This is a genomic window from Stenotrophomonas maltophilia group sp. msm1 (assembly GCF_032025805.1).
GTDB classification, from domain to species: domain Bacteria; phylum Pseudomonadota; class Gammaproteobacteria; order Xanthomonadales; family Xanthomonadaceae; genus Stenotrophomonas; species Stenotrophomonas hibiscicola.
Window position 1 is genome coordinate 170,623 of the sequence record NZ_JAVSKH010000002.1, and the last position, 115,343, is coordinate 285,965.

The window sequence follows — 115,343 nt, forward strand, 5'->3', positions numbered from 1 at the left end:
CTTCAGCGCCGGCAGCACCTTGCGCTTCGGGGTGAACACGCCAACGTTGTCGACCTGGTGGTTGCGGCCGGTGGACATCACCTGCAGCTTGTCACCGGCCTTGATCTCGCCCTGCATCACGCGCACCAGCGACACCACGCCCAGGTAATTGTCGAACCACGAATCGATGATCAGCGCCTGCAGCTTGTCGGTGTCGCGCGGCGCCGGCGGCGGGATGCGGTGCACGATCGCTTCCAGCACATCCTGCACGTTCAGGCCGGTCTTGGCGCTGACCGGCACCGCGTCGGAGGCGTCGATGCCGATCACGGCCTCGATCTCGGCCTTGGCGCGCTCGATGTCGGCGGTGGGCAGGTCGATCTTGTTGATCACCGGCACCACTTCCAGGCCCTGCTCCACCGCGGTGTAGCAGTTGGCCACCGACTGCGCTTCCACGCCCTGGGCGGCATCGACCACCAGCAGCGCGCCTTCGCAGGCGGCCAGCGAGCGGCTGACTTCATAGGAGAAGTCGACGTGGCCGGGGGTGTCGATGAAGTTCAAGTGGTAGGTCTGCCCGTCCTTGGCCAGGTACGGCAGCGACACCGACTGCGCCTTGATCGTGATGCCACGCTCGCGCTCGATCGGGTTGGAGTCGAGCACCTGCGCTTCCATCTCGCGGGCCTGCAGGCCACCACAGAGCTGGATGATGCGGTCGGCCAGCGTGGACTTGCCGTGGTCGACATGGGCGATGATGGAGAAGTTGCGGATGTTCCGCATCGAATCAGAAGACATAGGTGGCGGCGGCGCGCGGCGTCGTCAGGGTAACGGTCGATTATCGCATGCCCGGCGCCCGCCCGCGAAAACGGCCTCATCGAGCCGGGCCCGGAATGGCCGAAGCCCCGCCGGGGCGGGGCTTCGGGGGAACCACGTGGCCGCCGGGGCGGCCCTGCACCGGCCTTATTGGCCAGCCTTGACCGCTACGAACGCGCTGTTGCCGCTGCCGGTGCGCACCAGCAGCATCACCACGTCGCCCTTCTTGTAGCTGGACAGCGCACGGTTCAGCGCGTCCACGCTGCCGACCTGGGTGCTGGCTACCTGCAGGATCACCATGCCCGGAGACAGGCCCGCATCGCGCGCGCCCTGGCCCTTGACCCCGGTGATGCGCACGCCCTCGCCCGATTCCAGGCCCAGCTGCTTGCGCTGCGGCGCGGTCAGGTCACTGACGTCCAGCCCCAGCAGGGCGTTGGCGCCGGCCTGTGGAGCCGCATCGCTGTTGACGGCAGCCGGGCCACGCGAACTGGCCTGGGCATCTTCGGTCAGTGCGGTCAGGGTGGCGCTGAGGTCGCGCGGCTTGCCATCGCGGATCACGCCCAGGGTGACCCGGCTGCCCGGTGCCATCGCGCCGATCAGCGGGGGCAGGTCGGACCAGCTGTTGACCGGCGCGCCGTTCACCGAACGGATCACATCGCCGATCTTCACCCCGGCCCGGGCTGCAGCCGAGTCCGGCACGATCTGGTTGACCAGGGCGCCGCGGCTGTCCGGCAGGCCCATCGCCTGCGCTTTCAGGCCGTCGATTTCCTGCACCACCGCGCCGAGCTGGCCACGGGTGACTTTGCCGGTCTTCTTGATCTGCTCGACCGCGCTCATCGCCAGGTCGATCGGGATCGCGAAGCTGATGCCCATGTAGCCGCCCGAAGCAGAGAAGATCTGCGAGTTGATGCCGACCACTTCGCCACGCGTGTTCAGCAGCGGGCCACCGGAGTTGCCCTGGTTGATCGCCACGTCGGTCTGGATGAAGGGCACGTAGCGCTGGTCCGGCCCGCCGGTGCTGCGGCCAAGGGCACTGACCACGCCGGCAGTGACCGAGTGATCGAGGCCGAACGGCGAGCCGATCGCGACCACCCATTGGCCCGGCTTGAGGGAGTTGGAGTCGCCAACGCGCACGGTCGGCAGGTTCTTGCCGTCGATCTTCAACAGCGCGACGTCGTACTGCTGGTCGCTGCCCACCACTTTCGCGGTGAACTCACGGCGGTCGCCCAGCTTGACCTTCACCTCGCTGGCATCGGCCACCACGTGGTAGTTGGTCAGTACATAGCCATCGGGCGAGATGATGAAGCCCGAGCCCATGCCACGGCCCTTGATGCTGGGGCCGCCATCCGGCCCACCCGGCCCCTGCCCGGGCATCGGGAAGTCCGGGCCGAAGAAGCGGCGGAAGAACTCCGGCATGTCATCGTCGCCCATCGGGCCGCGGGCGACCTGGCGGTTGTTGCGGACGATGGTGGTGTCGACGTTGACCACGCCCGGGCCGACCTGTTCGACCAGATTGGTGAAGTCGGGCAGGCCGCTGACCAGCGGCTGCGCCGGTGCCCGCGCTGCTGCAGCTGGCGCAGGCTGGGTCTGCGCGGCAGGCGCGGGGGCCTGTGCGCAGGCCACCAGGGGAAGGGTCAGGGCCAGCAGACCCATGGCCTGCGTGCGGAGTCGGGGAGTCATCGGACGGCAACCTCCGGATCGGATGGAAAGAGGAATACGGACCCCGCCGGCGGCGGGGCGTGAAAGCGCCCGGCTCAGTCGCGCGGGCGCGGCGGCACCGGCAGGTCGTCCTGCAGGCGCGGCTCGAACGGATAGAACGCCGCGCCGCCGGCATGGGCCGGGAAGCTGGCATTGAGTGCGCCACCGGCAGCGGGCGCCAGGCTGGAGCGCGGCCACGGCCGGGCCTGCAGTCCGCCCACCTCGCCGAACGGCAGGTTGCGGCTGGCGTTGGCCGGCACGGTCGGGGTCAACGGCGCCGGCGCTGCGGCGACGGCCCGTTGCGGGGCCTCGTCGCGCTGGGCGGCACGCGCAGCCTGCTGGGTACGCGTGGCGCTGGCACGGCGGGCGTCCTGACGACGGCTGGAAGCGGCCATCGCCACAGCCGGCGCAGCAGCCACGGCCATCGCGGCCGTCTCCACCGAAGCCTCGGTCACCGGGGCCGGCGTGGTGGGCGCCGGCGCCAGCTCCGCCTGGCTGGCGATCACCTGCGGCGCCAGCGGTTCACCCGGCGTGGCCTCCTTCAGCTTCTCGCCGCCGATGAACAGCGCGACGGCGGCCACCGACGCGGCCAGGGCGGCGCCGCCGCCCCAGGCCCGCCAGCCACTGCGGCGTACCTGGCGACGCGGCTCGACCTGCGGCGCCGGTTCGGCCGCGATGGCGGCGGCCACGGCCGCGCTGAAGCCGGCCGGCGCCAGCGCCGACGCGTGCCCGCGCATCACGTCGCCCAGCAGCTGCCAGCGTTCCTGGCATCCGGCCAGCTCGGGGTCGTGCTCCATCCGGCGCAGCAGGAAGCGCGCTTCGTCGGCGCCCAGCTCACCATCGACCAGGGCCGACAGCTGCTCGCGATGGCGCTGGTCCAGGCGCTGTCCGGCGGGCGATTGGTGGTTCTGCGATTCGTTGAACGGTTTACTGGTCATACGCGGCTCTTCTCACGGGTGGCGCTGCCGATGTCCAGCAGCGGCCGGAGTTCGGTGTCGATCGCCTCGCGCGCCCGGAAGATCCGTGAACGCACCGTGCCGATCGGGCACCCCATCTTCTGCGCGATATCCTCATAGCTCAGGCCTTCCACCTCGCGCAGGGTGATTGCCGACCGGAGTTCTTCCGGCAGCGCGTTGACGGCCTTCATTACCGTCTGTTCCAGCTCCTGGCGCATCAACTCGCGTTCGGGCGTGTCGGTGTCGCGCAGGCGGGTACCGGTGTCGAACTGTTCGGCGTCGCCGATGTCGATGTCATCGGTCGGCGGCCGTCGATTGTGAGAAGCCAGGTAGTTTTTGGCGGTATTCACGGCGATTCGATGCAACCAGGTTGAGAACTGGGCGTCGCCACGGAAACTCCCGATCGCGCGGTAGGCGCGGATGAAAGTGTCCTGGGCGACGTCCTGACATTCGCTCCAGTCGGCGATGTAGCGACCGACCAGGGCCACCACCCGATGCTGGTACTTGCGCACCAGGACATCGAAGGCGGCACTCTCGCCGTGCTGCACGCGCCGGACCAGTTCCAGATCCAGCTCCTGTGGTGTATCAACCTCGGCCATGAGGGGCCGCACTCCTGTCAGCCCAACCGACGTCGGGCAATGAGACTGCCAATCCCGGGAAAAGTTCAGTCGCCGATCACCTGGCGCCGCACCAGCTTTTAACCACCGTTCCGTTAGCGTCCCGGTCCACGGCCATGGATCCGGGGGCGCCACTCCCCTGCTATTGGGATTTGACGCGGGGGAAACAACCTCTGGATCATAGCCGCTTCTCCATACACAACCGGATGGAACGTCCATGCTCTCAGGCTTCGATGGTCTCCGCTTCAGCCACTGGCACCCCGAGATCCGCGACGACGGCGTGGTGGTTCTCTCCCTGGATCGTCAGGACAGCAGCGTCAACGCCATGTCGCAGGACGTGCTGCTGGAGCTGGGCGACCTGCTTGAGCGCATCGCGCTGGATCCGCCCAAGGGCGTGGTGATCCAGTCGCTGAAGAAGGCCGGCTTCATTGCCGGTGCCGACCTGAAGGAGTTCCAGGAGTTCGACCGTCGCGGCACTGTCAACGACGCGATCCGGCGTGGCCAGGCCACCTACCAGAAGCTGGCCGAACTACCCTGCCCGACCGTGGCGGCGATCCATGGCCACTGCCTGGGAGGCGGCATCGAACTGGCGCTGGCCTGCCGCTACCGCGTGGCCTCCAACGACAGCAGCACCCGCATCGGCCTGCCGGAAACCCAGCTGGGCATCTTCCCGGGCTGGGGCGGCAGCGCCCGCCTGCCGCAACTGGTGGGTGCACCGGCGGCGATGGACATGATGCTGACCGGCCGCACCCTGTCGGCGTCGGCCGCGCGGGGGATCGGCCTGGTCGACAAGGTGGTGGCGCCGGCGGTGGTGCTCGACACCGCCGTCGCGCTGGCGCTGTCCGGCACCGCCCGCCCGTTCAAGCAGCGCGCGACGGCCTGGGCCACCAACACCTGGCTGGCGCGCACGCTGCTGGCCCCGCAGATGGTCAAGCAGGTGGCGCGCAAGGCGAAGAAGGACCAGTACCCGGCGCCGTATGCGCTGATCAGCACCTGGCAACGCAGTGGCGGCAAGCCGATCCAGGCGCGTTTGGACGCCGAGCGGCGCGCCGTGGTGAAGCTGGCCAGTACACCGACCGCGCGCAACCTGATCCGTATCTTCTTCCTGACCGAGCGACTGAAGGGCCTGGGCGGTGGTGATTCCGGCATCCGTCACGTGCACGTGGTCGGCGCCGGCGTGATGGGCGGCGACATCGCCGCGTGGGCCGCCTACAAGGGCTTCGACGTGACCCTGCAGGACCGTGAGCAGCGCTTCATCGACCCGGCCATGGAACGCGCGCAGGCGCTGTTCGCCAAGAAGGTGCGTGACGAGAGCAAGCGCCCTGCCGTGGCCGCGCGCCTGCGTGCCGATCTGGAAGGCAACGGCGTGGCCGAAGCCGATCTGGTGATCGAGGCCATCATCGAGAACCCCGAGGCCAAGCGTGCGCTGTACCAGACGCTGGAACCGAAGATGAAGCAGGACGCGCTGCTGACCACCAACACTTCGTCGATCCCTCTGGTGGAACTGCGCGATCACATCCAGCGCCCGGCGCAGTTCGCCGGCCTGCACTATTTCAACCCGGTCGCGCAGATGCCGTTGGTGGAGATCATCCATCACGACGGCATGGCGCCGGAAACCGAACGCCGCCTGGCCGCGTTCTGCAAGGCACTGGGCAAGTTCCCGGTGCCGGTGGCCGGCAGCCCGGGCTTCCTGGTCAACCGCGTGCTGTTCCCTTACATGCTGGAAGCGGCCACCGCGTATGCCGAAGGCATTCCGGGTCCGGTGATCGACAAGGCCGCCGTGAAGTTCGGCATGCCGATGGGACCGATCGAACTGATCGACACCGTGGGGCTGGACGTGGCTGCGGGCGTGGGCCGCGAACTGGCGCCGTTCCTCGGCCTGCAGATTCCGGCGGCCCTGCAGACGGTGGAACAGGACAAGCGCGGCAAGAAGGATGGCCAGGGCATCTACACCTGGGAGAACGGCAAGCCGAAGAAGCCGGACGTGGCCAGCGATTACCAGGCCCCGGCCGATCTGGAGGACCGCCTGATCCTGCCGCTGTTGAACGAGGCGGTGGCGTGCCTGCACGAAGGTGTAGTGGCCGATGCGGACCTGTTGGATGCGGGCGTGATCTTCGGTACCGGTTTCGCGCCGTTCCGTGGCGGCCCGATCCAGCACATCCGTGCGGTGGGTGCCGATGCGATCGTCGAGCGGTTGAAGGCGCTGCAGCAGCGCCACGGCGACCGTTTCGCCCCGCGCCCGGGCTGGGACAACCCCGCCCTGCGCGAACCGGTGGTCTGAGTTTATCGGCCGGGCCTGCGGCCCGGCACCCGCCGAGGCAACGTCAAATGCCACAGCAGAAGCCAGAGCCAAAGCGGCTCTGGCTTTTCTGTTTGTTGGGCGGGGCGGTGTCGGGTTGCGGGGACGCCGTAAACCCGTCCTTGGGGGCTTGGCCGCGGCATCCATGCCGCGGACACCCCGCAACCCGACACCGCCCCGCCCCTGACAGTTCCCCGATGACGGTGGGTCAGCTGCGGTTGCTGTAGGTGTCGACCTTGGTCGACACGCTTGATCCACGCCATGCGTGGATGCGAGCGAAGCGACCGGCGTTTGCTTTTGATTTTCTTTTTCTTCTCCGTGGCTGGACAGCACACGGAAACTGTCAGAGGCCGGGCGGGTGGGTTGCGCAGGGGCGTGAGCCGCATGGATGCGGCGATCGAGCTTACATGGGTGAGGGCGCTTTGCTTGCGAAGCACTGCTTCGCGAGCGACCGAACGCACAGCCGCCAGCGGCTGGGCTGGGCCCCGGAGGGGGACTTGCAGCGTCCCCTGCGCCACCCACCCGCCCGGCCACGCGCGGCTTCTGCTTTTGCTTCTGCCTTCAGCGACCAACCCCATAGCCACGAGGGGCTGCGCCGTTGGCTGGAACAACCTGTTACCCATACGGGGCATGTACCCGTCACAGCTGCATGCGATGCTCACCACCTGATCCCTGCCAGCGAGAACGCCCGCATGACCACCATCATCGCCCCGCGCGTGCACGACATCGGCGGCCTCGAAGTCCGTCGCGCCGTCCCCACCCTGCAGGCGCGCAGCATCGGCTCGTTCGTGTTCGTCGACCAGATGGGCCCGGCACTCATGCACCCCGGCACCGCCATCGACGTGCGCCCGCATCCACATATCGGCCTGGCCACCGTGACCTACCTGTGGTCGGGCGCGATCGGCCACCGCGACACGCTGGGGTCGGACCAGGTGATCCGTCCCGGCGACGTCAACTGGATGACCGCTGGTCGCGGCATTGCCCATTCCGAGCGGACACCGCAACCGGACCGCGCCCACGACAACCCGATCCACGGCATGCAGACCTGGGTGGCGCTGCCGAAATCGCACGAGGAAATAGAACCGGCCTTCTACCACCATGCCGCGGCTACGCTGCCCGAGCAGCGCCGCAACGGTGCCTGGCTGCGGGTGATCGCCGGCCGCGCCTATGGCGAGGAATCGCCGGTGAAGGTGTTCGCCGATACCCTCAACGTGGCGATCGATCTCGACCCGGATGCGGAGATCGATATCGATGACGGCCACCGCGAACGCGCGCTGTACATCCTCGAAGGCGACGCACAGCTGGATGGCGTGGACATCCCTGCACAGCATCTGGTGATTCCCGAGGCCGGCGCACGCGGCCGCCTGCGCGCGAAGACGCCGGTGAAGGCGATGCTGTTCGGTGGCGAGCCGCTGGATGGCCCGCGCCACCTGTGGTGGAACTTCGTATCCAGCTCGAAGGAGCGCATCGAGCAGGCCAAGCACGATTGGGAGGCCGGCCGATTCGGCACCATTCCGGGCGACGACAAGGAGTTCATTCCGCTGCCGCAGTATTGAACATCGCGTGTTGCACACATCCGACGGTGTATCCCTGCACCCGGCGTTGACGCTACAGTCACCCGCTGATCACTGAAATGTGACATAAATCACACTTTCGCCCTCAAAGGAGTGCAACACATGAGCATGGGTAAACGCTTGTCCGCCGAATTCCTCGGCACGTTCTGGCTGGTGTTGGGCGGCTGTGGCAGCGCGGTGCTGGCCGCCAAGTTCGGTGGCGACGGCAATCCGCTGGGTATCGGGTTCCTCGGCGTCGCCCTGGCCTTTGGCCTGACCGTGGTGACCGGCGCCTATGCGTTCGGCCATATCTCCGGCGCGCACTTCAATCCGGCAGTCAGCGTCGGCCTGTGGGCCGGCGGCCGCTTCCCGACCAAGGACCTCGTGCCGTACATCATCGCCCAGGTGGCTGGCGGCCTGCTGGCCGGCTTCATCCTGCTGCAGATCGCGTCGGGGGCCAGCGGCTTCGCCATCGATGGCAGCCAGGCCGGTGCGTTCGCCAGCAATGGGTATGGCGCGCTGTCGCCTGGCGGTTACAGCGTGGCAGCGGCCTTCCTGTGCGAAGTGGTGCTGACCGCCGTGTTCCTGATCGTGATCATGGGCGCCACCCATGGCAAGGCGCCGGCTGGCTTTGCGCCACTGGCGATCGGCCTGTCGCTGACCCTGATCCACCTGATCAGCATCCCGGTCACCAACACCTCGGTGAACCCGGCCCGTTCCACCGCCGTGGCCTTCTTCGCCGGCAGCGGCGCAGTAAGCCAGTTGTGGCTGTTCTGGGTCGCCCCGCTGCTGGGCGGCGCGATCGGCGGCATCATCTACAAGTGGATCGGCAACGACCGCTGAGGCCTGTGCGCACCATTGCGGCCGACCATCGGCCGCAATGGTTACGTCTGCAACTTCGATTTGTGCGATCGCTCACGTTCCGTTAAGGTTGAGTTGACCGTCCGTGCACACGCCGGGCGGGGCGGCATCCGGGGATGGGATGCCACAGCCGCCAGTCCATCTGGTGGAGCCACACGACCGACCACCTTGGGGGATGCATGAAGTTCGCGCCTGTAGTGTTGTCGAGCCTGCTGTTCGCCGCGGCCCAGGCTGCCGCGCAGGCTCCCGCGGAATGTCCTTCGTTGCCGGCCAGCAGTGGCCTGCAGTGGCAGCAGCAGGTGTTGGCCGACCTTCTGGTCTGCCGCGCCAGCACCGGGGATGGACGCGAGGTACTGAGCCTGATGCTCAGCGCGCGTGACCCTGATATTCCGTTGAACCGGGCACTGCGCCAGGAAAAAGGCAGCTTCGGCGGTGAACCGCTTTACTGGTACCAGCCCGATCTCGGTGGCCAGCAGCCGCCCGGCTATGCCGAGCGCCGCATCAGCGTGGTCAAGCTGGACAAGAAGCGCTACGCGCAGATTTCGCTGTACCCGGACAGCGCCCAGGAGCTGGGCTCGCTGCAGCAGTTGGCGCAGGGCATGAGCCTGACCCCGTCAGCCGTGGCCGCGGGGCGCTGAAGGTGACGGGGATGACTGCCTGGCAGCATCCCCGCAGGATCCGACTCGCGGGACGTCCGCCGGGCGTGGCCCGGCGGCGTTGCCGGCTTCTTTCGACGGGCCATGCCCGGCGCAATCCATCAGAACTTGCCTTCCTGGAAATCGACGAAGGCCTGCATCAGTTCCTGCCGCGTGTTCATCACGAAGGGGCCATGGCGCATCACCGGTTCGCGCAGCGGACGGCCGGCAACCAGGATCAACCGCGCGCCTTCACTGCCCGCCGAGAGGTGCAGTTGCTCGCCTCCGCCCAACACCGCCAGTTCCTGGCGTGCAACGTCGCGCGCAGCGTCCTGCTCGCCCACCGTCAGCCCGCCCTCGAACACGTAGGCAAAGGCGTTGTGCCCTTCCGGCAGCGTGTAGGTCCAAGCCCGATCAGGCGCCAAGGTGATGTCGAGGTAGAGCGGATCGGTGGCCGGTTGCACGATCGGACCCCGGGTGCCGTCCACGCTGCCGGCAATCACCTTCACTGTCACACCCGGCTCCGGCTGCACCACCGGAATCCGCTCGGGCGCGAATTCCTGGTACTTCGGGTCAGTCATCTTCTCCTTTGCCGGCAGGTTCACCCACAGCTGGAAGCCGCGCATCTGCCCGCTTTCCTGCTCGGGCATCTCCGAATGCACCAGGCCACGCCCAGCGGTCATCCACTGCACGCTGCCCGGGGTCAGCAGGCCTTCGTTGCCGTGGTTGTCGCGATGCCGCATGCGCCCGTCGAGCATGTAGGTGACGGTCTCGAAACCGCGGTGCGGATGTTCCGGGAAGCCGGCGATGTAATCCTCGGCGCGGTCGGTTCCGAATTCATCGAGCAGCAGGAACGGATCCAGATCGGGCAGCGTGGGGCCGCCGATGACGCGGGTCAGGCGCACGCCAGCACCGTCGGAGGTGGGCAGGCCACGGATGGTGCGCAGCACGCGGGCCGGTTCGGGAAGGCTCATGGCGACTCCTGTTGGATGGATGCCAGTGAAGATGGACGCCATACGGCCGTACGCCAATGGATGGCGCCGCAACCGATTGTTCCATCCCTGATGTTCGCTGCACGTCAGCACAACGAACGTACGACCAAAGTACTACCGCCGATTCGTCCTGCGCCAATTGACCCTGTCGAAGGCAAGCGGGACTCTTTGACTGTCTTTCCGGGAGAGAGCACCTCATGAAAGGGTTTTCAAAACTGGGCTGGGCGGTACTCGCCCTGCTCGGCGCATTCTGTCTGGGCACCGTGGCACTGCGCCGCGGCGAGCACATCAATGCGCTGTGGATCGTCGTCGCCGCGGTTTCGCTGTACCTGGTCGCCTACCGCTTCTACAGCCTGTTCATCGCCAACAAGGTGATGCAGCTGGATCCGACCCGGGCCACCCCGGCGGTGATCAACAACGATGGCCTGGACTACGTGCCGACCAACAAGCACGTGCTGTTCGGCCATCATTTCGCCGCCATCGCCGGCGCCGGTCCGCTGGTCGGCCCCGTCCTGGCCGCACAGATGGGCTACCTGCCCGGCCTGCTGTGGCTGGTGGTGGGCGTGGTGCTGGCCGGCGCGGTGCAGGACTTCATGGTCCTGTTCCTGTCCAGCCGTCGCAACGGCCGCTCGCTGGGTGACCTGGTGCGCGAGGAGATGGGCCAGGTACCCGGCACCATCGCCCTGTTCGGTGCGTTCCTGATCATGATCATCATCCTGGCGGTGCTGGCGATGGTGGTGGTCAAGGCGCTGGCCGAAAGCCCGTGGGGCATGTTCACGGTGATCGCGACGATGCCTATCGCCATCCTGATGGGCGTGTACATGCGCTATATCCGCCCCGGCAGGATCGGCGAGATCTCGGTGGTCGGCCTGATCCTGCTGCTGGCCGCGATCTGGTACGGCGGCAAGGTCGCCGCCGACCCGGTGTGGGGCCCGGCGTTCACTTTCACCGGCACCCAGATCACCTGGATGCTGATCGGCTACGGCTTCGTCGCATCGGTGCTGCCGGTTTGGCTGTTGCTGGCCCCGCGCGACTACCTGTCGACCTTCCTCAAGATCGGCACGATCATCGCGCTGGCCGTCGGCATCCTGATCGTGATGCCGGATCTGAAGATGCCGGCGCTGACCCAGTTCGCCGCCAGTGGCGACGGCCCGGTGTGGAAGGGCGGCATGTTCCCGTTCCTGTTCATCACCATCGCCTGCGGTGCGGTCTCTGGTTTCCATGCGCTGATTTCCTCCGGCACCACGCCGAAGCTGCTGGCCAATGAAGCGCACATGCGCTACATCGGCTACGGCGGCATGCTGATGGAATCGTTCGTGGCGGTGATGGCGCTGGTCGCGGCCTCGATCATCGACCCGGGCATCTACTTCGCGATGAACAGCCCGGCGGCGGTGATCGGCGCCGATGCGGCGTCGGCGGCGCACTACATCACCAACACCTGGGGCTTCACCATCACGCCGGAGCAGCTGACCGCGACCGCGGCGGCGATCGGCGAGCCGACCATCCTGCATCGTGCAGGTGGTGCACCGACACTGGCGGTGGGCATCGCGCAGATCCTGCACGAAGCGATCCCCAGTGGCAGCGACGCAATGATGGCGTTCTGGTACCACTTCGCGATCCTGTTCGAAGCATTGTTCATCCTGACCGCGGTGGACGCTGGCACCCGTGCCGGACGCTTCATGCTGCAGGACCTGCTGGGCAACTTCGTCCCGGCGCTGAAGAAGACCGAGTCGTGGACCGCCAACATCATCGGTACCGCCGGCTGCGTGGCGCTGTGGGGCTACCTGCTCTACACCGGTGTGGTCGATCCGTTCGGCGGCATCCAGACCTTGTGGCCGTTGTTCGGCATCTCCAACCAGATGCTGGCCGGTATCGCGCTGATGCTGGGCACGGTAGTGCTGTTCAAGATGAAGCGCGACCGCTATGCGTGGGTCACTGCGGTACCGGCGGTGTGGCTGCTGATCTGCACCACCTATGCCGGCTTCATCAAGATCTTCGACAGCAACCCAGCACAGGGGTTCCTGGCCCAGGCACACAAGTTCCAGGCTGCCATTGCCAGCGACACCATCACCGCACCGGCCAAATCGGTGGCGCAGATGAAGCAGATCGTGGTCAACGCCTACGTCAACACCGGCCTGACCGCGCTGTTCCTGCTGGTGGTGGGCGCTGTGCTGGTGTATTCGATCAAGACCATCCTGGCGGCACGCCGCAATCCGCAGCGCAGCGACCGCGAGACCCCTTACGTGGCACTGAAGCCGCACGAAATGGTGGATCTGTGATGAGCACGCAACTGGTTCCCGCCGGCCAGTACCAGGCGCACCGCCGCATCTGGCGGCGCCTGGTGCAGACCGCACGTCTGTGCTGTGGCATTCCCGATTACGACAACTATGTCCGGCACATGCTGGAAAAGCACCCGGACCAGGAGCCAATGGACTACAAGACGTTCTTCCGCGAACGCCAGGAAGCGCGCTACGGTGGGCGCAATGGTGGCCGCTGCTGTTGAGGGTTGGGTGCCGGGCTTGCAGCCCGGCACCCGCAGAGGCAACTGCAACTGCAACGGCGAAAGCGTCGGCTCTGGTTTTCCGTGAATTTGGCGGGGTGGTGTCGGATGGCGGGGACGCCGTAAACCCGTCCTTGGGGGCTTGGCCGCGGCATCCATGCCGCGGATACCCCGCCATCCGACACCACCCCACCTTCGACAGATTTCCGTTGACGGCAAGAAGCATCAGGAGGCAGATCCGTTTCCGCGGGGAAACGGATCTGTCCTTTCTTTGTTCATGGATACCCATGAAGTGCATCCACGCATGATGTGGATCTATCCGGTGGCACGCAAAAAGAAAGCCGAGCGTGGGCTCGGCTCTGCACGGGGAAAGCGTGTCCACGGCAATTGCCGTGAACACGCAACATGATCGTCAGCTCAGGACTCAGGCCCCGGCCATCCACTTCAGGATCAGGCCGGTGACATACGCCAGCCCGGTGCCGGTGGCATAGCCCACCGTACCCAGCAGCACGCCCACCGGCGCCAGCGTCGGGTGGAACGCTGCTGCCACCACGGGAGCCGAAGCGGCTGCGCCGATGTTGCCCTGCGAACCAATGGCGAAAAAGAACAGCGGCGCGCGCAGCAGCTTGGCCACCACCCACAGCACCAGCACGTGGGTGGCCATCCAGATCGCGCCGAGCAGGAACAGCCACGGCCTGTCCAGCAGCGACAGCAGGTTCATCTGCATGCCGATGCAGGCAATCAGGAAGTAAAGGAACACCGTGCCCAGCCGCGAAGCGCCTGCCGCTTCCAGCCGGCGCGCACGGGTGAAGCTCAGGCCCAGGCCCATCGCCGTGGACAGCAGGATCACCCACACGAACTGGCTGTCCAGGCTGAACTGGCTGGCCCAGCTGATATTGGCCTTGAACCAGCCCGACAGCGGCGCGGCGATGGCGTGGGCCAGGCCGACGCCACCCAGTGCCACGCCGACGATCACCATCAGGTCGGTCATGCTGGGGATGCGCGCGTTCTGTGCCTCGTAGGCGCTGATCCGTGCCTTCATCTCGTCGATGGCGCGGGTGTCGGCCCCGTTGCGGGTATCGATCTGCTGCGCGCGGTTGGCCAGGAACAGCAGGATCGCCATCCACAGGCTGGCACAGGCCACGTCGACCACGGCGAACTGGCCGAAGGTGGTGGCGTCGGTGCCGAACACCTCGCGCATGGCCACCATGTTGGCGCCGCCACCGATCCAGCTGCCGGCCAGCGCGGCCATGCCGGCCCAGGTATCACCGGCCACGGTTTCCGGGTGGATCAGCTTCATCAGCTGGAACGAGACGATTGCGCCGAGCATGATGCCAGCGGTACCGGCACAGAACACGAGCAACAGCTTCGGGCCGAGCTTGATGACGCCCTTCAGATCGATCGACAGGGTCAGCAGGACCAGTGCAGCCGGCAGCAGCACGTCACGCGCGACCGGGTTGTACAGCGAGGTGTTGTGGCCATCGATGACACCGGCGGTGTTGTAGATGGCGGGAATGAAGTAGCACAGCAGCAGCGCCGGCACCCAGGCGAAGATCTTCTTCAACAAGGGGGTCGGACCACTGGCAGCCCAGAAGATCAGGGCCAGGGTGGCGGCGATCAGGCCCAGTCCAACGATATCGTTGCTGATCAGGGCGGTAGCGGGTTCGGTCGGCATGGTATCCTCTGTCGATCGAAAGAGCGGAAAAAAAAGCGCCGCATAAAGCGGCGCAGTTCCAGATTAACACTGTCTTCACGCCGGGTCATGCCGCAGCGCGGAGCAGGTCGGCCGCTTGATCAGGCCGGGCGCGAAGCGCCAAAGTCCAGGGTGACGCGTGTCCCGCGCGGCTCGCAGGGCTGCAACTGCAGTGTCCAGCCCAGGTGTTCACACAGCCGCGCGATCAGGTCCAGGCCGATGCCGCTGCCACGGTCGGCACGCCCGCCGCGGGCCATGCGTGCATGGATCGCCGCGATCTCCTCCGGGCTCATGCCGTGCCCGGGGTCCTGCAGGGTCAGCACCGCCGACGGACTCAGCTGCAGTTCGATATGGCCGCGACCGCTGTTCTCGATGGCATTGCGCAGCAGGTTGCCGATCGCCGCCTGCACCACCGCCATCGGCGCGACGATATCCACCGGCGCGGCCTGGATACCGATGCTCAGGTCCTTGTCGCCGAGGAGGTAGCGATGGTCGTCGACGATCTCCGGCAGCAGCTGGTCCAGCGCGATGCGCTCGGCACGCACCGCCAGGCGCGCCGGATCGCGCGCCAGCACCAGCAGCAGCTCGATCAACTGCTCCACGCTCTGCGCCGTGCGCAACACCCGCTGCATCTGCTGGCGGGCGCGCTCGGGCAGGCCCGGTTGCTCCAGTGCCAGTTCGGCGGCACCGGTCATCACGGCGATCGGCGTGCGCAGTTCGTGGCTGGCGGTGCTGATGAAGACCCGCTCACGCTCGACGAACTGCTCATTGCGGTCAAGGTAATCGTTCAGTGCATCGGCGATGGTATGCAGTTCGGAACTGCCGCGTGGATCGACCTCGATGCGCTGGCCCTGCACGCCCGGCCGCAACGCGGCGATGTGCTGTGCCAGCAGGCTCAGCGGGCGCACCATGCGTTCCATGCCGAACGACGCCATCAGTACGGTGACGAAGATCATGATCACCCCGGCCAGCATCACCCAGCGCGTGGCGAACTGTTCCAGGTCATGAAAATCGGAAATGTCCAGAACCAGCGCGACCCGGCCCATCGACTCGGTTTCGCGCACCATCACCGCCGTCTCACGGCCCTTGATCATTACGCCGTCATGCAGCCCCGGATGCAACGTACGCAGAGCGTCGGGCAGGTTGACCGCATCGAAGCGATACAGGCTGAGCGTGTCCGAATCCTGCCAGCGGTAATGCGGCTCATGCTCGACGTGCTCGACGATGCTGTCCAGTTCGGAGTTGAGCAGTGCGCGCCAGGCGGCGTGCTCGGCATGCTCGTGCACATAGTTGCCAACGCTGAACACCGCCAGTGAAAGCAGCGCCAGATAGCCCAGCAACCACCACACGACCCGACGGTACAACGGGCCCGGCTTACGCGCCTTCATCGTCATCCTTGCCGGCATCGCTGGTGGAACTCACCGCCAACCGGTAGCCCACCCGCGGCAGCGTGTGGATCAGTTTCTTGGCGAACGGGCCGTCGACGCTGCGACGCAACTCGTAGACGTGCGAGCGCAGCAGGTCACCATCCGGCGGCTCATCGCCCCACAGGGCGAACTCCAGCTGCTGTCGTGTCACCGCCCCCGGGCTGGCCCGCATCAGCACTTCCAGCAATTTGCGGCAGGCCGGGTACAGGTGCAGCAGCTGGCCCCCACGCTGGGCCTCCAGCGTTGCCAGATCCAGTACCAGGTCGCCCACCTGCAGGCGCTTGCGCGGGTTGCGGCCCTGCGCACGCAGCAACAGCGCCTCCAGCCGCACCTCCAGTTCTGGCAGCGCGAACGGCTTGGTCAGGTAGTCGTCGGCACCGGCGCGGAAGCCGGCAATCTTGTCCGGCAGCTCGTCACGCGCGGTCAGCATGATCACCGGCACTTCCGATGCTTGCTCGGCGCGCAGCCGGCGCAGCACCTCCGGGCCCTCCATGCGCGGCAGCATCCAGTCCAGGATCACGGCGTCGTAAGGGTGGCTGCCGACCAGGTGCAGGCCGGTGATGCCATCCGGGGCCACGTCAAGCACATGCCCGCGCGACTCGAAATAGTCGAACAGGTTGGCTACCAGCTGGCGGTTGTCCTCGATCACCAACAGACGCATGCACGAAACACCCACGGAAGTTCGTACCATGGTAGCGCCGCGCATGTCGGAATGCGGTCGCCCCGGCCCCGCTCTGACGCTTTTCCCACCCCTGCCACCTCAGAATGGCCGTTTTGCTCCCGGAGCCTGCCGTGCCCGTAGCCCTGCCCCGCCGTTGGCGCCTGCCCCTGTTGTGGCTGTTGATCGTTGCTGCGCTGGCAGCGGGGATCGGCCTTCGGCAGCCGCAGCCGCCGGACGAGCCGCGCTTCGTGCTGGCGGCCCGGACCATGGTCGAAAGCGGGCAATGGCTGCTGCCGCACCGGGGCGTGGAGCTGTATGCGGAGAAGCCGCCGGTCTTCATGTGGCTGCAGGCGGCGGCCTACGAGATCGTCGGCAGCTGGCAGTGGTCGTTCCTGCTGCCGTCGCTGCTGGGCGCCCTGCTCAGCCTGTGGCTGGTGTCGGATCTGGCACGCCGGCTGTGGTCACCGCGGCATTCCCTGTATGCCTTGGCGGCGCTGTTCTGCACCCTGCAGTTCGGGCTGATGGCCAAGCGCGCGCAGATCGACATGGTGCTGGTGGGCATGACCACGGTGGCCCTGTGGGGCCTGATGCGCCATCTCTGCGAGCGCCGCAACCTGCCCGCACTGTGGCTGGCGGGTTTCGCGGCCGGCCTGGGGACAGTGACCAAGGGTGTGGGTTTCCTGCCGCTGTTGATGGTGCTGCCATGGTTCGGCTGGTGGCTGTACCAGCGTTGCCGCGGCCTCAGGGGGGATGGTCCGCACCCGGCAACGCTGCTGTGGCTGATCCCGGCCTTCCTGCTGGGCGTGTCGGTGTGGCTTGCGCCGCTGGGCTGGGCCCTGCTGCACACGCCCAGCGCCGAACTGCAGGCCTACGCGCATGAGCTGTTGTTCAAGCAGACCGGTACTCGCTATGCCAACGCCTGGCACCACCGCCAACCGGTCTGGTACTACCTGCAGGTGATCCTGACCCTGTGGCTGCCCGGCAGCCTGTTGCTGCCGATGCTGTTCAGACCCTGGTGGCGCCGCCTCCGCCGAGGCGACCGCCGGCAGTGGCTGCTGCTCGGCTGGGCCGTTCTGGTGCTGGTGTTCTTCAGCGCCAGCCCGGGCAAGCGTGAGGTGTATGTGCTGCCGATGCTGCCGGCAATGGCACTGGCGGCGGCGCCACTGCTGCCGGGCCTGCTGCGCCGGCTGTGCGTGCGCCGCTACCTGTTCGGCTACAGCGTGGTGCTGATGCTGGCCACCGGCGTGCTCGGCGTCATGCTGTTGACCGAACACCCTTGGGCCCTTGCGCAGCTTGAGCGCCGGGCAATGCCCGATACGCTGCTGCCGGTGCTGGGCGATGGCCTGCTGACCTTCGCCATCGCCCTGGCCACGCTGATCGTGTGGCTGCGGGTGCGCCGCGCCGCAACGCTGGTGCTGCTGACCCACGGCATGCTGTGGATGCTCTACGGCCTGGTGTTGATTCCGGCGCTGGATCCCTACGCTTCGGCGTCGGCGCTGATGCGCCGGGTCGGCGCACGGATCGGGCCGGACGCCGAACTGGCGCTGGTCGCCTGGCGCGAGCAGAACCTGCTGCAGGCCGACCGCGCGGTGCGCGAGTTCGGCTTCAAGCGGCCTTGGGCCGAGCAATGGCACGATGCCGGCCCCTGGCTCGCCGAAGCGCCGGACAAGCGCTGGCTGCTGGTGCTGGACGATGCAATGAGTCCCTGCGTGGACCCGGCCAAAGTGATCGACATCGGCATGGCCAACAGGAATCGTTGGCAACTGCTTCCCGGTACGGCCTGGGACCCGCAATGCCACGCCGAACGGGCCGGCTCGACCGCCGAAGAAGACTGAACGTTGACTCGTGCCGGGGAATCATTAACCCAGTGCGAACGGGCGTCCGACCCTTCTCCGACATGCGGGTGACGAGCATGACTGCGGATTCCCAAACCGCCCTTCCCCAGCATGCCCGTCCGTCCCCTTGATGCGGTAGCGCCGCTTGCGACACCACTGGCGTCTCGATTTGCCGTAACTCACCTCTGGCTGCCTGTCGCAATCGGTCTGCCATTGTTTACGCTGCTGATGGACTTCGGCGGTGATCAATGGGTGGCCGATCACCTGTTCCGTCTTGAAGGCAGCCACTGGGCGCTGCAGGACGCCTGGATCACCCGCAGCGTCGTGCACAAGGCCGGCAAATGGTTGAGCACGGCGGCGGCGCTGGTCGTGATCCTGCTGTGCTTCCACCACTGGCGTAAGGGTCGCGATCGCACCCTGCAATGGGCGCTGCTTTATGTCGTGATTGCCATGGCACTGGGCACCGGCGCGATCTCCCTGCTGAAGTCGCTGGTGCCGATGGAATGCCCGTGGGACCTGCTGCGCTACGGTGGCCACCAGCCTTTCATCGGGCTTTTCACGGCGCGCCCCGCTGGCATGGCCGCGCAGGCCTGCTTCCCGGCCGGTCACGCCAGTGCTGGCTACGCCTGGCTGTGTCTGTACTATTTCGCCCTGCTATGGCGCCCGTCGTGGCGCTGGACCGGGTTGTGGATCGGCCTCGGCGCCGGCCTGGTGTTCGGCATCAGCCAGCAGCTGCGCGGTGCACATTTCCTTTCGCATGACGTTGCCACTGCATTGATCTGCTGGTTGCTTTCGCTGGGCCTGTATCTCATCGTCAAGCGCGTCCTGACACACCGTCAACCGAACCATGCCAACCGCCAGGAGGCAAACGCATGAGCGCATCGGTCCAACGGCCCGCCCGCCTCCCCGCCCTTGCGGGTCTACGCCACTGGCGGCCGCAGCTGTCCACCGAAGCGCTGATCGCGCTGACCAGCCTGTTCTTCGCGGTGGCCGGCAATGGCCTGTTCTGGCACAGCGCGATGGCCAGCCATCCAGGCAGCCTGCGCTACGCGCTTTCACTGCTGCTGTTGCTGCTGGGCGCTCACGGCGTGCTGCTGGGCATCCTGGTCTGGCGCTGGAACGCCAAGGTGGTGATCAGCCTGTTGCTGCTGGTGACCGCATTCGCCGCGCACTACATGAGCCGCTACCACATCTACCTGGATGCGGACATGCTGCGCAACGTGCTGGCAACCGACCCCAAGGAAAGCCGCGAGCTGATGACCGTGTCGCTGCTGTGGCCGGTGCTGTTGCTTGCGGTGCTGCCGATGATCGTGCTGTGGCGCGTGCAGCTGCGCCGCCGCAGCTGGGGCCGCAGCCTGATGTCGCGGCTGGGCTTCCTGGCGGTGGCCGCAGTGACCGCCATCGGCGGTGCCCTGATCTCGTTCCAGGATGTCTCGGCACTGATGCGCAACCAGCGTGAAGTGCGCTATCTCGCGACACCGGCCAATGTCCTGTTGGGCATGCCGCGTGCATTGCGTGGCGACAATCCGGTGCAGCGCGCGCCGAAGCTGCCGATCGGTACCGATGCCAAGGCCACCCCGCGCGCGCCGGCCAGCAAGCCGCGCCTGCTGGTGATCGTCATGGGCGAGACCGTGCGTGCGCAGAACTGGGGGCTCAACGGTGGCCGCAACACCACCCCGGAACTGGCGCAGGCCAGCGTGATCAATTTCCCGGACATGCACTCGTGCGGCACCAGCACCGAGGTTTCGCTACCGTGCCTGTTCTCGCCATGGGGTCGTCACGACTACGACGAAAAGAAGATCCGTGCGCACCAGTCGCTGCTGCACGTCCTGGACCGCGCCGGCATCGTGCCGTTGTGGCGTGACAACCAGTCCGGCTGCAAGGGCGTGTGCGAAGGCCTGGACTTCCAGTCGCTGTCCGATGCCACCACGCCGGGCCTGTGCGCCGATGGCCGCTGCATGGATGAGATCCTGCTGCAGGACCTGGCCACCCAGGTGCGGGCCAGGCCCGGCGACCGGGTGGTGGTGCTGCACCAGCTGGGCAACCATGGCCCTGCGTACTTCGAGCGTTATCCGGCCGCCTTTGCCCGCTTCAAGCCAACCTGCGACACCCGTGACATCGGCCGCTGCTCGCGCGAAGAGATCACCAACAGCTACGACAATGCCGTGCTGTACACCGATCACTTCCTGAGCAAGACCATCGGCACGCTGCAGGGCATGCAGGACTACGACACGGCGATGATCTACCTGTCCGACCACGGCGAGTCGCTGGGCGAAAAAGGCCTGTTCCTGCACGGCGTGCCCTACGCCATCGCCCCGGCCGAGCAGACCCGGGTACCGATGACGATGTGGTTCTCGCCGGGCTTCGCGAGCAGCCGCGGGTTGGACCTGCAATGCGTGCGCAAGCGCTCGACGGCATATACCGACCATGACAACCTGTTCCCGTCGGTGCTGGGCCTGATGCAGGTGAAGACCTCGCTATACGAGCGCGACCGCGACGTGTTCGCCAACTGCGAGAGTTGAGGGTTTGTCGGCAGGGCTGCGCCCTGCACCCGCCGAGGCCACTGCACAAGCAACGGCAACAGCAGAAGCAGGCGATTCGTGGCTTGGCGGGGCGGTGTCGGAATGCGGGGACGCCGCAAGTACGTCCATGTAGGCTTGGCAGCCGCATCCATGCGGCTGACACCCCGCACTCCGACACCGCTCCACCTCTGACAGATTGTCCCGATCTGGTAGATCCACGCCATGCGTGGATGAATTTCCATCGGAATCGAATAGTCGAATTGAATTCGAAAAGCATCCACGCATGGCGTGGATCAATGACACGTCGCGGAAATCTGTCGAAGGCGGGGTGGGTCCGGTTGCGGGGGCGTGAGCGCCATGGATGGCGCGACCGAGCCTCCATGGACGGATTTACGGCGCCCCCCGCAACCGGACGCGCCCCGCCAAACCACGGATAGTCCGCTGTTGCTGTTGCTTCGGCCTTTGCCCTTGCTTGAAAGCCTCTGCGGGTGCCGGGCGCGGCCCGGCCGACTTCCGCCACTTGCGGTGGCAGCGACGGCCCACTAGCCTTCGGCCGTCGTTCACCACCCAAGGACCGCCCGTGAAACACCGTCATCTCCTGCTGGCCTCGGCAATCGCCGCCGCCACGCTGGCCCTGGCCGCCTGCAAGAAGGAAGCTGCGCCAGGTACCGATACCGCCAGCAGCAGCGCCCCGGCCGGCGAAACCGCCGACCAGTTCGTGGCCCGCATCAATGCCGAGTTCAAGGCCGCCTACCCGGAGATGACCTCGGCGCAATGGCTGTCCTCCACCTATATCAACAGTGATTCCGAACGCATCGCAGCCAAAGCCAACGAACGCTCGTTGACCCAGCTCAACAGCTGGATCGAACAGGCCGCCAAGTTCGACGGCAAGCCGATGAGCGAGGACAGCAAGCGCGCGATCCACCTGCTGAAGCTGATGTCGTCGATGCCGGCGCCGCGCGACCCGGCCAAACTGGCCGAGCTGACCCAGATCGCCACGCGCATGGAAGGCAGCTATGGCGCCGGCAAGTACTGCACCGATGCCAACGACCCGAACTCCTGCCGGCAGCTGGGCGAGCTGGAGCAGGTGCTGGCACGCAGCCGCGACTACGACAAGCAGCTCGACGCCTGGCAGGGCTGGCACAGCACCACCAAGAACATGCGCGGCGACTATCAGAAGTTCGTCGGCCTGGTGAACGAAGGCGCCAAGGGCATGGGCTTCACCGATGCCGGCCAGATGTGGCGCAGCGGCTATGACATGCCGCCGGAGCAGATCGGCCCGGAAACCGATCGCCTGTGGGAACAGGTCAAGCCGATGTACGAACAGCTGCACTGCTATGCGCGCGCCAAGCTGGACAAGACCTACGGCAAGGACAAGGCCGAAGTGGGCAATGGCCTGATCGCCGCGCACCTGCTGGGCAACATGTGGCAGCAGGACTGGTCCAACCTGTGGGACCAGCTGGAACCATATCCGGGTGCCGGCAGCTTGGACATCACCGCTGCACTGGAAAAGCAGTACCAGACCAACCTGAGCGCGGCGCTGGCCAAGGCCGGCAAGGACGCCAGTGTGGCGGCCCAGTACAAGGCGCAGCGCGAAGCCGAACTGCGCACCGCCAAGCAGATGACCGAGCGCGCGCAGGACTTCTACGTGTCGCTGGGCATGCCGTCACTGCCGCAGTCGTATTGGGAAAAAACCCAGTTCATCAAGCCTGACGACCGCGACGTGGTCTGCCACGCCAGCGCCTGGGACATGAACATGGAAGGCGACGTGCGCACAAAGATGTGCATCAAGCCAAACGAAGAGAATTTCACCACCATCTACCACGAGCTGGGCCACATCTATTACGACCTGGCCTACAACCCGCTGCCGCCGCTGTTCCAGGGCGGTGCCAACGACGGCTTCCATGAAGCGATCGGCGACACCATCGTGCTGGCGATGACGCCCAAGTACCTCAGCTCGATCGGCCTGGTCGACGCGCCGACCGAAAGCCGCGAGGCGGTCATCAACAACCAGATGCGCATGGCGCTGTCGGGCGTGTCGTTCCTGCCATTCGGGCTGATGATCGACCGCTGGCGCTGGGGCGTGTTCGATGGCTCGATCACCGCCGACAACTACAACAAGGCATGGTGGGACCTGAAGGCCAAGTACCAGGGCGTGGCCCCGGCCAGCAGCCGTGGCGAAGAATTCTTCGATCCGGGCGCGAAGTATCACGTGCCGGGCAACACCCCGTACACCCGTTACTTCCTGGCGCGCATCCTGCAGTTCCAGTTCTACAAGGGCCTGTGCGACGCCTCGGGGTACAAGGGCCCGCTGCATGAGTGCACCTTCTACGGCAACAAGGAAGCCGGTCAGAAGTACTGGGCGATGCTGAGCAAAGGTGCCAGCCAGCCGTGGCAGGCCACGCTGAAGGAGCTGACCGGCACCGACAAGCTCGATGCCGGCCCGATGATCGAGTACTTCACACCGGTCAACGAGTGGCTGAAGCAGCAGAACGAAGGCCAGATGTGCGGCTGGCAGGCCAACGCGGCCCCGGCGGCGAAATGAGAAAAGGGGCGGGTCCGCGAGGATCCGCCCCTTTCTGGTAGTGCCGGCCGCGGCCGGCAACTGCACGGTGGAAATCCGTCTGGCAGCCGGCCAGCGGCCGGCTCTACCGCAACAGCGATCAGCTGTTCTTCTTCGCTGCCATCGCCGCGGCCAGCTCGGCCTTGAACTCCTCGAAGGTCTGGCCCTTCTCCTTTGCTTCGGCCTGTGCGGCATCACGAAGTGCATCGGAGTACATCAGGCGCACCGGCGTGCCATTGCGTTCGTGCAGCTCACCGGCCTGCATGATCAGCGCCAGCACCTGCGCAGCGCTCTCGCTGTGGCCGGCGATGCGGCCATCCATGCCCAGCACCCATTCGCCATCGCGGCGAACGACACCGGCCAGCAGGGTGCGCTGCGCGTCGCGCAGTTCGGCATGCGGCTCCACCGGCGACGCCTGCGCGGCTGCCTTGTTGGCGGCCTGCTTTTCCTGGCGACGGCGCTGGTCGCGGCGGGTCTTGGAGCTGGTGGACATGGTGCGGTACCGCTGCGAAGGGGGCGCAAGGATAACGCACCCCGCCCGCAGCGCTGCTTCACGCGTGCTCGATCCAGCACGGTCAGTCCAGCACCTTGCCGTGCCGCCAGTAGCCCATGAAGGTGATCGCGCGGCGGTCCAGCCCGCAGTCGCGGACCAGGTGGCGACGGATCGCCATTACCGCCGCCGCCTCGCCTGCCACCCAGGCATACAGCGGCCCGGCCACGCGGGTATCGGCCTGCTCCCAGAGGATCTGCGTATCGACGTCGATCTCATCCGGCGCATCGCCGGCCGCCGCGCCCGGGGCCGCTGCCAACCGCGCCTGGACCGCCTGCAGCAACGGCTGTCCGTAGGCGGCCCGCCCGCGCGGCAGCCAGACCAGCTCGGCGCTGGAGGGCGCCTTCAGGTGCACGGCATCACCGGCCTGCGCCACCTCCAGCAGCGCCAGCGTGCGCGGCGGATCGACCATGGCCGCCAGTTCCTCGAGGATGCCGGCCACCGCCGGCAGCGCGGTTTCATCCGCCACCAGCAGCACCTGGCCGACTCCCATCGGCGGTTTCCATTCCCAGCCTTCGCTGCTGTCGGCACAGTCGGCATCGGGGGCCAGCAGCACTACGCGGTCGCCCGGGCGAGCGTGGACGGCCCAGCGCGAGGCCGGCCCGGTTTCGCCATGCAGCACGAAATCAACGTCGACCTCGCCCTGCTCGGCACGCAACTGCCGGATCGTGTAGGTGCGCATGGGCGGGCGCTGGTCGTCCGGAAGTGCCCGGTAGCGCGGATACCAGTCCTCGCCGCTGGGCACCGGCGGCACGTCCTGGCCGGGCAAGGGGAAGAACACCTTGATGCGCTGGTCCGGGCCTTCGGTCTTCATCCGCGCCACGTCGGCACCGGTGAATACCATGCGGTCCAGGGAAGGAGAAAGAACGCGGCGCTCCTTCAGCGCCACCTCGAACAGGCGATAGGTCTGCTGCGCAGCCATGGGGGAACCTCATGCAACGACATCGGATCGGCTGGCTGTCGTGCATCCACGCACCGGCTGGCTGGAGTGCCCAGCCTAGTCCGGTCGTTCCTCGCCGCAAGCGTTGCGGGCATCGCGGCCTGCCCTACCCCTGCGCGCTGCTCAATGGCCCGTGCAGGCTGCCTGCGCCGCGCGTTCACGCTGGTGTTCCCAGTACCAGAACACGAAGCCGGCGCCGAAGAACGCGGCCTGGCCCAGCGCCAGGTGCAGCGGGCTGGCACTGAGCAACGGCGACACCACGCCGGCCACCACGGTGCTGATCATCAGCTGCACGAAGGCCTGCAGCGACGAGGCCAGGCCGCGCTGGTGCGGATACATGTCCAGCACCGCCAGCGCCAGGATGGGGAAGATCAGCGCCATGCCCATGCCGCCCAGGAAGATCGGCAGCACTGCCCACGGCAACACGAACTGCGGCGACAGCGCCACGTAGCCGACATTCAGCAGCGCCGACAGCGCGCACAGGCTGAAACCGATGGCGACCTGGCGGGTGGGCGTGGTGTGCCCGGCCATGCGCCCGGACAGGAACGAGCCGGTGGTCATGCCGCCGATGGTGGGGATGAACAACCAGGCGAAACCGCCCTCGCCCAGGTGCAGGTGCTGCATCACGAACACCGGCGCCGACGAGATGTACAGGAAGATGCCACCGAAGCCGATGCTGCCGGCCAGCGCCAGGCGCAGGAAGCGCGGGTTGAAACCGATGCGCACGTAATCGCGCATCAACGCGTGCGGCGACAACGGCACGCGCGCTTCGACCGGATGGGTCTCCGGCAGGTAGCGTGCAGTGGCTGCCAGCAGGACCAGCGCGAACACCACCAGGAACCAGAAAATCAGCGGCCAGCCGGCGCCACTGAGCAGGATCCAGCCACCGATGATCGGCGCGATGGCCGGGGCGATGCCGAACAGCATCGACACCTGGCTCATCAGGCGCTGCGCGTCGTGGCCATGGTAGAGATCGCGGATCACCGCGCGGCCGACGATCATGCCGACACCCGCCGACAGGCCCTGCAGCGCGCGGAACGCCAGCAGCGTGGCCAGATCGGTGGACAGCGCACAGCCGACCGAGGCGCCGACGAACACCACCAGGCCACCGAGGATCACCCGCTTGCGCCCCCACGCATCGGACAGCGGGCCATGCGCCAGGCTCATCAGGCCATAGAACAGCAGGTACACGCTGATGGTCTGCTGCACCGCCACCTCGTCCACCGACAGGCGCTGCGCCAGCTGCGGGAACGCGGGGAAGATGGTATCGATCGAGAACGGGCCGAACATGGCCAGGCCGGCAAGCAGCAGGGCCATGCGGCGGGTGGAGGGAGCAACGGCGGCGGTCATGAAGGAAGCGTCCGGCAGGGCCATGCGCGGCACGCACGGCGGGCGCCGGTCCCGCTGCAACGGGGACGGCGCCAGATGAATTCGGGTATCCGCCCATCATAGGTGGGGATTGCGCCCGATGCCATGCAGCGGTGCACAAAACGCACGGCCGGGCCATCGGCCATTCAGCCGCGGGCCCGCGCCGGGGCGCGGCCAGCGGGCCCGCAACGGGCTATAATCGGCGGGCAACACGGTGGGAGAAGCGGAACACCGCTGCCGAAGGCGCAACGCCCGTAATCGCTCAGGCCCGATACCACCCGTAACAGAACTCTGGAGAGACCGGTTCGATCCGGCGCCGAAGGGGCACGAAGCCGCGGTTTTCCGCGCTTCCAAACTCTCAGGCAAAAGGACAGAGGGGCGCCCCGCAGACCGCCGACCGGCGGCTTGTGCCCGTGCGTGTGCCCTTTCCTGACGGATCCTTCGCCATGTCCCAGAACACCCCTTCCCTGCGTGAGCTCGAGCACCACAATGCGTTCGTCGAGCGCCACATCGGCCCCAACGATGCCGAGATCGCGCAGATGCTCGACGTCGTCGGCCACGCGTCGCTGGATGCGATGACCGATGCCATCGTGCCGGCCAAGATCAAGTCGCCGGCGCCGCTGGCGCTGCCGGAGTCGATGACCGAAGTGCAGGCACTGGCGAAGATCCGTGCGATCGCCGACAAGAACACCGTGCTGCGCAGCTTCATCGGCCAGGGCTACTACGGTACCCACACGCCGAACGTGATCCTGCGCAACATCCTGGAAAACCCGGCCTGGTACACCGCCTACACCCCGTACCAGGCGGAAATCTCGCAGGGCCGCATGGAAGCGCTGATCAACTTCCAGACCCTGTGCGCCGACCTGACCGGCATGGAAATCGCCAACGCCTCGCTGCTGGACGAAGCCACCGCCGCCGCCGAAGCGATGACCCTGGCCAAGCGTTCGGCCAAGTCGAAGTCGGACACCTTCTTCGTGCACGATGCCGTGCACCCGCAGACCCTGGAACTGCTGCGCACCCGCGCCGAGCCCATGGGCATCGTGCTGCGCGTCGGCACCCCGGCCGAGGCACTGGAAGCAGAAGCCTTCGGCCTGCTGCTGCAGTACCCGGACACCTTCGGCCAGGTCGGTGACTACAAGGCGCTGGTCGATGCCGTGCACGCACGCGGCGGCCTGGTGGCCGTGGCCACCGACCTGCTGGCCCTGACCCTGCTGGCTGCCCCGGGCGAATGGGGCGCGGACATCGTGGTCGGCAACAGCCAGCGTTTCGGCGTGCCGTTCGGCTTCGGTGGCCCGCACGCCGCCTTCATGGCCTGCCGTGACGCCTACAAGCGCTCGATGCCGGGCCGCCTGATCGGCGTTTCGGTCGATGCCCAGGGCAACCCGGCATACCGACTGACCCTGCAGACCCGTGAGCAGCACATCCGCCGCGAGAAGGCCACCTCCAACATCTGTACCGCACAGGTGCTGCTGGCAGTGATGGCCTCGATGTATGCGGTCTACCATGGCCCGGAAGGCCTGACCCGCATCGCCCGCCGCACCCACCGCCTGGCCGCCATCCTGGCTGCGGCACTGCGCAACGCCGGCGTGCAGGTCGGTGGCGACTTCTTCGACACCCTGCACGTCACCGGCGTGCACGCCGATGAGATCCATGCCAAGGCACGCGCCGCCGGTTACAACCTGCGCGCGATCGACAGCGACTCGGTCGGCATCAGCCTGGACGAGACCGCCACCCGCGCCGACGTGGTCGCGCTGGCCGCCGTGTTCGGCGCGCAGGCCGACATCGATGCGCTGGACGCAAGCACCGCCGACGCGCTGCCGGCCGGCCTGCTGCGCCAGTCTGCGTTCCTGACCCATCCGGTGTTCAACACCCACCACAGCGAGCACGAACTGCTGCGCTACCTGCGTTCGCTGGCCGACAAGGACCTGGCGATGGACCGCACGATGATCCCGCTGGGTTCGTGCACCATGAAGCTCAACGCCACCGCCGAGATGATTCCGGTGACCTGGCCGGAGTTCTCGCAGATCCACCCGCTGGTACCGGCCGACCAGGCGCTGGGCTACAAGGAACTGATCGACACGCTGGAAGCGATGCTGGTCGAATGCACCGGCTACGACGCGGTCAGCCTGCAGCCGAACTCCGGCGCACAGGGCGAGTACGCCGGCCTGCTGGCGATCCGCGCCTACCACCGCTCGCGCGGCGAAGGCCACCGCGACATCTGCCTGATCCCGGATTCGGCGCACGGCACCAACCCGGCCTCGGCGCAGATGTGCGGCATGAAGGTGGTGGTTACCAAGACCGATGCCAACGGCAATGTCGATGTGGAAGACATCCGCCTCAACGCCGAGAAGTACAGCGACCGCCTGGCCGCGATCATGATGACCTACCCGTCCACGCACGGCGTGTTCGAGGAAGAGGTGGTCGAGATCTGCGAGATCATCCACAAGCACGGCGGCCAGGTGTACACCGACGGCGCCAACATGAACGCCCTGGTCGGCGTGGCCAAGCCCGGCAAGTGGGGTTCGGACGTTTCGCACCTGAACCTGCACAAGACCTTCTGCATTCCGCACGGCGGTGGCGGCCCGGGCGTTGGCCCGTGCGCGGTCAAGGAACACCTGGCCCCGTTCCTGCCGGGCAAGCTGGGTGACAACGGCCCGGTCGGCATGGTCAGCGCCGCCAGCTTCGGCAGCGCCTCGATCCTGCCGATCAGCTGGATGTACATCGCGATGATGGGCCGCGAAGGCCTGCGCAAGGCCACCCAGGTCGCGCAGCTCAACGCCAACTACATCGCCAAGCGCCTGGCGCCGCACTTCAAGACGCTGTACACCGGCCGCAACGGCCTGGTGGCGCACGAGTGCATCCTCGACGTGCGCCCGCTGGAGAAGACCAGCGGCATCGGTGCCGAGGATGTGGCCAAGCGCCTGATCGACTTCGGCTTCCACGCCCCGACCCTGAGCTTCCCGGTGGCCGGCACGCTGATGGTCGAGCCGACCGAGAGTGAGTCGCTGCACGAGCTGGACCGCTTCATCAACGCCATGATCCAGATCCGAGAGGAAATCAGCGCGATCGAAGACGGCCGCCTGGACCGCGAGGACAACCCGCTGAAGAACGCGCCGCACACTGCCACCGCAGTGACCGCCAGCGAGTGGACCCACGCCTACCCGCGCGAACTGGCTGCCTTCCCGCTGGCCAGCCTGAAGCAGAGCAAGTACTGGCCGCCGGTGGCACGCGTCGACAACGTGTACGGCGACAAGAACGTGATGTGCGCCTGCATCCCGGTCGACGCCTACAAGGATGATGAAGTCGAAGCGTGATTGACGGAACGGCCCGCGCAAGCGGGCCGTTTTCGTTTACGGTAGCGCCGGGCCATGCCCGGCGAGCGCAGCGGCTGAACCGATCACGGGTCCGGCATCTGCCCCAGGCTCAACTGCCACGACACCCCGAAGCGGTCCTGCACCCAGCCGTAGCGGTTGCTGAAATCGTACTCGCCCACCGGCATCAGCCAGTGGCCGCCCTCGCCCAGCACGCGTGCCGCGCGCTCGAACTGCTCTGCGCCGGAGCACTCGACGAACAGCGAGATCGACGGCGAGAAAGTGAAGTCGTGCACGTCCAGGCTGTCAAAGCACAGGTAGTGGGTGCCACCGAGCAGGAAGATGGCCTGTCGGACCTGCCCGGGCACGCCGGCACCGGCGCCGTCCGGATGGCGCTGCATTGCCAGCAGGCGGAAATCGGCGAAGGCCTAGGAGTACAGGGCCAGGGCGGCCTCGGCCTGGCCGGTGAACATCAGGAAGGGGCGACTGCGCAGCATGCGGTACTCCCGGTCGACGGGCCGCTGGCGGCCCACCTGCGCACAGTGCCACGCGGAGTGTGTGCCTGTTGTAGAGCCGAGCCCATGCTCGGCTGGCGATCGCGCAAACAGCAGCCTCGACCGTAGGGTCGGCTCTACAGAATCACGCCTCGCGCATGCGCCGCGCGATGGCGCTGCCGGCGGCGATCGTGGCGGTCAGCGCAACCATCGACAGGAACTGCAGACGGGTGTGCGCCTCGCTCAGCAGCAGGCCGAAGATCAGCGCCAGGATGCCCAGCGCGCACACGGTCAGCCACGGGAAGCCCGCCATGCGGAACGGCAGCCGGGTACCCAGGCGATCCGCGCGGCGGCGCAACACCAGTTGTGAGACCAGCGACAGCGTCCACACCAGCAGGCAGGTCGAACCGACGATGTTCAGCAGCACCGGCAGCACCCGGTCCGGGAACAGCAGCTCCATCACCGTGGCGGCGAAACCGAACAGGACGCTGGCCAGCACGGCGATGACCGGCACCTGGCGCGGATCGGTCCAGCCCAGCACGGCCGGGGCTTCACGTCGCTGCGCCAGCGAATACATCATGCGCGAGGCGCCGTAGAGGTTGGCATTGAGCGCCGACAGCAGCGCGATCACAGCGATCAGGGTGATGGCGGTGCCTGCGCCCGGAATACGGGCAATGTCCAGCACCGCGGCGAAGGGCGACTTCAGCGCCTCGCTGGTCCACGGCACCACGGCGATGATCACGCTCAGCGAGCCGATGTAGAACACCAGGATGCGCCACGCCACGGTGCGGATGGCACGGGCGATGCTGCGCTCCGGATCTTCGGTCTCCGCCGCCGCAACGGCCACGATCTCGGTGCCGCCGAAGGCAAACACCACCACCAGCAACGCCGCGCCGATCCCGGCCAGGCCCTTCGGCGCAAAACCACCATGCTCGGTGAAGTTGCTCAGCCCAGGCGAGGTCACCTGCGGGAGCCAACCCATCAGCAGCGCCACACCGATGGCAATGAACGCCAGGATCGCCGCCACTTTCAGGATGGCGAACCAGAATTCGAACTCGCCGAAGTTCTTTACCCCGAGCAGGTTGATGGCGGTGAAGAACAGCATGAAGGCCAGCGCCGCCATCGGTACAGGTACTGCTGGCCAGACCGTGGCCAGCAGACCGGCCGCTCCCACCGCCTCGGCGGCGATCACGATCACCAGCTGCACCCACCACAACCAGCCGACGGTGGCACCGGCGGTGGCGCCCATGGCATCGGCGGCATAGACCGAGAACGCGCCGCTGGTCGGTTTGGCCGCCGCCATTTCGCCCAGAGCGTTCATCACGATGATCACCAGCGCGCCGGCGACCAGATACGACACCAGGACCGCCGGACCGGCCGCCTGCACACCCACGCCCGAGCCGAGGAACAGCCCGGCGCCGATGGCGCTGCCCAGGCCCATCATGATCAGCTGGCGGGGCTTGAGCGAATGTCCGAGGCGGGACGGCGAAGCGGTCGGAATCGAGTTGGGCATCGGCAGGGCTGGCGGCGGGCTACAGGGGCGACACCTTACCCTGTCCCATGCCCGCGGGGATAGGCACAGCGCAGCAGGCGGCTCAGGCCAGTGCCGGCTCTCCGACACTGCCACCAATACGGGCGCGGTAGGCACGCGGCGAGAAACCGGTTTCAGCCTTGAACTTGCGGGTAAAGGCGCTCTGGTCGCTGAAACCGCAGGCCTGGCCGATGCTGGCGATGCTCTCGTCACCGTGCAGCAGGTGCATGGCCATCTGGATCCGCAGCCGGGTCAGCACCTGCTGCGGGGTCATCTGGAACACCTTGCGGAAGCTGCGCTCCAGTTTGGACAGCGAGAAGCCGGTGATGTCCAGCAGGGTCTGCATGCGCACGTTCTCGGCGTAGTGCGCGTTGAGGTGGGCCAGCGCCAGCCGCAGCTGCTCGTACTGGGTGCCGAGGCTGTCCTTCTGGCCCAGGTCGCGGGAAATGCCGATCAGGCCCTCGATGGCGCCATCGACCAGCAGCGGGCGCTTGCAGGTCAGGCACCAGCCCGGTTCGCGGTTGGCGAACAGGTGCAGCTCCATCAGGTTCTCGATCACCTCGCCGGACAGCACGCGGGCATCCTGGTCGACATAGTCCGCGCTGAGGCCGGTCGGGTAGATCTCGGCCGCGGTCCGCCCGATGACGTCCTTGCGCGCGCGCAGGCCCAGCCGTCGCAGCATGGTCTGGTTGACGTGGGTGTACCGCCCCTGGCGGTCCTTGATGAAGAACAGCACGTCCGGGATGGCGTCGAACAAGGCTTCGATGTCGGCGGGCTCGACTCGCATGCGGCAAGCATACCCGAGCCCGCTTTTGCCCGTACGTTCACCTTTGCCGGACCGGGGTTTAACGGGCTCGGTTCCAGTGTCGTGGTTCCCTTTGACGATCCGGAGCCACCCTCCATGGCCGCCAGCAAGCCGACCGGCAAGCGCGCAACCACCCCGCCCGAAAGCCACCCACGGGGCAATGGCGATGAGCTCCACCAGCAGGCCGGGGGCAGCCATCCGGTGATGACCACCGATCAGGGCATCCCGGTGGCAGACAACCAGAACTCCCTGCGACAGGGGCCTCGGGGGCCCACGCTGCTGGAAGACTTCATCCTCCGCGAGAAGATCACCCACTTCGATCACGAACGCATTCCCGAGCGCATCGTGCACGCACGTGGCAGCGCGGCACATGGCTACTTCGAGTTGACCCGGTCACTGGCCTCCCATACCCGCGCGCGCATCCTGACCGAGGTGGGGGTGAAGACACCCGTATTCACCCGTTTCTCGACCGTGGCCGGTGGCGCAGGCTCGGTGGATACCCCGCGCGACGTGCGCGGCTTCGCGGTCAAGTTCTATACCAGGGAGGGCAACTGGGACCTGGTCGGCAACAACATTCCGGTGTTCTTCATCCAGGACGCCATGAAATTCCCGGACCTGGTGCACGCAGTGAAGATGGAACCGGACCGTGCCTTCCCGCAGGCCGCCTCGGCCCACGACACCTTCTGGGACTTCATTTCGCTGATGCCTGAGTCGATGCACATGATCATGTGGGCAATGAGCGACCGTGCCATTCCGCGCTCGCTGCGCATGATCGAAGGCTTCGGCGTGCACAGTTTCCGCCTGCTGAACGAGGCAGGCGAGTCGACCTTCGTCAAATTCCATTGGCGGCCAAAGCTGGGCATCCAGTCAACGGTCTGGGACGAAGCGCTGAAGCTGCAGTCAGCCGACAATGACTTCCATCGCCGCGACCTGTTCGAGGCCATCCAGCGCGGCGACTTTCCCGAATGGGAGCTGGCGGTGCAGTTGTTCACCGAAGAAGAAGCCGACGCGTTCCCGTTCGATCACCTGGACCCGACCAAGATCATTCCCGAATCGCTGGTGCCGTTGCAGGTGATCGGGCGCATGGTGCTGGACCGCTGGCCCGACAACTTCTTCGCCGAGACCGAACAGGTGGCGTTCTGCCCGGCCAACGTGCCGCCGGGCATCGACTTCAGCAACGACCCACTGCTGCAGGGCCGCCTGTTCTCCTACCTGGACACCCAACTGCTGCGCCTTGGCGGCCCGAATTTCCACCAGATCCCGGTGAATGCCCCGAAGTGCCCATTCGCCAATCATCAGCGCGATGGCCACATGCAGATGCAGGTGCCCAAGGGCCGGGTGGCCTACGATCCCAGTTCGCTGCAGGAGGACTCACCGCGTGAGACGCCTGCGGGTTTCCGCAGCCACGCCAGCGCCGACGATGGCCGCAAGGGCCGTACCCGCGCGGAGAGTTTCGCCGACCACTACAGCCAGGCCCGCATGTTCTTCCGCAGCCTTGAAACGCCGGAGCAGGCGCACCTGGCATCGGCGCTGGTGTTCGAGTTGTCCAAGGTGGAAACGCTGAAGGTGCGGGTACGTACCGTCAGCCACCTGCGCAACATCGATGACTCACTGGCGCGGCGCGTGGCCGATGGTCTGGCCTTGCCCGCCCTGCCCGACCCGGCACCCACCGCCACCCCGGCGCGGGACATGCCTCCCGCTCCCGAGGTGCGTGTGATCGGACGCAACAAGCCTACCCTGCAGGGTCGCTGCATCGGCATTCTGTTCGACGAAGGCTCCGACGCCCGCATTATTGCCAGCCTGAGCAAGGCAGCCAGGAAAGCAGGTGCAGACGTGAAGCTGGTCGCGCCCAAAGTCGGTGGCGCCACGCTGAGCGATGGCGCGATGCAGGCGGCGGATGGGCAACTGGCAGGCACGCCATCGGCTGTGTTCGATGCGGTAGCCGTGGTGCTGAGCGTAGAGGCATCAAAGGCGTTGTCGAAAGAGAGCGCCGCGCTGGAGTTCGTCAGCCAGGCGTGGGCACACCTGAAGGCCATCGCCAGCGACGCGGGAGGCCAAGCGCTGCTGAAGGCGGCGCGGGTCGGCAACGATGCCGGCATCGTCGAAGCGGAAGACGCCAAGGCATTCCTGGCGGCGGCCGCCATCCGCCAGTGGGCGCGTGAGCCCAAGCTGCGCCTGCTGGCCTGACCACAACGACAGGAGAATAGTCATGCCCCGTGGTGACAAATCCGCATACACCGAAAAGCAGAAGCGCCAGGCCGAGCACATCGAGGAAAGCGAACGTGATCGCGGCGCGAGTGAAGGCACCGCCGAGCGCATTGCCTGGGCCACCGTGAACAAGCAGGACGGCGGCGGCAAGCGTAGCGGCAGTGCACGCAAAACTACAAAGAAGGCGACCCGCAAGAAGACCGCCAAGACGTCGACAACCAGGAAGACGGCAGCGAAGAAGGCGCCGGCGAAGAAAGCGGTGGCAAAGAAGGCGGTGGCAAAGAAGGCACCGGCTCGCACGACCGCGACAAAGAAGGCCGCAAAGAAGACAGCGAAGAAGGCTGCGGCAAAGAAGGGGAGTACGGCCGCCTCGCGGAGCGCCGCCGCGAAGAAGGCGGCGGCTACCCGTGCCCGAAAGGCAGCGACACGCAAGACCGCAGCGAAAAAGGCTGCCCGAACGCGGAGCAGAGATTGATCGTCCCCGAAAACGGGGAACAGCCCGCGCCCGCATCGCAGGCGCGGGATGTGTGGCGCAGCGCCTACTCTCGCTGGGTCGGTCCCAAGCGACCCGCGCACCTTACCTCAGCGGGACGGCCCCGCCGTCACTGCGGCTGAGGGCACCGGCACGGCAGCCGCCTGCAGCGTGCGCAACGCCGCGATCGGAATGGCCTCGGCACGCCGCTGCTGCGGCCACCAGACGAACAGGAACGCGCTGCTGGAACCGAGCAGGCGCGCAGTGCCCGGCAAAGGCGCGCGGTCGCCGTTCAACTGCAGGCAGATCACTTCGCCGCTGCCAGCGTTGTGGATCTGCCCCCCGCGCACCGTCACGTAGTTCGCCGCGCCCAGCGCCATGAAGGCGGCCACGCCAGGGTCATCGTGATCAGCGGGCGCCGGCCTACGTCCTCTCATATGGAGGAGTGAAGACCGAGCGATAACGGCCGTACGGCATCGGTGACAGCGCGACTCACCTGCTCTGCCATCCAGAGACACTCGTGGCTCAGGCACACCGATGAAGGCAGTGCATGTCGCGCAGTTTGTCGTAAACGGCTATATCCCGTGCAGAGCAATCCGGAAGTCACCTGGCGCTGCTGATCGCCGTCAGGGCCACCTCGCTGGGCTCCCTCAAGGAGAGATCATCGACATCCACCACCCTGTAGCTTCGCTCAGTGGTAGCGGCTACGTTGATTGACCCACTGACAGGGATAGTTGAGATGAAGAATGTGAACCGAGTTCTGGCGGCCAGCGCGCTGATGCTTGTACTGGCGGCATGCAGCAGTTCCCAGACCGCCAACAAGGGCAATTTCGGCAAGGCTATTCAGAAATATCTTGATACCAAGAACGGACTCTGCGCTGCTTTGCCCGCGCGGGAACTCCCCTTCAGACTGGCCAACGATGGCAGCTTGGGAGAGCGCGCGCGCCTGCAGGCCAACGCCTTGGTCGAGGCCGGGTTGCTGAGCCGCCAAGCATCTGAAATGAAATCGATGTTTGGCACATCGACCGTACCGGCTGGCGAGTACGCGCTTACTTCCAAAGGAAAGAAGTTCCTCGTAGAAGGCGGCGCAGAAACAATTGCAGGTCAAGCAGCGTTCTGCACCGGCAAGTTCAGGGTGACAGAGGTGGACACCTTTACCGAGCCCAGCGAGATGATGGGCGTGAAATTGTCTCAGGTGAACTTCCGCTACAAGGTCGAAGATGCGGACAGCTGGGCCAGATCGAAAGAGGTCCAGGCCAGCTACCGTAACCTAGCGGATCAAGCCAAGGACGAAATCGATGGCAAAGCGACGCTCGTGCTGACCAACGACGGCTGGATGCACGAGCGCTTGTTCAAGCGCTGAGGGCTTCTCGGTCGGCACGGCACTTTGCCGTGCCGACCGGTGACGGTCAGGCCGCGCGCGCCACCACGGCGCGGGCTGCACCGTCCTGCTCGATCTGGAACACCGCCACCGACGTGGTCAGTGCATGCGCCTGTTCCTCCAGCGCGCGGCTGGCGGCAGTGGCTTCTTCCACCAGCGCAGCGTTCTGCTGGGTCACCTGGTCCATCTGCACCACCACCTGGTTGACCTGCTCGATGCCGGCGGCCTGTTCCTTGCTGGCCGCTGCGATGTCGCTCATCAGCTGCGTGGTGCGCGAGCTGGCCTGGGCCACGCGTGCGATCGCGGCTTCCGATTCAACGGTCACCGCCAGGCCACTCTTCACCTTGGCAGCGGCGTCTTCGATCAGCTCCTTGATTTCCTTGGCGGCGACACCGGCACGCTGCGCGAGCGTACGCACCTCGCTGGCGACCACCGCAAAGCCACGCCCCTGCTCGCCCGCGCGCGCGGCTTCCACTGCAGCATTCAGCGCCAGGATGTTGGTCTGGAACGCGATGCCGTCGATCACCGTGGAGATTTCCGAGATGCGTGCCGAGGACTGATCAATCTCGCCCATCACCGATGCCATCTGTGCCATCGCCTGCTCGGTCTCGCGCACGGCGGCGCCGGCAGCGTGCGCTTCGCTGTCGGCCTGACGCGCCAGTTCGGCGTTCTGGCGTACGGTGGAGGTCAGCTCCTCCATCGACGCGGCCGCTTCTTCCAGATTGGCCGCCTGCTGCTCGGTTCGGCGCGACAGGTCGTTGTTGCCAGCGGCCAGTTCCTGCGCCGCGTTGTTGATGCTGTCGGCAGCCACCTGGATGCCGCGGACGATGCCGGTCAGCTGCGCGGTGGTGGTGTTGGCATCGTCGCGCATGCGCGCGAACACGCCTTCGTACTCGCCCTCCATGCGTGCGGTCAGGTCGCCATGCGAGATCGCGCGCAGCACGTCGGAAACATCGGCGATGCTGGCCTGCGAACTGGCCATCATGCCGTTAAGGTGCTCGACCATCGTCTTGAACTGGTACTGGAAGGCCCCGGCATCGCCACGCATGCTGAAATCGCCGGCGCGTGCGGCACGGGCCAGTTCATCGATCTGCGCGTTGATCGCCATCAGGCTCTGCTTCACCGCGGCCAGGGTGCGGGTCAACGTGCCCTTTTCGCCCGGATAGTCCGGCAGGTCGCGGCTGAGGTCACCGATGGCGTAACGCTGCATTACTTCAGCCATCAGCAGTTCCACCTGCACGTGCGATTCGACCAGGCTGTTGGTGGCCTGCACCATGCGGCCGAAATCGCCGGGGAACGCACTGGCGTCCATGCGATAGCGGATTGCGCCGGCCTCGTGCTGTTCCGCCATCTGCAACTGCGCGCCGATCGCCGCCTGCACACTCTGGCGCACGCTGGCCATCGCCTCACCCAGCTGGGTCAGCTCGTCGCGGCCACCGAGGCGGAACTCCTGGTCCAGCTGCCCCTTGGACAGGCGCTCGGCTAGGTTCACCGCGCGCGCCAGCGGACCGGTCAGGCTGCGGCCGATCATCACCGAGGCGCCGATGCCAGCAAGCAGCGCAACGCCGCCCAGCACCAGCAACTGCAGCAGGCTGCGCTCGCCCAGGCGGATCGCCTCGGCGGCAGCCTCACGGCTTTCCTTCTCCTCGAAGTCCACGCCATCGGACAGCGCCTTGTTCCAGCCGTTGGCGGCGTCCTGCACCGGGCCCAGGGTCAGCGCCACGGCACCGGGATAATCGCCCTGCTCCATCAGTTCGCTGGTCTGCTTGTTGAGCGGGCGAGCAACGGCTCGCTTGGCGGCGATGGTTTCCGCAATGGCTTTGCCTTCGGCGTCACTGGGCAGCGCCTGGTAGGCGCTCCAGCTGGCCTCGTAGCGCTTGACGAGATCAGCAATGCGCTTCTCGTCGCTGGTGCGGTGATCACCCTGGCGGATCAGCATCTCGCGGCGCACCACCATCATCTGGTTGTTGGCATCAAGCATCTGCGACAACAGGCGCACCTTGGCCACGCTGACGTCGACCACCTGCTGCATCGCGCGCTTCTGCACGACACTGGCAGTGGCGCCGGTGGCCACCACGGCGGCAACCAGCAACAGCAACAGGCCAAAGCCCAGCCCAAGACGCCAGGCAACCCTGACGTTCCTCAAGTAGTTCATGGGGGTATCCAAAACGGGGGGATGCGCCCTTATCGGCGGCACGGCAGGCAATCTTGATCGCCATCCACCAATGGCGTCGGCCACTGTTCACCTTGGTGAGTCGCCGTCCCAGTGGCACCTGCCGGTGCAAACCGGCCGCAATGACATGCCTGCTCATGCGGGCATCAGATCCCTTTCACGGTGGCTCGGCGCCGTCTGCGGGCAAGGTGGTGGCGTTCCCTGCTGGAGTCCCCGATGCCGTTACCCATGCCCCGATCCGCCCTGCTCGCTCTCTCGCTGCTGGCATCACCTGCCTTCGCGCAGGCGCCGCCGCCTGGCCTGCCTGCCCCCATTGCCGAGAAGGCAAGACCGGACACCGCACCGCGCTCTGTCCTGCACGCCCAGGTGCTGCTGGATCGCGCGAATTTTTCCCCCGGCCAGATCGATGGCGAAGTGGGCAGCAACCAGCGGCGCGCGGTGTCGGGCTTCCAGGCGGCGCATGGGCTGAGCGTAACGGGTGAACTGGATGACGCTACCTGGAAGGCCCTGCAGGCCGATACGATCACGCCGCTGGCAAGCTATACGCTCACGGCTGAAGATGTTGCCGGCCCGTTCCAGGCCATACCGAAAGGGCCCGCCGCACAGGCCAAGCTGAAGTCGCTGGGCTTCAGCAGCGTGGAAGAAGGCCTGGGCGAGCGCTTCCACGCCTCCCCTGAGCTGCTGAAGGCACTCAATCCCGGCGTCGATCTGGCCAAGGCCGGCAGCCGCATCCAGGTGCCCAATATCGGAACGGGGGACTTGCCGAAGGCGGCGAAGATCGTGGTCGACAAGTCCGACTCCACACTTCAATTGCTGGATGCGCAGGGCAAAGTGATCGCACAGGTGCCTGTCTCATCCGGCAGCCAGCACGATCCGCTGCCGATCGGCGAATGGAAGATTCTCGGCGTGTATCGCGACCCGCCGTTCCACTACAACCCGAAGCTGTTCTGGGATGCGCGCAAGGGCGAAAAGAAGGCGACGCTGCCGCCGGGCCCGAACAATCCGGTCGGGCGGGTCTGGATCGACCTGTCCAAGCCGCACTACGGCCTGCATGGCACACCCGAACCCGGCCACGTCGGCAAGACAGAATCGCATGGCTGCGTGCGCATGACCAACTGGGATGCGCTGCGCGTGGCCGATGCGGTGGATACTTCGGTGCCCGTGGTGATGCAGGAGTGAGCCGATGCGCCTTTCGCAGCTGATCGTGCTGGGCGTGCTGCTGGGCGTGGGAGCGGGCTGGTGGCTGCACCGCGATGCAGGTGAGCCGGTGGCGGTTGCCCCGCCCGCAGTGCAACCTGCGGTGGCTGCGGCTGCAACGCCGGGCGTGGACGCCCCGGCTCCCACGGCCGTGCCGCCGTCCAACGCCACCGATGCGCCAGCCGGTCTGCTGCTGCCGGTGCAGGGCATCCAGGCGTCCCAGCTGCGCGACACGTTCACCGATGCACGCAGCGAGGGCCGCGTGCACGATGCCATCGACATCATGGCCGATGCGGGTACTCCGGTACTCGCGGTGGCCGACGGCACGGTAGAAAAGCTGTTCGACAGCAAGCGCGGTGGCCTGACGATTTATCAGTTCGAGCCCAGTGGACGCTGGTGCTACTACTACGCGCACCTGCAGCGCTATGCCGATGGCCTGGCCGAGAAGCAGGTGATCAGGCGCGGGGAGGTGATCGGCTATGTCGGCAACACCGGTAACGCCAGCGCCGAGGCGCCGCACCTGCACTTCGAGGTGCACGTGCTGGGACCGGAAAAACAGTGGTGGAAGGGCAAATCCATCAACCCGTACCCGTTGCTGAAGCCGCCTGCTTCGACGGCCGGCGCTGCCAGCGCCGCAAGGTGAAGGTGAACACCGCCAAGGCAGCCCTTGGGACCAGCACGAACAGAACCGTCTCGCCTTTCACGCTGGCATGCTGGTCATCGCGTCGCTTCCCCGCTGGCCTGCCCACACGGTAATGAAGAAGCCCCGCTTTCGCGGGGCTTTTTCTTCCAGCGGTGCCAGGCATGGCCCAGCGCTACCGGTCTCTCACTCAGGCGAACGGATCCTGCAGCACCATGGTGTGGTCGCGGTCCGGACCGGTGGAGACGATGCTGATCGGGCAGCCGGCCAGCTCTTCCAGCGAACGCAGGTAGGCGCGTGCGGCCGGCGGCAGGTCGTCCCACTGGGTGATACCGTGGGTGTTCTCGCTCCAGCCCGGGAACTCCAGGTACACCGGGGTGCATTCTTCCCAGCCCTGCGCGTCCAGCGGCGCGTACTCGGTGCGCTTGCCGTTGTATTCGTAGGCGATGCAGACCTTCAGCTTTTCCATGCCGTCCAGCACGTCCAGCTTGGTGATGCACAGGCCGCTGATGCCGTTGATGGCCACAGCGCGCTTCAGCGCGACGATGTCCATCCAGCCGCAGCGACGCGGGCGGCCGGTCGAAGCGCCGTACTCGGCGCCGCGGTCACGGATGCCCTGGCCGACTTCGTCGTCCAGTTCGGTCGGGAACGGGCCGCCGCCGACGCGGGTGGCGTACGCCTTGGCAATGCCCAGCACGTAGTCGATCGAATCGGCGCCGACGCCGGAACCGGCCAGCGCACCACCGACGGTGGTGTTGGAGCTGGTGACGTACGGGTAGGTGCCGTGATCGATGTCCAGCAGCGCACCCTGCGCGCCTTCGAACAGCACGCGCTTACCCTGCTTGCGCAGGTCGTGCAGGATGCCGGCCACGTCGGACTTCATCGGCTGCACGTATTCGCCGAAGGCCAGCGCCTCGTCGAAGGTCTTCTGGAAGTCGACCGCATCGGTGTTCAGATACTTGGTCAGCACGAAGTTGTGGTAGTCCAGCGCAGTGCGCAGCAGTTCTTCCAGCTGCTTCGGGTAGTGCAGGTCGGCGATGCGGATGCCGCGGCGCGCCACCTTGTCTTCGTAGGCCGGGCCGATGCCACGGCCGGTGGTGCCGATTGCCTTGCCACCGGCAGCGCGCTCGCGCGCCTGGTCCAGGGCGATGTGGTACGGCATGATCAGCGGCGCGGCCGGGGAGATCTTCAGGCGCGAACGCACTTCCACGCCGGAGCCTTCCAGCTCGGCGATTTCCTTCTGCAGCGCGGCCGGCGAGATCACCACGCCATTGCCGATCAGGCACAGCGCGTCGTCACGCAGGATGCCCGACGGGATCAGGTGCAGGACGGTCTTCTTGCCGTTGATGACCAGGGTGTGGCCTGCATTGTGGCCGCCCTGGAAGCGCACGACGGCGCCGATTTCCTCAGTGAGCAGATCGACGATCTTGCCCTTGCCTTCATCGCCCCACTGGGCACCCAACACTACGACAGACTGACCCATGACGGGCTCCTCGATTTGTAGCGGCCATCGGGGCCGCGGACGGGTAAACCGTGGCGGGGCTGGCCAGCACCTGGAGGGCGGCTCCAAACGGGGAGCGGCCGGCGATGGAAGGCCCAGACACGGAAAAAGCCGGACGGGGAGGCCCGTCCGGCTTTTGTGCATTATCCGGGTTTCCGGGGTCGGGTGCCACCTTTCCGACGGACGGCTTCACCGGCCGGTCAGCCGCCCCGCCCGGTGGGGGGGGGGGGGGGGGGGGCGCCGGCGGGGGGGCCCCCCCCCCCCGCCCCCCCCCGCCCCCCCCCGCCCCCCCCCCCCCCCCACCCCCCCCCGCCCCCCCCCCCCCCCCCCCCCCGCCGGCCCCCGCCCCCCCCCCCGCCGGCGCCCCCCCCCCCCCCCCGCCCCCCCCCCCCCGCCCCCCGCCCCCCCCCCCCCCCCCCGCGCCCGCCGCCCCCCCCCCCCCCCCCCCCCCCCCCCCCCCCCCCACGACCCTCTCAATGCCGCGCCCACCACAGCAGGCTCAGGCCGGCCAGCAGCACCAGCCCCCCGAAGCTGCGCAGGGCCGGGCTGGGCAGGTCCAGCAGGCGTTCGGCCATGCGCTTCCAGGCGAACGGCGCCACGAACAGGAACAGGCCTTCCAGCACCGCGACCAGGCAGACGGCGGCGAACAGATCTTTCATGGGGGACTCCGGAAAAAGCACGGGGCCCGGCGTCTGGCCGGGCCCCGTGGGGTAGTGCCCTGCGACCTCAGCGGTCGTTCTTCAGGTACTGCAGGAACGGGTCGTTCTTGTCGAGCACGATCACGCCATTGCCGTCGGTCATGGAGCCACGGTAGGCCTCCAGGCTGCGGTAGAACGCATAGAACGACGGATCGGCCGAGCCGGCCTTGCCATAGATGCGGGCCGCCTCGGCATCGCCTTCACCGCGCAGGCGCTGCGCATCACGCTCGGCCTCGGCGATCAGCACAGTGCTGTCGCGGTCGGCCTGGGCACGGATGGTCAGCGACTGCTCCTCGCCCTCCGCACGCAGCTTGGCCGCTTCCTGCTTGCGCTGGGCGCGCATGCGCTCGTACACGTCGTTGATCACCTGGCTGTCGGTCGGCAGGTCCACCTGCTTGATGCGCAGGTCGATCATCTGCATGCCCAGGCCAGCCACCGCTTCGTTGATGCCCTTCAGCTGCTCGGCGATCAGCTCGCTGCGGTCGCCGGACACCAGCTGCTGCAGGGTGCGCGAGTTGATCTGGTTGCGCAGCGAGTCGGTGATGATCGGCGCCAGGCGGGCGTTGGCCACACGCGGGTCGCCGCCGGTGGCACGGAAGTAGTCACCCACGTTGGAGATGTAGCCGATGGCGAAGAAGTCGACGCTGACGTCCTTCTGCTCGGCGGTGAAGTAGCGCGCCGGCGCAGTGTCGAGCACCTGGAAGCGGCGGTCGAAGACCTTCACCGTTTCCACCACCGGCACCTTGAAGTGCAGGCCCGGCTTGATGTCCGAACGCACCACCTTGCCAAGGTTCAGCACCATGGCGGTCTGGTCCTCACGGACCACGTACACCGAGCCGAGCAGGCCCAGCACCACCGCCACGATCACGGCGATCCAGATAGGACTCTTCATCGGCTGCCCTCCTCACGGCCGCTCGGTCGCCCGGTCGGGCGGCCCACCGGCCGGCCCGGATCACGGGAAGCTTCCGCCGCTGCACCCGGCAGCGACGGCATCACCACGTCCGGGTTGGCCACTGCGGCCGGAGCCGACGTGCTGGGACGGGTATCGCCGGTCATCGGCACGTAGATCAGCTGGCGGCCATCGCCACCGATCACCTTGCGGTTCTCGCTCAGCACCTGCTGCACGGTCTCCAGCCACAGGCGCTTGCGGGTCACTTCCGGGGCGTCCTTGTACTGGGCCTGCAACAGGCTGAAGCGCTGCGCGTCACCCTCGGCCTTGGACACCACGGCCTGCTTGTAGCCTTCGGCAGTGGTACGGGCGCGCGAGGCTTGGCCCCGGGCTTCCGGCACGACCTTGGCGGCATAGGCCTGGGCCTCGTTGATCAGGCGTTCCTTGACCTGCTGGGCACCGTTGACCTCGTCGAAGGCCGGCTTCACTTCCTCCGGCGGACGGGCGTCCTGCAGGGTCAGGCCGGTCACGGTCAGGCCGGTCTTGAACGCCTTCAGCAGCGCCTGCAGGCGCTCCTCGGCGGCGACGGCCAGCGGACCACGGTTGTTCAGCACGGCGTTGAGGTCGGCGCGGCCAACTTCCTCGCGCACGGCGCTCTGCGCCGACTGCTCCAGCACCTGGTTGGCATCCACGGTGCCGAACAGGTATTGCTGCGGGTCGTCGATGCGGTACTGGACGTTCAGCGAGACGTTGACGATGTTCTCGTCGCGGGTCAGCACCGGCACCTGGATCGAGAACGTCTTGATCTCGGTGGCATTGACCTTGGTGACCGATTCGATCGGCCAGGGCAGCTTGAAGTTCGGGCCGGGCTGCAGAATGCGCGAGAACTGGCCGAAGCGCAGCACCACACCGCGCTGCTGTTCGCCGATCAGCTGGAAGCTGGAGAACAGCACCAGCAGCACCACGGCTGCCACCACCCAACGCACGATGCCGCCGTCGAACAGGTCCTTCAGCGGCCCGGGCAAACCGCCCCAGCCACCACCATTGCCACCGCCGCGTGACCCGAACGGCCCGCGTCGATTGTCCTCGGGGCCTTGTCCGCCCTTGTTGCCGCCGGGTGTATTCCAGGCCATGCACGCTCCATCAAGATTTGGGCTGCGGCGCGGGCCCTTCCCGCACCGCCAGCCGTGAAACCATCACCGATCATACAAGATGGGGCGGATCGGCAGGATCGAAAGGGGGGCAACGGGGTAAGGTGGCGTTTTCCTCGAAGTCAGGCAACGCCGATGGCCCCCACCACCCCGTTCACCGCCTTCCGCATCGAAAACGACGACGCCGGCTATCGCAGCGGCCTGGTCCGGCTCGGGGTCGACGACCTCAACCCCGGCCAGGTGCTGATCCGCGCCCACTGGTCCTCGGTCAACTACAAGGACGCGCTGGCCGGTACTGGAAAAGGGAAGATCCTGCGCCGCTTCCCGCTGGTGGGCGGCATCGATGTGGCCGGCACCGTGGTCGCCAGCACCGACCCGGACTGGCGTGAAGGCGACGCGGTGCTGGCCACCGGCTGCGGCCTCAGCGAGACCCGCGACGGCGGCTACAGCCAGTACGTGCGGCTGGAATCGCGCGCGGTGATCGCCCAGCCGGCCGGGCTGACCCCACGCGAGGCGATGGTGCTGGGCACCGCCGGCTTCACTGCGGCGCTGGCCCTGCTGCGCATGCAGGACAACCGGCAGACCCCGGAACTCGGCCCGCTGGCGGTCACTGGTGCCAGCGGCGGTGTCGGTGCGCTGGCGCTGTCCATCTTCAGCCGTGCCGGCTACCGCGTGCACGCGGTCAGCGGCAAGCCGGACCAGGCAGGATTCCTGCGCAGCATCGGCGCCACCGAGGTACTGCCGCGCGACGCGCTGGCCGACACCGGCGCGCTGCAGTCGGCCCGCTTCGGGGGTGGCCTCGATAATGCCGGAGGCGACATGCTGGCCAGCCTGCTGGCGCAGACCGTGCCCTACGGCAGCGTCGTCAGTGCCGGCCTGGCAGCCAGTCCGACGCTGGACATGACGGTGATGCCGTTCATCCTGCGCGGTGTCTCGCTGCTGGGCGTGTCCTCGGCCAATGCGCCACGCGGACTGCGTGAGGAAGTGTGGTCGCGGCTGGGTAGTGACTGGAAGCCGCAGCACCTGGACCGCATCTGCACCGCCGAAGTCGGCCTCGATGGCCTTCCTGCCGTATTCGAACGGATGCTGGCGGGCGGTTCGCTGGGTCGCACCGTGGTACGGATCGACTGAACGTCGCAGGCAGGCGACGGACGGCAGACGCGGCCCTCCCGCCGGTAATGGGCCCGCACTACACTGCGGGCATTACATGGGGAACAACATGGCACGCATTCTGATCGTCGACGACTCACCGTCGCAGCTGTTGGGGATACAGCGCATCGTCGAGAAGCTCGGGCACCAGATCCTGACCGCCACCGATGGCGCCGCCGGGGTCGAAACCGCCAAGGCCGAGCTGCCCGACCTGGTCCTGATGGACGTGGTGATGCCCAACCTCAACGGCTTCCAGGCCACCCGTACCCTCGCCCGCGACGAGGCGACCCGGCATATCCCGGTGATCCTGGTGACCACCAAGGACCAGGACACCGACCGCATGTGGGGCATGCGCCAGGGCGCCAAGGCCTACATCACCAAGCCGTTCTCGGAGGACGAGCTGTCCGAGGTGCTGGAGCGCGTGTTCGCGGGCCAGGGCTGAGACGCGCGCGGTGTTGCCGGCCGCTGCCCGGCAACCACGCATCACCGTCCAGGGCAATGAAGTTGCCGGCCAGCGGCCGGCACCACCTTCAAATGGTCTCGCCGAACGCCTTGGCCAGATTGCGGTACGCCTTCTTCTGCGCCTCATCGGTCGCAGCCGGGGCCACGATCTCGATTTCGACGATCTGGTCGCCGTCCGGGCTGCCCGGCAGGCCACGGCCACGCAGGCGCAGCTTGCGGCCGGCATCGGAATCGGCCGGAATCTTGAGTTCCACCGCACCACCCAGGGTCGGCACGCTGATGCTGGTGCCCAGCGCGGCCTGCCACGGCGTGAGCGGCAGCGTATAGAGGATGTTGCGACCATCGACCTCGAACTGCGGGTGGGCGGCGTATTCCACCTCCAGCAGCAGATTGCCGCCATGGTTGCCCTGCCCTGCCAAGCGGATCACCTGGCCCGGGCGGATGCCCTTGGGCACGCGCACGTCCAGCTGCTTGCCGTTGACGGTGATGCGCAGGCTGTCGCCGCTGTAGGCCGCTTCCAGTGGCACCGACAGCTTGGCGCGGGTATCGCGGTTGGGCGCATGGCCCTGGCTGCTGAAGCCCGGACCGGCCCCCGCGCCCGCTCCACCGCGCTGGCGCGCGAACAGGCTTTCGAAGAAGTCGCTGAAGCCGCCGTTGGGGCCGCCGCCACCGAACACTTCCTCGAAATTGAAACCACCGGCGCCGCCGTAGTTCGGCGGCACGTTGAACTCCTCGCCCGGGCGATAGCCCTGCGCGCGCAGCTGGTCATAGGCCGCACGCTTTTCCGGATCGCGCAGCGCCTCGTACGCCTCGTTGACCGCCTTGAACTTGTCTTCGGCCCCGGCCTCCTTGCTGACGTCCGGGTGGTACTTGCGTGCCAGCCGGCGGTAGGCGGTCTTGATCTCCGCCTCGCCCGCGCTCGGTTCCACCCCCAGGGTGGCGTAGTAATCCTTGAATTCCATCCAGCTACCTCGATTCGCTTCGGCCGCGCCGGTGGCGCCGCCCCGGGTTCATTCTACGCGCCTGCGAGGCTACGCCGCCCCTCGTGCGGCCCCGGTGAGGCCGACTGATCCTGCGCAATGCGGCTGCCATCCCCGTGCGCCACGCTGTGGCTGGAAGCCCCTGCCACAAAGCCGGAAGATGGAGCCTGCACACCGGGTTTCCAATGTCTTGACGCCCCTCTCCCATCCGGCCCACTAGCCTGCCCCAGCAAGGAGTTCCCATGACCATCCATGTCGGCGACCGCATTCCGGAAGTGACCCTCAAGCGCATCCGCGAGGGCATTGAAACGCTTGATACGCATTCGTTGTTCGATGCGCGCAAGGTGGTTCTGTTCGCCGTGCCCGGCGCGTTCACCCCGACGTGCTCGGCACGTCACCTTCCCGGCTACGTCGAAAAGTTCGAGGCCTTCCGCCAGCGCGGCATCGACGTCTACTGCATGGCCGTCAACGACCCGTTCGTGATGAAGGCCTGGGCCGCCGACCAGAGCGTGCCCGACGGCCTTCTGATGCTGTCCGACGGCAATGCCGAGCTGACCCGCGCCTTGGGTCTGGAGCTTGATGCGAGCGCGTCGGGCATGGGAATCCGCTCGCGTCGTTTTGCCCTGTACCTCGACGACGGCGTAGTTCGAGAGGCCTGGGTTGAACAGCCCGGCCAGTTCGAAGTGTCTTCGGCCGAGTACGTGCTGGAGCATCTCCCCACCTGATTCCCCACCGCAGAAGGAAACGGCCAGCCATGTCCACGCAGCCAGCCAAAGCCAGCAAGCCCGCCGCGGAAATTGCCGGCATCAGCGACCGCAAGACCCTGCGCGAACGCGCCCGGCGCAACATCGAAGATGGTGCGATCACCGACAGCTACAGCGCTGACCGCGAGGTGGTGATCAAGCTGCTCAACGACGCACTGGCCACCGAGTACGTCTGCGTTCTGCGCTACTACCGGCACTACTTCATGGCCAAGGGCATGCTGGCCGACGCGGTGAAAGCCGAGTTCCTCGAGCATGCACAGCAGGAGCAGGCGCATGCCGGCAAGCTGGCCGAGCGCATCGTCCAGCTGGGCGGCGAGCCGGATCTCAACCCGGATACGCTGACCGCGCGTTCGCACGCCGAATACAAGGAAGGCAGCGACCTGCGCGACATGGTGCGCGAGAACCTGGTGGCCGAGCGCATCGCCATCGACAGCTATCGCGAGATGATCAACTTCATCGGTGACCGCGATACCACCACCAAGCGCATCCTTGAAGAAATCCTGGCGCAGGAGGAAGAACACGCCGACGAGTTCGCCGACCTGCTGGACGGGTGGATCGGGGAGTAATCGCTACGCCACGCGATCGCTGCCATCTGCGGCGTTGTAGAACCGAGCCCATGCTCGGCTGACCGCTGCCGCACGTCGCAGGAGCAGCCGAGCATGGGCTCGGCTCTACAGCAGCGTGACGACATGCGGGAAGTGCCATCCAAGGTCGGCATCTAGCGCAGGACGTTGAACCGCACCTGCGTCCAGGCGCCGTCGGCTGCCAACGCGGTCAGGGTGTGCGTGCCGGGTTCGGCGAACTCTCGCTGCATCAGCTGCGCGCCGTGGGTCTGTGCAATCCAGCGTCCATCCAGCAGCCACTCCACCGCCTGCTCGCTGCCCAGCGCGCGCAGCTGCAGGCGTACGCCATGTTCCGAATTCGGCGCGCGCGCCAGCGTGGCGCCATCGTTGAGCCCATCGATGTGCAGCGCAACGCTGGCCTCGCGGCCATCATCACGGCAGTCCGGCGACAGCGCCGGCAGCTGCGAGGCTTCGCGCGTGGCCTTGGACAGCCATGGCGACAGCAACGCTGGCCAGCGCGCGATCTCGCGCGCGACTTCTTCGTGCGGCAAGCGGCAATCGGCCGAGACGCGCAGCCCGGTACGCGCGTCGGCAAGGTAGCGCTGCCGACCTGGTTGCCAGCGCCGTGCCTCGCGTTCGGGGAAGGTCGGTGGTGCCGCGCCTTCCAGCAGATAGGCTGGCATCAGCCGCTGGCAGAGCGCAGCAGGCAGGCCTTCGGCACGCTCACCAGTCGGCCAGCAGATGTCTTCTTGGCTGACGCTGGCCGGCATCGGCGCAGCGGCCGAGTCACCGCGCTGGCGCGGCAGGCTGTCCACCACCTCGAACATCAGCGGCAGCGCGGTCACCGCGCCGTACTGGCCCGGTAGCGGTGTGCCGTCCGGCCGGCCCACCCACACGCCCACGGTGTAGTGGCGGGTGCTGCCAATCGCCCACGCATCGCGGTACCCGTAGCTGGTGCCGGTCTTCCACGCCACGCGCGGGCGGCCACCGACATCGAACGTCCCGACGCTGTACCCCGGCCGCGGATTCGATTCCAGCATCTCGCGCACGATCCAGCTGGCGCCGGGCGAAGCGAGGCGCCGCTCGATCATCGGTTCGTCATCGGTGTAGCGCACGCGCCCGGCGATGCCGTTGCGGTTGAGCGCGGCGAACGCGCCGACCAGGTCTTCCAACCGCGCGCCGGTGCCGCCCAGGATCAGCGACAGATTGGGCGTACTGCCTGGCGGGAAGCGCAGCTGGATGCCCGCGTGCGACAGACGTGCAGCGAAGCGCGCGGCGCCGACCCGCTGCAGCAGGTCCACCGAGGGCACGTTCAGTGACAACCGCAAAGCGCTGGACGCGCCGATCGGCCCGTTGAAGGCCATGTCGAAGTTGCCGGGGCGGTAGCTGCCGAAACTCTGCGGCGCATCCACCAGCAGGCTTTCCGAATGGATCAGGCCATCATCCAGCGCCATCGCATACAGGAACGGCTTGAGCGTGGAGCCCGGCGAGCGCCAGGCCTGCACCATGTCCACGTGGCCGAGCCGCTGGCGGTCGCCGAAGGACAGGGTGCCGACATAGGCACGCGCCTGCAGCGTCTGGTTGTCGACCACCAGCAGCGCGGCCGAGGTGCGCTCGGGCAGCGTCGAGAAATAGCTGGCCACGCGTTCCTCCAGCGTGCGCTGCAGGCCGATATCAATGCTGCTCTGGATGCGCGCTTTGCCCGGCTGCGCTGAATGCAGCCTCTGCGCCAGCAACGCGGCGTGCAGCGGCGGCCGCAGCGAGCGCGCCACCACGTTCTCGATGCGCGCATCATCCACCTCTTCGGCTGTCCACGCGCCCAGCTCGGCCATGCGAGACAACACCTTGTCGCGTGCCTTCTGTGCCGCTTCCGGGTGGCGGTCCGGGCGCAGCCGGCTCGGCGCCTGCGGCAGCACCGCCAGCAACGCGGCCTCGGCATGTGACAGCTGCGCCGCTGGCTTGCCCAGATAGGCCCAGCTGGCCGCTTCCACGCCTTCGATGGTGCCGCCGTAGGGCGCGCGCTCCAGATACAGGGCCAGGATCTGCTGCTTGCTCAGGTGCACTTCCAGCTGCACCGCGCGCAGCATCTGCTTGAGTTTGCCCCAAGGCGTGCGCGAGTGCGGGTCGAGAATGCGCGCCACCTGCATGGTCAGGGTCGAACCGCCGGACACGATGCGGCCGCCGCGCAGCAGCTGGCCGCTGGCACGCAGCATCGCCACCGGGTTGATCCCCGGATGGCGCCAGAACCAGCGGTCTTCGTAGGTCAGCAACGCCTGCAGGTACAGCGGCGAGACGCTGTCGATCGAGGCAGGATAACGCCACACGCCCTCGGCATCGGCGAACGCACGCAGTGGCGTGCCGTCGGCGGCCACCACCAGAGTGCTGGTTTCGCGCTGCTTCGGCAGCGGGGGTGGGAAGGCGAAATCCAGCACCAGCAGCAGCGCCAGCGTGGCGGCCATGCCCCAGCGCAGCCACGGCCACAGAGGCTGCAGCCGGCGGCGCAGGGCTACCAGCCGGGTCGTCATCGTGTTCTTCATTGCAGGTTGCCAGCAGGACGGGCCGCGCCGTCGCGGCCCGTCCGCGCGGTCACGGCTGTACCACCGTGATCGTGGTCGGGTTGCTGCGGCCAACGCCACGCAGCTGCGGCCGGTACATGTCCTCCACCAGCGGTGGCGGCACCGAGTAGGTACCCGGGGTCACCGCGCGCACCAGGTAGAACACGTTGGCCTTGCTGCCACGCGAGAGCTTCAGCGCAGCCACGTAGCGGTCGTCGCGGAACTCCTCGTGCTTGGTATCGGCCGCTTCACCGCGGTCGCTGATGGTGATGCCATCGACCACCACATCGGCCCACTGCTTGGCGTCGCCCAGGTTGAAGTTCTCGATCTCCAGGCCCGCCGGCAGCAGGTCGGTCAGCAGCGCATCGGGCATTGTGGTGTCGGCGGTGACGGTGACGCGCACGATCAGTGCTTCGCCTTCCTTCAGAGGTCGCGGCGACCACGGTTTGCCATCGGTACCGAAGTAGCTCCGTTCAATACCCAGCACGCTGTTGTCCGGCGCCGGTGCGCTGCGCGGGATGCCGGCCACGTCGATGCTGGCGAACATCGGCGGCTGCCCCTGCGGAGTGAAGCGCACACCGCTGGCCAGCTCACTGGCGCTGAAGTTGCGGCCGAACAGCTTGCGCTCGCCGATGGCTTCGGTGTTGCCACCGATCACCAGCTCTCCGGCCACCAGCGCCTTCTGGTTGGCGGCGAGCGCCTTGCCAAGACGTGCAATCGCCACCTGTTCCTGCGTGCTCAGCCACATCCAGCCGGCATTGCGACGGGCATCCAGGCCACGGCCGAGATCGACCGCACGTGCGTCCCAGGCGGGCTTGGCCAGCTTGTTCTCGTGGGTCAGCGCGATCATCAGCGCGTCATCGCGGATCGCACTGCCGTAGTCGCCGAAGTACGACGGGCGCTCGCTGCTGGACTTGGCGAAGGCCGCCGCCAGCGCGGCCTGGCCACGCTTGGCATCGCCCTGCAGCGACAACGCCACGCCCAGATGGACCAGCGACAGGCCGCCCACCGCCTTGCTGCGCTCGTTGTCGTACAGCGTGCGTAGGGTACCGAGCGGTGCACGGTTGACCCGGGCCAGCACGTAGCCCGAATAGGCCTGGTTGGCGAACTTCAGCTTCTCGCGGTCGTCTTGGCCGTAGAACTGGTTGCCGCCGGACAGCAGATCCTCGCTAAGCCGGTTGAGCGCCTTCTGCAGCACGTTGTCGGGCACCGCGAAACCGGCATCCTTGGCGTCGAGCAGGAACTCGGTGATGTACGGGGTCAGCCACGGGTTCACGTAGCCGTCGTCACCCCACATCGAGAAGTTGCCGTTGGCCACCTGCATCGACGCCAGGCGACCGAACGCACCTTCCATGCGCTCGCGACGGGTCTTGGCATCCAGGCCGTCGGCACCGAGCATCGACGACGTCGCCTGGTCCAGGATCAGCGCCGCGTAACCCTTGCTGGTGGTCTGCTCGGCACAGCCATATGGATAATTCAGCGCGCCCTGCAGTGCACTGGCGAACGGGATTGGCGGCAGCGGGCTGACCAGCAGGCGCGCGTTCACCGACTCGGCCATCAGGCCGTCGGTCAGGCTGTTGTCGAGGCTGACCGCGGCCAGTGGATCCAGCGTGCGTACCTGCGAGCGCAGCACCTGCGGCCACGCCGCACGCACCGGCAGCTCGTAGCGGCGGTCGGCCTTGAATCCGTTGCCGTCCACCCGCACCCGCACCTTGGCTACGCTGTGGCCCTCACGCGCGGACAGCGGGAAACTCAGCGTGGTCTTGGCATCGGCATTCAACTGCACGCTGCGGCTGCCCTCACCCAAGTTCAACGGGCCCTCGCTTTCCACCTTCACGTTGAACTGCCCCGGCTTGCCGGTGAAGTTCTGCACATCCAGGGTGACAGTGCTGCGGTCACCCGGGGCCAGCACGCGCGGCATGCTGGCTTCGGCCAGGATCGGGGCGCGCACAATGGTTTCCACGTCGCGCTTGCCGTACTGGTCGTCGCTGTAGACCAGCGCCGACACGCGCAGGGTGCCGTTGAAATCCGGCACCTTCAGGCGGATGCGGGCATTGCCCTTGGCATCGAGCTGCACCGGGCCGGAGAACAGGTCCACGGTCTGCACGCGCGCGGTCGGGCGCTTGGCCTGCGGCAATGCCTGCAGTGCCATGTCGCCACCGAACTTCAGCTTGCCGCTGCCACCATCGAAGCTCTCGATCACCCGGCTGTAGATGTCATAGGCATCGATGCCGAGGCGACGCTGGGCGAAGAAGTGCGCGCCGGCGTCGGGCACCGGGAAACGGGTGATGTTGAGGATGCCCACGTCCACCGCCGAGACGGTGACGTGCGCCATCTTGCCGGCCAACTGTGGTGCGCTGACCGTCACCGGCAGGTCCTGCTCCGGGCGCATCTGCTTGGGCGCGGCCAGGCCGACGGCCACGGTGCGGCCCTTGCGGTCCATCGGCACATGCACCGCACCCACGGCACGGGCCGGAGTGATCTTGCTCGGCGCACTGCCGCCACGGAACACCAGCGCGGTGATGTAGACGTCGTGGCGTTCCCAGTCAGCGGTGACCGGAATCTTGAAGGTCGAACCCGGCTTGGCCTCGATGTCCTGCACGTACAGCATGCGGTCGGTCTCGACCATCAGGATGCCCTTGCCGGCATGCGGCGGGGTCACCGTCACTTCCAGGGTGTCGCCGGCCTTGTAGCCGGTCTTGTCCAGGCCCAGCTTGACCTTGTCCGGGCGCGCGTCCAGGCCGCGGTTGTCATCGCCCCAGCTCCAGCCGGCGCGGAACGGGTAGCGGCTGGTCAGGCCGGTGGACGGATCGAACACGTCCACGCGGTACTCGCCCCACTCCACCGGGAAATCGAAGGCGACCGCGCTGCCGCCGGCATCGACGGTGCGCGTTTCCTTGTTCTCGAAACGGCGGGTGAAATCGTAGTCCCAACGGTTGTCGTTGAAGGTCCAGTGGTAGTCGCGCAGTTCCCGCACCAGGGTGATCTTCAGGCCCTTGGCCGGCTGCGGCGCGCCGGTGGCATCCACGCGCATCAGCTCGAAGCGCGCGTTGCCGTTGGAGTCGGCACCGTCCTCGGGGTTGAACAGCGGGCGCACGCCGACCAGCGCATTGGCCGGCCACATCACCCGCTTCAGGGTACGGGTGACCGTGCGGCCACCGGTTTCATACAGGCTGCCGGACAGCACCACGGCAATCGGTGCCTTGGCCTTGGCCGCCTCTTCCGGCAATGCCACGTCCTCGCGCAGCTGGCCGTTGGCCGGCAGCGTGGTGTCGATCACGTCCTTGGCTTCGCGCGGCAGCTGCAGGGTCGGGTCACCGAAGAAGTAGCCCGGCAGGCCTTCCACCGGCTGCTGCTCGGCGGCCACCGCCATGCGCGCGGTGAAGCGGTTGCCATCGGCCGGTGCCCCGTACAGATAGGCACCATTGGCCTGCAGGCGCAGGTCCTCACCCGGCTTCAGCGTCTTCTGCGCGCTGTCCAGGTCCAGTTTCATGCGCTCGGGCAGGAACTCCTCGATGCGCAGGGTCATGCCCTGGATCGCTTCCTTGCTGGCCGGGTCGGTGCGGAACTCGACCTGCCAGCGCCCGGTCGGCGCCTCGGCGGGGATCACCTGCTCGAAATTGATGTAGCCCTGGTAACCCGGCTGCAGGCGGGTCTCGCGGAACGTCTTGCCGTCGGGCTGCTTCAGGCGCAGGAACACCGGTTGCGCCTTGACCGGCTTGCCATCGTTGTCACGCAGCAGCGCGGACAGGCGCACGGTCTCGCCCGGGCGGTACAGGTCGCGGCCGGACCAGGCATAGACATCGAACCATGCGTTGTCGCGGCCGGCCACGGCGAATTCGCTCAGGTCCAGCGCTGGCTGGTTGAACGGCAGGAAGCTGGTGTCCTTGCCGCTGCTGGCGACCAGCACGTGGGTGGCATCCAGGGTGTAGTTCAGCAGCGCATTGCCGTTGCCGTCGGTGCTGCCCTTCAGCACCACCTCGCCCTTGGCGTCGAGCACGCGCAGGTCGATGCCCTTCAGCGGCGCGCCGTCCTTGAGACCGGCGGTATGCACGAACAGCTTGTCCTTGTAGGCGCGGGTGTGCAGGCCGATGTCACTGACCGAGAAGAACGCGGTATCGAATTCGCCCTCATAGTCGCCGGTGCGCTTGAGCAGGGCGAAGTACAGGCCCGGCTCCTGCAGTTCCTTGATGTCCTGGGTCGGCAGGTAGGTCAGCACCCGCTCGTTCTGCTTGCCGCCAAGGATGAAGCGGTTGACGTAGACCGGCTCGGCCAGCTTGTTGATCGGGCTGCGCTCGTAGTCGCTGCTGAGCTCCCAGCTGCCACGGCGGCCACCGCGCTGGTACTGGCTGAAGAAGGTCGGCAGGTCCTTCTCGCGCACGCGCAGGAACTCGACGTCCACTTCCGGCACGTTCACCGAGACCACCGGCAGGCCACGGCTGTCCTTGGCCGGCAGCACGCTGCCCTGCGAGGCGAACCCAACCACCGGCTTCAGCTCGCCACTGAACACCTTCTGCTTCAGTTCCTTGCCCAGCCTGCTGCCATCGGCGGCCAGCAGGTCCGGCGAGACCACCAGGCTGAATTCCTTGCCGGCCTCGACGAACGGGTAGCGCAGGGTCAGGCCGTCATCGGACAGCGTCCAGCTGCTGTCGTCGGTGCCGACCTTCTCCTCGAAGCGCACCAGCGTGTCAAAATCCTGGGTGCCGACCAGCGGGCGCGAGAACTCCAGCGCCAGCGACAGGCCGTCATTCTTCTGGTCCGGGTAGGCGCGCAGAAGGGTGAATTCCTTCACCTGCTCGGCCTTGGTGGTGATCGCCTCGCCACTGGCCTTGGGCAACTGCCCGCTGTCGTTGCGGCAGCCGGCCAGGCCCAGCAACAGGCCTCCTGCCAGTACCGCCGCCGCCCATCCCCACCGCTTCCGCCGTGCCGGACCGCTCATGTCGTCACTCCTTGATCGAGGTGGCCATTATAGGCAGGCCGCGTCAAGGTGTTGACGCGATTTCGGCAATTGCCGCGGGTGCGGGTGGTGCCGGCCGCTGGCCGGCAACCGGCATGGCAGGTTGGATGGGATTGCCGGCCAGCGGCCGGCACTACCGATCAAACTACCCCGGCAGGTACAGGTCCACGTAGTCGGTCACCGGCATTGCCGCCAGGGCCACCGGGTCCAGCGATGCGGCCAGGATGCGCTGCTGCTGGCTGGTCGGGAAGCGGTGGGCCAGGTGCCGGCGGAACTTGTCCATCAGCAGCGGAATGCCTTCCTCGCGACGGCGCGCGTGGCCCAGCGGGTACTCCACCAGCACCTCCGGCAGCGCGGTGCCATCGGTGAAGCGCACGCTCAGGCCATTGGCGATGCTGCGCTTCTCAGGGTCCAGGTAATCGGCGCTGAGCTGCGGATCCTCATGACAGGCCATCTTCGCGCGCAGTGCGTCGATGCGCGGGTCGGCGGCAATGTCGTCCTCGTAATCCTCGGCCGTCAACCGCCCGTGCAGCAGCGCGATGGCGACCATGTACTGCACGCAGTGGTCGCGGTCGGCCGGGTTATGCAGTGGGCCCTGCTTGTCGATGATGCGGATGCAGGCTTCCTGGGTCCGGATCGCGATGTGCGCGATGTCCTCGACCCGCCGCCCCATCGCACGGAACTGCTGGTGCAGCATGACCGCGGCCTCCACTGCGGTCTGGCCGTGGAACTCGGCCGGGTAGCTGATCTTGAACAGCACGTTCTCCATCACGTAGCTGCCCAGCGGTCGCGCCAGCGTCAGCGCCTGACCGTGCATGGATACGGCCTCGAAACCCCATGTCGGTGCACTCAATACGCTGGGATAGCCCATCTCGCCGCTGGCTGCCATCAGCGCCAGACGCACGCCACGACTGGTCGCATCGCCAGCGGCCCAGCTCTTGCGCGAGCCGGTATTGGGCGCGTGACGGTAGGTGCGCAGCGCCTGGCCATCTATCCAGGCCAGCGACACTGCATTGAGCATGCGTTCGCGATCCAGCCCGAGCAGCTGCGAGACCACCGCGGTGGTGGCCACCTTGACGAGCACCACATGGTCCAGCCCGACGCGGTTGAAGGAGTTCTGCAGCGCCAGCACGCCCTGGATCTCGTGCGCCTTGATCATCGCCAGCAGCACGTCGTGCACGGTCGGCGGCGGACGACGCAGGGCCTGCGCGTTGCGCCCCAGCCAGTCGCAAACAGCCAGGATGCCGCCGAGATTGTCGGAAGGATGGCCCCACTCGGCAGCCAGCCAGGTGTCGTTGAAATCCAGCCAGCGCACCATTGCGCCGAGGTTGAAGGCGGCCTGCACCGGGTCCAGCACGTAGTGCGTACCCGGCACGCGCGCGCCGTTGACCACGCTGATGCCCGGCACCAGTGGACCGAGCAGCTTGCTGCAGGCCGGGAAGGACAGCGCTTCCAGGCCGCAGCCCAGCGTATCAAGCAGGCAGTGATGCGCGGTCTGGAACGCCAGCGGTGAGTCGATGCGTACGTCGCGCACGTAATCGACGATGTCCACCAGAAGCGCATCCCACGCTGCACGCTCGTTGGATGGGGTGTGGCTGTCGGACATCGTCGATCTCCTCGTTGCGGTGCACGGTTGCCCGTGCACCATGCCAACCAAGGTTGGCATCTACCAGAGCACTATTCGGCCGGCACCCGCACTTTGCCTTCCATCAGCACGCGGGCGCTGCGGCTCATGATGGCCTTGGTCACTGTCCACTGGCCGTCAACGAGACCTGCCTGCGCACCCACGCGCAACGTGCCCGAGGGATGACCGAACGTAACCGCTTCGCGTTCGCCGCCACCGGCGGCGCGATTGACCAGCGTGCCCGGAATCGCCGCGGCGGTACCGATCGCTACGGCGGCGGTACCCATCATCGCGTGATGCAGCTTGCCCATCGACAACGCGCGCGCATGCAGGTCGATGGCCGACGCCGGAATCGCCTTGCCACTGGACGACACGTAGTCCTGAGCCGGTGCAACGAACGCCACCTTCGGCGTGTGCTGGCGGGTCGCGGCGTCTTCCAGTTTCGGGATCAGGCCCATGCGCAGCGCGCCGTAAGCACGAATGGCCTCGAATTTCTGCAGCGCCGCCTTGTCTTCGTTGATTGCAGGCTGCAGCTCGGTGCCGGCGTAGCCCAGGTCGGCCGCATTGAGGAAGATGGTCGGAATGCCGGCCGTGATCATCGTCACCTCGAAGCTGCCCACGCCGGGCACATCCAAGGTGTCCACCAGATTGCCGGTCGGGAACATCGCGCCCGCATCGCCATCATCGGACGGATCGATGAACTCCAGCTGGATCTCGGCCGCCGGGAAGGTCACGCCATCCAGCTCGAAATCACCGGTCTCCTGCACTTCGCCATCGCGCATCGGCACGTGCGCGATGATGGTCTTGCCGATGTTGGCCTGCCAGATGCGCACGGTGCACAGGCCATCGCGCGGCACCCGGGCCGGATCGATCAGCCCATTGGCGATCGCGAACGGACCCACTGCAGTGCTGAGGTTGCCGCAGTTGCCGCTCCAATCGACGAAGGCGGTGTCGATCGAGACCTGGCCGTACAGGTAGTCCACATCGTGGTCCGGCACCGAGGCGGTGGAGATGATCACGCACTTGCTGGTGCTGGAGGTGGCACCGCCCATGCCGTCGGTCTGCTTGCCATACGGATCGGGCGAGCCGATCACGCGCATCAGCAGCGCATCGCGCGCGGCGCCCGGCACCTGAGCGGCTTCGGGCAGGTCCTGCAGGCGGAAGAACACGCCCTTGCTGGTGCCGCCACGCATGTAGGTGGCGGGAATACGGAGTTGCGGGAGGAAGGTCATGGATCGGGTTCCTGTGTGCAGTGAAACAATTCTCTGGGAGGCGTGCACCGCCCTAAGGTGGGCCATATGTACTGGCTTCATCTTCGATTCGATGCGCGCTCGAGCAGTTTCTGGAAGTGCCCCAGAGGCAGGGGGGCCGGAGGCCCCGAAGCAAGACCTTCAGCGATCAACTGGCGAAGCAGGTCTTCAGCCTTGCTTCGCCGACGCTGACGGATAAGGTCGCGAACGTACTCGGAAGCGCTGGCGTGGTCGCCTTCACGAACTTCCTGGTCCACGAACTGTTTAAGCTCATCAGTCAGCACCACGTTGACATTGACCATATAGACCTCCACTGCGGAACTGTCACGCGACAGTCTGCGAGGCACCAAAGGCAACGACAAGGGCAGAAAGCGCCGGCCGTTGCTTAAAGAGGCCTTCGCCATCACGCAGGCGCTCCAGTATGACTTCGCCGCGCCCGCGCGGACGTTCCCTGCTGCCATCGGAACAGGTACAAGATGACCAGCTTGGTACTGCCACTCACCACTGCCAGCAGCAGCAACGGCCATCCCATCCGTAGGCCCATGGCGAAGGCAAATACGATCGTGGACAGGTCCATGAGCAGGATCAACTGGCTCATCCGCAGCGACACTGCACCGGTATGGCCATTGCGAAGGATCAACAGGATCTGATGCGTGTAGCCCAGCCCCAGCAAGGCAGTGATGGCCACGATCATCGCACTGGCCACCACCCTGCCCTCGTCCGCGTGACGATCACCCCAGGCCAAGCCGGTCAGCGCGCAGATCAGCAGCAGCGCGGCTGCCAACACGCTGGTCGTCGCGGAGCGATTCCGTCGGTCGCGCCAGAGCTCCACCAGGATGGCCATGACCAGCACCGACGCGAGCAAGCGTGGCCAGACAATGAAGTGATTGAACGGCGTGACGCTGTAGCCATAGACGAAGAAGGACAGGTACGCCAGGAAGCTGACCGTGAATTGATTCAGCGACAATACTGCAGTGGCGCTGTCAGTCGCGTCCGCACGCTCCCGACGGTTGCGCACCAGGCGCAACTGCGCGCCCACACCCAATAGGCTCAGCAGGATGAAGGCGGTGTTGACCGTGCCTGCGATGTTGTAGAACGCCGTTCCCATGCAGTTGGGGCAACACCCCTCTCCTCCGCGACCACCGCCATGCGGGCCGAAGCCAGCATGGCGGCAACTCGATACAAGTCAGCTATCTGCTGCCTTACGCCACCTTGGCGCCTTCCAGGAAATCCTGGGCGAAGCGCTGCAGCACGCCACCGGCTTCGTAGATCGCCACTTCCTCGTCGCTGTCCAGGCGGCAGGTCACTGGCACGATCACGTCCTGGCCGTCGCGGCGGTGGATGACCAGCGTCAGGTCGGCGCGCGGGGTGCGCTCGCCGATCACGTCGAAGGTCTCGGTGCCGTCGATGCCCAGGGTCAGGCGGGTGGTGCCCGGCTTGAACTCCAGCGGCAGCACACCCATGCCGATCAGGTTGGTGCGGTGGATGCGTTCAAAGCCTTCGGCCACGATCGCTTCCACACCTGCCAGGCGCACGCCCTTGGCGGCCCAGTCACGCGAGCTGCCTTGGCCGTAGTCGGCACCGGCGATGATGATCAGCGGCTGCTTGCGCTCCATGTAGGTCTCGATCGCTTCCCACATGCGCATCACCTTGCCTTCCGGCTCCACGCGCGCCAGCGAACCCTGCTTCACGCTGCCATCGTCGTTGCGCACCATTTCGTTGAACAGCTTCGGGTTGGCGAAGGTGGCGCGCTGTGCGGTCAGGTGGTCACCGCGGTGGGTAGCGTAGGAATTGAAGTCCTCTTCCGGCAGGCCCATCTTCGCCAGGTATTCGCCGGCGGCACTGGACGCCAGGATCGCGTTGGACGGCGACAGGTGATCGGTGGTGATGTTGTCCGGCAGCACCGCCAGCGCCCGCATGCCTGCCAGCGTGCGCTCACCGGCCAGTGCACCCTCCCAGTAGGGCGGGCGGCGGATGTAGGTGCTCTGCGGGCGCCAGTCGTACAGCGGGCTGACTGCGGCACCGTTCTCCACGCGCACGTTGAACATCGGGTTGTAGACCCTGCGGAACTGCTCGGGCTTCACCGAGGCCTTCACCACCGCGTCGATCTCGGCATCGCTCGGCCAGATATCCTTCAGGCGCACCTCGTTGCCATCGGCGTCCACGCCCAGCACGTCCTTCTCGATATCAAAGCGAACGGTGCCGGCGATGGCATAGGCGATCACCAGCGGCGGCGAGGCCAGGAAGGCCTGCTTGGCGTACGGGTGGATGCGGCCATCGAAATTGCGGTTGCCCGACAGCACGGCCGTGGCGTACAGGTCACGGTCGATGATTTCCTGCTGGATCTTCGGTTCCAGCGCACCGCTCATGCCGTTGCAGGTCGTGCAGGCGAAGGCGACGATGCCGAAGCCGAGCTGCTCCAGGTCAGGCAGCAGGCCGGACTCTTCCAGGTACAGCTGCACCGCCTTCGAGCCGGGCGCCAACGAGGACTTCACCCACGGCTTGCGCAGCAGGCCACGTTCGTTGGCCTTGCGCGCCAACAGTGCTGCGGCGATCACGTTGCGCGGGTTGGAGGTGTTGGTGCAGCTGGTGATGGCGGCGATGATCACCGCGCCATCGGGCATCAGGCCCTGCGCCTGCTCGGCCTTGCCCGCTGCCAGCTTGGCCTCGTCGGCGATGCCGCGCTCGGCCAGCTCGGCGGTCGCCACGCGCTTGTGCGGGTTGGACGGGCCGGCCATGTTGCGCACTACGCTGGACAGGTCGAAGCGCCGCACGCGCTCGTACTGCGCGGTGGCCAGGTCGTCAGCCCACAGGCCAGTGGTGCGGGCGTAGTTCTCCACCAGCGCCACCTGCGATTCCTCGCGGCCGGTCAGGCGCAGGTAATCGATGGTCTGCCCGTCGATGTAGAACATCGCGGCGGTCGCGCCGTATTCGGGGCACATGTTGGAGATGGTGGCGCGGTCACCGATGGTCAGTGCCGCCGCCCCCTCGCCGAAGAATTCAAGGTACGCGCCGACCACGCGCTCCCTGCGCAGGAATTCGGTCAGCGCCAGCACCACGTCGGTGGCGGTGATGCCCGGCTGCGGCCTGCCGGTCAGCTCGACGCCGATGATGTCCGGCAGCCGCATCCACGAGGCACGACCGAGCATCACGTTCTCCGCTTCCAGGCCGCCCACACCAATGGCGATCACACCCAGCGCATCCACATGCGGGGTGTGGCTGTCGGTGCCCACGCAGGTGTCGGGGAAGGCCACGCCGTCCTGCACGTAGATCACCGGCGACATCTTCTCCAGGTTGATCTGGTGCATGATGCCGTTGCCCGGCGGAATCACGTCCACGTTCTGGAACGCCTGCTTGGTCCAGTCGATGAAGTGGAAACGGTCTTCGTTGCGGCGATCCTCGATGGCGCGGTTCTTCTCGAAGGCCTGCGGATCGTAGCCACCGCATTCCACCGCCAGCGAGTGATCGACGATCAACTGCACCGGCACCACCGGATTGACCTTGGCCGGGTCACCGCCCTTGTCGGCAATCGCATCGCGCAGGCCGGCCAGGTCAACCAGTGCGGTCTGGCCGAGGATGTCGTGGCACACCACGCGTGCCGGGAACCACGGGAAGTCGAGGTCGCGACGGCGCTCGATCAGCTGCTTCAGCGAATCGCCGAGCGTGGCCGGATCGCAGCGGCGCACCAGGTTCTCGGCCAGCACGCGCGAGGTGTACGGCAGAGTGGCATAGGCGCCGGGCTGGATCGCATCGACGGCGGCGCGCGCGTCGAAATAGTCCAGCGCGCTGCCGGGGAGGTTCTTGCGGTAATCGGTATTCATGGGCTGGCGGAATGCTTGGGGCGGGCCGGGTGCCGGCGGTGCGGCGGCGAAAGCATCCGGCCGGCACGCGGCCGGCCGGATGAGTACAGCAGGTGGATCAGACGCGCTTGTCGATGGCGACGAAGTCGCGGTCTTCCGGACCGATGTAATTGGCGCTCGGGCGGATGATCTTGCCGTCGATGCGCTGCTCGATGATGTGCGCGCTCCAGCCGGCGGTGCGGGCGATCACGAACAGCGGAGTGAACATCGCGGTCGGCACGCCCATCATGTGGTAGCTGACCGCACTGAACCAGTCCAGGTTCGGGAACATCTTCTTGATGTCCCACATCACCGATTCCAGGCGCTCGGCGATGTCGTACATCTTCATGCTCGACTGCTCTTCGGACAGCTCGCGGGCCACGTCCTTGATCACCTTGTTGCGCGGATCGGACACGGTATAGACCGGGTGGCCGAAGCCGATCACCACTTCCTTGCGCTCGACGCGGGCCTTGATGTCTTCCTCGGCTTCATCCGGGTTGTCGTAGCGCTTCTGCACTTCGAACGCCACTTCGTTGGCACCGCCATGCTTGGGACCGCGCAGCGCGCCGATGCCACCGCAGATCGCGCTGTACATGTCGCTGCCGGTGCCGGCGATGACGCGGCAGGTGAACGTCGAGGCGTTGAACTCGTGCTCGGCGTACAGGATCAGCGAGGTGTGCATCGCCTTCACCCACGAGTCCTGCGGCTTCTCGCCGTGCAGCAGGTGCAGGAAGTGGCCACCGATCGAGTCATCGTCGGTCTCCACGTCGATGGCACGGCCGTTGTGGCTCCAGTGGTACCAGTACAGCAGCATCGAGCCGAGGCAGGCCATCAGCTTGTCGGCAATGTCGCGCGCGCCCGGGTGGTTGTGGTCGTCCTTCTCCGGCGCCACGCAGCCGAGCACGGAGACACCAGTGCGCATCACGTCCATCGGGTGTGCCGACGGCGGCAGTTCTTCCAGCGCGGCCTTCACCGCGGCCGGAATGCCACGCAGCGACTTCAGCTTGGCCTTGTACGAAACCAGCTCGGCGCGGGTCGGCAGCTTGCCGTGCACCAGCAGGTAGGCGATTTCCTCGAATTCGCTGGTGTTGGCCAGGTCCAGGATGTCATAGCCACGGTAGTGCAGGTCGTTGCCGCTGCGGCCCACGCTGCACAGCGCGGTGTTGCCGGCAGCGGTGCCGGACAGGGCGACGGACTTCTTCGGCTTGAAGGTGGGGGTTGCGGTCGTATCGTTCATGTTTCCCTCCGAAACTTGATGGTGCAGGGTACTGCTTATTTCTTGGCGGCGAACAGCGCATCGAGCTGCTGCTCGAAGGCGTGATAGCCGATGCGGTCGTACAGCTCTTCGCGGGTCTGCATGGTCTCCACCACGTTGCGCTGATGGCCATCGCGGCGCACCGCCTGGTACACGTTCTCGGCCGCCTTGTTGGCCGCGCGGAACGCCGACAGCGGGAACAGCTGGATGGCGACGCCGGCCGAGGCCAGTTCATCGCGACTGAACAGCGGGGTGGCACCGAATTCGGTGATGTTGGCCAGCACCGGCACCTTCACCGCGTCCACGAAGCGGCGGTAGGTGTCCAGATCGTAGGCGGCCTCGGCGAAGATGCCGTCGGCACCGGCCTCGACGCAGGCGATGGCGCGCTCGATCGCCTTGTCCACGCCGTCCACCTGGATGGCATCGGTACGCGCGATCAGGAAGAAGTCCGGGTCGGTCTTGGCATCGGCAGCGGCCTTCACACGGTCCACCATTTCGCCCTGCGAGACGATTTCCTTGCCCGGACGGTGACCGCAGCGCTTGGCGCCAACCTGGTCTTCGATGTGGCAGGCGGCCGCGCCTGCCTTGATCAGCGACTTCACGGTGCGCGCGATGTTGAACGCACTCGGGCCGAAGCCGGTGTCGATGTCGACCATCAGCGGCAGGTCGCAGACATCGGTGATGCGGCGCACGTCCACCAGCACGTCTTCCAGGGTGTTGATGCCCAGATCCGGCAGGCCCAGCGAGCCGGCGGCAACACCGCCACCAGACAGATAGATGGCGCGGAAGCCGGCGCGCTTGGCCAGCAGGGCGTGGTTGGCGTTGATCGCGCCGATCACCTGCAACGGCGATTCGGCAGCCAGCGCCTCACGGAAGCGGGCACCGGCGGAGAAAGGGGCGGAAGCGGTCATGCGGCGATCCAGGTTGAAGTACGGGACAGAGGGCGCAAGCCCCGTGCCAAGCTGCAAGCCTTTGATTTCACAGACATGACCACCCCGCAACAATGAAACATATGAAACATTGAAACGGATGTATCATGAAACATTCCGACCAATTGCTGCCGTCATGTACCTGCCCCGCACCCCGCTGCGCCACGCCGATGCCGACCCCGGCCGTCCGGTGATCTGGACCGTCAGCGTTTCGCGCCTGACCGGCCTGCTCGGCGACGTCATCCCCGAGTTCGACCGCCGTGCGCGCATCGAGCAGATCAACCTCGGCTTCGAGGAAGCCGTGGACGTGATCGGCAAACGCCTGCGCCGTGAGCATTGCGACGTAGTGATCGCCGGCGGCTCCAATGCCGCCTGGCTACGCGGGCGGCTGGAGCTGCCACTGGTGCCGATCCAGGCCAACGGCTTCGACCTGATGGAAGCGCTGGCCCGTGCCCGCCGCATAGCCAGCCGAATCGGCCTGGTCACCCACGCCAGCGACGTGCCGGTGTTCAGCAACTTCCAGCAGAGTTTCGGCCTGGATATCGAGCATCGCCGCTTCGTCACCCGCGAGGACGCGCGCGACTGCATCGCCGACCTGCGCGCCAACGGCATCGAGGTGATCGTCGGTACCGGCATGGCCATCGACCACGCCGAACAGGCCGGCCTGCCGGGGGTACTGCTCTATTCGGCCGACTCGGTGCGGCAGGCGTTCGAACATGCACTGGAGCTGACCCAGGCCTTGGCCCGCTCCGGTGGCAACCACGCCGCCCCGCGCCGACGCCCTGCAGCGCGTGCAGACGCGCCTGAACTGCTCGGCGACAGCGAAGCCATGGCACAGGTGCGCGCGCAGATCGCGCTGTATGCCCCACATGACAGCACCGTGCTGGTCAGCGGCGAAACCGGCACCGGCAAGGAACTGGTCGCGCGCCAACTGCACGCCGCCAGCGGCCGTCGCGGGCGCTTCGTGGCGCTGAACTGCGGCGCGATCAGCGAATCGCTGCTGGAAGCGGAGCTGTTCGGCTACAGCGATGGCGCCTTCACCGGCGCACGTCGTGGCGGCCGCGTTGGCCTGGTCGAGGCCGCAGACGGCGGCACGCTGTTCCTGGATGAAATTGGTGAACTACCCCTGCCGCTGCAGACCCGCCTGCTGCGCGTGCTGGAAGAACGCGAGGTGCTGCGTGTCGGTGCCACCGAACCGACGCCGGTCGATCTGCGCGTGGTGGCCGCCACCCTGCAGTCGCTGGAGCAGCGTGCGGCGACCGGTAGTTTCCGTCGCGACCTCTACTACCGCCTGGCCGCGCTGCGGATTGCCCTGCCCTCGCTGCGGGCGAGGCGTTCGGACATCCCGCTGCTGGCACAGCACTTCTTCCGCCAGCTGCGTGGCATCGACGCGCCATTGGATGAGGATGCACTGGCGGTGCTGAGCGCAGCCCAGTGGCCCGGAAACGTGCGCGAACTGCGCAATGTGGTCGATCGCCTGCGCATCCACTGGCAGCCGGCTGAAGGGCCTATTGATGCTTCGCGACTGCTGCAGCTTGCGCCCGAGCTGGCAAGCGAAGGCGCGACGGCACTGCCGCTGGAAAGTAACGGCAAACGCCCGCCGCGTGCGCAGCTGGAAGCATTGCTGCAGGAACATCGCAATGACCGCGAGGGCATGGCACAGGCGCTGGGCGTATCACGCACCACGCTATGGCGCTGGCTGCGCGCGGAGGGTCTGTAGAGCCGAGCCCATGCTCGGCTGCTTCTGCAGGGACAACAGCCGAGCATGGGCTCGGCTCTACCGCAGCCCCGGCACCGCCCCGACTTACGGATACAGCAGGCGCTTGCTCCAGCGCCCTTCGGCGCCGGCTTCATAGCACCAGCGTTCGTGCAGGCGGAACTGCGCGCCGTACCAGAACTCGATGCGGTCAGGCACCACGCGCAGGCCGCTCCAGCCGTCGGGGCGCGGCACGTCCTTGCCTTCGAAGCGCGCTTCGACCTCGGCCACGCGCGCATCGAATTCCTCGCGCGTTGCCAGCGTCTTCGACTGCTGCGAGGCCCACGCGCCGATCTGGCTCATGCGCGGGCGGCTGGCGAAATAGGCGTCGGCCTCAGCATCGGCGACCTGCTCGACACGGCCCTCGATGCGTACCTGGATGCCGGCCTCGCGCAGGCTGCGCCACAGGAACAACAGCGCGGCCTGCGGATTGGCCTGCAGCTCACGGCCCTTGTGGCTGTCCAGGTGGGTATAGAAGACGAAGCCGCGCTCGTCGAAGGCCTTCAGCAGCACGGTGCGCGCCGAGGGACGGCCCTGCGTATCGGCGGTGGCCACCGTCATCGCGTTCGGCTCGACCTCGCGGCTCTGCCTGGCCTCTTCGAACAGGGCGGCAAACGTGGACAGGGCTTCTGCGTACAGGTCGCTCATGATTGCGTTCTTCTCACACGGATTGGGCTATTGTGGCTGCATGGCCGCTGCTGCGTATATGCCCCAGGTGAAAGGATTCCCCGAAACATTGGCCGAACAGGCGCTGGACGATGCACTGGGCAGCGGCGCAGCAGTTCCAGTATTGGCGATCAGCGGCCTGCAGGGGAGCGGCAAATCGACGCTGGCCGCGCAGGTGGTGGCCCGCGCCCAGGCACGCGGCCTGAACGCCGCCACGCTGTCCATCGATGATGTCTACCTGACCCGCGCACAGCGGCAGCGGCTGGCCCGCCAGGTGCATCCGCTGCTGATCACGCGCGGCCCGCCGGGCACCCACGACCTGACGCTGGCCCACGCGGTGCTCGACGCCGTAACCGCACGCCAGCCTTTGGCGATGCCCCGCTTCGACAAGCTGGCCGACGAACGCGTGCACGAAGCGCAATGGCCGCGTATCGAGCAGCCCCTCGACCTGCTGGTGTTCGAAGGCTGGTTCCTGGGCACGCCGGCGCAGGATGACGCCGCGCTGGACAGCCCGTTGAACGCACTGGAGCGCGAAGCCGACGCCGATGGTCGCTGGCGGCGCTGGTGCAACCAGGTGCTGGCCCGCCACTACCCGGCGCTGTGGCAGCGCTGCGACCGCCTGTGGTTCCTGCAGCCGCCGGATTTCTCGGTGGTACCGCGCTGGCGCTGGCAGCAGGAGCAGAACCTGCAGGCCGCGCAGCCGGGCCGGCACGGCATGAGCCGGCCACAGCTGGAGCGCTTCGTGCAGTACTACGAGCGGGTCAGCCGCCAGGCGCTGCATGCCCTGCCCGCCCTGGCCGACCACGTGGTGGTGCTGGACGGCCAGCGACAGGTGCAGGACGTGCGCTGAGCGCGCCTATTCCACCAGGAAGGTCACCCGCAGGTTGACCCGCCATTCGGTGATTTCGCCGCTGCCATTGGTCACCACCTTGGTCTCGTTCACCCAGGCGCCCTGGATGCCCTTGACCGTCTCGGAGACCTTCTTCAGACCGCTGCGCACGGCGTCCTCCACGCTCTTCGGCGAGGAGGCGGTGATTTCGATGACCTTGGCGACCGTCATGGCCTGTACTCCGGTTGGCGCGGGAAACCCCGCAGGAACGCCTACCCTGACGTGAAGGACGTAAAGGCCGGGGCACGGAGGTGTTAGCATCAGAGGGCATGAATCCTGCTCCGAACCTGATCCTGATCGGCCCGATGGGCGCCGGCAAAACCTGCATCGGCCGCCGCCTGGCCGAGCGCTTCACGCTGGACTTCATCGATGTCGACCAGGCCATCGTCGACGCCGCCGGCGCCAGCATCCCGACCATTTTCGAGCACGCCGGCGAAGCCGGCTTCCGCAGCCATGAGCGGCAGGCCTTGGCCCGCGTGCTCGAAGGCCGAGGCCAACTGGTCTCCACCGGCGGCGGAGCGGTGCTGGATCCGGACAACCGCGCATTGATTGCCCGGCGCGGCTTCGTGGTCTACCTGCGGGTCGGCGTGGCCGCGCAGCTGGAACGCCTGGCCCGCGACAAGGGCCGGCCGCTGCTGCAGCGCCCGGACCGCGAGCAGGTGCTGCATGATCTGGCCGCACAGCGCGACCCGCTGTACCGAGAACTGGCCGACCTCACGCTCGATACCGACCCGTATACCGCTGCCGACGCGACTGCCCAACTGGTAGTCAAGCTGGCCACGCAATGGCAGCGCCAGGACATGACCACATGACTTCCCCCGCCTTGCTGCAGGTCGCCGTTGGCGGCGATCGCCCCTACTCCATCACCATCGGCGCCGGTGCCCTGACCGATGGCGCTGCACTGGTTTCACACGTGCGCGGCCGCCATGTGCTGCTGCTCAGCGACAGCGAAGTGGCTCCGCGCTATCTGGCGTCGGCCAAGCAGACGCTGTTGGCCGCACGCCCCGACCTGATCGTCGGCGAGCACGTGCTGGCCGCCGGCGAAGCCTCCAAGACGCTGGCCGAATTCGGCCGTGCGATCGAAGCGCTGGCTGCGCTCGGCGCCACCCGCGATGCCTGCGTGTTCGCGCTGGGCGGCGGCGTGGTCGGTGATCTCGCCGGCTTCGCCGCGGCCTGCTGGATGCGGGGCGTGGACTGCGTGCAGCTGCCCACCACCCTGCTGGCGATGGTCGATTCGTCAGTCGGTGGCAAGACCGCGGTCGACATTCCCGCCGGCAAGAACCTGGTCGGCGCCTTCCATCCACCGCGCGCGGTCATCGCCGATACCCGCGTGCTGGCCAGCCTGCCAGCGCGCGAGCTGCGTGCCGGCCTGGCCGAAGTGGTGAAGTACGGCGCGCTGGGCGATGCCGTGTTCTTCGAATGGCTGCAGCAGCATGCCGATGCGCTGCTGGCCGGCGAGGATGCCACGCTGGCCGAAGCCATCGCGCGCAGCTGCCGGCACAAGGCCGCCATCGTCGAGCGCGATCCGTTCGAGAAGGGCGAGCGTGCCCTGCTCAATCTCGGCCACACCTTCGGCCATGCCATCGAGACCGAGCAGGGCTACTCGGCTCCGGGCCGCGATGCGCTGAACCATGGCGAAGCCGTGGCGGTCGGTATGGTGCTGGCGGCAAAGCTGTCCACCGACCTGGGCCTGGCCGACGACGCCGACCGCGCGCGCCTGCAGGCACTGTTGGAACGCCTCGGCCTGCCGGTGGCAATTCCGGCCGGGCTCGACCCGCAGGCCCTGCTCGGCCGCATGCGCCTGGACAAGAAGAATGTGGCCGGCCGCCTGCGCCTGGTGCTGTGGCGCGGCATGGGGCGTGCCGAAGTGGTGCCGGACGTGGATGAGGCGGCGGTGCTGAAGGTGCTGTCGGGCCGGTAGAGCCGGCCGCTGGCCGGCTTGTCCGCTCATGAGGTTGCCGGCCAGCGGCCGGCTCTGCCGGGATGCGCGGGAGGATTGCCAGCCAACAGCCGGCACGACCGGGCTGCGCGACAGGATTGCCGGCCAGCGGCCGGCACGGCCGCGTTGCGGCCGGGGTCACTCTGGCCCCGCTACAATCGTCGGCATGCACGTCTACCTGCAACATCCCGACGCCGGCGCGCAGGCACCGCGCTTCCTGCGCCTGAGCCTGCAGCCGGACCTGTTCGGCGGCTGGGAACTGTTGCGCGAGAGCGGTCGCGTCGGTGGCCGCTCGCAGCTGCGGCGCGAGCTGTTCCTGCAGGCCGACGAAGCCCGCCATGCCTTCGAGAAGGCCCGCGATGCCGAACTGCATCGCGGTTTCCAGATCCTCTCGCACGGCGACTGACGCCGCTGCCAACTTTCGTCCAAGGAATGCCCATCGTGACCAGCCCTCTCCGCAACGATCGCCTGCTGCGCGCCCTGCGCCGCGAACCGGTGGACTGCACCCCTGTCTGGCTGATGCGCCAGGCCGGCCGCTACCTGCCGGAGTACCGCGCGACCCGGGCCAAGGCCGGCAGCTTCCTGGCCATGGCCAAGACCCCGGAGATTGCCTGCGAAGTCACCCTGCAGCCGCTGCGCCGCTTCCCGCTGGATGCGGCCATCCTGTTCTCGGACATCCTCACCATTCCCGATGCGATGGGCCTGGAGCTGTACTTCGTCGAAGGCGAAGGCCCGAAGTTCCGGCACCCGGTGCGTGACGAAGCCGCCATCGCCCGGCTGGCGGTGCCGGACATGGAACAGGACCTGGGCTACGTGATGGATGCGGTACGGCTGATCCGCCGCGAACTGGACGGCCAGGTGCCGCTGATCGGCTTCTCCGGCAGCCCGTGGACACTGGCCTGCTACATGGTGGAAGGCGGTGGCAGCAAGGACTTTGCGCGCATCAAGGCCATGGCACTGAACCACCCGCAGGCCCTGCACCGCCTGCTGGAGGTCACCACCGACGCCGTGATCGCCTACCTTGGCGCGCAGCGCGCGGCCGGTGCGCAGGCGCTGCAGGTGTTCGACACCTGGGGTGGCGTGCTGTCGCCGTCGATGTACCGCGAGTTCTCGCTGCGCTACCTGCAGCGCATCGCCGAAGGCCTGGACCGTGGCCAAGGCAGCGAACGCACGCCGCTGATCCTGTTCGGCAAGGGCACCGGCCTGCACCTGGAAGCACTGTCGCAGACTGGCGCCGACGCGCTGGGCCTGGACTGGACCCTGGACCTGGATGAGGCCATGCGCCGCACCGGCGGCCGCGTCGCCCTGCAGGGCAACCTCGACCCGACTACGCTGTACGCCTCGCCGGATGCGATCGCCGCCGCTACCGCGCGCGTGCTCGACACCTATGCCGCTGGCAATGGTGGTTCGCGCGAGGGCCATGTGTTCAACCTCGGCCATGGCATGTCGCCGGACATGGACCCGGCGCATGTACAGGTGCTGGTCGACGCAGTGCACGCGCACAGCCAACGCTGAGCATTCCGCATGCAGGTACGGCGCGACCTTGATCGCGCCGTGACCCGCAGTGCGCGATCATGGCGGCCCCCACGCTGCACCGGCCGCACCCCATGTCCACATCGCCATCGACCTACAACCGCCAGCGTCCCCTGCTGTGGCTGGTGTCTTTGGCGATCTTCATGCAGATGCTGGACTCGACCATCGTCAACACGGCGTTGCCGGCGATGGCGGCCAGCCTGGGCGAGAGCCCGCTGCAGATGCAGTCGGTGGTGTTCAGCTATGCGCTGGCGGTGGCCACCTTCATTCCCGCCTCGGGCTGGATCGCCGACCGCTATGGCACCCGGCGCACCTTCCTGGTGGCGATCATCCTGTTCACCCTCGGCTCGCTGGCCTGCGCGTTGGCCCAGCACCTGCACCAGCTGGTCGGTGCGCGCGTGCTGCAGGGCATCGGCGGTGCGATGCTGCTGCCGGTCGGCCGGCTGGCGGTGATGCGCTCGGTGCCACGCGAGGATTTCCTGCGCGCGATGAGCTTCATCGCCATCCCCGCGCTGGTCGGCCCGCTGATCGGCCCCACGCTGGGCGGCTGGCTGGTCGAGATCGCCTCATGGCACTGGGTGTTCCTGATCAACCTGCCGATCGGCGTGATCGGTTTCATCGCCGCGATGAAGATCATGCCCGACCATTACGCCAGCCATCGCACCCGCTTCGACCTGCGCGGCTACGTCATGCTGGCCTTTGCGATGGTGGTGCTGTCGCTGGCACTGGACGGCATCTCCGGGCTCGGCACGCCACACGCACTGGTGATGCTGATGACCGTGGCCGGCCTGGCGGCGCTGGTGGGCTACTGGCTGCACGCCGCCAACTCCACCGCGCCGTTGTTCTCGCTGGCGCTGTTCCGCGTGCCCAGCTACCGCATCGGCATCCTCGGCAACCTGTTCTCGCGCATCGGCAGCAGCGCCATGCCGATGCTGATCCCGTTGCTGTTGCAGGTCGGCCTGGGCCTGGGCCCGATGAACGCCGGCCTGATGATGGTGCCGGTGGCGGCGGCCGGCATGGTGTCGAAGAAGCTGGCGGTAAAGCTGGTCGAGCGCTACGGCTACCGCCGCGTACTGATGGTCAACACCGTGCTGGTGGGCCTGGCGATGGCCAGCTTCATCCTGATGACACCGGGCCAGCACCTGGCCTGGCGCCTGCTGCAGCTGGCGTTCTTCGGTGCGGTCAATTCGCTGCAGTTCACCGTGATGAACACCGTAACCCTGCGCGACCTGGACCGCGAATTCGCCAGTTCCGGCAACAGCCTGCTGTCGATGGTGATGATGCTCGCCGCTGGTTTCGGTGCCGCCGCTGCGGGCAGCCTGCTGGCCGCGTTCGGCAACCACTTGGACAGCAACAGCGCGACCGCCGCGCTGCATGCCACGTTCCTGTGCGTAGGCGCGATCACGCTGACTTCGACGATGATCTTCTGGCAGCTACCCGATACCAAGCCGGAGCCACGGCAGGTCGAGCACGTGGCGGAGTGAGGGTGGTTCGGCAGGGCCTGCGGCCCTGCACCTGCAGAGGCTTCAAGCCAAGGCAACAGCAACAGCAAAAGCAGGCATTCCGTGGGATGGCGGGGCGGTGTCGCAGCGCGGGGACGCCGTGAACCCGTCCATGGGGGCTTGGCAGCCGCATCCATGCGGCTGACACCCCGCACTGCGACACCGCCCCACCTCTGACAGATTTTCGCGATCGGGTAGATCCACGCCGTGCGTGGATGAGCGTCCATTGAAATCGAACATTTCGATATCTGTGAGATTTGAGCCGAGCATGGCTCGGCTCTACACAGGGCGCCGGCAGCTCGCGAGAATCTGTCAAAGGCGGGGTGGGTCCGGTTGCGGGGGCGTGAGCCGCATGGGCCCGAGGCATGCCTCGGGCGGGTTGGGCAGGACGCCCAACCCCGGTCTTGCCGTGTGCGCAGGATTGCGCACACGAGCAAGCGGCGACCGAGCTTACATGGACGTACTTGCAGCGTCCCCCGTAACCGGACCCACCCCGCCATCCCACAGGAAGCCAGCTTTTGCTTCGGCTGTTGCTGTTGCTCCGGCTTGCAGCAGGTGCAGGGCCGCAGGCCCTGTCGCCGCACCCTACCGCCCCATGACCCTGGCGATCGCTTCCAGCAGCAGTTCACCGGTCACCGGCTTGCGCAGGAAACCGCCGATGCCGGCCGCTTCCACCTGCTGCTGCAGGTCCGGATCGGTCCGCGCGGTCACGGCAAGCAGCGGCAGCATGTAGCCCTGGTTGCGCAGGTGCTGGGCCAGTTCGAAACCGCTCAGGCCCGGCAGGTCCAGGTCCAGCAGGCCGACGTCGAAATCGCCGGCACTGATCTCGCGCAGCGCCGCCAGCGCATGGCCTGCATGCACCACCTCATGCCCACGCGCACTCAGCAGCCCGCGTATCACATCGGCCACGGTCGCGTCGTCTTCCACCAGCAGTACCCGCAATGGCGGCATGTTGGCCGCTTCCTGGCGGTGCGTATCACCCTCTGCCTCGGCATGGGCATCGACCACCATCGGCAACGGCAACGTCACGCCGAAGCAGGTGCCACGACCGAGCTGGCTCTCCACCTGGATCCGCCCTTGCATGGCATGCGCCAGTTCGCGGCAGATTGCCAGGCCCAGGCCACTGCCACCGTACTGTGCAGCGGTGCGTGCGCCATCGGCCTGCTCGAAGCGGCGGAAAAGGCGCTGCTGTTGTTCCTGGCTGATGCCCGGGCCGGTGTCGCGCACTTCGAAATGCAGCGATCGCAGTTCGGCGTCGCTGCGGGCGTGCAGGGTGATGGTGCCGCGGCTGGTGAACTTGACCGCATTCGAGAGCAGGTTCAACAGGATCTGCCGTACCCGCATTGCATCGCCGTTGGCCTGCAGGCCGGCGGGCAGCTGGTTGTCGAGCGTGAAACGCAGGCCCTTCTGCGCCGCCAACGGCCCCATCAGCGCGGCCAGGTCCTGCAGCAGGCTGCCCAGTGCGAACGGCTTGTGCTGCAGCTCCAGGCGGCCCGATTCGATCCGCGCCAGGTCCAGCGCATCGTTGACCAGATGCAGCAGGTGCTCGCCGGCATGGCGGATCGATTGTGTATAGCCACGCTGCTGCGGATCCAGCGGCGAGGCCAGCAGCAGCTCGCTCATACCCAGCACACCGGTCATCGGTGTACGTATCTCGTGGCCAAGATTGGCCAGGAAGCGGGTCTTGGCCGCCGACGCCTGTTCGGCCAGTTCCTGCTTGTGCAGCGCAAGCTGGTAGGCGTGGCGACGTTGCAGGCGCCGACGGTAAAGCCAGGCGAACCAGCTGGTCAGCAGCAGCGCGAACGAGGCAAGCATCAACAGGCCGGACAAGCTGCGCCACCACGGTGGCTGCACGCGGAATTCCAGGCTCTGCACACGTGACCAGACATGGTCAGCCGACCGCGCCTGCACTTCCAGCCGATAGCTGCCCGGTGCCAGCCGCGAGAACAAGCGCTCACCGGCCGGCCCCACTTCCACCCAGTCCGGGTCATAGCCGGCCAAGCGGTAACGATAGGTGTTGGACGCCGAATCGGCGAACGACAACAGGCGCGCGACGATGCGCAGATCGCGGTCGCCGTCGGCGATCTGCAACGGCGCGTCGTGGGTGAGGTCCAGCACCTGCTCGTTGCGGCGCACCTCCACCCGCTCGATCACCAGCGGCGCACGCCGCATCGACGGACGTACCTGCTTCGGGTCGAACACCACCACACCGGCCGGTGTACCTGCCACCAGATGACCGTCTGCCGACATCACCAGCGTGTGTTCGCGGAATTCCTGGCTCGGCAGGCCATCGTGCACGCCATACAGGCGCACACTCTGGCCGTCGGCCCCGATGCGCACCAGGCCACGCGCACTGGTTGCCCACGCAACCCCCTGCGCATCGACCACCAGCCCCGAGGCGGAGATCGCCGGGTAGCCCTGCTCTGCACCGATCACGGCCTGCCGCTCCAGCCGGCCCTGGCTCCAGCGATAGCGCGACAGGCGGCCATCTTCGGACAGCCAGACCTGGCCATCGGTGCCCACGTGCAGTGCATGGATCGCGGTCGCCGGCGCACCCGGCACCGGCTGGAAACGCTCGCTTTCCGGCAGCCACTGCAGCAGGCCACGGCTGCTTGCCAGCCAGATATGGTCCTGTGGCCCGCATTCCACGTCCAGATTGAGCTGGCCCTGCTGCAATCCACGCTGGCCATTATCCAGTTGGCGCCGCAGGCGCCCATCCAGATCGCGTTGCTGAAGCCCCGACGGCAGCATCAGCCAGAGACTGTCACCATCACAGGTCATCATGGATTCGATGACTCCTTCCATGGTCGCGTCGGCGCCGGCATCCCGGCCCCAGCGGCGCAGATCACGCCGCTTCGGGTCATAGCGCAGCAGTGCGTCGTTGGAACCGATCCAGACCTGGCCGCGGCGATCCTCGCGCACCGAGGTCAGCCAGTGCATGCCGTTGACCCAGGTACGGTGCTGTTCGATGCTGCCGGTCTTCGGATCGAAGCGGTCCAGCGCGCCGTGGCTGCCGACCGTCCAGATGCCGCCATTGCTGGAGGGGCTGGTGCCCAGCACGAAGGCATTGCGCAGCGAGCGCGGGTCGTCCTCCAGCCGCGACAGCACCGAGAACTGCCACCAGCGCGGCAACAGGTGCCACAGGCCGGCATTCGTGCTGGCCAACCAGATGCCGCCCTCGCGATCCTCGTAGGCACCTGTCCAGTTCGGGCGCACCGGGCCACGTGCCACCGCGCTGTACAGGGGCACGGCCTGGTACTGGCCATCGACCGCCCGGCCGAGGCCGGTGCGGGTGTCCAGCCAGTGCCCGCCCTGCTCGTCGCGCAGCATCATGCCCAGCACCTGCTCGCCTTCGGGCAGCTTCCAGGACGGTGCCTCGAAACGACCATCGGGACGGCGCACCATGGCACCGGCCATCGTGCTGATCCAAAGGCTGCCATCGGATTCGGCCGTCAAGCCATTGATCAGCAGGCTGGGAATGATGCCGGCCCCGACCCGCTCAAAGTCCGTGCCGGTCCAGCGCGCGACGCCATGCTTGGTGCCGATCCACAGGCTGCCGTCAGCCAGGGTGGCCAGGTACGGCACCGATGCCGCCGGCAGGCTGCGCGGGTTGTTCGCTTCAGGCAGGAAGCGCTGCAACCGGTCCTGGTTGTCCAGGCGGTACAGACCACCTTCGTGGGTGCCGAACCAGACCGAACCATCCGGCGTGGTGGCCAGGCTCCAGACCGTGTTGGTGCCCATCAACGGCTGGCTGCTGCGGTCGTAGAAGTGCAGCTGGCGGCGATCGGCCGACATCCGTACAAGGCCGGCGTTCTCGGTGCCGATCCAGAGCTGGTTGCGGGCATCGACCAGCACCGTCCAGATGCGGTTGTCGCGCAGGCCGTCTTCCGAGCGCCAGATCCGGTAGTTGCGCCCGTCGTAGCGGGCCAGGCCGTCATTGGTAGCGATCCAGAGGTAACCGTAACGATCCTCGGCCATGCGGTTCACGGTGTTGGACGGCAAGCCGTCGAACACCGTCACCTGGCGCGGGTTCGGTGGCACCGGCTGCGCCGCAGCGGGTGACAGGCCGCACAGGAGGACCAGCAGCAGCATCGCCGCCCGCAGATACACCACCGATTGCCTCCTCACGCTGCTTCTGATGATTCCCGCACTACGGGCGTCGGCATGGTAAACCGAAAGTCGCGACGTTCACGCCCGGCGCTGGCGCATTCAAAGGGCGGTTTGTCGTTTTGCGCGCGCCTGAGCAATGGCAGTCACCAGCATGTCACCGGTCACCGGCTTGCGCAGGAAGCCATCGAACCCAGCCGCCAGGACCTGGGTCTCGGCGTAGGCGTCGGACCGTGCAGTGACCGCCACCAAGGGAAGTTCATAGCCCATGGTGCGCAGCTGCCGGGCGATGGCGGTGCCGTCCAGCGCCGGCAGATCCAGATCAAGCAGGCCCACGTCAAAGCCATCGGTGGCGATCTCCGATAGCGCGCCCAAACCATGCAGCACGTGCACCACGTCGTGGCCACGGCCACGCAGCAGGCCGGCGATGACCTCGGCCACGGTCGCGTCATCCTCCACCAGCAGGATGCGTAGTGGCGGCAGCATCGGCAGTACCGGCAATTCGCCCGGCGCATTGGCGGCCTGCCGGTTCCAGGGCAGCGGCAGCCATACCCGGAAGCGGGCGCCCTTGCCCGGCTGGCTGTCCACTTCAATCCGCCCGTTCATGGCCACGGCCAGCTCCTGGCAGATCGCCAGGCCCAACCCGCTGCCTCCATAGCGCGACGCGGTGCGCGGGCCATCGGCCTGTTCGAAGCGATGGAACAGGCGGTCCTGCTGCTCGGCGTTGATGCCCGGGCCGGTGTCATGCACTTCGAAGCAGAGTCCACCACCGTTGTCTTCCAGCCGCACAGCCAGGCCGACGTGCCCGCGCTCGGTGAACTTGATTGCATTGCCCAGCAGATTGAGCAGGATCTGCCGCACGCGCATCTCGTCGCCACTGACGCTGATCGGCCCAGGTGGATCGTCCCCACGGCGGAACTCCAGATTGCGCTGCGTTGCCATCGGCTGCATCAACGCCTGCACCTGGTCGAGCAGGATGGCCAGATCGAACGGGCGCAGGTCCAGCTCCAGCCGGCCGGCCTCGATGCGGGCCAGATCCAGCGCGTCATTGACCAGCCGCAGCAGGTGGCTGCCCGCCTGCTGGATCGAGCCTGCATAGCTGCGCTGCACTGGATCCAGCGGGGTGGCCAGCAGCAGTTCGCTCATGCCGAGCACGCCGGTCATCGGCGTGCGCACCTCATGACCCAGCGTGGCCAGGAACCGGCTCTTGGCCTGTGATGCCTGCTCCGCCAGCTGCTGCTTGTGCACGGTCAACTGCCATTGCTGGCGGCGGCGCAGCCGCGCACGGATCGACCACACCACGATGAGCAGCAGCAACGAGCCGATCAGCAGGTAGCCGAAGATCGCCATGCCGCTGCGCCACCAGGGTGGCAAAACCTTTACCTGCAGCCGCTGCGAAGGTGTCCAGGCGCCACTGGCCGTCGCCGCCTGGACTTCAATGACGTAGCTGCCGGTCGGCAGCCGCGACAGCGTGCGTTGGCCGTCACCGCCCTGCTCCACCCAGTTCTGGTCGTAGCCCTGAACCCGGAAGCGGTAGCGGTTGCCCTGCGGGTTGGCATAGGAAAGCAGCCGCGCATCAATCTGCAGGTCACGGTCATCCGGCCCCAGCAATAACGTGCCGCTGGTCGGCAGCGGTTGCCAGCCACGGGCATCATCGCGCCGCACGCGGACCTCGGCGATCACCAGTGACGAAGGCGGCAGCGTGGTATCGGCGGCATTCACATCGAACTCGACCAGGCCGGTCTGGGCCACCGCCAGCACGCGACCGTCGGCATTCACCGCCGGTGGCCGGCTGGTGAACTCGGCGTCGGGCAGGCCATCGCGTTCGTTGAACTGCTGCAGGCGGCGCGCTTTCGGATCCCATCGCAGCAGGCCACGTGGCGTGGTCGCCCACAGGCGGCCGTCTTCGGCCAACGCCAGCCCCCCCATGCTCACCGGCGGCACGCCCGCACTGCCATCAATGCGCTGGATCAGGCGCAGGCTCATGCCATCCCACTGATAGCGCTCGAGCGCACCTTGCCGGGCCAGCCACAGCTGCTGCGGATCGACCCACACCAGGTCATAGATCAGCCCGCGCGAAACGCCCGGCACCGCTTCGAAGCGCCCGGCCTGTTCACGCCAGATCCCCATGTCGCCCATCACCCAGGCCTTGCCCTGGGCATCGAAGCGGATCTGCTCAATCGGTGAATCGGCCGTCTTGCGGAAATCCTCCAGCGGGTAGCTGCGCAGTATGCGGCCGTCGGCACTGCGTTGCTGCAGGCCGAGGTTCATCACCGACAGCCAGACCGTGCCATCGGGGGCCTGCCGCATCAGATCGACGCGCTGGCGCAGGTCCGCGCCCCCGTCGATACGCCAATCGTGCAACGCGCCGGTGGCCGGGTCGTACACGCTGATGCGGCCGGCACGCCCCAGCCACAGGCGCCCGTCCGGCCGCGGCAGCACCGACCACACCGCCCCGCTGCCAATCTCGCGATCGCTGGCCAGCAACCGCAGGGTTCCCTGCGCATCCAGCTGGTACACGCCATGTGCCGAGCCAACATAGTAGTTCTGGCCATCGCTGGCTGCACTCAACAGGTACTGGCTGTCCAGCGGCTTGCCGTCAAGCTGGTTCCAGATCGAAAACCGGCGCCAGTCCGGGGGCAGGTAGGCCAGGCCCTGGGTCAGCAGCGCCACCCACAATCCGCCCTCGTGGTCCTGCAGCAGATCGAGCACACCACTCTGGGCAGTGAGGAAACCACTGCCGCGGTCGCCATCGAGCCGCCACAGCATGCTGGCATCTCCGCGCAACAGGCCATCGGAGGTGCCTGCCCAGTAACCGCCCTGGCGATCAGCCAGCACCAGCGCCGAACGCAGGCGCGCACTGTCGGCCCAGCGTGGACGGCTGACCCGGTCCTGCGGGTCGATACGGTAGAGGCCGTCATTCTGGCTGCCGGCCCAGATCGAGCCGTCGGGGTCGCGGCTCAGGCGCAACACGCTCAGCGCCCCCAGTTCGCGCGGTGCGACAGCCTCGAACCCAGTCCCGTTCCAGCGCGCAATGCCCGCCTCGGTGCCGATCCAAAGGCGTCCCTGCGCATCGACCAGGCTGCTGTAGATGGTATTGCTGGGCAATCCCTCGGGACGGGCCGGATCATGCTCGAAGAAGCGCAGGCTGCCATCTTCACCGAAACGGCAGACGCCATGGCCGCTGGTGCCGATCCACAGTGCATCCTCGGCGTAGGCCAGCGTCCAGAACTGGCTCATGCAGGGGCCGTTGACGGTATCAAAGGTCTTGAAGCGTTCGCGGTCGGCATCCAGCCGGGCCACGCCCTTGCCATTGATGCCGACCCAGACGCGGTCCAGGGGATCGACCAGCAGGGTCTCGATTTCGTTGCCGGGCAGCGAGCCCGGCTGCTCCGGATCATGTTCCCACACCCGCAGGTTGCCACCGTCATAGCGCACCAGGCCACCATCGGTGGCGGCCCAGACATGGCCCTGGCGATCCTCGGCCAGCGCCAGCACCATGCGCGAGGGCATGCCTTCGGCGGCACCGAAACGGCGCAGCCGCGGTGTCTCGGCCATGTCCGGGGCCGCAGCCGCCGTGGCAAATGCCATCAGCAGCAGCCCCATTCCCGCGATGCCCCGGCGCCACAGGCGCCAACCGCTCGTCATCCTGAACCCCCTGTCCTGCCCCGATTGTCACACAGCGCCGGGTTCATGGCTGCAACAGGCTGTTTCCACCGGTGGACCCACCACGAACTGTTGCAGCCATGCACGCAACGTTGGCGGGGGGCTGTGCGTATGATCGCAACGTCCCCTTCCGGAGCCCGCCATCGATGCGTCCCTGCCTGGCCCTGCTGCCGATGCTGCTCGCCACCGCTCCCGCCTTGGCCGATGCGGATACCTATCGCCTCGATCCGGTGCATACCCGTGTGCTGTTCACCATCGACCACGCCGGTTACTCGCAGGCGATGGGCACGGTCTCCGGCAGTGAAGGACGCCTGCAGTTCGATCCCGACAACTGGCGCGAAGCCACACTGGACGTCGAGGTTCCCGTGTCGCGATTGGACCTTGGTGATGCCAAATGGAACCAGGCCACGCTGGCGCGCAGCCTGCTGGATGGTGAGCGCTTCCCGAAGGCACACTTTGTCTCCAGTCGGGTCGAACCGATCGATGCAAGGCGCGCCCACGTGATCGGCACCCTGACCCTGCGCGGGGTCAGCCAGGAAATCACGCTGGACGTGACCCTCAACGCCATCAAGCGCTACCCCCTGCCCCCATTCCGACGCACCGCCGGTTTCTCGGCCAGCACCACGCTGAGCCGGCGCGCGTTCGGCATCACCGCCTGGCCGGGCGTCATCGGTGATGCAGTGCAGTTGAGGATCGAGGCTGAAGCCACCCTCGACCGCAGCGACGCCCCGGGAACTCCCGCTCCCGTTCCGCACTCCGACCCCAAGATGGCCCGCTAGAGGACCTTTCATGACCGCCAAGAACACCCCCGCCGCCTGGGGGAGTGTCAGCCAGATCCTGCATTGGTTGATCGCACTGCTGATCCTCGCCCTGGGCGTGGTCGGCCTGACCATGGGCGAGCTGCCCAAGACCCCCAAGTATTTCTGGGTCTATACCGCGCACAAGTCGATCGGCATCACGGTGCTGGCGCTGGTGCTGTTCCGCCTGGGCTGGCGCCTGTATGCCGGTGCGCCGAAGCCGGTGCCGGGCGTGCCCAGCTGGCAGGAACGCATCGCCAGCGCCACCCACGTGCTGCTGTACGTGCTGATGTTCGCCATCCCCCTGTCGGGCTGGCTGTACGACTCGGCCAGCGGCCTGCGCCCGTTCCGCTGGTTCGGCCTGGTGGATGTGCCCAAGCTGAGCGGACCCGACCCGCAGGTTGTCGCGGTGTCACATGCCATCCACGAATACGGCTTCTGGCTCTTGATCGCGGTGGTACTGGCCCATGCCGGTGCCGCCTTCTACCACCACCTGTTCCAGCGCGATGCGACCCTGTCCCGCATGTTGCCGCGCGGCTGGCTTGCCTCCCCTCAGAAGGACTGACCGATGAACCTGAAACTGACCACTCCGGCCGCCGTGGCCGCCGCCCTGGCCGGCATGCTGGCTACCGCCCCGGCGCTCGCTGCCGACTATGCGCAGGCCCCCGGCGCCGGCTCGATCCTGGTGTTCGCGACCAAGTACGACGGCGAGGTGTTCACCGGCAGCTTCCCGGGCTTCGCCACCAAGCTCAGCTTCGACCCGGCCAATCCGGCCGCCGGCTCGCTGGACGTGGTGATCCCGCTGGCCGGTGCCAAGAGTGGCAACAGCGACCGCGACTCGACCCTGCAGGGTGCCGACTTCTTCAACGTCGGCAAGTTCGCCACTGCGCGCTACACCGCCAAAGGCTTCCGCGCGGTCGGCAACGACCAGTTCGCCGCCGATGGCACCCTCGAGCTGCGTGGCGTCAGCAAGCCGGTCACCCTCACCTTCACCTGGAAGCCGGGCGCCCAGCCGGTGCTGACCGGCAAGGCCACGGTCAAGCGCCTGGACTTCGGCGTCGGCGGTGGTGACTGGGCCGATACCAAGACCATCCCGGATGAGACCGCGATCAGCACGATCGTGAAGTTCGACGCGAAATAACACGCCTCCGGTAGTGGGGGGGGGGGGGGGGGGGGGCCCGGGGCCGGGGGGGGGGGGGGGCGCCGGGGCCGGCCCCCCCCCCCCCCCCGCCCCCCCCGGCGGCCCCCCCCCCCCCCCCCCACCCACCCCCCCCCCCCCCCCCCCCCCCCCCCCCCCCCCCCCCCCCCCCCCCCCCCCCCCCCCCCCCCCCCCCCCCCCCCCCCCCCCCCCCCCCCCCCCCCCCCCCCCCCCGCCCTCCTCCAATGTCCGCGGGCCGCGCCCCCCCCCCCCCCCCCCCCGCCGCGGGGCGCCCCGGCCGCCCCCCCCCCCCCCCCCCCCCCCCCCCCCGGGGGCGCCCCCCCCCCCCCCCCCCCCACTACCGATCGACGGCCAGCCAGGCCTGCACCGTGGCCGCGTCGAACGGCCAGTCCAGCTCGCGGTCATCGCGCTCGTCGCGGAGCACCGGCACGCGCGCGCCGTAGCGCGATTCCAGCGCCGGCTGGTCATCCAGGAACACCGATTCGAACTCCGGCGCCCGCGCCTTGGCCAGTTCGGCCAGGGCCATGTCGCACAGGTGGCAATCGTCACGCTGGAACAGAGTCAACACCGGTTTTGCTCCCTCTGCCGAAATGCTGCGCCGCAGCCATGGAAGTGCGGCGTGAGCCGCTAGAATAGCGGTCTCTTCCGGTACCCGCAGTACGGCATCCATGGCTGTCAGCACGTTCGACGTTTTCAAGATCGGCATTGGCCCGAGTTCCTCGCACACCGTCGGGCCGATGAAGGCCGCCGAGCGATTCATCCATCGCTGGCTGCTCGATCCGGGCCGCCTGCCCGAGGTCGCGCGCATCCGCGCCGATGTCTATGGCTCGCTGGCGCTGACCGGCCGCGGCCACGGCACCGACAAGGCGATCCTGCTCGGCCTGGAAGGCCAGCGCCCGAACCTGATCGACCCGGACATCATTCCGGCTACGCTCGAGCGCATCCGCAGCAGCAAGCGCATCCAGCTGATGGGCCAGCACGAGATCGCTTTCGACGAGAAGCGCGACCTGGGCATGAACAAGCGCCAGAAGCTGCCGTACCACACCAACGGCATGCGCTTCACCGCCTACAACGCCGAGGACGAAGTAATCGCTACCCGCGATTACTACTCCGTCGGCGGCGGCTTCGTGGTCAACCAGGACGACGCGGCCGACGACCGGATCGTGCCCGATGAGACCCCGTTGCCCTACCCGTTCAAGAGCGGCGACGAGCTGCTGGCGCAGACCGCACGCAGCGGCCTGAGCATTGCCCAGCTGATGTTCGAGAACGAGAAGTGCTGGCGCAGCGAAGACGAGATTCGTGCCCAGCTGCGCGAGATCTGGAGCGCAATGCAGTCTTGCGTGGCGCGCGGTATCCGCGAGGAAGGCGTGCTGCCGGGTGGCCTGAAGGTGGGCCGTCGTGCGCCGGCGCTGTACCGCGAGCTGTCGTCGAAGCCGGAAGCGGCAATGCGCGACCCGCTGACCACGCTGGACTGGGTCAATCTGTACGCGCTGGCGGTGAACGAAGAAAATGCCGCCGGTGGCCGTGTGGTAACCGCGCCGACCAACGGTGCCGCCGGCGTGCTGCCGGCGGTGCTGCATTACTTCGACCGTTTCTGCCCCGGCGCCAATGAGCAGCGCGTATTCGACTTCCTGCTGACCTCGGCAGCGATCGGCATCCTGTACAAGGAAAACGCCTCGATCTCGGGCGCCGAAGTGGGTTGCCAGGGCGAAGTAGGCGTGGCCTGCTCGATGGCCGCCGGTGGCCTGGTCGCGGCACTGGGTGGCAATCCCAGCCAGATCGAGAATGCCGCGGAAATAGGCATGGAGCACAACCTCGGCCTGACCTGCGACCCGATTGGCGGCCTGGTGCAGATCCCCTGCATCGAACGCAACGCGATGGGTGCGGTGAAGGCGATCAATGCCTCGCGCATGGCGATGCGCGGCGACGGCAAGCACAAGGTGTCGCTGGACAAGGTGATCAAGACCATGCGCGATACCGGCCGCGACATGCAGGACAAGTACAAGGAAACCAGCCGCGGTGGCCTGGCGGTGAACGTCATCGAGTGTTGAGGTCGACCGGGCCCGGCGCGATGGCGCCGGGCCGCAGGTAGAGCCGACTGTCAGTCGACTATCGCGCGCAGCGCGGGATGTTCGCGGTCTGATCGAAGAGCAGTCGACTGACAGTCGACTCTACCCCGTTGTCCCTGGCCGGTCGGACGACACCATCACTGCGTTGCGGTTAGGCTCGGGGCTCCCTTGCCCAGGACTGCCCCATGCGCGTGATCGCTACCGCCCTGCTTGCCTGCCTTCCGCTGTCCGCCCTCGCCGCGCCCAGCTATGGGCCGCGCCTGGAGGGCTTCGACTACGGCTATCCAGTGAAGACCTTCGCGCTGGAATCGCAGCGACAGCCGCTGGAGATGGCCTACCTGGACATCGCGCCGAAGAAGGCGCCCATCGGCGTGGTGGTGCTGCTGCATGGCAAGAATTTCTGCGCGGCCACCTGGAAGGAATCGATCAAGCCCCTGGTTGCCGCCGGCTACCGGGTGATCGCCCCGGACCAGGTGGGTTTCTGCAAATCCAGCAAGCCCGAGCGCTACCAGTACAGCTTCGCGCAGCTGGCCGCCAACACCCATGCGTTGCTGCAGCAACTGCAGCTGGGTGATGTGCCGGTGCACCTGGTCGGTCATTCGATGGGTGGCATGCTGGCAGTGCGCTACGCGCTGATGTTCCCACAGGACCTGCGCAGCCTGGCACTGGTCAACCCGATCGGGCTGGAGGACTGGAAGGCGCTGGGCGTGCCGTGGCGCAGCGTGGACGCGTGGTACGCCGGCGAAATGAACATCAGCTATGACAGCATCCGCCGCTACCAGCTGGACGTGTACTATGACGGCAAATGGAAGCCGGCCTACGAGCCGTGGGCGCGGATGCAGTCAGGCATGTATGAAGGGCCGGGCAAGCAGGCCGTTGCATGGAGCCAGGCCCTGGCCTCGGACATGGTGTTCAACCAGCCGGTGGTGTACGAGCTGAAGAACCTGCAGGTACCCACCACGTTGTTCATCGGCCAGAAGGACCGTACCGCGATCGGCCGTGACCTGGCGCCGCCGACGGTGAAGGCGACGCTGGGCAACTATCCGGCACTCGGCAGAGCGGCAGCCGCGGCGATTCCGGGCGCGACGCTGATCGAGTTCGCCGAACTGGGCCATTCGCCACAGGTGCAGGACCCGAAGCAGTTCAACAGCGCGCTGTTGAAGGCGTTGAAGTCGCGCTGACCGGCAAGCGTGCCCCTGTAGAGCCGAGCCCACGCTCGGCTCATGCGGCAAGATGGGGATTCTGCCAGGAGCAGTGGGGCGTGGGCTCGGCTACAGGAGCGGTGCGATCAGCCGACGATCCGCAACACATCATCCAGCAGCGCGGCCGCAGTCACTTCCGCACCCGCGCCCGGCCCCTGGATCAACAGCGGCTGCAGGCGATAGCGATCACTATGGATGGCGACGCGGTTGTCGGTGCCCGCGCCCTGCGCCAAGGGATGGTCGGCCGGAAGCTCACGCAGGCCCACCTGTGCACCCTCGGCATCAACACGGCCAACGAAACGCAGCACACGACCATTGTCGCGCGCCTGCTGCCAGCGTGCCCGCAAAGGCGCATCCAGCTGCTCCAATGCCGCCACTGCATCCTCCAGCGGCAACGCCGCCAGCGCTTCAGGCACCAGTGAATCCACCTGCACCTGCGAGGCGTCCAGCGCCAGCCCGCCGCTGCGGGCAAGGATCAGCAGCTTGCGCCGCACGTCCTCGCCGGACAGGTCAAGTCGCGGATCCGGCTCGGTGTAGCCGGCCGCCAGCGCCTCGCGCACCGCCGCCGAGAACGGCGACTTGCCGTCATAGCGATGGAACAGCCACGCCAGCGAACCGGACAGCACGCCCTCGATGGCATGGATGTGATCACCACCGGCCAGCAGCGCACGCAGGCTGCTCAACAGCGGCAGGCCGGCGCCGACGGTAGCGCTGTCGCCGTAGCGCGCACCCGTGTCTGCGCAACGCTCGGCAATGGCCTGCGCGCGTGCCAGCTGCGCACCACGCCCCAGCTTGTTGGCGGTGACCACGTGCACGCCGCGCGCCAGCCACTGTACGTGGCGCGCGGCTACGTCTTCGCTGGCGGTGGCGTCGACCACCACGTCGCCACGCTCCAGTCCTTCGGCACTCGCCCACGGTGGCGAACTCTGGCCATCGCGCGGTGCACGCCGTGCCAGTTCCAGCGGCACCGCCAGGTCACGATCGATCTCCAACGCAGTGCGCGAATTGGCCAGCCACTGCACGCTGGGCAGTTCCAGCCCACGTGCCTGCAACGCCTGGTAGCGCTGTACGAAGGCCGAGCCGACCGTGCCGGTGCCAAGCAGCGCCAGTCGTCCCAAGCCCAGAGCAGGAATCTCTGCGGCGAGCGCGCTCATGCATCCACCGCCTGTTTGCGGCGCGCAGCCGCATCAATCACCGCTTCGGCGCGTTGCAGAGCGGCGCCGAGATCGGCCAACAGGTCACGCTCGGCCTCGATGCCGACCGACAGGCGCAGCAGGCCTTCGCTGATGCCGGCAGCGGCTCGCGCTTCGGCGCTCATCGCGGCGTGGGTCATGGTGGCCGGATGCGCGATCAGGCTTTCGACGCCGCCCAGTGATTCGGCCAGCGTGAAACAGCGCAGGCCATCGACGAATGCACGCACTGCGGCATGCGGATCGTCGCCTTCGCAGTCGGCCAGTTCGAACGAGAGCATCGCACCGAAACCACTCTGCTGGCGCGTGGCGATGCTGTGGCCTGGGTGATCGGCCAGCCCCGGGTAATAGACGCGGCCGACCGCCGGATGCTGGTCCAGCAGGGCAACGATCGACGCCGTGTTTTCCTGGTGCACGCGCAGGCGCGCATCCAGCGTGCGCAGGCCGCGCAGGGTCAGGAAGGCATCGAACGGTGAACCCGTCAGGCCGAGCGCGTTGCCCCACCACACCAGCTGCTCGTGCAGTGCCGGATCACGCGCGACCACTGCCCCGCCCACCACATCGCTGTGGCCGTTGATGTACTTGGTGGTGGAATGCAGCACCAGGTCTGCACCAAACGACAGCGGCTGCTGCAGCGCCGGCGACAGGAAGGTATTGTCGACCACCACGAGTGCGCCGGCCTTGTGCGCGGCATCGATGACGAAGCGCAGGTCGGTGATGCGCAGCAGCGGGTTGGACGGCGTTTCCACCAGCACCAGCTTCGGCTGGGTGGCCAACGCCTGCGCCAGTGCACGCGGATCGGTCAGGTCGGCGGTGACCAGTTCGAAGTGGCCCTTCCTGGCCAGCGCATTGAACAGGCGCCAGCTGCCGCCGTACGCATCGTGCGGCACGACCAGGGTATCGCCCGGCTGCAGCAGCGCATTCAGCACCAGGTTGATCGCCCCCATTCCGGTCGCCGTGATGACGCCACCGGCGCCGCCCTCCAGTTCGGCCAGCGCCTCGCCCAACAGGTCGCGGGTCGGGTTGCCACTGCGCGTGTAGTCGTACTGGCGCTTGTTGCCGAAACCTTCAAAGCTGAAGTTCGACGACAGCACGATCGGCGGCGTGACCGCGCCATGCGCAGTGTCCCGATCGATGCCGGCACGGACAGCGGCAGTGGTGCGGCTACAGGACGGCTCGTTGGCGTGCAGGGTCATGCGGACTCTCCAGAAGTACGGAAGGCGGTGACGAGGATCGCGTCAATGCGATCGGTTTCTTTGAGGAAGGCGTCGTGGCCATAGGGCGAGCGCAGAACGCGCAGGCTGCCGCGCGGACCCAGCCCTTCGACCAGGCCGACCAGGTCGGCCAGCGGCACCAGGCGGTCGCCCTCCACGGCCACCACCACCGTCGGCGGCAGGATCGCGGCCGGGTCGACGCGGTGCAGATCGATCGATTCGGACAGGCGCAGGTAAGCGGTCACCGGCGTGCGCGCGACGTACTGCGCGCCGGCCGCGTCGAGATAGTCTTCGGCAGCCACGCGCACGCGGCCATTGATCACTTCCGGTGCGGCATCGAAGCGCTCGCCGAATTCTTCCGGGGTACGGTAGCTGAGCATGGCAAACTGCCGCGCCAGGGCCAGGCCGTGGTCTTCGCCGCACTGCAGCTGGCCCAGCGCGACCGCGCGACGCTGCAATGCGCGCCAGGCGGCGGCATAAGGGTGCGGACGATGCGCACCGCTGGCCAGCACCAACTGGCGCACGCGGGCACGATGCCGGATCGCGAACTGCTGGCCGACCAGCGCGCCATACGAATAGCCGACGAAGGCTTTCAGCGCGCGAATGCCGAGATGATCCAGCACCAGCGCCAATGCGTCGGCCTGATCGGCGGTATCGATCGGCACGTCCAGCGCACCGTCGGCACCGACGAAATCGACGGCCAGCACGCGCAGCAGCTGCGGATCCAGCGCGCGCCCGCTGCCGACCAGGCCTTCGGCCCAGCCCTTCTCGCTGAACTGTGCATTGGACGCCACGTGGCGATGGGCGGAAATGCCACCGGCCAGTACCACCACCGGCGCATTGGCCGGGCCGACCCATTCATAGCGCAGGCGCACCGGACTGGGACCTGCGTGACGCATCGACAACACTGCGGCGAACTCGCCGCGCTCGGCATGCACGCGGTCTGCGACCGGCACGCTGACGGGGACAAAGGGTTCGGGGCGAATGGCGGTGCTGGCGGCGAAGCTCATGGCGGGATCCGGTTGGGGAATCGGCCATCGAGCCTTCGCGGGGCCCGCGTTCGAGATGCACGTGCGGTGCATGGTTCGAACCATCTTTCGGTGGACGCCACGGTCCCCGCAGGATTTGGCACCTACGCAGACGCTTGCGCGCCTGCGGGCTGCCCCGGCTTCAAAGGGCCTGTCCCTCTGCCGGTCTCGATGGTGGAGTCACGATGCCAGCCCTTTCCGGCACTGTCAATCCCTTCATGCGGATAAAGCGATAGATATTTTCAGGGTCACTCTGCGAGGGCCGTCCCGGTCGCCCCGTTCAGGATCGGGTACAGTCCCGGCGGTCCTCTCGCTGGAAACCCCGATGCCGCGCCTGCCCCTGTCCTGCCTGCTGTTGCCTCTGCTGGCGAGCGCGACCGTACACGCCGGCGACTGGCGCCAGGGCTGGGGACTGGCTCCCCCTTCCGCCCGTGCCACCCGCGCAGGCAGTGCCGAGGGCGCCGCCCCCATGGCCCAGTTGCGCCTGCAGCCGGTCGGTACGCAATGGCAGGCGCGGATCGACAACGGGCTGGCAGGGCCGCTGCAGATCCAGCTGCGCGCCGCCCCCGGACACCCGGTCGAAGGCCTCCCGGTCGAGTCGCTGATCCAGGGCGACAGCAGCTTGGTGGTCGGCCACCTGCCCGCCCCGATCGATGGCCGCATGCTGGATCTGCGACTGCAGTCGGTGCCGGGCAACCCGGCCGCGCAGGCCGAAGATGTCGCCTATCGCCTGCCGTTCGATGCGGCCCGCCTGCGTGTGGACCAGGCTCCGCAGGGGCGATTCAGCCATGACGACGAGGAGAACCGCGACGCGGTCGACTTCGCACTGCCGGAGGGCACCCTGGTACTGGCCGCGCGCGAGGGCACGGTGATGCAGATCCAGGATGGCTTCCGTGGCAACGGCCAGGACCGCGAGCGCGATGGTGCCCGTGCCAATTTCATCCGCGTGCTGCACAGCGACGGCAGCATGGCCCTGTACGGCCACCTCCAGGACGGCGGCATGCGCGTGCGCCGCGGCCAGGCGGTGGGAGCCGGGCAACCGATCGGCCTGTCCGGCAACAGCGGCTACAGCACTGCGCCGCACCTGCACTTCGTGGTGCAGGTCAACCGCGGCATGGGCCTGCGCTCGGTGCCGGTGCGCATCTTCGCCGAGCAGGGGCAGCTGCAGTTCGCCCGCCAGGGCGAAGCAGACGGCGGTACCGGGCGCTGACCGGCGCCGGCCGGTATAATCGGGCGCTTATCTCTTTGAATAGCGCCCCGGGCGGGCGCCACTGCCATGTCCGAAGTCGCCAACGAAGCGTCGCGTCGCCGCACCTTCGCCATCATTTCCCACCCTGACGCCGGCAAGACCACGCTGACCGAAAAGCTGCTGCTGTTCGGAGGCGCGATCCAGATGGCCGGTTCGGTCAAGGGCCGCAAGGCCGCCCGCCACGCCACCTCCGACTGGATGGCACTGGAAAAGGAGCGCGGCATCTCGGTCACCTCCTCGGTGATGCAGTTCCCGTACGAAGGCAAGATCGTCAACCTGCTCGACACCCCCGGCCACGCCGACTTCGGCGAGGACACCTACCGCGTGCTGACTGCGGTGGACTCGGCGCTGATGGTGATCGACGTGGCCAAGGGCGTGGAAGAGCGCACCATCAAGCTGATGGAAGTCTGCCGACTGCGCGACACCCCGATCATGACCTTCATCAACAAGCTCGACCGCGAGGGCAAGGACCCGATCGAGCTGCTGGATGAAGTGGAAACCGTGCTGGGCATCCAGTGCGCCCCGGTCACCTGGCCCATCGGCATGGGCCAGCGCCTGAAGGGCGTGGTGCACCTGCTGACCGGCGAAGTGCACCTGTATGAGCCGGGCCGCAACTTCACCCGCCAGGATTCCACCATCTTCCCGTCCATCGACGCCCCCGGCCTGGCCGAGAAGATCGGTGCACAGATGCTGGCCGACCTGCGCGACGAGCTGGAACTGGTGCAGGGCGCCAGCCACCCGTTCGACCTGGACGCCTACCGCGCCGGCAAGCAGACCCCGGTGTTCTTCGGCTCGGGCGTGAACAACTTCGGCGTGCAGCCACTGCTGGACTTCTTCGTCGAGCACGCGCCATCGCCGCAGGCGCGCTCCACCACCGGCCGCCAGATCGCACCGGAAGAGAACAAGCTGACCGGCTTTGTGTTCAAGATCCAGGCCAACATGGACCCGCAGCACCGTGACCGCGTGGCCTTCATGCGGGTCTGCTCGGGCCGTTTCAGCGCCGGCATGAAGACCTTCCACGTGCGCACCGGCAAGGAAATGAAGCTGGCCAACGCGTTGACCTTCATGGCCAGCGATCGCGAGATCGCGGCCGAGGCGTGGCCGGGCGATGTGATCGGCATCCACAACCACGGCACCATCTCCATCGGCGATACCTTCACCGAAGGCGAAGCGGTCACCTTCACCGGCATTCCCAACTTCGCCCCGGAACTGTTCCGTCGCGCACGCCTGCGCGATCCGCTCAAGCTCAAGCAGCTGCAGAAGGGCCTGGCCCAGCTGTCCGAGGAAGGCGCAACCCAGTTCTTCCGCCCCCTCACCAGCAACGACCTGATCCTGGGTGCGGTGGGTGTGCTGCAGTTCGACGTGGCGGCCTACCGCCTGAAGGACGAGTACGGCGTGGAAGCCACCTTCGAGCCGGTCAGTGTGACCACCGCGCGCTGGGTCCACTGCAGCAACGAGAAGAAGCTGGAAGAATTCCGCGAGAAGAACGCGCTGAACCTGGCCCTGGATGCGGCCGGGCACCTGGTCTACCTGGCGCCGACCCGGGTCAACCTGCAGCTGGCGCAGGAACGCTCGCCGGACGTGCGCTTCTCGGCCACCCGCGAAGCGGCGCATACGGTTTCGGTGGGCTGATGCCACGGAGGCGGATCCGCGCCTGGTAGATCCACGCCATGCGTGGATAGGCGCGGATTCATCCCCCATACGGTGACGGGCGTGCACATGGCGGCCATCGCGGCGATGATAGGGGGACGCGGGTCCCCCTCCCCGCGAACAACGCCCATGCCCATGTCCACGACGTCCATTGCTTCGATCCGTGAAGAAATCGCCAGCGCCCTGACCCATGGCCTGGGCGCGGTGTTCGCCCTGGCCGCCAGTGCGGTGTTGATCACCCTGGCTGCGATCTACGGCGACGGCTGGCAGCTGGCCAGCGCGATCGTATTCGGTATCGCGCTGCTGCTTCTGTACACCGCCTCCACCCTGTATCACGCCATCCAGCATCCGGTCGCCAAGGGCCGGCTGAAGGTGTTCGACCACTGCGCGATCTACGTGCTGATCGCGGGCACCTATACCCCGTTCACCCTGATCGGCCTGCGCGGTCCGTGGGGCTGGGGCCTGTTCACTGCGATCTGGGCGCTGGCGCTGGGCGGCGTGGTGTTCAAGCTGTTCTACACCGGCCGTTTCAAAGTGCTCTCAACGGTGATCTACATCGCCATGGGCTGGCTGGTGGTCGTGGCGATCAAGCCGATGTGGGCCTCGATCGATGGCGGCACCCTCACCTGGCTGTTCGCCGGCGGCCTGTCGTACACGCTGGGCACCTACTTCTACCACCGTGAATCGATCCCGTACTCGCATGCCATCTGGCACCTGTTCGTGATCGGCGGCAGCGTCTGCCACTTTGTCGCGGTCACCATGCAGGTGTTGTAAACGACCGCTCGAACGCAGCGCGTGCACGCCATGCACATGGACGCTTCGCGCCCTGTCCACGAAGAGGGGGCAACCATGGCAGCGTGAATGCTGCCGCCTCCCCTGCTGCAAAGCGCACGCACCGCTGGCGCCTCCGCCGTCCCGGCCCACGTGGCCGGCGCTGGCTGACGATCCTGGTCTTCCTGCTGGCGGCAATACTTGTGCTGTTCGCGTTGTGGGACTGGAACTGGTTCAAGGGGCCCGTGGAGCGTGCGGTGCAGGCACGCACCGGCCGCGCACTGCACATCGGGAACCTGGATGTCGACCTCGGCCGCACCAGCACGATCCGCGCCGATGCGATCACCTTCGCCAATGCCAGCTGGGCAAAACAGCCCGCCATGGCCACGGCGGACCGCGTCGAGATCGATGTGCGGGTGTGGCCCCTGCTGCGCGGCAGCGTGCAGCTGCCCGAAGTACGCCTGACCCGGCCGGATGTGCTGCTGGAAACCGCACCGCGCAAGGGAGACCCGGGCAACTGGGATTTCCTCGGCGGCAGCACCGGCGGGGCAAGCCCCCAACTCAAGCGGCTGCGCATCGACGACGGTCGCCTGCAGTTCCTCGACACGCTGGGCCGCACCGACATCCTCGTGGACGTGCGCAGCGGCCAACCGAAGCAGGCCGACACTGCGCCACCGCTGCTGGTGCAGGGTAAAGGCCGCTGGCAGGGCAATCCGTTCACGCTGCGCGGCGGCACTGAATCCCCCCTGGAACTGACCGACAGCGAGCACCCGTTCCGCATCCATCTCGATGGCCGGGCCGGCGCCACTCACGCAGTCGCCAGTGGCACGCTGACCAACCCCTTCCAGCTGCGCGTGTTCGACCTGCAGTTCGCGCTCAGCGGCCAGGACCTGGCCGATCTCTATCCTCTGCTCGGCATCGCCATCCCGCCCTCACCGCCCTATGCGTTGAACGGACGCCTCAAACGCGACCACGACGTCTGGCGTTACGACAGCTTCACTGGCAAGGTCGGCGACAGCGACCTGGGGGGGCAACCTGCAGTTCGAGGTGGGACGCGATCGTCCACGGCTGACCGCCACGCTGCAATCCAGGCGCCTGGACTTTGATGACCTTGCCGGCTTCGTCGGCGCCCCGCCAAAAACCGGCGGCGGCGAAACGGCCAACGCAGAGCAGAAGGCCGAGGCCGCACGGATTGCCGCCCGTGCACGGGTGCTGCCCGACACGCCCTACAACCTGGGCAAGCTGCGCGCCATGGATGCCGACGTGCGCTGGAAGGCCCACCGCATCAACGCCCCTTCGTTGCCGCTGGACGACATGGATGCGCACCTGTTGCTGGATGACGGCGTGCTGCGGTTGGACCCGCTGAACTTCGGCGTCGCCGGCGGCGACATCCGCAGCACGATCCGCATGGACGCGCGCCGTCCGCAGATCAGCACCGCGCTGAAGGCCAGCGTGCGCGGCGTGCAGCTGGGCCAGTTGTTCCCTGACGCCAAGCTGGCTGAACAGGCCAAGGGTGGCATCGGCGGCGAGGTGGACCTGAGCGGCCACGGCAACTCGGTCGCCGCAATGCTCGGCAGCAGCAGTGGCAAGGTCGGCCTGGCGATGGGCCGCGGCCATGTCGGCAACCTGGTAATGGAACTGGCGGGGCTGGACATCACCGAATCGCTGAAATTCCTGGTGACCGGCGACAAGCAGATCCCCCTGCGCTGCGCCTTCGCCGACTTCGGCGTGCGCGACGGCCTGATGACCAGCCAGGCGATGGCGGTGGACACCACCGACACGATCCTCATCGGCGAAGGCACGGTGAGCCTGCGCGACGAGACTCTGGACCTGCTGCTGAAGCCACGCCCCAAGGACAGGAGCATTCTGGTACTGCGTTCTCCGCTGCACATCAGTGGCACCTTCAAGGACCCGTCATTCCGGCCCGACTTCAAGGCGTTGGGTATTCGTGGCGCCGTGGCCCTGGCGCTGGGCAGCATCGCGCCGCCGGCGGCGTTGCTGGCGACGATCGAACTGGGGCCGGGGAAGGATGCCGACTGCGGCGGGCAGTATGCGAAGTAGGTTTACAGCGTTGTTCGCGGCGCCTCTTTTTCCCGCGCGTAGAGCCAGAGCAAGGCGACAGGCAGGACACGCCGTAAATACGTCCCTGTAGGCTCGGTCGGCGCATCCATGCGCCTCACTGTCCTGCCTGCCGCCTTGCTCCGGCTCCCGACAGTTTCCTGCGCGCGCGGAACGAGAGCGGAAATTCAAAGTCAATGAAAAAGCAAAGTCAAAAGCTGCTGCCAACCAAGGTTGGCAGCTACCAAAGGCGAGGCACCGCGCATGCAAACACCGCGCTCGCAGAAATGTATCCAGAGGCGAAGGGTGCGGCTGGGCAGGACCGTTGGCGCCATGGATGGCGCCACCGAGCCCCCATGGATGGGTTTACGGCGTGTCCTGCCCAGCCGCACCCTCCGCCTCCCAACGTATCAGGAAGGCGCTGCTTTGGCTTTGGCTTTGGCTTTGGCTTTGGCTTTGGCTTTGGCTTTGGCTTTGGCTTTGGCTTTGGCTGTGGCTTCAAAAAGCGGGCCGGCGGGCCGCAGGCCCGCCAGCGACACCCTCACCCGGCGACGATGTACTGCTGCAGCTGGTCCAGCTCGCGCCGCTGCGCATCGATCACCGACTTTACCAGGTCGCCGATCGAGATCACCCCCAGCACCTGCGCGCCTTCCACCACCGGCAGGTGGCGGATGCGGTAGTCGGTCACCAGCTGCAGGCAATGCTCCACCTGCTCGCCCGGCGAGACCGTCACTACCTGTGCGGTCATGATCTCGGCCACCGCCGTATCTCGTGAGGAACGATCACGCAGCACGATCTTGCGCGCGTAATCGCGCTCCGAAAGAATGCCGACCAGCCGCGGCCCCTCCATCACCAGCACCGCACCAATACCCTTTTCCGCCATCAGCCGGATCGCATCGATCACCGCCGCCTCCGGCGCGACCGCATGCACTTCAGGAGACTTGCCGTCCAACAGTTGCCGTACCATGGTCATCTGCCTGCCCTCCAAAGGTGGGTTGCAGGGCAGAGTCTGCCACGGCGGATGCTAGCCACGTGTCAACCAGGTACAACGGCCGCTGCTTGGACTCTTCGTACAGCCGCCCCAGGTACTCACCGATCAGGCCCAGCGCGATCAGCTGCACCCCGCCCAGGAAAAGGATCACCGCCATCATCGTCGGCCAGCCCGCCACCCGGTCGCCATACAGCGCCGCCTTGATGATCACCCACACACCGAATACGAAGGCCACCGCCGCCGTTACCAGCCCCAGGTAGGTCGCCGCCCGCAACGGCACGGTGGAGAAGCCGGTAATGCCCTCCAGCGCGAAGTTCCACAGCCGCCACAGGCTGAACTTGCTGGTGCCGGCCACGCGCGCATGGCGGTGATAGGGGACCGCGATCCGCTTGAAACCCACCCAACTGAAGAGCCCCTTCATGAAGCGGTGGCGCTCACGCATCTCGCGCAGCGCGCTCAGCGCACGCGGCGACAGCAGGCGGAAATCACCGGTATCGGCCGGGATCGGCGTGCGTGACAGACGACCGATCACCCGGTAGAACATCGCCGCCGTGGCGCGCTTGATCCAGGCCTCGCCGTCGCGGGCCATGCGCGTGCCATACACGTTGTCATGGCCCTCACGCCAGCGCGCGACGAACTGCGGCACCAGTTCCGGCGGATCCTGGCCGTCGGCGTCGAGGATCATCGCCGCGCCTTCGCGCACCAGGTCCAGCCCGGCGGTCAGCGCCGCTTCCTTGCCGAAATTGCGCGACAGCTTCAGTGCGGAAACCCGCGCATCGGACTGGGCCAGGCGGGCGATCACCTCCCACGTGCCGTCATGGCTGCCGTCGTCCACGTACAGGATGTGGCCGTCGATGTCGGGCAGCGCGTCGAGCACCGCGCACAACCGCGGATGCAGCAACGGCAATGCCAGGGCCTCGTTGTAGGCGGCGATGACGAAAGTAAGCCGTTCGCGGGTCATGCCCGGATTGTACGTTGCCGCCGCCCGCAGATCAGGCAGCGCGCGCTCACTCTTCCGAAAGGTACGCGGCCCCACCCAGCTGCCGTGCCTGGCGCTGGATCCAGGCCGCACGCCGCTGCACGTACGGCCCTGGCTTTGCCGCGTTGTAGCGCCGCGGCGCCGGCAACACCGCCGCCAGCCGCGCGCTCTCGGCCGGGCTCAACCTGGCCGCGTCCTTGCCCCAGAACTTCTGCGCCGCCGCCTGAGCTCCGTACACGCCATCACCGAACTCGGCGATGTTGGCGTACATCTCCAGGATGCGCTCCTTTGGCCACAACGCTTCGATCAGCACCGTGTACCAGACTTCCAGGCCCTTGCGGATCCAGCTGCGGCCCTGCCAGAGGAACAGGTTCTTGGCTACCTGCTGGCTGATCGTGCTGGCCCCCCGCAGGCGCCCGCCCTTGGCGTTGTGGTCGCGGGCCTTCTCGATGGCCTGCAGGTCGAAGCCATTGTGGACGGGGAAGCGCTGGTCTTCGGCCGCCACCAGCGAGATCGGCAGGCTCGGCGCCATCTGGTCCAGGTCGCGCCACTGGTAATGCAGTCGATACGACCAGTCAGCCTCGCCCAGCGCCTCGCCATAGCGCCACAGCATGACCGTGGATACCGGCGGGTCGATGAACCGCAGCACCAGCACCTGCAGGCAGCTGAAGGCCGCCAGCAACACCGGCAGCCACAGCAGCCGTTTCCAGCGCCAGCGCCTGCGGCGCGGGAGGTCCGCGGCCGCCTCCACCTTGTGCTGCTCTCCCCCTGCCCCCATTACTGGTGCATCCTTCTTCTATCTGGTTGTCGGCGCATTATCCGGCAACCGCCCCCGTTTACGCGCGATGTGAGCCGATGACCGCCAACCCCGATTCCCTGATCCGCTTCCTGCTGCCCGACGCTGGCGTCCGTGGCGTCCACGTGCGCCTGCAGGCCACCTGGCAGGAAATCCTGTCCCACGCCGCGTACCCGGACACCGCTGCCGAACTGCTCGGCGAGGCCTGTGTTGCCTCGGCGCTGTTCACTGGCCATACCAAGATCGATGGGCGCCTGTCGATCCAGCTGCGTAGCAGCACCGCCCTGCGCACCCTGTTCGCCGAATGCACCGCCGCCGGTACCCTGCGCGGCATCGCCCAGCTCAGCGAGGGGGCCGATGCGCCGCGCGACCTGTCCAGCCTGGGCGATGACGCCCTTCTCGCGATCACCATCGAAAACCCGGGCCTGGACCCGCGCGAGCCGCAGCGCTACCAGAGCCTGGTCGCACTGACCGCACCGGAGCTGGACGAGGCCTTCGAGGACTACTTCCGCCAGTCCGAGCAGCTGCCGACGCGCCTGCTGCTGGCCGCCGACCGCAATGGCGCCGCCGGCCTGCTGCTGCAGAAGCTGCCAGGCGATGAGGGTGACGAGGACGGCTGGGCGCGTGCCAGCGCCCTGTTCGAGACCCTGGGCAAGGCCGAACTGCTGGCCACCCCGGCCGAGCAGCTGCTGCACCGCCTGTTCCACGAGGAGAAGCCGGAACTGATGGGCGACAAGCCGCTGTCCTTCGCCTGCTCCTGTTCCCGCGAGCGGGTCGCATCGATGCTGCAGTCGCTGGGCGAGGACGAGGCACGTGCCGCGGCTGCGGACACCGGCGCCGTCGAGGTCCGTTGCGAATTCTGCGGGCGGGAGTATCACTTTCCTTTGACGGAGTTCGGCATACTGTTCCACGGTGCCGAGGGGACTGTACCGGCGCCCGAACGGCTTCAGTGAACAGCTTGTCTTGCATCTGGGGGGATCAAGGCTTGTTAAGAATTCATAAACACCCTACGATCAAGTTCCCGTCTCTACGGGAACTTCCGTTGTCCGCCCTTGTCTGAACTGGTCCGATGCGTACCTTCCTGCGTCTACCGCTGGCCCTGCTGATCGCCCTTGGCGCGATCACGGGCGCGCACGCGCAGAGCAAGGACACCCGGACCGTGCTGCCGGTATGGAACAAGGGCAGCGGCAAGGTCGAGGCATTGCTGTACCTGGAGCCCACCGGTGAACAGGCTGCCGGCGCCCGCTGGCACTTCGGCCGCAACTCGCTGGATGCGGCCTTCGGCCTGTCGTCCGGCGATTCGCTGGGCCTGCTCTGCAACAGCAGCAGCGGGACCAGCATGAGCGGCCTGGCCAGTCACTGCATGCTGGCCAGCCTGGGTGACGATGACGACCTCAACAGCCGCCGCTTCACCGGGACTGCCGCGCTGAACCGCGGCAGCGGCCGCCTCGGCATCACCGCGGGCGCGGGCCGTGAAACCCTGCCGGCGTGGCTGTCCGGCCCGAACAAGACACCCTCGCTGCGCGCCGAGCAGAACGATCTGACCGTGTTCGCGCAGAAGAACATCGGCCGCGAGGGTTTTGTCTCGATTGCCGGTACCTACGCCAAGGCGCGGCTGGTACCGTTGGCCGACGCAGCGCCGTCCATCGCCGACCGCTGGGACAGCAAAAGCCTGAGCATTGGCGCCGGGTACGGCAATTTCACCGGCAGCATCATCGGCCGCGTGATCGACGTGCCGGGCAAGCCTGGCAAGTGGGAAGGCCTGGGCATCGGCCTGACCTGGCGCACCCCGTGGTCCGGCCAGCTGACCGTTGGCGCCGAGAACGTGATCAGCCGGGGCAAGAATCCGTTCTCCCCGCGCAATGAAAGCAATGACGACGGCACCGTGCCGTACGTGCGTTACGAACAGGATCTCTGACCCGGCCCACGTGGGTCTTCACTGCAATGACTTCTTCCGGGCGCCGAAAGGCGCCCGTTGCATGTGCGCGCTCGTGATACACGCAGCGCGCTTTTCGGCGTACTGGATACCGCGCAACGCATGCCGACACACTGTGATACACATCAACGAGAACTTTTTTCGTCACTTTGCGCTAACAAACGAGACATTGTCAGCGCACGTGCACTTCAACCCTTTGATTTCCAGTGTGAAATTTCATTTTTACCAAAATCACAGGCTTGATTAACGCAGCTTTAATTCTTGGCCAACGCCCGCTACTATCGGTTCAGCCCTCGCGATTTGGGAGCGCTTTTCGCTCCCCCGCCGGGCATTAACCCAGCCAAGATTTCTTGGAGAGAGAGAGCCAATGAATTTCCAGTCCAACAAGCTGCGCGACGCCGTTCTGGTCGCGCTCGTTGCCGGTGTGGCGTCCACAGCCACCGCCCAGGCTCAGGAAGCGACCAACCTTGACCGCATCTCGGTCACCGGTTCGCGCATCAAGAGCACCGACATCGAAACCTCGCAGCCGGTCCTGAGCCTGACCCGCGCCGACATCGAAAAGCAGGGCGTGACCTCGGTCGCCGACATCCTGCAGCGCGTCGCCGCCAACGGCGCCGCGCTGAACCGTACGTTCAACAACGGCGGTGATGGCTCGGCCGGCATCAGCCTGCGCAACCTGGGTTCTGCGCGTACCCTGGTGCTGGTCAATGGCCGTCGCTGGACCACCGGTCTGGATGGCAGCGTCGACCTGAACACCATCCCGACCGCGATGATCGAGCGTATCGACGTCCTCAAGGACGGCGCGTCGACCATCTACGGTTCGGACGCGATCGCCGGCGTGGTGAACATCATCACCAAGCAGAACTTCGATGGCGCGGAAGCCAACTTCTACAAGGGCCAGTACAGCGCTGGTGACGGCGAACGCGAAGCAGCCGACTTCACCATCGGTACCACCACCGATCGCGCGTCGCTGATGCTGGGTGTCTCCTACGTGAAGGAAGACAAGGTCATGGCTGGTGATCGCAAGATCTCCGCCGGCGGCCCTCCGTTCTTCGACGGCCAGAGCAGCACCGGCATGCCGGGTTCCTACCTGCGCAATGACGAGCGCTATGTCCTGATCAACGGCGTGGAAACGCCGTTCAATGCCAACGTCCACGGCTACAACACCGCACCGGACAACTACCTGCTGACCCCGCAGGAGCGCACCTCGCTGTTCGCATCGGGCTCGTACAACATCACCGACAACGTCACCTTCCGCACCGAGGCGATGTACAACGAGCGCAAGTCCGAACAGCTGCTGGCCGCCATGCCCGTCACCGGCATGCGCCTGAGCAAGGACAGCATGTACAACCCGACCGGTGAGGACCTGACCGGCGTCAACCGTCGCTTCAACGAGAGTGGCGGCCGTTCGTTCAACCAGAACGTCAAGAACTGGCACTTCTACGGTGGCTTCGAAGGCTTCTTCGAGTTCGCCGATCGCAACTTTGACTGGGACGTCGGCTACCGCTACGACAAGACTGACCAGAACGACCTGACCTATGGCCTGTTCAACCTGGCCAACCTGCGCAACGCCTATGGTCCGTCCGAGCTTCGTGGTGGCGTGCCGGTGTGCGTTACCGCTCCGGGTGGCGACATCATCCAGGGTTGCGTGCCGGTCAATGCGCTGGGCCCGGAAGGCTCGATCAGCCAGGGTGCCATCGACTACACCTCGTTCACCGCCCACGACTCTTCCAACCTGGTGTCCAAGGGCTACTACGCCAACATCTCCGGTGAAATCGCCCAGCTGCCGGCAGGTGCCCTGGCGTTCGCCGCAGGCTACGAGTACCGCAAGGAATCCGGCCAGTTCGATCCGGACGCCTTCATTGCTGCGGGCCTGAGCACCGGCAACGGCGCCAAGCCGACCAAGGGCAGCTATGACCTGGACGAGTTCTTCCTGGAACTGTCGATCCCTGTCCTGGCCGATCTGCCGGGCGCCAAGCTGCTGGACTTCAGCGCGGCAACCCGCTACTCGAAGTACAGCAACTTCGGCAACACTACCAACAACAAGTTCGGCTTCCGCTGGAAGCCGATCGACGACCTGATGATCCGCGGCAACTACTCGGAAGGCTTCCGCGCGCCGAGCATCAGCAACCTGTTCGCAGGTGATGGCGATTCGTTCGAAACCTACGCCGATCCGTGCGCGGCCGCCAATGGCCCGACCGGTGCAGTGCTGGCGCAGTGTATTGCCCAGGGTGTTCCGGCTGGCTTCGTGCAGCCCAATACCCGCGACGATGACGGCGTGCCGCAGTCCGGTGCCGCCCAGACCGCCGAGCCGTTCACCTGGAAGTCCAACCCGAACCTGAAGCCGGAAACCTCGACCAGCAAGACGCTGGGCCTGGTGTGGAGCCCGAGCTTCGTGACCGGCCTGAACGTGACCCTGGACTGGTGGCAGATCAAGATCGATGATGCCATCACCCGTCCGGCAATCCAGGACATCATGAACTACTGCTACGGCGGCTCGCCGGCTGAGCAGGCAGCCTACTGCGGCCTGATCACCCGTGACCCGACCTACGGCACTGCCGCCGAGCGCTACACCATCACCAACGTCGACATGCCGCTGCAGAACCTGGCGTCGTACAAGGTGGAAGGCTGGGATCTGGGCATCCTGTATCGCCTGCCGGAAACCTCGATCGGCCAGTTCACCATTACCCTCGACAGCACCTACCTGAGCAAGTGGGAAACCAAGGCCACCGAAGACTCGCAGGTCGAAGGTCGCCAGGGACGTTACCTCGATCAGGATCCGTACTGGCGCATCCGTTCCAACCTGTACGTCGACTGGTCCTATGGTGATTTCGGCGTCAACTACGGCCTGCGTTACAAGTCGGGGATGACCGAGTCCTGCCTGCTGGGTGGTTCGCTGCGCAACTACTGCTCGGATCCCGAGAACCGCGAGAACCACATGGGCGCGACCACCTACCACGACGTCCAGTTCCGCTACAACACGCCGTGGAAGGGCACCATCATGGTCGGCCTGAACAACGTGTGGGACAAGAACCCGCCGGTCTCGTACTCGACCTCGTACAACATGTTCGACCCGCAGTACGACCTGCCGGGCCGCTACATGTACATGCAGTACAAGCAGAAGTTCTGATCGATCCACTGATCGGCTGATGCAGCAACGGCCCCACAAGGGGCCGTTGTTTTTTGTGCATTCCAAGCTGCGGCAGCACCCAACGAAAAAGGCCGCGGCAATTGCCGCGGCCTTCTGCACTCAACGAAGCAACAACGCTCAACCGTTGGGAATCAGCGTCTCGATCAGGTGCTCCACGTAGGCTTCGAAATCCTCGCGCGCCTGCTTCGGCTGCTGCAGCTGCAACGACAACTGCAGGAAGCCGACATAGGCGGCGTAGGCCAGGCGTGCGCGATGGCGTGCATCGGTCGAGCTGAGCCCTGCCTGGCGGAACGAGGCAACCAGATAGTCGAGGCGACGCTGCGAAACCCGGTCGATCACCGGCCGCACCATCGGATGGTCCAGCGCCTTCAGCAGCTCGCTGTAGATGATGTGCGGCTGCACTTCATGCGCCACCATCTGGAACAGCTGGCGCAGGCGCACACGCGGATCCGGTACGTCTTCCAGGCTGCCGAACACCTGTTCCTGTTCGAACAGTTCCCAGCGCTCCAGCGCCGCCTGCAGCAATGCATCGCGCGAAGGGAAATGCCAGTAGAAACTGCCCTTGGTCACGCCGAGTCGCCGCGCCAGCGGTTCCACCGCAACGGCGCCTACGCCTTGTTCAGCAATCAGGTCGAGGGCCGCCTGGGCCCAGTCTTCGGCACTCAGGCGGCTGTTGCGGCCGGCGCGCGGTTCGCCGGCGGAAGCGTCAGGTTGATTCATGGACTGATTTAACCATACGCCGGGGTTCGTTGCAGTACGCCGTTGCAGGCGAAACCGTCAAAGCCCCCCCTGGACCCTAACCTGCAACGCACCATACGATGCAGTATTGACTTCCCCCGCAAGCGATCCATACTAGCAAGTATGGTTATGTCCCCTACTCCCGCTGCGTTCCATGACCTGCGCCTGGAGGCCGCCCATGGCGCCCGCCTCGCGGCCACGGCCAGCGAGCACGGTCGTCGTGGTCGCGTGCTGTTCGCGCACGGCTTCGGCCAGACCCGCCACGCCTGGAACGCCACCGCACGCGCCCTGTCTGCGGCCGGCCTGCAGACACTCGCTTACGACGCGCGCGGCCATGGCGATTCAGACTGGAATGCCGCCGACCTGCCTTATCACGGCGAACAGTTCGCTGATGACCTGATCGTGCTGGCCGGTGAACAGCCGCGTGCGCCGGTGCTCGTTGCAGCGTCAATGGGCGGGCTGTTCGGCCTGCTGGCTGAGTCGCGCTGGCCCGGCCTGTTCTCGGCGATGGTACTGGTCGACATCACGCCGCGCTGGGATATCGCCGGCGTCGAACGCATCCTCGCCTTCATGACCGCCCATCCCGACGGCTTTGCCTCGCTGGCCCAGGCCGCCGATGTGATCTCGGCCTACATGCCTCACCGCCCGCGCAAATCCGAGCAGTCGCTGCGTGCCTTGCTACGCGAAGACGGACACGGCCGCTGGCGCTGGCATTGGGACCCGCGCCTGGTGGCCGAACTGGCCCGCGACAGCGAGCAGCACCAGGACGCACTGGCCGAGGCCGCGCGCCAGGTGAAGTGCCCGCTGCTGCTGGTCAGCGGCGGCCGCAGCGATCTGGTCACGCCGCAGACCGTGGCCGAATTCCTGGCGTTGGCGCCGCACGCGCGCCATGTACAACTGCCGCAGGCCACGCATATGGTCGCAGGCGATGACAACGACGCCTTTACCGCTACTGTGTTGGACTATCTGGACGTGTTGCCCGCAGCGGATGCTGCGGCTTCGTCCGCCACAAACGAGCACGTCACCGGAGCACGCTCATGAGCATCGTTCTTCCCTTCCTCGCCCTGCTGCTGGCAGGCGCGTTCGTCGCCTACCACCGCATGCGGCTGGTTACCTGGACGCTGATCAGCGTGGCCCTGCTGGTCGCCTGCTGGTTCATCCCCTACGTCAACCAGACCGCCACGATCGTGGCGGCCGCCGTGTTGGCCGTCATCGCCGTGCCGCTGCTGCTGCCGTTCATCCGCAAGCCGCTGCTGACCGGCCCGATGATGAAGGTGTTCCGCAAGGTGCTGCCGCCGCTGTCGCAAACCGAGCGCATCGCGCTGGAAACCGGTTCGGTCGGATTCGAGGGCGAACTGTTCACCGGTGATCCGGACTGGAACATCCTGCTCAACTACCCCAAGCCGCAGCTGACTGCCGAAGAACAGGCCTTCCTTGATGGCCCCGTCGAAGAGTTGTGCGCGATGGTCAACGACTGGGAAATCACCCACGTCCATGCCGACCTGCCGCCGGAGCTGTGGGCCTTCATCAAGAAGAACAAGTTCTTCGGCATGATCATCCCGAAGGAATATGGCGGCCTGGGCTTCTCCGCGCTGGCCCACCACAAGGTGATCCAGAAGCTGGCCTCGGTGTCCTCGGTGGTCAGCTCCACCGTCGGCGTACCCAACTCGCTGGGCCCGGGTGAACTGCTGGTGCATTACGGCACCCAGGAACAGAAGGACCAGTACCTGCCGCGCTTGGCCGATGGCCGTGAAGTGCCCTGCTTCGGCCTGACCGGTCCGTTCGCCGGTTCCGACGCCACCTCGATTCCCGATTACGGCATCGTCTGCAAGGGCGAGTGGAACGGCGAGCAGGTGCTCGGCGTCAAGCTGACCTTCGACAAGCGCTACATCACCCTGGCACCGGTCGCCTCGCTGATCGGCCTGGCCTTCCGCATGTACGATCCCGATGGCCTGATCGGCGATACCCGCGATATCGGCATCACCCTGGGCCTGCTGCCGCGCGACACAGCCGGCGTGGAGATCGGTCGTCGCCACTTCCCGCTGAACTCGACCTTCCAGAACGGTCCGATCCGGGGCAAGGATGTGTTCATCCCGCTGACCCAGCTGATCGGTGGCGCGGCCATGGCCGGCAAGGGCTGGAACATGCTCAACGAGTGCCTGGCCGTAGGCCGCTCGATCACCCTGCCGTCCACCGCCAGCGGTGGTGCCAAGGCCGGTGCGGCCGTCACCGGCGCCTATGCACGCATCCGCAAGCAGTTCGGCCTGTCGGTCGGCCGCTTCGAGGGCGTCGAGGAGGCGCTGGCCCGCATCGGTGGCAAGGCCTACAAGATCAGCGCACTGTCGCAGGCCACCGCCGCGGCGGTCGACCGCGGTGACGTGCCGTCGGTGCCGTCGGCCATCGCCAAGTATCACTGCACCACCATGAGCCGCGAAGTGATCTCGGACATGATGGACGTGATCGGCGGCAAGGGCATCATCCTGGGGCCGCGCAACTTCGCCGGCCGCAGCTGGCAGGCCGCGCCGATCGCGATCACCGTGGAAGGCGCCAACATCATGACCCGCAGCCTGCTGATCTTCGGCCAGGGTGCGATCCTCTGCCACCCATGGGTGCTGAAGGAGATGAAGGCGGCGCAGGATCCGGACACCCGTGCCGGCCTGCAGGAGTTCGACCGCAGCCTGTTCGGCCACATCCGCTACGGCATCTCCAACGCCGTGCGTTCGTTCTGGTTCGGCCTGACCGGCGCGCGCTTCGGCGCCGCTCCGGGTGACGCCTACACCCGCCGCTACTTCCGCAAGCTGGACCGTTACTCGGCCAACCTGGCCCTGATGGCCGACATCTCGATGATGACCCTCGGCGGCAAGCTGAAGTTCAAGGAATCGCTGTCCGGCCGCCTGGGCGACGTGCTGAGCCATGTCTACATGACCAGCGCCATGCTCAAGCGCTACCACGACGAAGGTGCACCGCAGGCCGACCAGCCGCTGCTGGCCTGGGCCTTCCATGACAGCGTGCACAAGATCGAAGAGTCGCTGTCGGCCGCGCTGCGCAACTTCCCGATCCGTCCGATCGGCTGGCTGATGTGGGCGCTCATCTTCCCGTTGGGCCGTCGTGCCGAGGCGCCGGGCGATCGCCTGAGCCGCCGTGTCGCCGCCCTGCTGATGGCGCCGAACGAAGCCCGCGACCGCCTGGCCAGTGGCGTGTTCCTGACCCCGTGCGAGAACAACCCGGGTGGCCGCATCAACAGCTACCTGAGCAAGGCGATCATGGCCGAGCCGGTGGAGCGCAAGTTCCTCAAGGCGCTGAAGAGCAAGGGCATCGAGGCGCTGGATTTCAAGAGCCAGCTGGACGAGGCCGTGGCCGAGGGCGTGATCACCCAGGACGAGCGCAGCCTGCTGGAAGAGCTGCGCACGCTCACCCTGGACACCATCACCGTGGACGACTTCGACACCCACGAACTGCGCGCGGCCAGCTACTACGACCGCCAGCACAAGGACCCGCATTCGCAGGCGGCCTGATCGCCCGCGACACGCGTTGCCTTCGACGGCGGGCCTGGGCCCGCCGTCGCTTTATCCGCCGAACGGGATTCCACCATGTCCACGCCCCTGCTCTCGCTCTACAATCGCCTGCAGCGCTGGCCTGCTGGCAACTGGCTTTTCTCGCGCGCGGTGTGTTTCAAGGCGCCCTACTTCGCCAGCATCGCGCCGTGCATCACCCGCCTGGAACACGGCCGCTGCGAAGGGACGCTGGCCGACCGCCGCAGGGTACGCAACCACATCGGCACGGTGCATGCGATCGCGATGTGCAACCTGGCCGAACTGACCGCCGGGTTGATGGTCGATGCATCGCTGCCGAAGGGCATGCGCTGGATCCCGAAGGGGATGCAGGTGCAGTACCTGGCCAAGGCACGAGGCACGCTGCAGGCGGTGGCGCTGCCGGCACAGCCGATTGTCGTCGCGGCCGAAGGCTATGCGCTGCCGGTGACGGTCAGCCTGCGCGACCGGGCGGGGACGGAAGTGTTCAGCGCGGTCATCGACATGTGGATGTCGCCGGCGAAGTAGGTTCCCGCGAACGACGCAGCCCCTCGTGGGTGGACGCGGGATGCGGTTTATCGGTTGGGCCGGAGGGGGTGGGGCCAGGCGGGGACGCCGTGAATCCGTCCTTGGAGGCTTAGCCGCGCCATCCATAGCGCGGATACCCCGCCCGGCCCCCCCCTCCGGCCTCGGACGGATCTCTGCGGCGTCCCCCACGGAAGAGAGAAAGAAGAGCAAAAGCAAAAGCGACCCATCGGCCGCTTTTTTCCATGCACGCAGAATCCACGAGCGCAGCGACCCGCTGTTGCTCTTGATCTTCTTTTTTCTTCTCCGTGGGCTGGCCGCGCACGGAACCTGTCTGAGGCCGGGCGGGTTGGGTTCGCGGGGGTGTCCGCGGCATGGATGCCGCGGCCAAGCCTACACGGACGTACTTGCGGCGTCCCCCGCGAACCCAACCCGCCCGGCCACCCCCATGACAAGCTCTACGCGACCACCCCACGAGGGGCTGCGCCGTTGGCTGGAAACTACGCTACCGCGCGAAACACCAACGCCAGGATCGCAGGCACCGCCTGGATCATGAAAATTCGGCGGCTCACGCTGTACGCCCCATAGCACCCCGCCACCACCACGCAGGCCAGCGAGAACGTCACCAGCACTGGCTGATCGATCACCAGCCCCACTACGATGCCCGCCGCCAGGAAGCCGTTGTACAGGCCCTGGTTGGCCGCCAGCACGCGCGTGATCTCTGCCTTCTCCGGCGTGTTGCGGAAGGTCTTCAGGCCCAGCGGGCGGGTCCACAGGAACATCTCCAGCACCAGGAAGTACAGGTGCAGCACCGCGACCAGCACGGTCAGCAGCAACGCGATCAGCGACATCGTTTCTCTCCTCGGGAAGATTGGGCCGCGTCAGCGGTCGCGCGGAAGTTTCTTTTCTTCGCGCAGCACGCCGAACGCGGCCAAGGTCATGAAGCCGGCCACCACCACGCCACCCATGAACACCACGTGCGAGCCGAACAGGGACAGCCCCTTGTGCAGCCACGCAAAGCTCAGGTCCGCGCCCCGGTAGACCACCGTGTCGATCGCTGCGCCGGCCTTATAGCGCCACTGGCGGTCCACGCGGGTGTAGATGGTTTCGCGCGCCGGCTTGGCCAGCGCGAATTCACTGGCGCGGGTCATCACCTGCACCACCGCGACCATCAGCGGCATCGGCGAGGCCGCCAGCACCGAGAAGCCGATCAGGATCGCGAAACCAGGAATCAGCAGCGCCGGCGCAATGCCATGCCGGGACAGCAGCCAGCGGGTCAGGGCGAGCTGCATCAGCAGCGCCAGTGCGTTCACCGCCAGGTCGATACGCGAGAAGAACGCGGTGGCGGCGCCTGCATCATTGAATGAGGCACGCACGATAGTGGCCTGCTGGTTGTACAAAAGGGTGCCAATGCCCACACCGAACAGCACCATGATCGCCAGCCAACGCAGCAGGGGTTCCCGAACGATCAGCTTGAGGCCGTCGAGCACACTACCGCCCATCGGTTTTTCTCCCGACACCAGCCGCTGCTCACGCTCGCGCAGCACCGCCCAGTGCCGCAAGCGCCAGATGCAGAACAGGCAGACCATCAGGAATCCGGTGGATACCAGCATCAGGTTGGCAATACCCACCCTCTGCACGAGCACACTGGTGATGAACGGCCCGAGGAAGGCACCGATGGTGCCGGCCGCGCCGATGTATCCGTAGAAGGCACGCGCCTGCGCGTTTGAAAAGACGTCGGCCATGAAGCTCCAGAACACCGCCACCGCGAACAGATTGAAGACGCTGATCCAGAAGAAGAAGGCCATGCCGCGCCCCGGCACGTTGCTATCGAACAACGCATAGAAAACCAGCAGAGTGACGATGAAGAACCCATACACCGCCGGCAGGAACACCCGCCGCGGGAAGCGGCTGACCAGCCAGCCGTACACCGGCTGCAGTACCAGCATGATCACGAACACGCAGGAGAACAGGAACTGCAGGACGAAGTCCTTCAGCGCGATGCCATGGCTGGCGAACCAGGCGATCAGCATCGGCGGAAACACGGTCTCCAGGTCAGCCGAGGCAGCCATCGCCTCACGCACCGGGCGCAGCACGTAGTAGCCGCTGAGCAGGCAGAAGAAGTACAGGAACGACCACCACAGCGCCGGCGACTCACGTAGTGCCGCCGTCAGCCCACGCAGCGGCCCCTTGCCCTTCACCGCGCTCACGCGGCGTCCCTCGCCAGAAGACGGCGGTTGGACAGCGGCATGGCAGGCTCCGGGGCGGTGAAGCGCGTACGTTAGCCAATGCACTGCAACATCGCCAGCGTGACGCGCGCACCGATGGCCGCAACGTAGTGGCATGAGAGGCAGGAACGACACGTTCGGACACACTTCCAGAGCGTCAAAATGCCAACTTTTTCAACGAGATGCGCATTCATCTTCGCTTTGTTTGTGCACAGGGGAAAAGCGGCGCTAGAATCGCCATCAGCAGTCGCGCACGGGTCCAACCGATGAAAAAGAACAGCCTGCGTCGTCCGATCCGATCGGCGGCCACCGGTTTGCTGGGCATGTTGATGCCCGTTGCCTTGTCCACCACCGCGCAGACCCCGCCGGCGTTGCCGCCGATGCCGACCAACATCGAAACTGCTGCGGGTCCCACCGTCGCCCACACCCAGCCAGCGGCCTACCGCACCGGCCTGGTGCCCCGCGTGCAGGCCCCGGCGCCCGGCTTCAACGTCGCCAACATCGAATCGATGGCGCAGCAGCTCACCTATGGCGAACGCGTGCCGGGCATGGCGGTGGCGATCGTGCAGGGCGGCCGTATCCTCAGCGCGCGCGGCTATGGCGTCACCGACGTCAACAATCCGCTGCCAGTTGATGCGCACACCGTGTTCCGCCTGGCCTCGCTGTCCAAGGCCTTCGCCGGCACCATGGCCGGCCTGCTGGTCAACGACGGCACGCTGCGCTGGGACAGCAAGGTCACCGACTACGTGCCGGGTTTCCGCCTGAACTCGCCGGAAGCCACTGATCGCCTGACCGTGGCCGACGTGCTCAGCCATCGCGTCGGCCTGCCGTACAACGCCTACGACCGCGACATCGAAGGCAACGCCGAGTACTACGCGTTGACCCAGAAACTGGCCAACACCAGCCTGAAGTGCCTGCCGGGCGAGTGCTATGCCTACCAGAACGTGGCCTTCAGCCTGATCGGCGATGTCGTCTACGCGGCCTCCGGCAGCTTCTACGAGCAGTCGGTCGAGCGCCGTATCTTCAAGCCGCTGGGCATGAACGATGCCAGCCTCGGCCTGGCCGGCATCCAGGCCAGCTCGCGCTGGGCGCGTCCGCACGTGCGCAGCCGCAACGGCTGGGTCTCGCTGACGCCGAAGCCGACCTACTACCGGGTCGCCCCGGCGGCCGGCGTCAATGCCAGTGCCAGCGACATGGCGCAGTGGCTGCTCGCCCACACCGGCCACCGCCCCGACGTGCTGCCGGCACCGCTGCTGGCCACGCTGCATTCGAGCCTGATCAGCACCCCCGGCGAGATGCGTTCAGGCTGGCGCCGTGAGCGCCTGCATTCGGCGGGCTATGCCCTGGGCTGGCGCACCTTCGACTACGCCGGCCACGACGTGGTGTTCCATGCCGGTGCCGTACAGGGTTACCGCGGCCTGGTCGCGCTGGTGCCGGAACGCGATCTGGGCATCGCCATCATGTGGAACGGCGAAAGCAGCCTGCCCAGCGGCCTGCTGCCGACCGTGCTCGACTCCGCGCTCGGCCTGCCGGCGCAGCGCTGGCTGGACGTGGACACCGACTTCGGCAGCGACAACCTGATGGCCGAGGGCAGCAGCCCTGCGCAGCAGCAGGACAAGCGCAAGGGCAAGGGCGCCTCGAGCAACCGCGCGGTGGCTTCCCCGCGCTGATCCGGCGGGCTCGACCGTGAGCATCAAGGGCGGCCTGGGGGCCGCCCTTTTTGTGTTTTGTAGGACCTGGCCATGCCCGGCCAGCTCGGAAGACAGGCCCCTGCTCCACAGATGCAGCGCGTCAAACGTCAGAAAGGCAGTCGGCCATGGCTCGGTGCTGGCAATGGCCCCATAAAAAAACCCCCTCCCCGCTGGGCAGCCAGGGAAGGGGTTTCAGGATGCGGCTATCGGGAAGTACTTAGATCAGCGGTGCCGGGGTTGCCGGCAGAGCGACCGGAGCGGCCTTCTTCTTGCGGGCGGCCGGCTTGCGCTTGGCAACCTTCTTGGCTGCCTTCTTCGGGGCAGCCTTCTTGGTGGCCTTCTTCGCGGTCTTCTTCACTGCCTTCTTGGCGGTCTTCTTGACGGCCTTCTTGGCAGTTGCCTTCTTCGCGACCTTCTTGGCCGGCTTGCGGGCCGTTGCCTTCTTGGCAGTCTTCTTGGTGGCCTTCTTGGCTACCTTCTTGGTGGCCTTCTTGGCAGTGGACTTCTTGGCGACCTTCTTCGCAGCCTTCTTCACCGCCTTCTTGGCAGTCGCCTTCTTCGCGACCTTCTTCACTGCCTTCTTGGCAGCGGCCTTCTTCGCGACCTTCTTCACCGCTTTCTTGGCGGCGGGCTTTTTCTTCGCAGCTTTCTTGGTTGCCATGGGATGGCTCCTCGTCAGTGATAGGGAGTTGAAACGCCCAGGTGGATCAAACCCGCGGATGCTGCGTGCGGGGACCGCCGGCGCGTCAGGCGCGCCGTTACGGATGCGGCAATGCCAGCCTCGATCGGCGGAGCGGGCATCGGAACGGGAGTTGCCTTGCATTTCTCCGGGGGAAGCGGGGCCATGTCCACCGTCATCAGGGTCGCGGTGGTCTTGAAGGGGCTGCTTCGCATCGGACGATTGATTCTGCGCACTCGGTTGGGCAGGCAAGGTCTGCTGAGGCGAAACCTAATCACGGTTTTTTTTACTGTCAACAACCCCCGCGAAAAATTTTCACATCCGCGCCATCCATGGTGGTGCCTGCACGGTCGCCACGCTCCGCGCTCGACGACCGCCGAAGCGCCACGCACGCATGCTGCCTGCAGCAACAACCATGCAAGCGTTGAACAAAAAGTACTTGAAATAAGCACTCTGCGCAGATGCATGCACGTCGGTGGCCACTGCGTGCACACATCGCCAGCACCGGCTGCCGCTGGCACCAACGCCAGCACAACGGCGCCGCAACGGGGGGCAAAAAGTTTTCACATCCGAGTACGTCGGCGCGGGGCGGAAACGCGGATTTGCGCAAAACTGCGCACGCCGATCGGCACCGATTGTCAGTCCGCTGATGCCACGCCGAGGGTGCCAAGCGAACCGGCCGTCATGAGTCCGACGCACTCGCCAAAACGAAAACGGCCACCCGAAGGTGGCCGTTTCAGAATCCGCAAGCGCGACTCAGTGGTCGTCGCTCTCCAGGACTTCGGCGTACGCGTCCGGATCCAGCAGATCGTTGACCTCTTCGGCGTTGGCCAGTTCGACCACGAACATCCAGCCTTCGCCGTAGGCATCTTCGTTGATGGTTTCCGGCTTGTCGGACAGGGCCGAGTTGACCTCGACGACCTTGCCGCTGATCGGGCTGTAGACGTCCGAGGCGGCCTTCACCGACTCGACAACGGCGATCTGTTCGCCGGCCTTGGCCTCGGCGCCGACTTCGGGCAGTTCGACGTAGACCAGGTCACCCAGCAGGCCCTGGGCGTGGTCGGAAATACCGACGGTGACGCGGCCATTGCCTTCGACACGGGCCCACTCATGGGACTTGAGGAACTTGAGGTCGCCGGGGATCTCGCTCATGGGACTGCTCCAGAGATATGCAGGGGGTGGAAAAAACGGGGCTAGTGTAACCAACCGGCCGCCACTGCTGTCAGTGACGACCGGCACGTTCGGATCAGGCGTCGGCGAGCACGCCGGGCTGGGCCTGGCCTTCGCGCACGAACGGGAACTTGACCACGCGTACCGGCACCTGCCGGCCGCGGATGTCGACGGTGACCTGGCCGAGTTCACCGGCCGGCACGCGGGCGAAGGCGATGCCCTTGGCCAGCGTCGGCGAGAAGGTGCCGGACAGGATCTCGCCCTCGCCGCTGGCCGTCGTCACTGCCTGGCCGTGGCGCAGCACGCCCTTTTCGTCCATCACCAGGCCGATCATCTGGCGCGCGGTGCCGGCAGCCTTCTGCGCTTCCAGCGCGCCGCGGCCGATGAAGTCGCGGCCTTCGTCCAGCGACACGGTCCAGGCCAATGCTGCCTCATATGGGCTGATCTCTTCGTCCATGTCCTGGCCGTACAGGTTCATGCCGGCTTCCAGGCGCAGCGTGTCGCGCGCGCCGAGGCCTGCCGGCTTCACGCCTGCCGCCAGCAGGCGGTTCCAGAACGCGACCACGGCATCCTGCGGCAGCAGGATTTCGAAGCCGTCTTCGCCGGTGTAGCCGGTGCGGGCGACAAACAGCTCGACGCCATCGTCGGACTGCACCTGCAGGGCGGCGAAGCGGCCCAGCTTGGTCAGCGCGGCGCGGTCGGCTTCGCGGGCCAGGCTGATGACGATGTTGCGCGCCTGCGGCCCCTGCACGGCCAGGATGGCCAGGTCCGGACGCTGCTCGACGGACACGCCGAACGGTGCGGCCTGCTCACGCAGCCAGGCCAGATCCTTTTCGCGGGTCGAGGCATTGACCACCATGCGGAAGAAGTCGTCGCCCAGGTAGTAGACGATCAGGTCGTCGATGACGCCGCCACGGGGATTCAGCATGCACGAGTACAGTGCCTTGCCGGTGACCTTCAGCTTGTCGATCGAGTTGGCCAGCAGGCGGCGCAGGAACGGCTTGACCTGCTCACCACGCAGATCGACCACGGTCATGTGGCTGACGTCGAACACACCGGACTCACGGCGCACCAGGTGGTGCTCGTCCAGCTGCGAGCCGTAGTGGATGGGCATGTCCCAACCCCCGAAATCGACCATCTTGGCGCCAAGGGCGCGGTGGGTATCGTTGAGCAGCGTCTTCTGGGTCATGACCGGGTCCGGCAGCAGAGGAAACAAGAACCCCCATTATCCCAGATCGGTCACCCACAGG

The 115,343-nt window shown here is 66.8% G+C and carries 88 protein-coding genes, 2 pseudogenes and 2 riboswitches (1 of these 92 running past the window's edge); of the genes and pseudogenes, 43 read left to right on the forward strand and 47 right to left on the reverse strand.

Annotated features, from left to right (window positions below; all coding sequences use genetic code 11):
* The 4 genes from lepA to rpoE form a co-directional block, all read right to left on the reverse strand.
* Window positions 1–753, reverse strand: the beginning of a protein-coding gene (gene lepA, locus ROV95_RS08430) for a translation elongation factor 4 (protein ID WP_019662169.1). 1,041 nt of this gene lie to the left of the window's left edge; only the first 753 of its 1,794 coding nucleotides appear in the window; it begins with the start codon at window positions 751–753; its stop codon lies beyond the left edge, outside the window.
* Window positions 754–933: 180 nt separating this feature from the next.
* Window positions 934–2,466, reverse strand: a complete 1,533-nt coding sequence (locus ROV95_RS08435) for a DegQ family serine endoprotease (RefSeq protein ID WP_227844699.1) — start codon at window positions 2,464–2,466, stop codon at window positions 934–936.
* Window positions 2,467–2,540: 74 nt separating this feature from the next.
* Window positions 2,541–3,422: a sigma-E factor negative regulatory protein gene (locus tag ROV95_RS08440; RefSeq protein ID WP_312543955.1), complete on the reverse strand. Its 882-nt coding sequence runs from the start codon at window positions 3,420–3,422 to the stop codon at window positions 2,541–2,543.
* Entirely contained in the window at window positions 3,419–4,039 is a 621-nt protein-coding gene (gene rpoE / locus ROV95_RS08445; protein ID WP_019662172.1) for an RNA polymerase sigma factor RpoE, read from the reverse strand. The genes ROV95_RS08440 and rpoE overlap by 4 nt, the downstream gene beginning before the upstream one ends.
* Before the next feature lie 235 nt (window positions 4,040–4,274).
* Between rpoE and ROV95_RS08450 the strand changes: the two genes are divergently transcribed.
* From ROV95_RS08450 to ROV95_RS08465, 4 genes are all read left to right on the forward strand, one after another.
* Window positions 4,275–6,338 (forward strand): 3-hydroxyacyl-CoA dehydrogenase NAD-binding domain-containing protein, encoded by a 2,064-nt coding sequence (locus tag ROV95_RS08450; RefSeq protein WP_312543957.1) that lies wholly within the window; start codon window positions 4,275–4,277, stop codon window positions 6,336–6,338.
* A 710-nt stretch (window positions 6,339–7,048) separates the two neighbouring features.
* The gene (locus ROV95_RS08455; protein ID WP_021203180.1) at window positions 7,049–7,912 is read left to right on the forward strand and encodes a pirin family protein; all 864 of its coding nucleotides are present in this window, start codon (window positions 7,049–7,051) and stop codon (window positions 7,910–7,912) included.
* Between the two features lie 120 nt (window positions 7,913–8,032).
* A complete protein-coding gene (gene aqpZ, locus ROV95_RS08460; RefSeq protein ID WP_019338641.1) occupies window positions 8,033–8,752 on the forward strand; it encodes an aquaporin Z in 720 nt (239 codons plus the stop codon).
* A gap of 197 nt (window positions 8,753–8,949) precedes the next feature.
* Window positions 8,950–9,408, forward strand: coding sequence for a hypothetical protein (locus ROV95_RS08465; RefSeq protein WP_019662176.1), 459 nt, complete (start codon window positions 8,950–8,952; stop codon window positions 9,406–9,408).
* Between the two features lie 119 nt (window positions 9,409–9,527).
* Here the strand turns inward: ROV95_RS08465 and ROV95_RS08470 are convergent, their stop codons facing one another.
* Entirely contained in the window at window positions 9,528–10,379 is an 852-nt protein-coding gene (locus ROV95_RS08470) for a pirin family protein (protein WP_019662177.1), read from the reverse strand.
* A gap of 215 nt (window positions 10,380–10,594) precedes the next feature.
* Between ROV95_RS08470 and ROV95_RS08475 the strand changes: the two genes are divergently transcribed.
* Together ROV95_RS08475 and ROV95_RS08480 are read left to right on the forward strand one after the other, a co-directional pair.
* The gene (locus ROV95_RS08475; RefSeq protein ID WP_312543959.1) at window positions 10,595–12,676 is read left to right on the forward strand and encodes a carbon starvation CstA family protein; all 2,082 of its coding nucleotides are present in this window, start codon (window positions 10,595–10,597) and stop codon (window positions 12,674–12,676) included.
* Window positions 12,676–12,900, forward strand: a complete 225-nt coding sequence (locus ROV95_RS08480) for a CstA-like transporter-associated (seleno)protein (protein WP_005410613.1) — start codon at window positions 12,676–12,678, stop codon at window positions 12,898–12,900. The genes ROV95_RS08475 and ROV95_RS08480 overlap by 1 nt, the downstream gene beginning before the upstream one ends.
* Before the next feature lie 421 nt (window positions 12,901–13,321).
* On the opposite strand, the gene ROV95_RS08485 is transcribed toward ROV95_RS08480, so the two are convergent.
* The 3 genes from ROV95_RS08485 to ROV95_RS08495 form a co-directional block, all read right to left on the reverse strand.
* Window positions 13,322–14,572: a DUF819 family protein gene (locus ROV95_RS08485; RefSeq protein WP_019662179.1), complete on the reverse strand. Its 1,251-nt coding sequence runs from the start codon at window positions 14,570–14,572 to the stop codon at window positions 13,322–13,324.
* A gap of 119 nt (window positions 14,573–14,691) precedes the next feature.
* Window positions 14,692–15,978: a HAMP domain-containing sensor histidine kinase gene (locus ROV95_RS08490; RefSeq protein WP_155029940.1), complete on the reverse strand. Its 1,287-nt coding sequence runs from the start codon at window positions 15,976–15,978 to the stop codon at window positions 14,692–14,694.
* A complete protein-coding gene (locus ROV95_RS08495; protein WP_312543961.1) occupies window positions 15,965–16,678 on the reverse strand; it encodes a response regulator transcription factor in 714 nt (237 codons plus the stop codon). The genes ROV95_RS08490 and ROV95_RS08495 overlap by 14 nt, the downstream gene beginning before the upstream one ends.
* A 131-nt stretch (window positions 16,679–16,809) precedes the next feature.
* Between ROV95_RS08495 and ROV95_RS08500 the strand changes: the two genes are divergently transcribed.
* The 4 genes from ROV95_RS08500 (at window position 16,810) to ROV95_RS08515 (ending at window position 23,580) form a co-directional block, all read left to right on the forward strand.
* Complete coding sequence (locus tag ROV95_RS08500) at window positions 16,810–18,513, forward strand: glycosyltransferase family 39 protein (RefSeq protein WP_312543962.1); 1,704 nt, start codon at window positions 16,810–16,812, stop codon at window positions 18,511–18,513.
* 111 nt (window positions 18,514–18,624) lie between these two features.
* A complete protein-coding gene (locus tag ROV95_RS08505) occupies window positions 18,625–19,389 on the forward strand; it encodes a phosphatase PAP2 family protein (RefSeq protein ID WP_312543963.1) in 765 nt (254 codons plus the stop codon).
* The gene (locus ROV95_RS08510) at window positions 19,386–21,035 is read left to right on the forward strand and encodes a phosphoethanolamine--lipid A transferase (RefSeq protein WP_233653868.1); all 1,650 of its coding nucleotides are present in this window, start codon (window positions 19,386–19,388) and stop codon (window positions 21,033–21,035) included. The genes ROV95_RS08505 and ROV95_RS08510 overlap by 4 nt, the downstream gene beginning before the upstream one ends.
* 580 nt (window positions 21,036–21,615) lie before the next feature.
* Complete coding sequence (locus ROV95_RS08515; protein WP_188250366.1) at window positions 21,616–23,580, forward strand: M2 family metallopeptidase; 1,965 nt, start codon at window positions 21,616–21,618, stop codon at window positions 23,578–23,580.
* A gap of 118 nt (window positions 23,581–23,698) precedes the next feature.
* Here the strand turns inward: ROV95_RS08515 and ROV95_RS08520 are convergent, their stop codons facing one another.
* The 3 genes from ROV95_RS08520 to ROV95_RS08530 all read right to left on the reverse strand — a co-directional run bounded on the left by ROV95_RS08520 (window position 23,699) and on the right by ROV95_RS08530 (window position 26,438).
* Window positions 23,699–24,091 carry a hypothetical protein gene (locus ROV95_RS08520; RefSeq protein WP_008265644.1) on the reverse strand — a complete coding sequence of 131 codons (393 nt, stop codon included), beginning with the start codon at window positions 24,089–24,091 and terminating at the stop codon, window positions 23,699–23,701.
* A gap of 82 nt (window positions 24,092–24,173) precedes the next feature.
* The gene (locus tag ROV95_RS08525; RefSeq protein WP_164144781.1) at window positions 24,174–25,070 is read right to left on the reverse strand and encodes a siderophore-interacting protein; all 897 of its coding nucleotides are present in this window, start codon (window positions 25,068–25,070) and stop codon (window positions 24,174–24,176) included.
* Window positions 25,071–25,211: 141 nt separating this feature from the next.
* Window positions 25,212–26,438: a multidrug effflux MFS transporter gene (locus ROV95_RS08530; RefSeq protein WP_312543968.1), complete on the reverse strand. Its 1,227-nt coding sequence runs from the start codon at window positions 26,436–26,438 to the stop codon at window positions 25,212–25,214.
* Window positions 26,439–26,737: 299 nt separating this feature from the next.
* Window positions 26,738–26,840, forward strand: a riboswitch (glycine riboswitch).
* Between the two features lie 62 nt (window positions 26,841–26,902).
* Between ROV95_RS08530 and gcvP the strand changes: the two genes are divergently transcribed.
* Window positions 26,903–29,770 carry an aminomethyl-transferring glycine dehydrogenase gene (gene gcvP / locus ROV95_RS08535; protein ID WP_021204410.1) on the forward strand — a complete coding sequence of 956 codons (2,868 nt, stop codon included), beginning with the start codon at window positions 26,903–26,905 and terminating at the stop codon, window positions 29,768–29,770.
* An 83-nt stretch (window positions 29,771–29,853) separates the two neighbouring features.
* Here the strand turns inward: gcvP and ROV95_RS08540 are convergent.
* The 3 genes and pseudogenes from ROV95_RS08540 to ROV95_RS08550 all read right to left on the reverse strand — a co-directional run.
* Window positions 29,854–30,180: pseudogene (locus ROV95_RS08540) on the reverse strand (VOC family protein); the annotation flags it as partial.
* 226 nt (window positions 30,181–30,406) lie between these two features.
* Window positions 30,407–31,774, reverse strand: a complete 1,368-nt coding sequence (locus ROV95_RS08545; RefSeq protein ID WP_134734760.1) for an amino acid permease — start codon at window positions 31,772–31,774, stop codon at window positions 30,407–30,409.
* A gap of 82 nt (window positions 31,775–31,856) precedes the next feature.
* Window positions 31,857–32,579 (reverse strand): AraC family transcriptional regulator, encoded by a 723-nt coding sequence (locus ROV95_RS08550; RefSeq protein ID WP_021204412.1) that lies wholly within the window; start codon window positions 32,577–32,579, stop codon window positions 31,857–31,859.
* A gap of 114 nt (window positions 32,580–32,693) precedes the next feature.
* Here ROV95_RS08550 and ROV95_RS08555 point away from each other — a divergent pair, with 114 nt between their 5' ends.
* On the forward strand, window positions 32,694–34,784 hold the full coding sequence (locus ROV95_RS08555) for a catalase (RefSeq protein ID WP_312543969.1): 2,091 nt from the start codon (window positions 32,694–32,696) through the stop codon (window positions 34,782–34,784).
* Window positions 34,785–34,806: 22 nt separating this feature from the next.
* Entirely contained in the window at window positions 34,807–35,280 is a 474-nt protein-coding gene (locus ROV95_RS08560; RefSeq protein ID WP_134734758.1) for a hypothetical protein, read from the forward strand.
* Between the two features lie 107 nt (window positions 35,281–35,387).
* Here ROV95_RS08560 and ROV95_RS08565 read toward each other — a convergent pair whose 3' ends face one another.
* Entirely contained in the window at window positions 35,388–35,669 is a 282-nt protein-coding gene (locus ROV95_RS08565) for a hypothetical protein (protein WP_312543972.1), read from the reverse strand.
* Between the two features lie 347 nt (window positions 35,670–36,016).
* Between ROV95_RS08565 and ROV95_RS08570 the strand changes: the two genes are divergently transcribed.
* A complete protein-coding gene (locus ROV95_RS08570; RefSeq protein ID WP_061478844.1) occupies window positions 36,017–36,640 on the forward strand; it encodes a hypothetical protein in 624 nt (207 codons plus the stop codon).
* A 46-nt stretch (window positions 36,641–36,686) separates the two neighbouring features.
* Here the strand turns inward: ROV95_RS08570 and ROV95_RS08575 are convergent, their stop codons facing one another.
* Complete coding sequence (locus tag ROV95_RS08575; protein ID WP_155029948.1) at window positions 36,687–38,813, reverse strand: methyl-accepting chemotaxis protein; 2,127 nt, start codon at window positions 38,811–38,813, stop codon at window positions 36,687–36,689.
* A gap of 234 nt (window positions 38,814–39,047) precedes the next feature.
* On the opposite strand from ROV95_RS08575, the gene ROV95_RS08580 reads away from it, so the two are divergent.
* The gene (locus ROV95_RS08580; RefSeq protein ID WP_312543975.1) at window positions 39,048–40,010 is read left to right on the forward strand and encodes a L,D-transpeptidase family protein; all 963 of its coding nucleotides are present in this window, start codon (window positions 39,048–39,050) and stop codon (window positions 40,008–40,010) included.
* 4 nt (window positions 40,011–40,014) lie between these two features.
* On the forward strand, window positions 40,015–40,671 hold the full coding sequence (locus tag ROV95_RS08585) for a M23 family metallopeptidase (protein ID WP_312543976.1): 657 nt from the start codon (window positions 40,015–40,017) through the stop codon (window positions 40,669–40,671).
* 187 nt (window positions 40,672–40,858) lie between these two features.
* Here ROV95_RS08585 and ROV95_RS08590 read toward each other — a convergent pair whose 3' ends face one another.
* From ROV95_RS08590 to hflK, 4 genes are all read right to left on the reverse strand, one after another.
* Window positions 40,859–42,151 (reverse strand): adenylosuccinate synthase, encoded by a 1,293-nt coding sequence (locus tag ROV95_RS08590; protein ID WP_019660036.1) that lies wholly within the window; start codon window positions 42,149–42,151, stop codon window positions 40,859–40,861.
* Between the two features lie 491 nt (window positions 42,152–42,642).
* Complete coding sequence (locus ROV95_RS08595; protein ID WP_005410640.1) at window positions 42,643–42,828, reverse strand: DUF2065 family protein; 186 nt, start codon at window positions 42,826–42,828, stop codon at window positions 42,643–42,645.
* A gap of 67 nt (window positions 42,829–42,895) precedes the next feature.
* The gene (locus ROV95_RS08600; protein WP_019660037.1) at window positions 42,896–43,759 is read right to left on the reverse strand and encodes a protease modulator HflC; all 864 of its coding nucleotides are present in this window, start codon (window positions 43,757–43,759) and stop codon (window positions 42,896–42,898) included.
* Window positions 43,756–44,889, reverse strand: coding sequence for an FtsH protease activity modulator HflK (gene hflK, locus ROV95_RS08605; RefSeq protein WP_005410642.1), 1,134 nt, complete (start codon window positions 44,887–44,889; stop codon window positions 43,756–43,758). Before hflK ends, ROV95_RS08600 begins: the two co-directional genes overlap by 4 nt.
* Window positions 44,890–45,042: 153 nt before the next feature.
* Here hflK and ROV95_RS08610 point away from each other — a divergent pair, with 153 nt between their 5' ends.
* The gene (locus ROV95_RS08610; RefSeq protein WP_312543979.1) at window positions 45,043–46,038 is read left to right on the forward strand and encodes a YhdH/YhfP family quinone oxidoreductase; all 996 of its coding nucleotides are present in this window, start codon (window positions 45,043–45,045) and stop codon (window positions 46,036–46,038) included.
* An 88-nt stretch (window positions 46,039–46,126) separates the two neighbouring features.
* Window positions 46,127–46,498, forward strand: a complete 372-nt coding sequence (gene pilH, locus ROV95_RS08615) for a twitching motility response regulator PilH (RefSeq protein WP_005410644.1) — start codon at window positions 46,127–46,129, stop codon at window positions 46,496–46,498.
* An 88-nt stretch (window positions 46,499–46,586) separates the two neighbouring features.
* Here the strand turns inward: pilH and ROV95_RS08620 are convergent, their stop codons facing one another.
* A complete protein-coding gene (locus ROV95_RS08620) occupies window positions 46,587–47,480 on the reverse strand; it encodes a DnaJ C-terminal domain-containing protein (protein ID WP_019660038.1) in 894 nt (297 codons plus the stop codon).
* 260 nt (window positions 47,481–47,740) lie between these two features.
* On the opposite strand from ROV95_RS08620, the gene ROV95_RS08625 reads away from it, so the two are divergent.
* Together ROV95_RS08625 and ROV95_RS08630 are read left to right on the forward strand one after the other, a co-directional pair.
* Window positions 47,741–48,223 carry a peroxiredoxin gene (locus ROV95_RS08625; RefSeq protein WP_312543980.1) on the forward strand — a complete coding sequence of 161 codons (483 nt, stop codon included), beginning with the start codon at window positions 47,741–47,743 and terminating at the stop codon, window positions 48,221–48,223.
* A gap of 29 nt (window positions 48,224–48,252) precedes the next feature.
* Window positions 48,253–48,828, forward strand: a complete 576-nt coding sequence (locus ROV95_RS08630; protein WP_019660039.1) for a ferritin-like domain-containing protein — start codon at window positions 48,253–48,255, stop codon at window positions 48,826–48,828.
* A 152-nt stretch (window positions 48,829–48,980) separates the two neighbouring features.
* Here the strand turns inward: ROV95_RS08630 and pbpC are convergent, their stop codons facing one another.
* From pbpC to prpB, 9 genes are all read right to left on the reverse strand, one after another.
* Window positions 48,981–51,362, reverse strand: a complete 2,382-nt coding sequence (pbpC, locus tag ROV95_RS08635; RefSeq protein WP_312543983.1) for a penicillin-binding protein 1C — start codon at window positions 51,360–51,362, stop codon at window positions 48,981–48,983.
* Window positions 51,363–51,411: 49 nt separating this feature from the next.
* Window positions 51,412–56,319, reverse strand: coding sequence for an alpha-2-macroglobulin (locus ROV95_RS08640; RefSeq protein ID WP_312543985.1), 4,908 nt, complete (start codon window positions 56,317–56,319; stop codon window positions 51,412–51,414).
* Window positions 56,320–56,482: 163 nt separating this feature from the next.
* Window positions 56,483–57,943: a bifunctional 2-methylcitrate dehydratase/aconitate hydratase gene (locus tag ROV95_RS08645; RefSeq protein WP_312543987.1), complete on the reverse strand. Its 1,461-nt coding sequence runs from the start codon at window positions 57,941–57,943 to the stop codon at window positions 56,483–56,485.
* Between the two features lie 71 nt (window positions 57,944–58,014).
* The gene (gene prpF / locus ROV95_RS08650; RefSeq protein WP_312543989.1) at window positions 58,015–59,193 is read right to left on the reverse strand and encodes a 2-methylaconitate cis-trans isomerase PrpF; all 1,179 of its coding nucleotides are present in this window, start codon (window positions 59,191–59,193) and stop codon (window positions 58,015–58,017) included.
* A 77-nt stretch (window positions 59,194–59,270) separates the two neighbouring features.
* Entirely contained in the window at window positions 59,271–59,615 is a 345-nt protein-coding gene (locus ROV95_RS08655; protein WP_312545099.1) for a type II toxin-antitoxin system ParD family antitoxin, read from the reverse strand.
* Window positions 59,615–60,319, reverse strand: coding sequence for a hypothetical protein (locus ROV95_RS08660; RefSeq protein WP_312543991.1), 705 nt, complete (start codon window positions 60,317–60,319; stop codon window positions 59,615–59,617). The genes ROV95_RS08655 and ROV95_RS08660 overlap by 1 nt, the downstream gene beginning before the upstream one ends.
* Window positions 60,320–60,413: 94 nt before the next feature.
* Complete coding sequence (gene acnD / locus ROV95_RS08665; protein WP_312543993.1) at window positions 60,414–63,032, reverse strand: Fe/S-dependent 2-methylisocitrate dehydratase AcnD; 2,619 nt, start codon at window positions 63,030–63,032, stop codon at window positions 60,414–60,416.
* 97 nt (window positions 63,033–63,129) lie between these two features.
* Window positions 63,130–64,287, reverse strand: coding sequence for a 2-methylcitrate synthase (gene prpC / locus ROV95_RS08670; protein WP_005418357.1), 1,158 nt, complete (start codon window positions 64,285–64,287; stop codon window positions 63,130–63,132).
* Window positions 64,288–64,322: 35 nt separating this feature from the next.
* Window positions 64,323–65,216, reverse strand: coding sequence for a methylisocitrate lyase (gene prpB / locus ROV95_RS08675; RefSeq protein WP_005418360.1), 894 nt, complete (start codon window positions 65,214–65,216; stop codon window positions 64,323–64,325).
* Window positions 65,217–65,370: 154 nt separating this feature from the next.
* Here prpB and prpR point away from each other — a divergent pair, with 154 nt between their 5' ends.
* Entirely contained in the window at window positions 65,371–66,954 is a 1,584-nt protein-coding gene (gene prpR, locus ROV95_RS08680) for a propionate catabolism operon regulatory protein PrpR (protein WP_312543995.1), read from the forward strand.
* An 84-nt stretch (window positions 66,955–67,038) separates the two neighbouring features.
* Here prpR and pdxH read toward each other — a convergent pair whose 3' ends face one another.
* Entirely contained in the window at window positions 67,039–67,638 is a 600-nt protein-coding gene (gene pdxH / locus ROV95_RS08685) for a pyridoxamine 5'-phosphate oxidase (RefSeq protein WP_019660049.1), read from the reverse strand.
* Between the two features lie 40 nt (window positions 67,639–67,678).
* Here pdxH and ROV95_RS08690 point away from each other — a divergent pair, with 40 nt between their 5' ends.
* Window positions 67,679–68,506, forward strand: coding sequence for a kinase (locus tag ROV95_RS08690; RefSeq protein ID WP_312543996.1), 828 nt, complete (start codon window positions 67,679–67,681; stop codon window positions 68,504–68,506).
* 6 nt (window positions 68,507–68,512) lie between these two features.
* On the opposite strand, the gene ROV95_RS08695 is transcribed toward ROV95_RS08690, so the two are convergent.
* Window positions 68,513–68,716 (reverse strand): dodecin family protein, encoded by a 204-nt coding sequence (locus ROV95_RS08695; RefSeq protein ID WP_005410663.1) that lies wholly within the window; start codon window positions 68,714–68,716, stop codon window positions 68,513–68,515.
* A gap of 98 nt (window positions 68,717–68,814) precedes the next feature.
* Between ROV95_RS08695 and ROV95_RS08700 the strand changes: the two genes are divergently transcribed.
* The 5 genes from ROV95_RS08700 (at window position 68,815) to mdtD (ending at window position 73,501) form a co-directional block, all read left to right on the forward strand.
* Window positions 68,815–69,357: a shikimate kinase gene (locus ROV95_RS08700; protein WP_019660051.1), complete on the forward strand. Its 543-nt coding sequence runs from the start codon at window positions 68,815–68,817 to the stop codon at window positions 69,355–69,357.
* Window positions 69,354–70,466 carry a 3-dehydroquinate synthase gene (gene aroB / locus ROV95_RS08705; RefSeq protein WP_312543997.1) on the forward strand — a complete coding sequence of 371 codons (1,113 nt, stop codon included), beginning with the start codon at window positions 69,354–69,356 and terminating at the stop codon, window positions 70,464–70,466. The genes ROV95_RS08700 and aroB overlap by 4 nt, the downstream gene beginning before the upstream one ends.
* 184 nt (window positions 70,467–70,650) lie before the next feature.
* The gene (locus ROV95_RS08710; protein ID WP_019660053.1) at window positions 70,651–70,890 is read left to right on the forward strand and encodes a WGR domain-containing protein; all 240 of its coding nucleotides are present in this window, start codon (window positions 70,651–70,653) and stop codon (window positions 70,888–70,890) included.
* A gap of 26 nt (window positions 70,891–70,916) precedes the next feature.
* Window positions 70,917–71,999, forward strand: coding sequence for a uroporphyrinogen decarboxylase (gene hemE, locus ROV95_RS08715; RefSeq protein WP_312543999.1), 1,083 nt, complete (start codon window positions 70,917–70,919; stop codon window positions 71,997–71,999).
* A 92-nt stretch (window positions 72,000–72,091) separates the two neighbouring features.
* Window positions 72,092–73,501, forward strand: coding sequence for a multidrug transporter subunit MdtD (mdtD, locus tag ROV95_RS08720; RefSeq protein WP_026347030.1), 1,410 nt, complete (start codon window positions 72,092–72,094; stop codon window positions 73,499–73,501).
* Window positions 73,502–74,104: 603 nt separating this feature from the next.
* Here mdtD and ROV95_RS08725 read toward each other — a convergent pair.
* Together ROV95_RS08725 and ROV95_RS08730 are read right to left on the reverse strand one after the other, a co-directional pair.
* Window positions 74,105–77,632 carry a hybrid sensor histidine kinase/response regulator gene (locus tag ROV95_RS08725; protein WP_019660056.1) on the reverse strand — a complete coding sequence of 1,176 codons (3,528 nt, stop codon included), beginning with the start codon at window positions 77,630–77,632 and terminating at the stop codon, window positions 74,105–74,107.
* A gap of 96 nt (window positions 77,633–77,728) precedes the next feature.
* Entirely contained in the window at window positions 77,729–81,274 is a 3,546-nt protein-coding gene (locus ROV95_RS08730; RefSeq protein ID WP_164145485.1) for an ATP-binding protein, read from the reverse strand.
* A 164-nt stretch (window positions 81,275–81,438) separates the two neighbouring features.
* On the opposite strand from ROV95_RS08730, the gene ROV95_RS08735 reads away from it, so the two are divergent.
* Genes ROV95_RS08735 through ROV95_RS08745 form a run of 3 tightly spaced genes read left to right on the forward strand, consistent with a single transcriptional unit; the run spans window position 81,439 to window position 83,230 of the window.
* On the forward strand, window positions 81,439–82,071 hold the full coding sequence (locus ROV95_RS08735; RefSeq protein WP_312544000.1) for a YceI family protein: 633 nt from the start codon (window positions 81,439–81,441) through the stop codon (window positions 82,069–82,071).
* 10 nt (window positions 82,072–82,081) lie between these two features.
* Window positions 82,082–82,654 (forward strand): cytochrome b, encoded by a 573-nt coding sequence (locus ROV95_RS08740; RefSeq protein ID WP_005410672.1) that lies wholly within the window; start codon window positions 82,082–82,084, stop codon window positions 82,652–82,654.
* Window positions 82,655–82,657: 3 nt separating this feature from the next.
* Window positions 82,658–83,230 (forward strand): YceI family protein, encoded by a 573-nt coding sequence (locus ROV95_RS08745; protein ID WP_134734745.1) that lies wholly within the window; start codon window positions 82,658–82,660, stop codon window positions 83,228–83,230.
* A gap of 355 nt (window positions 83,231–83,585) precedes the next feature.
* Here ROV95_RS08745 and ROV95_RS08750 read toward each other — a convergent pair whose 3' ends face one another.
* Window positions 83,586–83,816: a glutaredoxin family protein gene (locus ROV95_RS08750; RefSeq protein WP_058981142.1), complete on the reverse strand. Its 231-nt coding sequence runs from the start codon at window positions 83,814–83,816 to the stop codon at window positions 83,586–83,588.
* Window positions 83,817–83,916: 100 nt separating this feature from the next.
* On the opposite strand from ROV95_RS08750, the gene ROV95_RS08755 reads away from it, so the two are divergent.
* On the forward strand, window positions 83,917–85,299 hold the full coding sequence (locus tag ROV95_RS08755) for an L-serine ammonia-lyase (RefSeq protein ID WP_021202030.1): 1,383 nt from the start codon (window positions 83,917–83,919) through the stop codon (window positions 85,297–85,299).
* A gap of 203 nt (window positions 85,300–85,502) precedes the next feature.
* Complete coding sequence (locus ROV95_RS08760; RefSeq protein ID WP_019660062.1) at window positions 85,503–86,498, forward strand: alpha/beta hydrolase; 996 nt, start codon at window positions 85,503–85,505, stop codon at window positions 86,496–86,498.
* 107 nt (window positions 86,499–86,605) lie between these two features.
* Here the strand turns inward: ROV95_RS08760 and ROV95_RS08765 are convergent, their stop codons facing one another.
* The 3 genes from ROV95_RS08765 to ROV95_RS08775 are packed head-to-tail and all read right to left on the reverse strand — an operon-like array spanning window position 86,606 to window position 89,933.
* On the reverse strand, window positions 86,606–87,673 hold the full coding sequence (locus tag ROV95_RS08765; protein ID WP_312544004.1) for a homoserine dehydrogenase: 1,068 nt from the start codon (window positions 87,671–87,673) through the stop codon (window positions 86,606–86,608).
* Complete coding sequence (locus ROV95_RS08770; RefSeq protein WP_312545101.1) at window positions 87,670–88,899, reverse strand: O-succinylhomoserine (thiol)-lyase; 1,230 nt, start codon at window positions 88,897–88,899, stop codon at window positions 87,670–87,672. The genes ROV95_RS08765 and ROV95_RS08770 overlap by 4 nt, the downstream gene beginning before the upstream one ends.
* Window positions 88,900–88,901: 2 nt before the next feature.
* Complete coding sequence (locus ROV95_RS08775) at window positions 88,902–89,933, reverse strand: homoserine O-succinyltransferase (RefSeq protein WP_312544005.1); 1,032 nt, start codon at window positions 89,931–89,933, stop codon at window positions 88,902–88,904.
* 77 nt (window positions 89,934–90,010) lie between these two features.
* Window positions 90,011–90,129: riboswitch (SAM riboswitch) on the reverse strand.
* A 147-nt stretch (window positions 90,130–90,276) separates the two neighbouring features.
* Between ROV95_RS08775 and ROV95_RS08780 the strand changes: the two genes are divergently transcribed.
* The 4 genes and pseudogenes from ROV95_RS08780 to ROV95_RS08795 all read left to right on the forward strand — a co-directional run bounded on the left by ROV95_RS08780 (window position 90,277) and on the right by ROV95_RS08795 (window position 95,682).
* Window positions 90,277–91,161 carry a M23 family metallopeptidase gene (locus ROV95_RS08780; protein WP_312544007.1) on the forward strand — a complete coding sequence of 295 codons (885 nt, stop codon included), beginning with the start codon at window positions 90,277–90,279 and terminating at the stop codon, window positions 91,159–91,161.
* Between the two features lie 66 nt (window positions 91,162–91,227).
* Window positions 91,228–92,832, forward strand: a complete 1,605-nt coding sequence (locus ROV95_RS08785; protein WP_019660067.1) for a peptide chain release factor 3 — start codon at window positions 91,228–91,230, stop codon at window positions 92,830–92,832.
* 153 nt (window positions 92,833–92,985) lie between these two features.
* A complete protein-coding gene (locus tag ROV95_RS08790; RefSeq protein ID WP_005410682.1) occupies window positions 92,986–93,624 on the forward strand; it encodes a hemolysin III family protein in 639 nt (212 codons plus the stop codon).
* A gap of 83 nt (window positions 93,625–93,707) precedes the next feature.
* Window positions 93,708–95,682: pseudogene (locus tag ROV95_RS08795) on the forward strand (AsmA family protein).
* 538 nt (window positions 95,683–96,220) lie between these two features.
* Here ROV95_RS08795 and ROV95_RS08800 read toward each other — a convergent pair.
* Genes ROV95_RS08800 through mtgA form a run of 3 tightly spaced genes read right to left on the reverse strand, consistent with a single transcriptional unit; the run spans window position 96,221 to window position 98,427 of the window.
* Window positions 96,221–96,652 (reverse strand): CBS domain-containing protein, encoded by a 432-nt coding sequence (locus ROV95_RS08800; RefSeq protein WP_312544009.1) that lies wholly within the window; start codon window positions 96,650–96,652, stop codon window positions 96,221–96,223.
* Window positions 96,612–97,631 (reverse strand): glycosyltransferase family 2 protein, encoded by a 1,020-nt coding sequence (locus ROV95_RS08805; protein WP_312544011.1) that lies wholly within the window; start codon window positions 97,629–97,631, stop codon window positions 96,612–96,614. Before ROV95_RS08805 ends, ROV95_RS08800 begins: the two co-directional genes overlap by 41 nt.
* Window positions 97,632–97,677: 46 nt before the next feature.
* The gene (gene mtgA, locus ROV95_RS08810; RefSeq protein WP_312544012.1) at window positions 97,678–98,427 is read right to left on the reverse strand and encodes a monofunctional biosynthetic peptidoglycan transglycosylase; all 750 of its coding nucleotides are present in this window, start codon (window positions 98,425–98,427) and stop codon (window positions 97,678–97,680) included.
* 77 nt (window positions 98,428–98,504) lie between these two features.
* On the opposite strand from mtgA, the gene ROV95_RS08815 reads away from it, so the two are divergent.
* The 3 genes from ROV95_RS08815 to ROV95_RS08825 all read left to right on the forward strand — a co-directional run bounded on the left by ROV95_RS08815 (window position 98,505) and on the right by ROV95_RS08825 (window position 103,511).
* Complete coding sequence (locus tag ROV95_RS08815; protein WP_021204702.1) at window positions 98,505–99,398, forward strand: Hsp33 family molecular chaperone HslO; 894 nt, start codon at window positions 98,505–98,507, stop codon at window positions 99,396–99,398.
* Window positions 99,399–99,514: 116 nt separating this feature from the next.
* Window positions 99,515–100,363, forward strand: a complete 849-nt coding sequence (locus ROV95_RS08820) for a hypothetical protein (RefSeq protein WP_134732305.1) — start codon at window positions 99,515–99,517, stop codon at window positions 100,361–100,363.
* 385 nt (window positions 100,364–100,748) lie between these two features.
* Window positions 100,749–103,511: a TonB-dependent receptor gene (locus tag ROV95_RS08825; protein WP_312544013.1), complete on the forward strand. Its 2,763-nt coding sequence runs from the start codon at window positions 100,749–100,751 to the stop codon at window positions 103,509–103,511.
* 138 nt (window positions 103,512–103,649) lie between these two features.
* Here ROV95_RS08825 and ROV95_RS08830 read toward each other — a convergent pair whose 3' ends face one another.
* Window positions 103,650–104,252, reverse strand: coding sequence for a TetR/AcrR family transcriptional regulator (locus ROV95_RS08830; protein ID WP_005418411.1), 603 nt, complete (start codon window positions 104,250–104,252; stop codon window positions 103,650–103,652).
* Between the two features lie 141 nt (window positions 104,253–104,393).
* Between ROV95_RS08830 and ROV95_RS08835 the strand changes: the two genes are divergently transcribed.
* The 3 genes from ROV95_RS08835 (at window position 104,394) to ROV95_RS08845 (ending at window position 108,328) form a co-directional block, all read left to right on the forward strand.
* Entirely contained in the window at window positions 104,394–105,311 is a 918-nt protein-coding gene (locus tag ROV95_RS08835; RefSeq protein WP_312544014.1) for an alpha/beta hydrolase, read from the forward strand.
* A complete protein-coding gene (locus ROV95_RS08840; protein WP_021204706.1) occupies window positions 105,308–107,785 on the forward strand; it encodes an acyl-CoA dehydrogenase in 2,478 nt (825 codons plus the stop codon). The genes ROV95_RS08835 and ROV95_RS08840 overlap by 4 nt, the downstream gene beginning before the upstream one ends.
* A 75-nt stretch (window positions 107,786–107,860) precedes the next feature.
* Window positions 107,861–108,328 (forward strand): hotdog fold domain-containing protein, encoded by a 468-nt coding sequence (locus ROV95_RS08845; protein WP_312544016.1) that lies wholly within the window; start codon window positions 107,861–107,863, stop codon window positions 108,326–108,328.
* 497 nt (window positions 108,329–108,825) lie between these two features.
* Here ROV95_RS08845 and ROV95_RS08850 read toward each other — a convergent pair whose 3' ends face one another.
* A complete protein-coding gene (locus ROV95_RS08850; RefSeq protein WP_312544018.1) occupies window positions 108,826–109,176 on the reverse strand; it encodes a DUF1304 domain-containing protein in 351 nt (116 codons plus the stop codon).
* Between the two features lie 30 nt (window positions 109,177–109,206).
* Window positions 109,207–110,535 carry an MFS transporter gene (locus tag ROV95_RS08855; RefSeq protein WP_227844691.1) on the reverse strand — a complete coding sequence of 443 codons (1,329 nt, stop codon included), beginning with the start codon at window positions 110,533–110,535 and terminating at the stop codon, window positions 109,207–109,209.
* Between the two features lie 284 nt (window positions 110,536–110,819).
* Here ROV95_RS08855 and ROV95_RS08860 point away from each other — a divergent pair, with 284 nt between their 5' ends.
* Window positions 110,820–112,223 carry a serine hydrolase domain-containing protein gene (locus ROV95_RS08860; RefSeq protein WP_019660081.1) on the forward strand — a complete coding sequence of 468 codons (1,404 nt, stop codon included), beginning with the start codon at window positions 110,820–110,822 and terminating at the stop codon, window positions 112,221–112,223.
* A gap of 238 nt (window positions 112,224–112,461) precedes the next feature.
* Here ROV95_RS08860 and ROV95_RS08865 read toward each other — a convergent pair whose 3' ends face one another.
* The 3 genes from ROV95_RS08865 to gcvT form a co-directional block, all read right to left on the reverse strand.
* Window positions 112,462–112,905, reverse strand: a complete 444-nt coding sequence (locus tag ROV95_RS08865; protein WP_312544019.1) for a hypothetical protein — start codon at window positions 112,903–112,905, stop codon at window positions 112,462–112,464.
* A gap of 774 nt (window positions 112,906–113,679) precedes the next feature.
* Window positions 113,680–114,075 (reverse strand): glycine cleavage system protein GcvH, encoded by a 396-nt coding sequence (gcvH, locus tag ROV95_RS08870; RefSeq protein ID WP_019660083.1) that lies wholly within the window; start codon window positions 114,073–114,075, stop codon window positions 113,680–113,682.
* A 94-nt stretch (window positions 114,076–114,169) separates the two neighbouring features.
* Window positions 114,170–115,282 (reverse strand): glycine cleavage system aminomethyltransferase GcvT, encoded by a 1,113-nt coding sequence (gene gcvT / locus ROV95_RS08875; protein ID WP_312544021.1) that lies wholly within the window; start codon window positions 115,280–115,282, stop codon window positions 114,170–114,172.
* Between the last annotated feature and the right edge of the window lie 61 nt (window positions 115,283–115,343).

Bases quoted from the DNA above. Each gene is read 5' to 3' on its own strand.
- mtgA (WP_312544012.1), bottom strand. From the start codon at position 98,427: ATGGGGGCAGGGGGAGAGCAGCACAAGGTGGAGGCGGCCGCGGACCTC.
- prpR (WP_312543995.1), top strand. From the start codon at position 65,371: ATGTACCTGCCCCGCACCCCGCTGCGCCACGCCGATGCCGACCCCGGC.
- ROV95_RS08545 (WP_134734760.1), bottom strand. From the start codon at position 31,774: ATGCCCAACTCGATTCCGACCGCTTCGCCGTCCCGCCTCGGACATTCG.
- ROV95_RS08555 (WP_312543969.1), top strand. From the start codon at position 32,694: ATGGCCGCCAGCAAGCCGACCGGCAAGCGCGCAACCACCCCGCCCGAA.
- pbpC (WP_312543983.1), bottom strand. From the start codon at position 51,362: ATGAAGAACACGATGACGACCCGGCTGGTAGCCCTGCGCCGCCGGCTG.
- ROV95_RS08695 (WP_005410663.1), bottom strand. From the start codon at position 68,716: ATGACGGTCGCCAAGGTCATCGAAATCACCGCCTCCTCGCCGAAGAGC.
- ROV95_RS08730 (WP_164145485.1), bottom strand. From the start codon at position 81,274: ATGACGAGCGGTTGGCGCCTGTGGCGCCGGGGCATCGCGGGAATGGGG.
- hflK (WP_005410642.1), bottom strand. From the start codon at position 44,889: ATGGCCTGGAATACACCCGGCGGCAACAAGGGCGGACAAGGCCCCGAG.
- aqpZ (WP_019338641.1), top strand. From the start codon at position 8,033: ATGAGCATGGGTAAACGCTTGTCCGCCGAATTCCTCGGCACGTTCTGG.
- ROV95_RS08825 (WP_312544013.1), top strand. From the start codon at position 100,749: ATGAATTTCCAGTCCAACAAGCTGCGCGACGCCGTTCTGGTCGCGCTC.
- pilH (WP_005410644.1), top strand. From the start codon at position 46,127: ATGGCACGCATTCTGATCGTCGACGACTCACCGTCGCAGCTGTTGGGG.
- prpF (WP_312543989.1), bottom strand. From the start codon at position 59,193: ATGACCTTCCTCCCGCAACTCCGTATTCCCGCCACCTACATGCGTGGC.
- ROV95_RS08570 (WP_061478844.1), top strand. From the start codon at position 36,017: ATGAAGAATGTGAACCGAGTTCTGGCGGCCAGCGCGCTGATGCTTGTA.
- ROV95_RS08480 (WP_005410613.1), top strand. From the start codon at position 12,676: ATGAGCACGCAACTGGTTCCCGCCGGCCAGTACCAGGCGCACCGCCGC.
- ROV95_RS08490 (WP_155029940.1), bottom strand. From the start codon at position 15,978: ATGAAGGCGCGTAAGCCGGGCCCGTTGTACCGTCGGGTCGTGTGGTGG.
- ROV95_RS08690 (WP_312543996.1), top strand. From the start codon at position 67,679: ATGGCCGCTGCTGCGTATATGCCCCAGGTGAAAGGATTCCCCGAAACA.
- ROV95_RS08455 (WP_021203180.1), top strand. From the start codon at position 7,049: ATGACCACCATCATCGCCCCGCGCGTGCACGACATCGGCGGCCTCGAA.
- ROV95_RS08450 (WP_312543957.1), top strand. From the start codon at position 4,275: ATGCTCTCAGGCTTCGATGGTCTCCGCTTCAGCCACTGGCACCCCGAG.
- ROV95_RS08505 (WP_312543963.1), top strand. From the start codon at position 18,625: ATGCCCGTCCGTCCCCTTGATGCGGTAGCGCCGCTTGCGACACCACTG.
- ROV95_RS08740 (WP_005410672.1), top strand. From the start codon at position 82,082: ATGACCGCCAAGAACACCCCCGCCGCCTGGGGGAGTGTCAGCCAGATC.
- ROV95_RS08645 (WP_312543987.1), bottom strand. From the start codon at position 57,943: ATGTCCGACAGCCACACCCCATCCAACGAGCGTGCAGCGTGGGATGCG.
- gcvH (WP_019660083.1), bottom strand. From the start codon at position 114,075: ATGAGCGAGATCCCCGGCGACCTCAAGTTCCTCAAGTCCCATGAGTGG.
- pdxH (WP_019660049.1), bottom strand. From the start codon at position 67,638: ATGAGCGACCTGTACGCAGAAGCCCTGTCCACGTTTGCCGCCCTGTTC.
- gcvP (WP_021204410.1), top strand. From the start codon at position 26,903: ATGTCCCAGAACACCCCTTCCCTGCGTGAGCTCGAGCACCACAATGCG.
- ROV95_RS08550 (WP_021204412.1), bottom strand. From the start codon at position 32,579: ATGCGAGTCGAGCCCGCCGACATCGAAGCCTTGTTCGACGCCATCCCG.
- ROV95_RS08760 (WP_019660062.1), top strand. From the start codon at position 85,503: ATGCGCGTGATCGCTACCGCCCTGCTTGCCTGCCTTCCGCTGTCCGCC.
- ROV95_RS08835 (WP_312544014.1), top strand. From the start codon at position 104,394: ATGGTTATGTCCCCTACTCCCGCTGCGTTCCATGACCTGCGCCTGGAG.
- ROV95_RS08815 (WP_021204702.1), top strand. From the start codon at position 98,505: ATGACCGCCAACCCCGATTCCCTGATCCGCTTCCTGCTGCCCGACGCT.
- ROV95_RS08625 (WP_312543980.1), top strand. From the start codon at position 47,741: ATGACCATCCATGTCGGCGACCGCATTCCGGAAGTGACCCTCAAGCGC.
- ROV95_RS08790 (WP_005410682.1), top strand. From the start codon at position 92,986: ATGTCCACGACGTCCATTGCTTCGATCCGTGAAGAAATCGCCAGCGCC.
- ROV95_RS08475 (WP_312543959.1), top strand. From the start codon at position 10,595: ATGAAAGGGTTTTCAAAACTGGGCTGGGCGGTACTCGCCCTGCTCGGC.
- ROV95_RS08630 (WP_019660039.1), top strand. From the start codon at position 48,253: ATGTCCACGCAGCCAGCCAAAGCCAGCAAGCCCGCCGCGGAAATTGCC.
- ROV95_RS08820 (WP_134732305.1), top strand. From the start codon at position 99,515: ATGCGTACCTTCCTGCGTCTACCGCTGGCCCTGCTGATCGCCCTTGGC.
- ROV95_RS08830 (WP_005418411.1), bottom strand. From the start codon at position 104,252: ATGAATCAACCTGACGCTTCCGCCGGCGAACCGCGCGCCGGCCGCAAC.
- gcvT (WP_312544021.1), bottom strand. From the start codon at position 115,282: ATGACCCAGAAGACGCTGCTCAACGATACCCACCGCGCCCTTGGCGCC.
- ROV95_RS08785 (WP_019660067.1), top strand. From the start codon at position 91,228: ATGTCCGAAGTCGCCAACGAAGCGTCGCGTCGCCGCACCTTCGCCATC.
- ROV95_RS08800 (WP_312544009.1), bottom strand. From the start codon at position 96,652: ATGACCATGGTACGGCAACTGTTGGACGGCAAGTCTCCTGAAGTGCAT.
- ROV95_RS08845 (WP_312544016.1), top strand. From the start codon at position 107,861: ATGTCCACGCCCCTGCTCTCGCTCTACAATCGCCTGCAGCGCTGGCCT.
- ROV95_RS08865 (WP_312544019.1), bottom strand. From the start codon at position 112,905: ATGGCAACCAAGAAAGCTGCGAAGAAAAAGCCCGCCGCCAAGAAAGCG.
- ROV95_RS08575 (WP_155029948.1), bottom strand. From the start codon at position 38,813: ATGAACTACTTGAGGAACGTCAGGGTTGCCTGGCGTCTTGGGCTGGGC.
- ROV95_RS08660 (WP_312543991.1), bottom strand. From the start codon at position 60,319: ATGGGAACGGCGTTCTACAACATCGCAGGCACGGTCAACACCGCCTTC.
- ROV95_RS08805 (WP_312544011.1), bottom strand. From the start codon at position 97,631: ATGACCCGCGAACGGCTTACTTTCGTCATCGCCGCCTACAACGAGGCC.
- ROV95_RS08860 (WP_019660081.1), top strand. From the start codon at position 110,820: ATGAAAAAGAACAGCCTGCGTCGTCCGATCCGATCGGCGGCCACCGGT.
- prpB (WP_005418360.1), bottom strand. From the start codon at position 65,216: ATGACCGCTTCCGCCCCTTTCTCCGCCGGTGCCCGCTTCCGTGAGGCG.
- ROV95_RS08525 (WP_164144781.1), bottom strand. From the start codon at position 25,070: ATGGCTGCGCAGCAGACCTATCGCCTGTTCGAGGTGGCGCTGAAGGAG.
- ROV95_RS08440 (WP_312543955.1), bottom strand. From the start codon at position 3,422: ATGACCAGTAAACCGTTCAACGAATCGCAGAACCACCAATCGCCCGCC.
- ROV95_RS08700 (WP_019660051.1), top strand. From the start codon at position 68,815: ATGAATCCTGCTCCGAACCTGATCCTGATCGGCCCGATGGGCGCCGGC.
- ROV95_RS08520 (WP_008265644.1), bottom strand. From the start codon at position 24,091: ATGTCCACCAGCTCCAAGACCCGCCGCGACCAGCGCCGTCGCCAGGAA.
- ROV95_RS08765 (WP_312544004.1), bottom strand. From the start codon at position 87,673: ATGAGCGCGCTCGCCGCAGAGATTCCTGCTCTGGGCTTGGGACGACTG.
- ROV95_RS08580 (WP_312543975.1), top strand. From the start codon at position 39,048: ATGCCGTTACCCATGCCCCGATCCGCCCTGCTCGCTCTCTCGCTGCTG.
- ROV95_RS08655 (WP_312545099.1), bottom strand. From the start codon at position 59,615: ATGGCGAAGGCCTCTTTAAGCAACGGCCGGCGCTTTCTGCCCTTGTCG.
- ROV95_RS08710 (WP_019660053.1), top strand. From the start codon at position 70,651: ATGCACGTCTACCTGCAACATCCCGACGCCGGCGCGCAGGCACCGCGC.
- ROV95_RS08530 (WP_312543968.1), bottom strand. From the start codon at position 26,438: ATGACCGCCGCCGTTGCTCCCTCCACCCGCCGCATGGCCCTGCTGCTT.
- hemE (WP_312543999.1), top strand. From the start codon at position 70,917: ATGCCCATCGTGACCAGCCCTCTCCGCAACGATCGCCTGCTGCGCGCC.
- ROV95_RS08610 (WP_312543979.1), top strand. From the start codon at position 45,043: ATGGCCCCCACCACCCCGTTCACCGCCTTCCGCATCGAAAACGACGAC.
- ROV95_RS08755 (WP_021202030.1), top strand. From the start codon at position 83,917: ATGGCTGTCAGCACGTTCGACGTTTTCAAGATCGGCATTGGCCCGAGT.
- ROV95_RS08775 (WP_312544005.1), bottom strand. From the start codon at position 89,933: ATGAGCTTCGCCGCCAGCACCGCCATTCGCCCCGAACCCTTTGTCCCC.
- ROV95_RS08745 (WP_134734745.1), top strand. From the start codon at position 82,658: ATGAACCTGAAACTGACCACTCCGGCCGCCGTGGCCGCCGCCCTGGCC.
- aroB (WP_312543997.1), top strand. From the start codon at position 69,354: ATGACTTCCCCCGCCTTGCTGCAGGTCGCCGTTGGCGGCGATCGCCCC.
- ROV95_RS08590 (WP_019660036.1), bottom strand. From the start codon at position 42,151: ATGGGTCAGTCTGTCGTAGTGTTGGGTGCCCAGTGGGGCGATGAAGGC.
- ROV95_RS08465 (WP_019662176.1), top strand. From the start codon at position 8,950: ATGAAGTTCGCGCCTGTAGTGTTGTCGAGCCTGCTGTTCGCCGCGGCC.
- ROV95_RS08640 (WP_312543985.1), bottom strand. From the start codon at position 56,319: ATGAGCGGTCCGGCACGGCGGAAGCGGTGGGGATGGGCGGCGGCGGTA.
- mdtD (WP_026347030.1), top strand. From the start codon at position 72,092: ATGTCCACATCGCCATCGACCTACAACCGCCAGCGTCCCCTGCTGTGG.
- ROV95_RS08585 (WP_312543976.1), top strand. From the start codon at position 40,015: ATGCGCCTTTCGCAGCTGATCGTGCTGGGCGTGCTGCTGGGCGTGGGA.
- ROV95_RS08735 (WP_312544000.1), top strand. From the start codon at position 81,439: ATGCGTCCCTGCCTGGCCCTGCTGCCGATGCTGCTCGCCACCGCTCCC.
- acnD (WP_312543993.1), bottom strand. From the start codon at position 63,032: ATGAATACCGATTACCGCAAGAACCTCCCCGGCAGCGCGCTGGACTAT.
- ROV95_RS08840 (WP_021204706.1), top strand. From the start codon at position 105,308: ATGAGCATCGTTCTTCCCTTCCTCGCCCTGCTGCTGGCAGGCGCGTTC.
- ROV95_RS08470 (WP_019662177.1), bottom strand. From the start codon at position 10,379: ATGAGCCTTCCCGAACCGGCCCGCGTGCTGCGCACCATCCGTGGCCTG.
- prpC (WP_005418357.1), bottom strand. From the start codon at position 64,287: ATGAACGATACGACCGCAACCCCCACCTTCAAGCCGAAGAAGTCCGTC.
- ROV95_RS08495 (WP_312543961.1), bottom strand. From the start codon at position 16,678: ATGCGTCTGTTGGTGATCGAGGACAACCGCCAGCTGGTAGCCAACCTG.
- ROV95_RS08600 (WP_019660037.1), bottom strand. From the start codon at position 43,759: ATGAAGAGTCCTATCTGGATCGCCGTGATCGTGGCGGTGGTGCTGGGC.
- ROV95_RS08435 (WP_227844699.1), bottom strand. From the start codon at position 2,466: ATGACTCCCCGACTCCGCACGCAGGCCATGGGTCTGCTGGCCCTGACC.
- ROV95_RS08620 (WP_019660038.1), bottom strand. From the start codon at position 47,480: ATGGAATTCAAGGATTACTACGCCACCCTGGGGGTGGAACCGAGCGCG.
- ROV95_RS08850 (WP_312544018.1), bottom strand. From the start codon at position 109,176: ATGTCGCTGATCGCGTTGCTGCTGACCGTGCTGGTCGCGGTGCTGCAC.
- rpoE (WP_019662172.1), bottom strand. From the start codon at position 4,039: ATGGCCGAGGTTGATACACCACAGGAGCTGGATCTGGAACTGGTCCGG.
- ROV95_RS08485 (WP_019662179.1), bottom strand. From the start codon at position 14,572: ATGCCGACCGAACCCGCTACCGCCCTGATCAGCAACGATATCGTTGGA.
- ROV95_RS08780 (WP_312544007.1), top strand. From the start codon at position 90,277: ATGCCGCGCCTGCCCCTGTCCTGCCTGCTGTTGCCTCTGCTGGCGAGC.
- ROV95_RS08560 (WP_134734758.1), top strand. From the start codon at position 34,807: ATGCCCCGTGGTGACAAATCCGCATACACCGAAAAGCAGAAGCGCCAG.
- ROV95_RS08595 (WP_005410640.1), bottom strand. From the start codon at position 42,828: ATGAAAGATCTGTTCGCCGCCGTCTGCCTGGTCGCGGTGCTGGAAGGC.
- ROV95_RS08510 (WP_233653868.1), top strand. From the start codon at position 19,386: ATGAGCGCATCGGTCCAACGGCCCGCCCGCCTCCCCGCCCTTGCGGGT.